Annotated in this window: 103 protein-coding genes and 3 pseudogenes (2 of these 106 only partly in view); 51 read left to right on the plus strand and 55 right to left on the minus strand. The window is 63.8% G+C overall.

Annotation, left to right across the window (positions count from 1 at the left end):
- Both U5A67_RS24455 and U5A67_RS24460 read left to right on the plus strand, forming a co-directional pair.
- On the plus strand, positions 1-641 hold the 3' portion of the coding sequence (locus tag U5A67_RS24455) for a gamma-aminobutyraldehyde dehydrogenase (protein ID WP_321816406.1). It extends 799 nt beyond the left edge of the window; the window shows 641 of its 1,440 coding nt (coding positions 800-1,440); the start codon falls outside the window, past its left edge; the stop codon is at positions 639-641.
- 115 nt (positions 642-756) lie between these two features.
- Positions 757-1,677, plus strand: a complete 921-nt coding sequence (locus U5A67_RS24460) for a 3-hydroxyacyl-CoA dehydrogenase family protein (protein WP_321816405.1) — start codon at positions 757-759, stop codon at positions 1,675-1,677.
- On the opposite strand, the gene U5A67_RS24465 is transcribed toward U5A67_RS24460, so the two are convergent.
- Together U5A67_RS24465 and U5A67_RS24470 are read right to left on the minus strand one after the other, a co-directional pair.
- On the minus strand, positions 1,674-2,300 hold the full coding sequence (locus U5A67_RS24465; protein WP_205980464.1) for a hypothetical protein: 627 nt from the start codon (positions 2,298-2,300) through the stop codon (positions 1,674-1,676). The two genes, U5A67_RS24460 and U5A67_RS24465, sit on opposite strands and share 4 nt — an antisense overlap.
- 183 nt (positions 2,301-2,483) lie before the next feature.
- On the minus strand, positions 2,484-4,775 hold the full coding sequence (locus U5A67_RS24470; protein ID WP_321816404.1) for a hypothetical protein: 2,292 nt from the start codon (positions 4,773-4,775) through the stop codon (positions 2,484-2,486).
- A 1,084-nt stretch (positions 4,776-5,859) separates the two neighbouring features.
- Between U5A67_RS24470 and U5A67_RS24475 the strand changes: the two genes are divergently transcribed.
- The 7 genes from U5A67_RS24475 to U5A67_RS24505 are packed head-to-tail and all read left to right on the plus strand — an operon-like array spanning position 5,860 to position 14,069.
- The gene (locus U5A67_RS24475) at positions 5,860-6,786 is read left to right on the plus strand and encodes an alpha/beta fold hydrolase (protein WP_205980462.1); all 927 of its coding nucleotides are present in this window, start codon (positions 5,860-5,862) and stop codon (positions 6,784-6,786) included.
- 35 nt (positions 6,787-6,821) lie between these two features.
- Positions 6,822-7,391, plus strand: coding sequence for an isoprenylcysteine carboxylmethyltransferase family protein (locus tag U5A67_RS24480; protein WP_321816403.1), 570 nt, complete (start codon positions 6,822-6,824; stop codon positions 7,389-7,391).
- 16 nt (positions 7,392-7,407) lie between these two features.
- Positions 7,408-8,742: a glycosyltransferase gene (locus tag U5A67_RS24485; protein ID WP_321816402.1), complete on the plus strand. Its 1,335-nt coding sequence runs from the start codon at positions 7,408-7,410 to the stop codon at positions 8,740-8,742.
- Complete coding sequence (locus U5A67_RS24490) at positions 8,739-10,292, plus strand: DHA2 family efflux MFS transporter permease subunit (protein ID WP_321816401.1); 1,554 nt, start codon at positions 8,739-8,741, stop codon at positions 10,290-10,292. The genes U5A67_RS24485 and U5A67_RS24490 overlap by 4 nt, the downstream gene beginning before the upstream one ends.
- Before the next feature lie 52 nt (positions 10,293-10,344).
- Complete coding sequence (locus tag U5A67_RS24495; RefSeq protein ID WP_321816400.1) at positions 10,345-11,298, plus strand: glycosyltransferase family 2 protein; 954 nt, start codon at positions 10,345-10,347, stop codon at positions 11,296-11,298.
- Complete coding sequence (locus U5A67_RS24500) at positions 11,295-12,872, plus strand: efflux transporter outer membrane subunit (RefSeq protein WP_321816399.1); 1,578 nt, start codon at positions 11,295-11,297, stop codon at positions 12,870-12,872. Before U5A67_RS24495 ends, U5A67_RS24500 begins: the two co-directional genes overlap by 4 nt.
- Positions 12,873-14,069: an efflux RND transporter periplasmic adaptor subunit gene (locus U5A67_RS24505; RefSeq protein ID WP_321816398.1), complete on the plus strand. Its 1,197-nt coding sequence runs from the start codon at positions 12,873-12,875 to the stop codon at positions 14,067-14,069. It abuts the gene before it with no gap.
- A 28-nt stretch (positions 14,070-14,097) separates the two neighbouring features.
- Here U5A67_RS24505 and U5A67_RS24510 read toward each other — a convergent pair whose 3' ends face one another.
- A complete protein-coding gene (locus tag U5A67_RS24510; protein ID WP_321816397.1) occupies positions 14,098-15,030 on the minus strand; it encodes a LysR family transcriptional regulator in 933 nt (310 codons plus the stop codon).
- Positions 15,031-15,180: 150 nt separating this feature from the next.
- Between U5A67_RS24510 and U5A67_RS24515 the strand changes: the two genes are divergently transcribed.
- The 3 genes from U5A67_RS24515 (at position 15,181) to U5A67_RS24525 (ending at position 19,077) form a co-directional block, all read left to right on the plus strand.
- On the plus strand, positions 15,181-16,044 hold the full coding sequence (locus tag U5A67_RS24515; RefSeq protein ID WP_321816396.1) for an NmrA family NAD(P)-binding protein: 864 nt from the start codon (positions 15,181-15,183) through the stop codon (positions 16,042-16,044).
- 241 nt (positions 16,045-16,285) lie between these two features.
- On the plus strand, positions 16,286-17,410 hold the full coding sequence (locus tag U5A67_RS24520; RefSeq protein WP_321816395.1) for an OpgC domain-containing protein: 1,125 nt from the start codon (positions 16,286-16,288) through the stop codon (positions 17,408-17,410).
- On the plus strand, positions 17,407-19,077 hold the full coding sequence (locus U5A67_RS24525; protein WP_321816394.1) for a tannase/feruloyl esterase family alpha/beta hydrolase: 1,671 nt from the start codon (positions 17,407-17,409) through the stop codon (positions 19,075-19,077). Before U5A67_RS24520 ends, U5A67_RS24525 begins: the two co-directional genes overlap by 4 nt.
- Before the next feature lies 1 nt (position 19,078).
- Here U5A67_RS24525 and U5A67_RS24530 read toward each other — a convergent pair whose 3' ends face one another.
- The 5 genes from U5A67_RS24530 to U5A67_RS24550 are packed head-to-tail and all read right to left on the minus strand — an operon-like array spanning position 19,079 to position 23,160.
- Entirely contained in the window at positions 19,079-19,891 is an 813-nt protein-coding gene (locus U5A67_RS24530; protein ID WP_321816393.1) for an alpha/beta hydrolase, read from the minus strand.
- A gap of 42 nt (positions 19,892-19,933) precedes the next feature.
- A complete protein-coding gene (locus U5A67_RS24535; protein WP_321816456.1) occupies positions 19,934-21,151 on the minus strand; it encodes a pyridoxal phosphate-dependent aminotransferase in 1,218 nt (405 codons plus the stop codon).
- On the minus strand, positions 21,151-21,792 hold the full coding sequence (locus U5A67_RS24540) for a dimethylmenaquinone methyltransferase (protein WP_321816392.1): 642 nt from the start codon (positions 21,790-21,792) through the stop codon (positions 21,151-21,153). Before U5A67_RS24540 ends, U5A67_RS24535 begins: the two co-directional genes overlap by 1 nt.
- Positions 21,792-22,472 (minus strand): RraA family protein, encoded by a 681-nt coding sequence (locus U5A67_RS24545; protein ID WP_321816391.1) that lies wholly within the window; start codon positions 22,470-22,472, stop codon positions 21,792-21,794. The genes U5A67_RS24540 and U5A67_RS24545 overlap by 1 nt, the downstream gene beginning before the upstream one ends.
- A gap of 28 nt (positions 22,473-22,500) precedes the next feature.
- Complete coding sequence (locus tag U5A67_RS24550; protein WP_321816390.1) at positions 22,501-23,160, minus strand: RraA family protein; 660 nt, start codon at positions 23,158-23,160, stop codon at positions 22,501-22,503.
- A gap of 138 nt (positions 23,161-23,298) precedes the next feature.
- Here U5A67_RS24550 and U5A67_RS24555 point away from each other — a divergent pair, with 138 nt between their 5' ends.
- Positions 23,299-24,237, plus strand: a complete 939-nt coding sequence (locus tag U5A67_RS24555) for a LysR substrate-binding domain-containing protein (RefSeq protein ID WP_321816389.1) — start codon at positions 23,299-23,301, stop codon at positions 24,235-24,237.
- Here the strand turns inward: U5A67_RS24555 and U5A67_RS24560 are convergent.
- On the minus strand, positions 24,203-25,120 hold the full coding sequence (locus U5A67_RS24560; protein ID WP_321816388.1) for a LysR family transcriptional regulator: 918 nt from the start codon (positions 25,118-25,120) through the stop codon (positions 24,203-24,205). The two genes, U5A67_RS24555 and U5A67_RS24560, sit on opposite strands and share 35 nt — an antisense overlap.
- A gap of 153 nt (positions 25,121-25,273) precedes the next feature.
- Between U5A67_RS24560 and U5A67_RS24565 the strand changes: the two genes are divergently transcribed.
- From U5A67_RS24565 to U5A67_RS24580, 4 genes are all read left to right on the plus strand, one after another.
- Entirely contained in the window at positions 25,274-26,857 is a 1,584-nt protein-coding gene (locus U5A67_RS24565; protein WP_321816387.1) for an MFS transporter, read from the plus strand.
- 340 nt (positions 26,858-27,197) lie between these two features.
- A complete protein-coding gene (locus U5A67_RS24570) occupies positions 27,198-28,337 on the plus strand; it encodes a porin (RefSeq protein WP_205980445.1) in 1,140 nt (379 codons plus the stop codon).
- A gap of 320 nt (positions 28,338-28,657) precedes the next feature.
- A complete protein-coding gene (locus U5A67_RS24575; RefSeq protein WP_321816386.1) occupies positions 28,658-30,211 on the plus strand; it encodes a methyl-accepting chemotaxis protein in 1,554 nt (517 codons plus the stop codon).
- Positions 30,212-30,461: 250 nt separating this feature from the next.
- Positions 30,462-30,926, plus strand: coding sequence for a PRC-barrel domain-containing protein (locus tag U5A67_RS24580; protein ID WP_321816385.1), 465 nt, complete (start codon positions 30,462-30,464; stop codon positions 30,924-30,926).
- Positions 30,927-30,960: 34 nt separating this feature from the next.
- Here the strand turns inward: U5A67_RS24580 and U5A67_RS24585 are convergent, their stop codons facing one another.
- Positions 30,961-31,215, minus strand: coding sequence for a DUF6723 family protein (locus U5A67_RS24585; RefSeq protein WP_205980442.1), 255 nt, complete (start codon positions 31,213-31,215; stop codon positions 30,961-30,963).
- A 249-nt stretch (positions 31,216-31,464) separates the two neighbouring features.
- Here U5A67_RS24585 and U5A67_RS24590 point away from each other — a divergent pair, with 249 nt between their 5' ends.
- The 3 genes from U5A67_RS24590 (at position 31,465) to U5A67_RS24600 (ending at position 34,254) form a co-directional block, all read left to right on the plus strand.
- Positions 31,465-31,725 carry a DUF1488 domain-containing protein gene (locus tag U5A67_RS24590; RefSeq protein ID WP_321816384.1) on the plus strand — a complete coding sequence of 87 codons (261 nt, stop codon included), beginning with the start codon at positions 31,465-31,467 and terminating at the stop codon, positions 31,723-31,725.
- Between the two features lie 191 nt (positions 31,726-31,916).
- The gene (locus U5A67_RS24595) at positions 31,917-32,723 is read left to right on the plus strand and encodes an alpha/beta hydrolase (protein WP_321816383.1); all 807 of its coding nucleotides are present in this window, start codon (positions 31,917-31,919) and stop codon (positions 32,721-32,723) included.
- 94 nt (positions 32,724-32,817) lie between these two features.
- Entirely contained in the window at positions 32,818-34,254 is a 1,437-nt protein-coding gene (locus tag U5A67_RS24600; RefSeq protein ID WP_321816382.1) for an MFS transporter, read from the plus strand.
- A 30-nt stretch (positions 34,255-34,284) separates the two neighbouring features.
- Here the strand turns inward: U5A67_RS24600 and U5A67_RS24605 are convergent, their stop codons facing one another.
- The 13 genes from U5A67_RS24605 to U5A67_RS24665 all read right to left on the minus strand — a co-directional run bounded on the left by U5A67_RS24605 (position 34,285) and on the right by U5A67_RS24665 (position 49,155).
- The gene (locus tag U5A67_RS24605; RefSeq protein ID WP_321816381.1) at positions 34,285-34,833 is read right to left on the minus strand and encodes a glutathione peroxidase; all 549 of its coding nucleotides are present in this window, start codon (positions 34,831-34,833) and stop codon (positions 34,285-34,287) included.
- A 56-nt stretch (positions 34,834-34,889) separates the two neighbouring features.
- Positions 34,890-35,720: a Crp/Fnr family transcriptional regulator gene (locus U5A67_RS24610; protein WP_321816380.1), complete on the minus strand. Its 831-nt coding sequence runs from the start codon at positions 35,718-35,720 to the stop codon at positions 34,890-34,892.
- A gap of 153 nt (positions 35,721-35,873) precedes the next feature.
- A complete protein-coding gene (locus U5A67_RS24615; protein WP_321816379.1) occupies positions 35,874-37,499 on the minus strand; it encodes an arylsulfatase in 1,626 nt (541 codons plus the stop codon).
- A 74-nt stretch (positions 37,500-37,573) separates the two neighbouring features.
- Complete coding sequence (locus U5A67_RS24620) at positions 37,574-39,259, minus strand: ABC transporter permease (RefSeq protein ID WP_321816378.1); 1,686 nt, start codon at positions 39,257-39,259, stop codon at positions 37,574-37,576.
- Positions 39,256-41,604, minus strand: coding sequence for a TonB-dependent receptor (locus U5A67_RS24625; protein ID WP_321816377.1), 2,349 nt, complete (start codon positions 41,602-41,604; stop codon positions 39,256-39,258). Before U5A67_RS24625 ends, U5A67_RS24620 begins: the two co-directional genes overlap by 4 nt.
- 17 nt (positions 41,605-41,621) lie before the next feature.
- A complete protein-coding gene (locus U5A67_RS24630) occupies positions 41,622-42,617 on the minus strand; it encodes an ABC transporter substrate-binding protein (protein ID WP_321816376.1) in 996 nt (331 codons plus the stop codon).
- A 181-nt stretch (positions 42,618-42,798) separates the two neighbouring features.
- Positions 42,799-43,743, minus strand: coding sequence for a TauD/TfdA family dioxygenase (locus U5A67_RS24635; RefSeq protein WP_321816375.1), 945 nt, complete (start codon positions 43,741-43,743; stop codon positions 42,799-42,801).
- Positions 43,744-43,926: 183 nt separating this feature from the next.
- Complete coding sequence (locus U5A67_RS24640; RefSeq protein WP_321816374.1) at positions 43,927-44,748, minus strand: ABC transporter ATP-binding protein; 822 nt, start codon at positions 44,746-44,748, stop codon at positions 43,927-43,929.
- A gap of 167 nt (positions 44,749-44,915) precedes the next feature.
- A complete protein-coding gene (locus U5A67_RS24645) occupies positions 44,916-45,509 on the minus strand; it encodes a hypothetical protein (protein WP_321959746.1) in 594 nt (197 codons plus the stop codon).
- Positions 45,510-45,872: 363 nt separating this feature from the next.
- On the minus strand, positions 45,873-46,802 hold the full coding sequence (locus tag U5A67_RS24650) for a homocysteine S-methyltransferase family protein (RefSeq protein WP_321816372.1): 930 nt from the start codon (positions 46,800-46,802) through the stop codon (positions 45,873-45,875).
- 55 nt (positions 46,803-46,857) lie between these two features.
- Positions 46,858-47,628 carry an ABC transporter permease gene (locus tag U5A67_RS24655; protein WP_321816455.1) on the minus strand — a complete coding sequence of 257 codons (771 nt, stop codon included), beginning with the start codon at positions 47,626-47,628 and terminating at the stop codon, positions 46,858-46,860.
- Positions 47,625-48,359 carry an ABC transporter permease gene (locus U5A67_RS24660; RefSeq protein ID WP_321816371.1) on the minus strand — a complete coding sequence of 245 codons (735 nt, stop codon included), beginning with the start codon at positions 48,357-48,359 and terminating at the stop codon, positions 47,625-47,627. The genes U5A67_RS24655 and U5A67_RS24660 overlap by 4 nt, the downstream gene beginning before the upstream one ends.
- A 4-nt stretch (positions 48,360-48,363) precedes the next feature.
- On the minus strand, positions 48,364-49,155 hold the full coding sequence (locus U5A67_RS24665; RefSeq protein ID WP_205980428.1) for a transporter substrate-binding domain-containing protein: 792 nt from the start codon (positions 49,153-49,155) through the stop codon (positions 48,364-48,366).
- 800 nt (positions 49,156-49,955) lie between these two features.
- Between U5A67_RS24665 and U5A67_RS24670 the strand changes: the two are divergent.
- Positions 49,956-50,928, plus strand: a pseudogene (locus U5A67_RS24670) (IS110 family transposase).
- A 129-nt stretch (positions 50,929-51,057) separates the two neighbouring features.
- Here the strand turns inward: U5A67_RS24670 and U5A67_RS24675 are convergent.
- Together U5A67_RS24675 and U5A67_RS24680 are read right to left on the minus strand one after the other, a co-directional pair.
- The gene (locus U5A67_RS24675) at positions 51,058-51,687 is read right to left on the minus strand and encodes a glutamine cyclotransferase (protein ID WP_321816370.1); all 630 of its coding nucleotides are present in this window, start codon (positions 51,685-51,687) and stop codon (positions 51,058-51,060) included.
- Positions 51,684-52,943, minus strand: coding sequence for a helix-turn-helix domain-containing protein (locus U5A67_RS24680; RefSeq protein ID WP_321816369.1), 1,260 nt, complete (start codon positions 52,941-52,943; stop codon positions 51,684-51,686). Before U5A67_RS24680 ends, U5A67_RS24675 begins: the two co-directional genes overlap by 4 nt.
- A gap of 148 nt (positions 52,944-53,091) precedes the next feature.
- On the opposite strand from U5A67_RS24680, the gene U5A67_RS24685 reads away from it, so the two are divergent.
- The 3 genes from U5A67_RS24685 to U5A67_RS24695 all read left to right on the plus strand — a co-directional run bounded on the left by U5A67_RS24685 (position 53,092) and on the right by U5A67_RS24695 (position 56,807).
- A complete protein-coding gene (locus tag U5A67_RS24685) occupies positions 53,092-53,892 on the plus strand; it encodes a DUF899 domain-containing protein (protein WP_321816368.1) in 801 nt (266 codons plus the stop codon).
- A gap of 8 nt (positions 53,893-53,900) precedes the next feature.
- A complete protein-coding gene (locus U5A67_RS24690) occupies positions 53,901-54,674 on the plus strand; it encodes a DUF2182 domain-containing protein (protein ID WP_321816367.1) in 774 nt (257 codons plus the stop codon).
- Positions 54,675-54,905: 231 nt separating this feature from the next.
- Positions 54,906-56,807 carry a phospholipase D-like domain-containing protein gene (locus U5A67_RS24695; RefSeq protein WP_321816366.1) on the plus strand — a complete coding sequence of 634 codons (1,902 nt, stop codon included), beginning with the start codon at positions 54,906-54,908 and terminating at the stop codon, positions 56,805-56,807.
- 67 nt (positions 56,808-56,874) lie between these two features.
- Here the strand turns inward: U5A67_RS24695 and U5A67_RS24700 are convergent, their stop codons facing one another.
- Complete coding sequence (locus U5A67_RS24700) at positions 56,875-57,102, minus strand: hypothetical protein (protein WP_321816365.1); 228 nt, start codon at positions 57,100-57,102, stop codon at positions 56,875-56,877.
- A 293-nt stretch (positions 57,103-57,395) separates the two neighbouring features.
- Between U5A67_RS24700 and U5A67_RS24705 the strand changes: the two genes are divergently transcribed.
- Positions 57,396-58,115, plus strand: coding sequence for a YceH family protein (locus U5A67_RS24705; protein ID WP_321816364.1), 720 nt, complete (start codon positions 57,396-57,398; stop codon positions 58,113-58,115).
- A gap of 104 nt (positions 58,116-58,219) precedes the next feature.
- Here U5A67_RS24705 and U5A67_RS24710 read toward each other — a convergent pair whose 3' ends face one another.
- The 3 genes from U5A67_RS24710 to U5A67_RS24720 form a co-directional block, all read right to left on the minus strand.
- Positions 58,220-58,555, minus strand: a complete 336-nt coding sequence (locus U5A67_RS24710; RefSeq protein WP_205985065.1) for a hypothetical protein — start codon at positions 58,553-58,555, stop codon at positions 58,220-58,222.
- A gap of 138 nt (positions 58,556-58,693) precedes the next feature.
- Entirely contained in the window at positions 58,694-59,494 is an 801-nt protein-coding gene (locus tag U5A67_RS24715) for an alpha/beta hydrolase (RefSeq protein WP_321816363.1), read from the minus strand.
- A gap of 92 nt (positions 59,495-59,586) precedes the next feature.
- Positions 59,587-59,940: a DUF4148 domain-containing protein gene (locus U5A67_RS24720; protein WP_321816362.1), complete on the minus strand. Its 354-nt coding sequence runs from the start codon at positions 59,938-59,940 to the stop codon at positions 59,587-59,589.
- 425 nt (positions 59,941-60,365) lie between these two features.
- Here U5A67_RS24720 and U5A67_RS24725 point away from each other — a divergent pair, with 425 nt between their 5' ends.
- The 7 genes from U5A67_RS24725 (at position 60,366) to U5A67_RS24755 (ending at position 67,282) form a co-directional block, all read left to right on the plus strand.
- A complete protein-coding gene (locus U5A67_RS24725; RefSeq protein WP_321816361.1) occupies positions 60,366-60,947 on the plus strand; it encodes a sigma-70 family RNA polymerase sigma factor in 582 nt (193 codons plus the stop codon).
- Positions 60,944-61,684: an anti-sigma factor domain-containing protein gene (locus U5A67_RS24730; RefSeq protein ID WP_321816360.1), complete on the plus strand. Its 741-nt coding sequence runs from the start codon at positions 60,944-60,946 to the stop codon at positions 61,682-61,684. Before U5A67_RS24725 ends, U5A67_RS24730 begins: the two co-directional genes overlap by 4 nt.
- A 134-nt stretch (positions 61,685-61,818) precedes the next feature.
- Positions 61,819-62,661 carry a DUF1295 domain-containing protein gene (locus tag U5A67_RS24735; protein WP_321816359.1) on the plus strand — a complete coding sequence of 281 codons (843 nt, stop codon included), beginning with the start codon at positions 61,819-61,821 and terminating at the stop codon, positions 62,659-62,661.
- Complete coding sequence (locus U5A67_RS24740) at positions 62,658-63,752, plus strand: cyclopropane-fatty-acyl-phospholipid synthase family protein (protein WP_321816358.1); 1,095 nt, start codon at positions 62,658-62,660, stop codon at positions 63,750-63,752. Before U5A67_RS24735 ends, U5A67_RS24740 begins: the two co-directional genes overlap by 4 nt.
- Before the next feature lie 136 nt (positions 63,753-63,888).
- Positions 63,889-65,220 carry an NAD(P)/FAD-dependent oxidoreductase gene (locus U5A67_RS24745; protein ID WP_415767926.1) on the plus strand — a complete coding sequence of 444 codons (1,332 nt, stop codon included), beginning with the start codon at positions 63,889-63,891 and terminating at the stop codon, positions 65,218-65,220.
- Complete coding sequence (locus U5A67_RS24750) at positions 65,217-66,008, plus strand: DUF1365 domain-containing protein (RefSeq protein WP_321816357.1); 792 nt, start codon at positions 65,217-65,219, stop codon at positions 66,006-66,008. The genes U5A67_RS24745 and U5A67_RS24750 overlap by 4 nt, the downstream gene beginning before the upstream one ends.
- The gene (locus U5A67_RS24755) at positions 66,005-67,282 is read left to right on the plus strand and encodes a cyclopropane-fatty-acyl-phospholipid synthase family protein (protein ID WP_321816356.1); all 1,278 of its coding nucleotides are present in this window, start codon (positions 66,005-66,007) and stop codon (positions 67,280-67,282) included. The genes U5A67_RS24750 and U5A67_RS24755 overlap by 4 nt, the downstream gene beginning before the upstream one ends.
- On the opposite strand, the gene U5A67_RS24760 is transcribed toward U5A67_RS24755, so the two are convergent.
- Positions 67,249-68,190, minus strand: a complete 942-nt coding sequence (locus tag U5A67_RS24760; protein WP_321816355.1) for a LysR family transcriptional regulator — start codon at positions 68,188-68,190, stop codon at positions 67,249-67,251. The two genes, U5A67_RS24755 and U5A67_RS24760, sit on opposite strands and share 34 nt — an antisense overlap.
- A gap of 243 nt (positions 68,191-68,433) precedes the next feature.
- Here U5A67_RS24760 and U5A67_RS24765 point away from each other — a divergent pair, with 243 nt between their 5' ends.
- Positions 68,434-69,945: a CoA-acylating methylmalonate-semialdehyde dehydrogenase gene (locus U5A67_RS24765; protein ID WP_321816354.1), complete on the plus strand. Its 1,512-nt coding sequence runs from the start codon at positions 68,434-68,436 to the stop codon at positions 69,943-69,945.
- Between the two features lie 27 nt (positions 69,946-69,972).
- Here U5A67_RS24765 and U5A67_RS24770 read toward each other — a convergent pair whose 3' ends face one another.
- From U5A67_RS24770 to U5A67_RS24795, 6 genes are all read right to left on the minus strand, one after another.
- On the minus strand, positions 69,973-70,677 hold the full coding sequence (locus U5A67_RS24770; RefSeq protein ID WP_321816353.1) for a GntR family transcriptional regulator: 705 nt from the start codon (positions 70,675-70,677) through the stop codon (positions 69,973-69,975).
- Positions 70,674-71,762, minus strand: coding sequence for an ABC transporter ATP-binding protein (locus U5A67_RS24775; protein ID WP_205985076.1), 1,089 nt, complete (start codon positions 71,760-71,762; stop codon positions 70,674-70,676). Before U5A67_RS24775 ends, U5A67_RS24770 begins: the two co-directional genes overlap by 4 nt.
- Before the next feature lie 21 nt (positions 71,763-71,783).
- Complete coding sequence (locus tag U5A67_RS24780) at positions 71,784-72,590, minus strand: ABC transporter permease (protein WP_321816352.1); 807 nt, start codon at positions 72,588-72,590, stop codon at positions 71,784-71,786.
- Between the two features lies 1 nt (position 72,591).
- Positions 72,592-73,476, minus strand: a complete 885-nt coding sequence (locus U5A67_RS24785) for an ABC transporter permease (RefSeq protein WP_321816351.1) — start codon at positions 73,474-73,476, stop codon at positions 72,592-72,594.
- Between the two features lie 97 nt (positions 73,477-73,573).
- Positions 73,574-74,605: an ABC transporter substrate-binding protein gene (locus tag U5A67_RS24790; protein ID WP_321816350.1), complete on the minus strand. Its 1,032-nt coding sequence runs from the start codon at positions 74,603-74,605 to the stop codon at positions 73,574-73,576.
- A gap of 129 nt (positions 74,606-74,734) precedes the next feature.
- Complete coding sequence (locus U5A67_RS24795) at positions 74,735-75,700, minus strand: flavin reductase family protein (RefSeq protein WP_321816349.1); 966 nt, start codon at positions 75,698-75,700, stop codon at positions 74,735-74,737.
- A gap of 356 nt (positions 75,701-76,056) precedes the next feature.
- Between U5A67_RS24795 and U5A67_RS24800 the strand changes: the two genes are divergently transcribed.
- Positions 76,057-76,323: a hypothetical protein gene (locus U5A67_RS24800; protein WP_205985081.1), complete on the plus strand. Its 267-nt coding sequence runs from the start codon at positions 76,057-76,059 to the stop codon at positions 76,321-76,323.
- Positions 76,324-76,353: 30 nt separating this feature from the next.
- Here the strand turns inward: U5A67_RS24800 and U5A67_RS24805 are convergent, their stop codons facing one another.
- Entirely contained in the window at positions 76,354-76,620 is a 267-nt protein-coding gene (locus tag U5A67_RS24805) for a DUF2798 domain-containing protein (protein WP_321816348.1), read from the minus strand.
- A gap of 120 nt (positions 76,621-76,740) precedes the next feature.
- On the opposite strand from U5A67_RS24805, the gene U5A67_RS24810 reads away from it, so the two are divergent.
- Positions 76,741-77,664 (plus strand): LysR family transcriptional regulator, encoded by a 924-nt coding sequence (locus U5A67_RS24810; RefSeq protein WP_321816347.1) that lies wholly within the window; start codon positions 76,741-76,743, stop codon positions 77,662-77,664.
- Positions 77,665-77,730: 66 nt separating this feature from the next.
- Here U5A67_RS24810 and U5A67_RS24815 read toward each other — a convergent pair whose 3' ends face one another.
- The 8 genes from U5A67_RS24815 to glnT form a co-directional block, all read right to left on the minus strand.
- Positions 77,731-78,327 carry a hypothetical protein gene (locus U5A67_RS24815; RefSeq protein WP_321816346.1) on the minus strand — a complete coding sequence of 199 codons (597 nt, stop codon included), beginning with the start codon at positions 78,325-78,327 and terminating at the stop codon, positions 77,731-77,733.
- Positions 78,328-78,358: 31 nt separating this feature from the next.
- A complete protein-coding gene (locus U5A67_RS24820) occupies positions 78,359-78,916 on the minus strand; it encodes a hypothetical protein (RefSeq protein WP_205985085.1) in 558 nt (185 codons plus the stop codon).
- 268 nt (positions 78,917-79,184) lie between these two features.
- A complete protein-coding gene (locus U5A67_RS24825; RefSeq protein ID WP_321816345.1) occupies positions 79,185-79,871 on the minus strand; it encodes a GntR family transcriptional regulator in 687 nt (228 codons plus the stop codon).
- Positions 79,872-80,028: 157 nt separating this feature from the next.
- A complete protein-coding gene (locus tag U5A67_RS24830; RefSeq protein WP_415767929.1) occupies positions 80,029-81,501 on the minus strand; it encodes an ammonium transporter in 1,473 nt (490 codons plus the stop codon).
- Between the two features lie 99 nt (positions 81,502-81,600).
- A complete protein-coding gene (locus U5A67_RS24835; RefSeq protein ID WP_321816343.1) occupies positions 81,601-82,962 on the minus strand; it encodes an FMN-binding glutamate synthase family protein in 1,362 nt (453 codons plus the stop codon).
- Positions 82,963-83,006: 44 nt separating this feature from the next.
- Entirely contained in the window at positions 83,007-83,696 is a 690-nt protein-coding gene (locus U5A67_RS24840) for a protein glxC (protein ID WP_321816342.1), read from the minus strand.
- Positions 83,684-84,592, minus strand: a complete 909-nt coding sequence (locus U5A67_RS24845) for a glutamine amidotransferase family protein (protein WP_321816341.1) — start codon at positions 84,590-84,592, stop codon at positions 83,684-83,686. Before U5A67_RS24845 ends, U5A67_RS24840 begins: the two co-directional genes overlap by 13 nt.
- Before the next feature lie 11 nt (positions 84,593-84,603).
- Entirely contained in the window at positions 84,604-85,992 is a 1,389-nt protein-coding gene (glnT, locus tag U5A67_RS24850; RefSeq protein ID WP_321816340.1) for a type III glutamate--ammonia ligase, read from the minus strand.
- A gap of 263 nt (positions 85,993-86,255) precedes the next feature.
- Between glnT and U5A67_RS24855 the strand changes: the two genes are divergently transcribed.
- Positions 86,256-86,858 carry a helix-turn-helix domain-containing protein gene (locus U5A67_RS24855; RefSeq protein WP_205985091.1) on the plus strand — a complete coding sequence of 201 codons (603 nt, stop codon included), beginning with the start codon at positions 86,256-86,258 and terminating at the stop codon, positions 86,856-86,858.
- Positions 86,859-87,091: 233 nt separating this feature from the next.
- On the opposite strand, the gene hutG is transcribed toward U5A67_RS24855, so the two are convergent.
- Positions 87,092-87,889: an N-formylglutamate deformylase gene (gene hutG, locus U5A67_RS24860; protein WP_321816339.1), complete on the minus strand. Its 798-nt coding sequence runs from the start codon at positions 87,887-87,889 to the stop codon at positions 87,092-87,094.
- Positions 87,890-88,483: 594 nt separating this feature from the next.
- On the minus strand, positions 88,484-89,449 hold the full coding sequence (locus U5A67_RS24865) for a LysR family transcriptional regulator (protein WP_205985093.1): 966 nt from the start codon (positions 89,447-89,449) through the stop codon (positions 88,484-88,486).
- A gap of 205 nt (positions 89,450-89,654) precedes the next feature.
- Between U5A67_RS24865 and U5A67_RS24870 the strand changes: the two genes are divergently transcribed.
- The 5 genes from U5A67_RS24870 to U5A67_RS24890 are packed head-to-tail and all read left to right on the plus strand — an operon-like array spanning position 89,655 to position 94,933.
- Positions 89,655-90,842 carry an FAD-binding oxidoreductase gene (locus U5A67_RS24870; RefSeq protein ID WP_321816338.1) on the plus strand — a complete coding sequence of 396 codons (1,188 nt, stop codon included), beginning with the start codon at positions 89,655-89,657 and terminating at the stop codon, positions 90,840-90,842.
- A 41-nt stretch (positions 90,843-90,883) separates the two neighbouring features.
- Positions 90,884-91,648, plus strand: a complete 765-nt coding sequence (locus U5A67_RS24875; RefSeq protein WP_321816337.1) for an electron transfer flavoprotein subunit beta/FixA family protein — start codon at positions 90,884-90,886, stop codon at positions 91,646-91,648.
- Positions 91,649-91,650: 2 nt separating this feature from the next.
- Positions 91,651-92,601 (plus strand): electron transfer flavoprotein subunit alpha/FixB family protein, encoded by a 951-nt coding sequence (locus U5A67_RS24880; RefSeq protein WP_321816336.1) that lies wholly within the window; start codon positions 91,651-91,653, stop codon positions 92,599-92,601.
- Positions 92,598-93,263: a HutD family protein gene (locus U5A67_RS24885; protein WP_321816335.1), complete on the plus strand. Its 666-nt coding sequence runs from the start codon at positions 92,598-92,600 to the stop codon at positions 93,261-93,263. The genes U5A67_RS24880 and U5A67_RS24885 overlap by 4 nt, the downstream gene beginning before the upstream one ends.
- Positions 93,254-94,933, plus strand: coding sequence for an electron transfer flavoprotein-ubiquinone oxidoreductase (locus U5A67_RS24890; protein ID WP_415767931.1), 1,680 nt, complete (start codon positions 93,254-93,256; stop codon positions 94,931-94,933). The genes U5A67_RS24885 and U5A67_RS24890 overlap by 10 nt, the downstream gene beginning before the upstream one ends.
- A gap of 10 nt (positions 94,934-94,943) precedes the next feature.
- Here U5A67_RS24890 and U5A67_RS24895 read toward each other — a convergent pair whose 3' ends face one another.
- From U5A67_RS24895 to U5A67_RS24915, 5 genes and pseudogenes are all read right to left on the minus strand, one after another.
- On the minus strand, positions 94,944-95,417 hold the full coding sequence (locus U5A67_RS24895) for a VOC family protein (RefSeq protein ID WP_321816334.1): 474 nt from the start codon (positions 95,415-95,417) through the stop codon (positions 94,944-94,946).
- Positions 95,418-95,454: 37 nt separating this feature from the next.
- The gene (locus U5A67_RS24900) at positions 95,455-96,606 is read right to left on the minus strand and encodes an efflux RND transporter periplasmic adaptor subunit (protein ID WP_321816452.1); all 1,152 of its coding nucleotides are present in this window, start codon (positions 96,604-96,606) and stop codon (positions 95,455-95,457) included.
- A 64-nt stretch (positions 96,607-96,670) separates the two neighbouring features.
- Positions 96,671-97,246: a lipid-binding SYLF domain-containing protein gene (locus U5A67_RS24905; RefSeq protein ID WP_321816333.1), complete on the minus strand. Its 576-nt coding sequence runs from the start codon at positions 97,244-97,246 to the stop codon at positions 96,671-96,673.
- 146 nt (positions 97,247-97,392) lie between these two features.
- Positions 97,393-98,520 carry a histidine kinase dimerization/phospho-acceptor domain-containing protein gene (locus tag U5A67_RS24910; RefSeq protein WP_321816332.1) on the minus strand — a complete coding sequence of 376 codons (1,128 nt, stop codon included), beginning with the start codon at positions 98,518-98,520 and terminating at the stop codon, positions 97,393-97,395.
- 30 nt (positions 98,521-98,550) lie between these two features.
- A pseudogene (locus U5A67_RS24915) lies at positions 98,551-98,766 on the minus strand (winged helix-turn-helix domain-containing protein); the annotation flags it as partial.
- Between U5A67_RS24915 and U5A67_RS24920 the strand changes: the two are divergent.
- The 5 genes and pseudogenes from U5A67_RS24920 to U5A67_RS24940 form a co-directional block, all read left to right on the plus strand.
- Positions 98,750-98,979 (plus strand): annotated as a pseudogene (locus tag U5A67_RS24920) (porin); the annotation flags it as partial. The pseudogenes U5A67_RS24915 and U5A67_RS24920 overlap by 17 nt on opposite strands.
- A gap of 207 nt (positions 98,980-99,186) precedes the next feature.
- Positions 99,187-99,663, plus strand: a complete 477-nt coding sequence (gene bfr, locus U5A67_RS24925; RefSeq protein ID WP_205985108.1) for a bacterioferritin — start codon at positions 99,187-99,189, stop codon at positions 99,661-99,663.
- A gap of 249 nt (positions 99,664-99,912) precedes the next feature.
- The gene (locus tag U5A67_RS24930) at positions 99,913-101,337 is read left to right on the plus strand and encodes an RAD55 family ATPase (RefSeq protein WP_321816331.1); all 1,425 of its coding nucleotides are present in this window, start codon (positions 99,913-99,915) and stop codon (positions 101,335-101,337) included.
- 67 nt (positions 101,338-101,404) lie between these two features.
- Positions 101,405-101,791 (plus strand): response regulator, encoded by a 387-nt coding sequence (locus U5A67_RS24935; protein ID WP_321816330.1) that lies wholly within the window; start codon positions 101,405-101,407, stop codon positions 101,789-101,791.
- Between the two features lie 163 nt (positions 101,792-101,954).
- Positions 101,955-104,183 (plus strand): GAF domain-containing protein, encoded by a 2,229-nt coding sequence (locus tag U5A67_RS24940; protein ID WP_321816329.1) that lies wholly within the window; start codon positions 101,955-101,957, stop codon positions 104,181-104,183.
- On the opposite strand, the gene U5A67_RS24945 is transcribed toward U5A67_RS24940, so the two are convergent.
- From U5A67_RS24945 to U5A67_RS24955, 3 genes are all read right to left on the minus strand, one after another.
- Positions 104,176-105,030, minus strand: a complete 855-nt coding sequence (locus tag U5A67_RS24945) for a CoA ester lyase (RefSeq protein WP_321816328.1) — start codon at positions 105,028-105,030, stop codon at positions 104,176-104,178. The two genes, U5A67_RS24940 and U5A67_RS24945, sit on opposite strands and share 8 nt — an antisense overlap.
- Positions 105,031-105,203: 173 nt before the next feature.
- Positions 105,204-106,886 (minus strand): class I adenylate-forming enzyme family protein, encoded by a 1,683-nt coding sequence (locus U5A67_RS24950; RefSeq protein WP_321816327.1) that lies wholly within the window; start codon positions 106,884-106,886, stop codon positions 105,204-105,206.
- 89 nt (positions 106,887-106,975) lie between these two features.
- Complete coding sequence (locus U5A67_RS24955; protein ID WP_205985116.1) at positions 106,976-107,938, minus strand: cyclase family protein; 963 nt, start codon at positions 107,936-107,938, stop codon at positions 106,976-106,978.
- A 292-nt stretch (positions 107,939-108,230) separates the two neighbouring features.
- Between U5A67_RS24955 and U5A67_RS24960 the strand changes: the two genes are divergently transcribed.
- From U5A67_RS24960 to U5A67_RS24980, 5 genes are all read left to right on the plus strand, one after another.
- On the plus strand, positions 108,231-109,934 hold the full coding sequence (locus U5A67_RS24960; protein ID WP_321816326.1) for an AMP-binding protein: 1,704 nt from the start codon (positions 108,231-108,233) through the stop codon (positions 109,932-109,934).
- Entirely contained in the window at positions 109,931-113,230 is a 3,300-nt protein-coding gene (locus U5A67_RS24965) for a carboxyl transferase domain-containing protein (protein ID WP_321959747.1), read from the plus strand. Before U5A67_RS24960 ends, U5A67_RS24965 begins: the two co-directional genes overlap by 4 nt.
- A gap of 37 nt (positions 113,231-113,267) precedes the next feature.
- The gene (locus U5A67_RS24970) at positions 113,268-114,092 is read left to right on the plus strand and encodes a crotonase/enoyl-CoA hydratase family protein (protein WP_321816324.1); all 825 of its coding nucleotides are present in this window, start codon (positions 113,268-113,270) and stop codon (positions 114,090-114,092) included.
- A gap of 14 nt (positions 114,093-114,106) precedes the next feature.
- Positions 114,107-114,985 (plus strand): crotonase/enoyl-CoA hydratase family protein, encoded by an 879-nt coding sequence (locus U5A67_RS24975; RefSeq protein ID WP_321816323.1) that lies wholly within the window; start codon positions 114,107-114,109, stop codon positions 114,983-114,985.
- Between the two features lie 173 nt (positions 114,986-115,158).
- On the plus strand, positions 115,159-115,343 hold the beginning of the coding sequence (locus tag U5A67_RS24980; RefSeq protein ID WP_321816322.1) for a mechanosensitive ion channel family protein. 1,066 nt of this gene lie beyond the right edge of the window; 185 of the gene's 1,251 nt are visible here — the first part of the coding sequence; the start codon lies at positions 115,159-115,161; its stop codon lies off the right edge, out of view.

Raw genomic sequence — 115,343 nt, forward strand, 5'->3', positions numbered from 1 at the left:
AAGTCGTCGCGGGCTTGCGCACGTTCGGCTTCTACAACGCGGGCCAGGATTGCACGGCCGCGTGCCGCGTCTACGCCGAAGGCAAGATCTACGACAAACTGGTGGCCGACCTGTCGAGCGCCGTCGGTTCGATCCGTTATGGCGAGCAGCATATGGAAGGCGTGGAAATGGGCCCGCTGATCTCCGAGCGCCAGCGCGGACGCGTCGCGAGTTTCGTCGAGCGCGCCGCCAGCCAGAAGCACATCGAAATCACCACGGGCGGCAAGATTGCCGATACGCGCGGTTTCTTCTACGAACCCACCGTCATTGCGGGCGCGCGTCAGGACGACGAAATCGTGCGCCGCGAAGTGTTCGGGCCGGTGGTTTCGGTGACGCGTTTCGAAGGCACGGAGCAGGCCATCGACTGGGCCAACGATTCGGATTTCGGCCTCGCCAGTTCGGTCTGGACCCGCGACGTCAACAAGGCGTTCAAGGTGGCAGCCGAACTGCAATACGGCTGCACGTGGATCAATACGCACTTCACGCTGGTCAGCGAAATGCCGCACGGCGGCATGAAACGTTCGGGCTACGGCAAGGATATGTCGATGTTCGCGCTGGAGGAGTACACCTGCGCGCGGCATATCATGGCGCGCTTTTCGTAATCGCAACGCGCCGGGCCGCTTGCCCGGCTTCGCCCTCCTGGATGTTGCGAAGCGTTATGCTTGCTGATCGCTCGAGTGAGCGTCGAGCCAGGATCAATCAAGGAGGGCAACCGGCATGGACAGCAAGGTGACCGTAGCAGGCGTAGTCGGCACGGGGTTGATGGGCGTGGGCATCGCGACGCAATGCGCGCTGCACGGGTTGCGTACGATCGTCCACGACGTCGATGCCGCGCGCCTCGCAAGCGTGAGCGCAAAAGCCGAAGCGGTCCTCGACGAACTGATCGACACAGGCCGGATCGATGCGGATGCACGCGCGGCAGCGTTATCGCGTATCGAAACGAGCGCGCAACTCGACGTAATGGCGCAGGCGCAATTCGTATTCGAAGCCGTGCCCGAAGTGCTCGATCTCAAGCACGCGCTCTACGCGCAACTCGACGCCGTGCTCGCCCCCGATGCGATTTTCGCCAGCAACACCAGCGGCTTCGAACCCGATCTGCTCGCTCGCGCCTTGAGCGCGCCCGAGCGCTTTGTGATTGCGCATTTCTGGAATCCGCCGCATATGATTCCGCTCGTCGAAGTCGTGCCGGGCAGCGCCACCGCGCCCGACGTCACGGCGCGCACCGAAGCCTTGATGAGCGCCATCGGCATGGAACCGGTGGTGCTCGCGAAAGCGATTCCGGGTTTTGTCGGCAACCGGCTGCAATTCGCGGTGCTGCGCGAGGCGCTCAATATCGTGCGTTCGGGCGCGGCGAGCCCGCAAGTGGTCGATCGCGTGATGAAGGCGTCGCTGGGGCGGCGTTGGGGTATCGTCGGGCCGTTCGAGGGCGCGGATATGGGCGGGCTCGATACGTTCGTCGATATTTCATCGCATCTGATGCCCGAACTCGCGAAGGACGAAGGCGTGATCGATCTGCTGCGCGAGCAGGTGAGCGCGGGACGCGTGGGCGTGCGCAGCGGCGCGGGCTTCTACGACTGGGACGACGCGCATCTCGCACGCGTGAAAGCCGCGCGGCGCAAGCTGATTGCAGGCGGCTAGGTGCGCTCGCGCAACTGGTTGTTATAGGCGCTGTCGAGCGCGATGCGTATGCGGAACATGCCGTCCGTCATGCGCGTGCGACCCGGCTGCGCGGGCAGCAGGGTCAGCAGCCCTTTGACGATATAGAGCAACATCAGCGCGCCGAGCAGATCGCCGCCGAACATCATGCTGTAGCTCTCCAGCAGATTCGGCGTCGAACCGGCCAGCGCGAACCAGACGTGATGCAAGGTGGAATTCGTGAAGGCAACCGCGAAAGCCAGCACGAGCAGGCGCCGCGCCGAGAGATTCGCCAGCGACGCCTTGAGGCCATAGCGCTCCAGCGCCAGCCGGTAAACCGCATACGGTCCCACCGAACTGATCACCGCGCCAGCAATCGCGCGCGCCGGGTCGTGCGGAAAATAATGGAAAAAATCGACCAGCAGCGCAGAAATCAGCAGGCCGATCGCGCCATCGACGCCTAATAGCAGCGTGCTCAACAGGCGAATCCCCGTTGGCAGATAGATCCATTCGACGAAGCGCGGGAATCCGCTGTGCAGGAACAGCAATTCGTCGATCCAGAGCGTGAGCAGATAAACCGCGATCGTGCCCAGAATCGAACAGAGATGTAGACGCAGGCTGCTCATCGTGCTGTGTGAAAGCCTTTCATGAAGCGATGACGGATCGTGCTGGCGCACCGCTGCGATCATAGCTCACCCGGGATAAAAGAGAAGAAGCCGGCGCGAGGCCGGCTTCTCCGTGCTGCAACGGGCCTTGATTGGTTGTGGTTGATCGGCCCTTGTTCCCCTCGACTAACTGATATTGCGTTGTTACTTGGGCAGGGCGCCCGTGACCGAACTCAGCAGGCTCGTGACCGGCGCGAGCGCACTGCCCGAACCCGCCGCGTGCGTCGCCGTCGAGCCGATCGAGGCCACCAGGCCCGTCACCGGCGCGAGCGCGCCCGTGGCGCTCGAGCTGGCCGTGCCGCTCGTCTGGCCGGCTGTCGCCGTGCTCGCATTCGCCGCGCTGTTCGTGACGCTCACGCCCGCGCCGACTACGCCCGTCACCGCCGCCGTCACCGTGGTCGCCGATGCCAGCGTCGAGCCGAGTGCCCCCGTCGTCGCGCTAACCAGCGGCACGACCGGGTTGGTCTTCGCGATGCTGCCGAGCGTGCCCGTCAGCGTGCCAGCCGTGCCGGTGACCGTGCCGAGCGCACCGGTAATCGGCGTGATCGGGTTGGCGCTGGCGAGCGTGCTCGTCACCGTGTTGACGGTGCTGGTGAGCGGCGCGGTGGCGCTGGTGAGCGCGGTGGTGACCGTGTTCACCGCCGATGTGACCGGGGTGAGCGGGTTGCTGCCTGCCGCGCTGCCGAGCGCGCTGGTGACAGTGTTGACGACGCTCGTGATCGGCGTGAGCGGCGTGCTGCCTGCTGCATTGGCGAGCGTGCTGGTTACCGTGTTCACCGCGCTCGTTACCGGCGTCAGCGGGTCGCTGCCTGCTGCGTTGGCAAGCGTGCTCGTTACCGTGTTCACTGCGCTGGTTACCGGCGTCAGCGGGTCGCTGCTTGCTGCATTTGCGAGCGTGCTGGTCACCGTGTTCACTGCGCTCGTTACCGGCGCGAGCGGATCGCTGCCTGCCGCGTTGGCAAGCGTGCTGGTCACCGTGTTCACTGTGCTTGTTACCGGCGTCAGCGGGTCGCTGCTTGCTGCATTTGCGAGCGTGCTCGTTACCGTGTTCACTGCACTCGTCACTCGCGCGAGCGGGTCGCTGCCTGCTGCGCTCGATGCCGCTGAAGTCAGCGAGTTGAGCGTGCTGGCCAGCGTGCTCGATCCCGAATTCAGTGCATTGGCGACAATGCCCGTCGTCGAATCGACGGTATTCGCGACATTCGCCGTCGTCGTACCGGACGCCGTGCTCAGCGCGCCCACTTCGGTGTTAACCGCGTTTGCGAGCGTGCTGGTCGTGGCGTTGACCGTGTTCGCGAGATTGCCCGTGGTGGCGTTCGCTGCGTTCGTGAGCGTGCTCGTCGCCGCATTGGCAACGTTCGTGACAGGCGCAAGCGGGTCGCCACTAGTCGCTCCAGACAGAGCGTTCGTTACGGTGTTCACTGCGTCGGTGACCGGAACGAGCGGATCGCTACCTGCTGCGTTAGCCAGCGTGCTTGTCACCGTGCTCACTGCGCTCGTCACCGGAGCAAGCGGATCACTACTGCCAGCACCCGACAATGCGCCAGTAATCGTACTCAACGCGCCAGTCACAGGCGCAAGCGGGTCGCTGCCCGACGCTCCCGACAACGCACCGGTAACCGCGCTCACAGCGCCAGTCACCGGGGCAAGCGGATCGCTGCCCGATGCACCCGACAACGCGCCAGTAATCGTGCTCACCGCACCGGTCACAGGCGCGAGCGGATCGCTACCGCCTACACCCGACAATGCGCCAGTAACCGCGCTCACCGCACCAGTCACCGGAGCAAGCGGATCACTACTGCCAGCACCCGACAATGCGCCAGTAATCGTACTCAACGCGCCAGTCACAGGCGCAAGCGGGTCGCTGCCCGACGCTCCCGACAACGCACCGGTAACCGCGCTCACAGCGCCAGTCACCGGGGCAAGCGGATCGCTGCCCGATGCACCCGACAACGCGCCAGTAATCGTGCTCACAGCGCCAGTCACAGGAGCGAGCGGATCGCTACCGCCTGCACCCGACAGCGCACCAGTAACCGTACTCACAGCGCCAGTCACAGGCGCAAGCGGGTCGCTGCCCGATGCACCCGACAACGCACCAGTAACCGTACTCACCGCGCCAGTCACAGGAGCAAGCGGATCACTCCCACCCGCGCCCTGCAACGCCCCCACCAACCCGCCGAGTTGCGCGAGCGGCTGCCCGCCGTAATTCACCGCGAGCCCAGCCGCGCCGCCCACCGCCACGGTGACGTCGTTGCCCGTCGCCACGCCGACGATACCGCCGCCAATCACAATCGTTCCCGGCGTGGCGCCTGCTCCGGCCGCCGCCCCCACTGCCACGCCCCCCTGCGCCGTCGAATCCGCCCGTGCTGCACCGCTGGCCGCCGCGGCGAAAACTGCCGCGGTGCACAACGCCATCGTGGTGATTCGCGTCTTCACGTTGTTCCCCATCGCTAGTCTCTCTTTAGGTTGGTTATCGCAGCGGTCGGCTGCGGGACCACACACTGCAGAGACCATGCCAACGCGAGCAAACTGGCCACAACACGTAACGACGGCACATTCACGACATCAAAATCGATGCAGTCAATGCGAATTGATTAGACGTAACAGGGAAATCCACCGACGTTACGAAATTGCGTAACGTGACATGAGCGCCAACACGAGAGGGATAGGAGCGCAAAGAAAGTTGCGAGTGCAGCGAGACGGTCGATATCGCGGAAGCGAATCGCGAAATGGGAGAAAAACTATTCGCCGATACGAAAACAAAAACGCACTACCGATTATTTAAATCGCAAAACACAGACACAGCTCCCGGCATATCCGGCGAGGATGACCGAGACGAAATGTTCGCGCAACCTACCCATATGAACAGGTCGAAAATGATCTGCAAACCATCCGCGCAACTTTCAAAAAACGCCGCGGCTCATCCGCAGAAATCACGATCCAATTATGCGAATTCCCTTTCGCATCGATTAACAAATTCGCGCTGAATATCGAATTCGCATGGCGTTTCATTACCCAGGTTTACCGGTGTTACGGCCAGCCCCGTAACACGGAACATGAGCCATTACGTTACGCCCAATGTCGCGCGCATCGTTACGTTCGTTGTGCGCACATCGGTCTCTCGCACGGCAGCAAAGCGCTCAAACGTAATCGCCTTGCAACGCCCGCCCCATAACGATCCGGCACCCGTCGCGACCTTCCCGCTGCGATTCCTCAGTCGAAATGGCACACCTGTTGCGTTAGAAGCAGTGCAGCAATCGGGCACAGCGTCGGTACAAGGCGCAAGCGGCCGCCTCTCACGGCCGCGCCCGACCTTCGGCCTGGAGGGGACAAGTTTTCAAGCCACGGGCCGGCACATTGCAGGCGGCGCGACGCATCGGTACGCGGCGCGGCCCTGGCGAAATCGAGTGCAGCCATCCTGGATGCGATGCGCCCAACAGGCGTCATTTCGCTATCCGGCCGGCTGCGGGTGCGTTCGTCGCGTTCGTCTTTCTGGCATTACATGCGGGGGGAAAATCTCATGTCCGTCGAGAAGCAGGTATTGCCACTACCGGGTGGCCTCAAAGTCTATGTCGAGCATCATTGCTTCGATCCGTCGTTCGATACCGTGCTGCTGGTCAATGGCGCACTGGCGACCACCGCGTCGTTCGGCCAGACCATCCGCTATCTGGGCGAACGCGTGAATGCGCTCTGCTTCGATCTGCCCTACGCGGGCCAGTCGCGCGAGCACAACGTCTGCGACTACGCGCTCACCAAGGACGACGAAGTCGACATCCTCATGCACATCGCCGATCGCTTCCGTCCGGCGTACCTGCTGTCGGTTTCGTGGGGCGGCGTGGCCTCGCTGTTCGCACTCGCGCGCGGTTGCGCCAGCGTGCGCCGCGCGGCCATCGCGTCGTTCTCGCCGTTCCTCAACGCCGCAATGACCGATTACGTCACCCGCGCGCGCGACCACATCGCCGCTGGCGAAAACCTGCAGGCGGCGCAGCTGCTCAACGACACCGTGGGCCGCCATCTACCGCGCATCATGAAGCTCTACAACTACCGCTACCTCACGCGTCTGCCGCGCGACGAACAGGATCAGGTGGCCTTCCACGTCGATCAGATTCTGGCGATGGAACCGGAGCGCTATCTGAATGAGTTTCGCCATATCGATTGCGACGTGAAATTCGTCAACGGCGATCTCGACGACTACACCACTGCCGCCGATGTGCGACGCCTCGGCGATTACGTGCGCCACGCCGAATTCTCGACGATTCGCGGCGCAGGCCATTTCCTCGATCTCGAAGGCCGCGCGCAGCAGGAACAGATGCGCACGGTGCTGTGCGACTTCTTCTGCGGCGAGCGCGAGACCTTCACGCCCATCGCACCGATCCCGCAGCTTTCGCCGGTCGCCAACTCCAGCGTGCCGCAGCGCCTGCCGTTCCAGGTGCCCGTACTTTCCTGAGCCGCAACGCTCGAACCCATCGTCAAGGCCCGCTCATGAATATCGTGCAAAGTATCGCCATCGTCGTACCGTGGCTTCTGTGGCTTGCGTACTGGATCGCGACGGCGCAAGCCGTCAAGACCACCGCGCGCAAGGAAGCGCGCAGCGCGCGCACCTGGCAGTCGATTCCGCTGATCGTGGGCGGCGCGCTCGTGATCCTGCCCGATCCATCGCTTGATGCGCTGCTGCCGGACTGGTCGCATCTGGGCGCAGTGCAGTTCGGCGGACTCGCGCTGCTCGTGGCTGGCTTGCTGTTTTCGGTGTGGGCGCGCCTGCATCTGGGCACGAACTGGAGTGTGTCCGTGACGCTCAAGGAAGGCCACGAACTGATCCGCAGCGGCCCGTATGCGCTCGTGCGCCACCCGATCTACACCGGTTGCCTGATCGCGCTCGCGGGTTCCGCGGTCATCGGCGAAACGTGGCGCGGCGCGCTGGGCGTCGTGCTGATTTTCGCCTCGCTGGCCTTCAAGGTGCGTGTCGAGGAAAGCTGGCTCACCGGTCATTTCGGCGATGCCTACGCGCGCTACCGCCGCGAAGTCGCCGCGCTGATTCCCGGCATCTACTGACGCGCGCGGCGGCCCGATGGCACAGATCATCATCACGGCGATCGGTTCGGCGGGCGACGTGCATCCGCTGCTCGGTGTCGGCCGTGCGCTGGCTGCGCGCGGTCATCGCGTCGTGTTCTGCACGCATCCGCCATTCGAGTCGGCGGTGCGTCGCGAGGGCTTCGATTTCGTCGCGATCGGCCTTGCCGAAGACTACGCGGCCGCGCTCGCGAATCCTGCACTCTGGCATCCGCGTACCTCGTTCAAGACGTTGTGGGCCTTGATTGCGCCCGTGCTGGAACCGCATTACGAGGCGCTGCACGCCAGGCTCGACGCGAATACGGTCCTGGTGGGCACACTCTGGGCCTTCTCCGCGCGCCTCTTGCAGGAGCAATACGGCACGCCGTACGTGTCCGTACAGGTTTCGCCATCGACACTGCTTTCGGCGCACGCGCCGCCCGCCCACAAGCGCCTGACGATTCCACGCGGCCTGCCTTTGCCGATCAAGACCGCGCTGATGACGCTGATCGAGCGCGCCGTACTCGACGCCGTGTGCGGCCCGCATCTGAACGCCTTGCGCGCGAAGCTCTCGCTGCCGCCCGCGAAGCGCATCCTCGGCCGCTGGCTGCATTCGACCGATGGCGTGCTCTGCCTCTTTCCCGACTGGTTCGCGCCGCCGCAGCCCGACTGGCCCGCGCAGCACACGCTCAGCGGCTTCCCGCTCTTCAACGATCTCGACGACGGCGCGCCCGACGCCGAACTCGAAGCCTTCCTGGCCGCCGGCGAGCCGCCCGTGATCTTCACCGCCGGATCGACGCTGGTGGACGGCGCGCACTACGCGCAAGCGGTCCTGCACGCCTTGCGCGCGACCGGCACGCGCGGCCTGCTGCTAGGCGGCGACAGCGCCCCCGACGATGCCCAGCGCGACCGCGATATGCCGCGCCAGCGTCTGCTGCATCGACGTTATGTGCCGTTGCGCGCGCTGCTGCCGCGTTGCCGCGCGCTCGTGCATCACGGCGGTATCGGCACCGCGTCGCTCGCGTTCGAAGCGGGCATTGCGCAAGTGGTCACACCGTTCGCGCACGATCAGTTCGACAATGCGCAGCGTGTCGCCGATGCGGGCTGCGGCGTGCGTCTGGATGCGCCGTTCACGAACGCCGCGTTGGCGCACGCGCTCGCCCGCGTGCTGCATGATTCGCGCATCGCCACGCGCTGCGCACAGACGCGCGGCAAGCTCGCGGCCTCGCCCGACGGTTGCGCCGAAGCGGCGCGCTTCATCGAACGTTTCGCGCCATCGGCTACGCAGGAACCGGCGCATCAGCCAGCGCACGAAGCCGTGCCTGCGCCCATGCTCGCGGTGGTTCGCGCATGAGCGCCGCACCGTCCTTCGCGCTGCCGGAACGCCACGCCACGCGCGGCTTGCGCCTTGCCTTGCTGACCTTCGCGCTCTCGCTGGCCACCTTTATCGAAGTGCTCGACTCGACGGTCACCAACGTGGCCGTGCCCGCTATTTCGGGCAGCCTGGGCGTCGCGAACAGCCAGGGCACGTGGGTGATCAGTTCGTACTCGGTGGCGGCCGCCATCGCCGTGCCGCTGACCGGCTGGCTCGCGCGCAGAATCGGCGAAACGCGGCTTTTTATCGGCGCGGTGCTGCTGTTCACGCTCACCTCGCTGATGTGTGCGCTCGCCGCCGATCTGCACGTGCTGGTGATCTGCCGCGCCTTGCAGGGACTCTGCTCCGGGCCGATGGTGCCGCTCTCGCAAACCATCCTGCTGCGCACCTTCCCGAGCGACAAACGCACGCTTGCGCTCGCGCTATGGGGCATGACCGTCTTGCTCGCGCCGATCTTCGGCCCCGTGGTGGGCGGCTATCTGATCGACGCGTTCTCGTGGGAATGGATCTTCCTCATCAATTTGCCGATCGGGCTTTTCTCTTTCGTTGTCTGCGCAACCATGCTGCGGAAGGACGCAAAGCGCGGCGAACGCGTGCCGGTCGATTACATCGGCATCGCGCTGCTTGTGATCGGCGTGGGCGCATTGCAGGCGATGCTCGATCTCGGCCACGACGCGGGCTGGTTCGACTCCACGCTGATCGTTACGCTGGCGATCGTCGCCGCGCTCGCGCTGGTGTCGCTACTGCTCTGGGAGGCCGGCGAAGCGCAGCCCGTGATCGACCTGAGCCTCTTTCGCGATCGCACGTTCTCTTTCTGCGTACTCATCATCTCGCTTGGCATGGCGAGTTTCTCGGTGGTGGGCGTGGTGTTCCCGCTCTGGCTGCAGGCCGTGATGGGCTACGACGCATTTCATGCGGGGCTCGCCACCGCGCCGCTCGGCATTCTTGCGCTGGTGTTCTCGATCCTCGTCGGCCTGTACGCGCATCGCTTCGACGCGCGCGTGCTCGCCACCTTCGGCTTTCTCGTGTTTGCCGCCGTACTCTGGTGGGACACGCATTTCACGCTGACGATGACGTTCACGCAGATCGTCACGCCGGGGCTGATTCAGGGCATTGGCCTGCCCTGCTTTTTTATTCCGCTCACGGCCGCCACGCTCTCGCGCGTGCCCGATCACAAACTGGCTTCCGCATCGAGCCTGTCGAATTTTCTGCGCACGCTGGCCGCCGCTTTCGGCACCGCGATGAGCGTCACGCTCTGGGATCATCGCGCGACGTTTCACTATGCAACGGTTTCGCAATCGGTCACGAAAGAATCGGGCGGCACGCAGCATTTCGTCGATACGCTGCATGCGATGGGCGTGACCGGTGCGCGCGAACTGGGCGCGCTGCATCAGATCACGATGCAGCAGGCCTTCATGATGGCAACGAGCGATATGTTCTTCATGGCCAGCGTCACCTGCGTGCTGCTGGCCGCGTTGATGTGGCTGACACGACCTAAACGGGGCGCGGCAATGACCATCGGCCACTGAATTAAAAACACACAACGATAACAACACATCAAACCACGAAAGGAACCACGCGATGCGGGCAGGTGCACTCGTCATTCTCTTTCACCCGAGCGGCGAACAGCTCGCGCGGCTACGCGCGTTGCGTGAAGCGTGCGCGGCGCTCGTGGTCATCGACAATACGCCTCAGGCCGACGCAAGCGCGCGCGAAGCCGCCAGGCGCGACGGCTATACGCTGATCCATCACGGCAATCGCAGCGGCATTGCGGGCGCTTATAACGTGGGGCTGACGCATCTGTTTGCGCGCGATCCGAAGATCGACGCCGTGGCGTTGTTCGACCAGGACTCCGTGGTCCCGCCCGCCTATTTCCCGACGATGGACGCACTCGCCGTGCGGCTCGCCGGACGCGCATTCATCGCCGGGCCGCGTATCTTCGATGAAAACGACGGCCGTTTTCTGCCCGAACTCGCGACCAACGGTATTGGCGTGCGTCGTTTGCAGGTAGACACGCAACAAGGCACGCCGGCGCCCATTCGTTGCGCGTTCCTGATTTCGTCGGGCAGCTTTGTGTCGCGCGAAGCGTGGAAAGCGCTCGGACGCTTCGACGAAGCGCTGTTCATCGATCACGTCGATACCGAATACTGCTTTCGCGCGCTCGCACGCAACGTGCCGCTCTATCTCGTGCCCGCGCTGGTGTTGCGCCATCGCATCGGTGCAAAGGCGCGGCGACGTGTTGGCCCGCTGGAAATCGCCACGATGAATCATGCGTGGACGCGCCGTTATTACAGCGCGCGCAACGCCATGCAGATTGCGATTCAATATGGCCCGCGCTTTCCTGTCGCACTCGTGCCGAACCTGCTGACGCTCTGGCAGATCGTTCAGATCGTGTTGGGCGAACAGGACAAGCGCGCCAAACTCAAAGGGATCTTTTACGGTTTGCTCGACGGCTTTTTAGGCCGGCTCGGCCCGCTCGATGCTTCGCAGCCGCGCTGGATTCGCCGCGTCACGCTTCAGGAGCGACGCGGATGAACACGCCGAAAAGTGCCTTTTTAATGGCCCTCTGCGCTGCAACGCTGCTGGTCTGCGGCTGCGCGCCGACCATCATGCCTGCCTTGCAACCGCACACGACCGACGTGAACGCGCTCTCGCGCACCATGGCCGACACGCCGCAATCCGCCAGCGCCACGGCCTGGCCCGCGCCCGACTGGGTGCGCCAGTTCGGCGATCCGCAACTCGATCAACTGGTCGCGGAAGCTTATGCACACAACCCCGACCTGCAGATCGCGAAAGCCCGCATTGGCGTGGCGCAGTCGCAATTGCAGCAGTTTTCATCGCTGACCGGACTGACGGCGACAGCAGGCGCAAGCGTCAACAAGGCGCGCATGCCGCAATCGAACGGCGTCGCCAATGTCTCCGCCAACGGCTACGACGTACCGGTGCAGTTATTTAGCGATCCTGTTCAATCGCCATCCTCCATTTTCGTGGGACTCAATTATCAGCTCGATCTCTGGGGACGCAATGCTGCGGCCACACGCGGCCTTCTCTCGTTGCGCGATGCCGCGCGAGTCGATGCGGAACAGGCCCGCCTGACGCTGGCGATTGCCATCGTCTCGCTCTATTGCGATCTCGACCAGGCCTACGCGCTGCACGATCTGTGGATCGAAAAACGCGACGCGAGCGACCAGATCACGGCGGTGTTACGCGAGCGCGCAGCGCGCGGCATCGACAACGGCTACGACGCCGACGATGCCGCCGTGCGCCGCAACAAGCTCATCACGCAGATCGAACTCGCCGACGAACGCATTCAACTCGCCCAGTTGCAACTGGGCGTGCTCTCCGGCGGCGGCCCCGAGCGCGGCCTTTCGCTGACGCGGCCGCGCCCCGCCAATCTCGTCGATACCCCGCTGCCCTCGCGTCTTTCCGCGGATCTGCTCGGGCGACGGCCCGATATCGTCGCGGCGCGTTTGCGCGTGGAAGCCTCGTATGCCGCCATCGACGGCACACGCGCCGAGTTCTATCCCGACGTCAATCTCGTGGGCTTCGCCGGTCTGCTCGCGCTCACGCCCGGCGCGATGTTCTCGCGCCAGGCGCTCGCGGGCTCGGTTGGGCCGGCCGTGTCGCTGCCGGTCTTCGATCGCGGCCGTCTCAAGGCGAAACTCTCGGGCGACGCCGCCAATGCCGATGTCGCCATCGGCCTCTATAACAAGACCATCGACTCGGCGCTGGGCGACGTCGCGCGCACGCTGGTCTCGCTCAAGACCGTGGACCGCCTCGTGAGCGGCGAGCGCGATGCCGCCGACGCCGCGCAGCGCTACGTCTCGATCGCCGAAGAGCGGCACCGGCGCGGCCTGCTGATGCAAAAGGACGTGAACACCGCGAAGCTCACGCTTTACGACGAACGCGCGCAACTGATCGATCTGCAGGCGCAACGGCGCACGCTGCGGGTGGCGTTGATCGGCGCACTGGGCGGCGGCTTCGACGAACGCACGCTGCCGGGACCGGCGATCTCGCACTTCGATGTGGCGTTTCCCTCGCATGACCGATTGACAGATCGGGCCGCAGATAAGCCCGGCGATCAAACCAACCTCACGCATTTCAATTAAATGCACCACGACCACACCAACCTGCACCCCGATCCCGCCACGTTCGGCACGGATGCGGCCGCACTCGCCCGCAAGCGCGCGACGCGCAAACGGCGCTTCGCGATCTTCGGCTCGGTGGCGGCCGTGACGGCCATCGCCGCCGCGCTCTACTGGTACACCGCGGCGCGCTTTCGCGAAGACACCGACGATGCCTATGTCGCCGGCAACGTCGTGCAGATCGCCGCGCAAACGGCGGGCACGGTCATCGACGTCCTCGCCGCCGATACGCAACGCGTGCGCGCCGGCCAGCCGCTCGTGCAACTCGACGACGCCGAAGCGTCCGTCGCCCTGGCACAGGCAAAGGCGCAACTCGCGCAAGCCGTGCGGCAGACCGCCAACGCGCGCTATTCGGCGACGATGTACGCCGAAGCGGTCAAGGCGCGTCAAGCCGATCTGGACCTTGCGCAGCGTGCGTTGGCAGCGCGCGATCATGCTTCGGTGGAAGTGGTTTCGCCCGAAGAACTGGCTCGCGCACGCGCGGCGGTGACCGGCGCGCAGGCCCAGCTTGGCGCCGCGCAGGCGCAACTGGATGCAGCGCGCGCGATGGGCAGCCGCCTCGCCGTCGAAGACAATCCGGGCGTCATTCAGGCCGTCGCGCAATTCAAGCTGGCATGGCGCAATCTGAAGCGCACCACCATCGTCGCGCCTATCGACGGCGTGGTGGGACAGCGCACCGTGCAGATCGGTCAGCAGGTCGGGCCCGGTCTCGCGCTGCTGTCGCTCGTGCAATTGCACGGCTTGTGGGTGGAGGCCAATTTCAAGGAAGGGCAGATTCGCAATATGCGCGTGGGTCAACCCGTCGTCATTAATTCGGATATCTATGGATCGAAGGTGAGCTATCGCGGGCGCGTGGAAGGGTTCTCCGCTGGCACGGGCAGCGCGTTTTCGATGCTGCCGCCGCAGAACGCCGCGGGCAACTGGATCAAGGTCGTGCAGCGCGTGCCCGTCGTGATTTCGATCGACCCGGACGATCTCGCTGCACATCCCTTGCGTATCGGGTTATCGATGAAAGTACGTGTGGATACGCACGAACGCGATGGACATCTGCTCGATTCGGATACGCCGTTAGCCGCGCTCGCCACGCGTGTGCACGACGGTGTGGCAAGCGAAGCGCAAGCGGCGGCGGAGAACGTAATCCGCGAAAATCGGGGCAATTGAAAGCGCGCGGATGTGCCGGGCTTATGCCTCAATACCAAGGCACATCCGTCACCTCCGCCCCCGTCACCTTGACGATGAACTCCAGAAACGCCCGCACTTTCGCCGATGGATGCCGCCGCGACGGATAAAGCGCGTAAAGCGGAAAACGCTCGTCGGGCCAGTCGGGAAACAGATCGACCAGCTTGCCGCTATCGAATAGCGGTTGCGTGCCCAGCGCCATGATCTGCGCGATTCCGTGTCCGGCCAGACACGCGCCATGCATCGTCGATACATCGTTGACGGTCAGCCGCCCGCGCGCGGCAATCACCACTTTCCTGCGCGGCCGGTGAAACTCCCACACGAACGGCCGCCCCGTTTCTGGATCGCGGAACTGGATGCATTCGTGCGGTTCGCGCTCGAGGTCAGCAGGCTTGAGCGGCCTGCCGCGCTTCTTCAGATAGCCCGGCGAAGCCGCAGTGACGATGCGCGTCTCCAGCAGCTTGCGCGCCACCAGCGTTGACGGGCGCGGCACGCCGAAACGCACCGCCAGATCGAAGCCATCCGCGATCATGTCGCCGAGTTCGTCGCGCGTGATGAGGTCCAGCTCAAGCTCCGGGTAGCGCTCGACAAATTGCCCGATGCGCGGGCTCAGCACGATCTTCGAGAAAAACGGGTCGACATTCACGCGCAGTTTGCCGCGCACGGCGTTCGCCCCGCCCGCTGCGCTAGCCGCCGCCTGCTCCAGACCTTCGAGCAGCGGCACGACCTGTTCGTAGAGACGACGGCCTTCGTCGGTGAGCGTGACGGTGCGCGTCGTGCGATCGAACAGGCGAATGCCGAGCCGCGCCTCCAGCCGCGCCACCGAACGGCTCACGCCCGATTGCGACATATCGAGCCGCTCCGCCGCGCCCGCGAAACTGCCGCTATCGACGATAGCGGTCAGCACGCCCATACCGTTGAGAATGCGTTCGTCGAAGGACATCGTGGTTTCCTCTTCCATGGCTACGCGTTGTAGCGTCATGCCATTGTGTCATGAATCAAATGCCATTCATGTCATGGATTCCCGGGCCCGCCGCGCACACAATCCAGTCCGTCGAATCCTTTTATTCCATTTCCGAACTGGAGCAAGCTGATGTTTGCAATTACAGGCATGACAGGTCAGGTTGGCGGCGCGCTCGCGCAGACGCTCATCGAACAGCAGCAAGCCGTGCGCGCCGTGGTGCGCAACGCGCAAAAGGCCGCAACATGGGCCGCGCGCGGCTGCGAAATCGCAGTCGCCGATATGAACGACAGCGCGGCATTGCGCCAGGCCTTCGAAGGCGCACAGGGCGTGTTCGTGCTGCTGCCGCCGGTCTTCGATCCGTCACCGGATTTCGCCGAATCGAAACGCACGATCGCCGCCTTGCACGAGGCGCTGCGCGCCGCGAGGCCGCAACGCGTGGTCGTGCTCTCGACCATCGGCGCGCAGGCAACGCAACCGAATCTGCTCAATCAGCTTGGCCTGATGGAAACGGCCTTGAGTCAATTGCCGATGCCGGTCGCCTTTTTACGCGCGGCCTGGTTCTTCGAAAACGCCGCATGGGACGTGGCATCCGCACGCGAATCGGGCGTGATCGAAAGCTGGCTGCAACCGCTCGATAAACCGGTGCCGATGGTCTCCACCGCCGACATCGGCCGCGTAGCCGCGCAGTTGTTGCAGCAAACCTGGACCGGCGTGCGCGTGGTGGAACTGGAAGGACCGCGCCGCGTCACGCCCAACGACATCGCCGCAGCCTTCGGTACGGCACTCGGCAAGCCGGTGAAAACAACCGCCGTTCCGCGCGATCAGTGGGAAGCGCGCTTTCTTGCTCAAGGCATGCATCATCCTGGCCCGCGCATGCAGATGATCGACGGCTTCAACGAAGGCTGGATCGAATTCGAGGCGCCAGCCGAATCGCTCAAGGGTCGCGTCACGCTGGAAGCTGCCATCAAGGAACTCGTTGCACGCAACGCGTGATGCCGCCCCTCGGCCGCGAAACTGGCCTTGCGCTGGCTTCAATATGGCGAACCGGTCATCTGCGCAGGTTTATGCATGCTGCGGGGAACGTTCGCTGCCCGATGCGCTCGTACGGGCATGGGCAGCGTGACATCGCGGGGGCTGAATTCAATGCGCGCGCACCTGTCACGTTGCCTTCCATACCTTTCATCGAACGATCGCGTTCACGGCTGCGCGCGATCTGCTTGCTGTCGAGGGACACATGGAAGCGCGTCAGGGGCGTTCTATCGAAGTCGATTTTTTCCGCGGTATCGTGCTGATCGTGATCGTGCTCGATCACATTCCGGGCAGCGCGCTCTCGCATGTGATGTTGCATGCGTATGCCTTATGCGATTCCGCCGAGGTGTTCGTTTTTCTCGGCGGCTATGCATCGGCGGCGGCTTATATGGCGGTGCACGCGCATCGCGGCGCGAGTGCCGCCAAGGGCCGCTTCTTGCGCCGTAGCTGGGAAATCTACCGCGCCTATCTGCTGACGGCGCTGCTCACGCTGCTCTCGGGCGCGCTGCTTGCGATGCTTCATATGAATCCGCTCGCCGCCGATCTGAGCGGCTGGGGACCGTTCGCGCTGCATCCGCTGCGCGAGTCGCTGAACATTCTCGTGCTCGCACGCCAGCCGTATCTATCCAGCGTGCTGCCGATGTATGTCATATTTGCGTTGTGCGTGCCCGCCGCCGTGCCGTTTGCCCGCCGCGCGCCGTTGTTCACGCTGGCCGCGAGCCTGCTGATCTGGGTGATCGCCCCGCAGCTTGCCGCGCTGTTCAGTGCCGGACACGTCGCCGACTGGTCGTTCAATCCGTTCGCCTGGCAACTGATGTTCGTGTTCGGCATGCTGTGCCGGCTGCATCCAGTGCCCGCCGATTTCAAGGCGTCGGAGGCCGCGCGCTGGCTCGTACGTATCGCCTTCGCAGCCGTGGCGGCGTTCGCGGCGGTAAAACTGCTCGTATTGACTCAACCGTTGCCTGGAGCCATGAAACAGCATCTGGCGTTCTCCCGCGTCGTCAACTTCATCGTGATCGCGATGGTGGCCGCGTATTTCGTGCATCGCGGCACCATTGCGCGGCTGGCCGCACGCCTGCCGTCGGTGGTGACGGTCGGGCGCACGGGCCTAGTGTGTTTCGTGGGCGGCACGCTGATTTCGCTCGCCGTCGATACGGCGACACCGCACGCGCTGCACGGCGCGGCGGCGTTCGGCTCGGCACTCGCGGGCGACGCCGTGGCGATCGGCGCGACGCTGATGCTTGCGCACGCCTGGCGCGGCATGGCCGGGCGGCAGAAGGCGCGCGTGGCGAGCCACGCCGAATCCAAACGCCGGGCCGGTTGCGGATGAAGCAAAGCGGCCAGCAGGCATTCAACCGTTTGAAGGCGATCCACCACGCCGCGCTTTTACTCGCGCTCGCGCTGAGCACGCAGGCTCACGCCCAGCGCACGCCCGCGCTGCCGCTGCATTGCACCGATCTCACGGGCACGCTGTTGCCGCCGGCCAGCATCGGCCTGCCCACCGGCGGCGCGCTCGTGCAAAGCGCCTTGATGATCGGCGCGACCGCTACCGGCAATCTCGACGGCGACTATTGCCGCCTGACCGGCTTGATCCGCCCGCAGACGGCCGGCACGCCCGATATCCGCTTCGAACTCAATTTGCCGAGCCGCTGGAATGGCCGCGCAGTGCAATTCGGCGGCGGAGGCTATAGCGGCATCGTCGTGACCGGCACCGGGCCGACGCCCTTCTCGCCCGACCGCGCCCCGCTCGCACGCGGCTACGCCACCTTCGGCGACGACTCGGGCCACAACGGCGATTCCTCGCAGGCGAATTTCGGCCTGCTCGACGAAGCCGTGACCAACTTCGGTTACGCGCACCTGAAAAAAGTGCATGACGTCGCGCTCGCGCTGATCGAGCGCGGTTATGGCCGCACGCCCGAGCATATGTATTTCGCGGGCGGCTCCACGGGCGGCCGCGAAGGCTACACCGTGATCCAGCGCTATCCCGACGACTACGACGGCGTGATCGCCAACGCCCCCGCGCTGAACTTTTCGGGCGTGCGCCTGCTGGGCGTAACGGTTGGCCAGCGCGAGTACCGCACACCGGGCGGCTATCTCTCGCCGCTATTGCTGGAACATGTGTACGAACGCGCGATGCAGGTGTGCGATACGCTCGACGGCGCCGCCGACGGCATCATCAGCGATGTCGAAGGCTGCCGCGCAAAGGAAGCCGGGATCATCGAATCGCTGCGCTGCCCCGCCTATGAAGCGGGCGCGCCCGTGGCCGCCGACGAATGTCTCACGCCGCCGCAACTCGCAACGCTCGAACATCTGCGCGACGGCTTGCGCCTGCCATATCCGCTCGCCTGGAATGTGGACCGCTATCGCGGCTACAACGTCTTTCAGGGCGTGCGCTTCACCAGCATGCTGGGCCTCGCGCACGAACCCGAACGCCTGCTGCGGCCCACCTTCGTGGCGAACGGCTACCTGTTCGCGCAAGGCGATGCGTACATCAAATACTTCGTCACGCACGACCCGACCTTCGACGCGATCAACTTCGACGTGACGCGCCCGGGCCGCTATCAGCAGCGTCTTTACACGCTTTCCGCGACCATCGGCGCGATGAATCCCGACATCACGCACTACCTCGCGCGCGGCGGCAAGCTCATCACGCTGCAAGGTCTCGCCGATGAAGTCATCAGCCCGAATCAGACCATCGCCTATTACGACAGCCTGATCGCACGTTACGGCGAAGACCGCGTGGACAGCTTCATGCGGCTCTACATGGTGCCGGGTTTCCAGCACGGCAACGGCGTGTTTATTCCTTCGGTCGATCTGCTGGGCGCACTGGACGGTTGGGTCTCGCACGGCGTCGCGCCGGAAACGCTGCTCGCCACCGATATCGCACAACCCAGCAACGGGCGCACGCGCCCGCTGTGCCGCTATCCGGCGTTTCCACGCTATACGGGCAAAGGCAATCTCAATCGCGCCAGCAGCTACGTGTGCGCGACCTCGTAATTCAGGCGGCTTGCGCCTGAAACGCGGCGATCTCGCGCCACATGGCAACCGGGTTCGAGTACATCGGGAAGTGCCCGCAGTCCGCGATTTCCGCCAGCGAAACACCTTGCGCGCGCAACGAATCCCGATACGACAGCGTGGCATTCTGCGCGCCGTACATGAACAGGCGCGCAAACGGTAACGCGAGAAACTTCTGCATCAGATCGCCGTTATCGGATAGCGCCACCATCGAGCGAAAGATCGGTCCCACGGCTTGCGCGCGGACCTTGTGGCGCAGGCTCGCGGCGTAGAGCGCGCTGGCGTAGGCCGGCGCATGACGCGTGCGCTCGATGAAATCGTCGAAGAATCGTTCATCGCTTTCACGCGCGTGATCGACAATCTGGCGGCTAAGAAAACAGTCTTCGGGCGCGATATTGCCTTCGATATCGACAAAGCTCAGCACGCGTGCCGGATGCTGGTGCGCAAGCATCAGCGCGGTCAGCCCGCCCATTGAATGGCCGACCAGATGAAAGCGGGTGAAACCCACGCGCTCGATCATCGCCAATGCCGTTCGCACGAGAAAGGGAATGTCGATGCGCGAAAGATCGGCGCACCAGGTTTCGCCGCAACCCGGCGCGTCGTACGCCAGAAACGGATGACCGGCGAACTGCGCGTGTCGCACGATATCGGCGTAATCCTCTTTGGTGGAGCCGAAGCCGTGCAGAAACACAATCGGCGCTTTATCTTTATCGCCGCCGCGAAATATTGCGCTGACTTCGAGCGGCGTGCCGTCGACGCTCAACGCCACGCGCTCGTGCTTGAATTCGTGTGACATCCTCTGTTCTCCTCGGTGCTACTCGGTGCTGCTCGGTGCCATTCAGCCCGCGAGCGAGAGGCAAAATTGCTGGATGGCTGCGCAGGCTTGCGTCAGCGACGCATCGTCCAGTGCGTAGGCAATGCGGATATACGGACCCAGGCCAAATGCGCTGCCATGCACCGTCGCCACCCCGGCTTCATCGAGCAAGGCGTGTACGACGGCTTCGTCGCTATCGAGCCGCGCGCCGCTGCGCGTGGTTTTGCCGAGCAAACCTTCGCACGACGCGAACGCATAGAATGCGCCCTGCGGAATATCGCAATGCAAACCGGGCGCATCGTTCAGTTGGGCCACGACCGAATCGCGGCGGCGCTGGAATACGGCGCGCGATTGCGCGATGAAATCCTGCGGCCCCGTGAGCGCGGCCAATGCCGCATGTTGCGAAATACTCGATGCGCCCGAGGTTTGCTGGCCCTGCAATTTCTCCATCGCGTCGATCAGCCAGCGCGGCCCGGTCGCGAAGCCAATTCGCCAGCCCGTCATCGCATAGGCTTTTGAAACGCCATTCATCGTCAGCACGCGGTCGCGCAAACGCGGTTCGACCTGCGCGAGCGTGAAGAACGCCCGGCCGTCGAAAATCAGATGCTCGTAGATATCGTCCGACAAAACGAGCACTTGCGGATGCTCGAGCAGCACTTCGGCCAGCGCCTGCAATTCTGAGCGATCATAGACCGCGCCCGTGGGATTCGACGGCGAATTGAGGATCAGCCAGCGCGTGCGCGGCGTAATCGCAGCCTGCAACGCAGCGGGCGTGAGTTTGAAACCGCTCGTGGCATCGCACGGCACCGTCACCGGTTGCGCGCCGCACAGCTGCACGATCTCTGGATAGCTGACCCAGTACGGCGCGGGCACGATCACTTCGTCGCCCACATTCAGCGTGGCGGCCAGCGCATTGAAAATCACCTGCTTGCCGCCGCTGCAAACGAGCGTATCGCGCCAGTCCACCTCGAGGCCGTTTTCGCGCTGGAACTTCGCGGCGATGGCTTCGCGCAGCGCGCGCAATCCGGCCACCTGCGTGTATCGCGTGTGGCCTGCGCGTATCGCGGCAATGCCCGCTTCGCAGATGTGAGCGGGCGTGTCGAAATCGGGCTCGCCCGCGCTGAGCGATATCACGGCCGCGCCACTCGCGCGGCGCGCGGCAACGCGATCGATCACGGCATAGGTGGCCGACGGTTTCGCGCCAGCAAGAAAGCGGTTCAAGGATTGCGCGTTCGACGCCATCACGCCGCCCTCCATTGCGAAAGCCCCAGTAAATCCAGTGTGGTTTTGCCTTCGCGCAGGCGCTCCATGATGCCGGCTTCCTTGTCTGCACGCGCCTGGCCGCGGCTGAGTGTGGCCTGTACGTGGGCGGCCGGAATCACGAGCACGCCATCGTCGTCGGCGACGACCAGATCGCCTGCGCTCACCGGCGTGCCCGTAAAACTCAGCGGCTGGCCAACCGATGGCGCGCTGGCCTTGATCGTGCCGCGCATCGACACGCCGCGCGTGAACACCGGAAAGCGCCGCTGCGTGAGCGCCGCGATATCGCGCACGCCGCCGTCGATCACGAGGCCTGCAACGCCGGCAGCCTCGGCGGCGACGGTCAGCACTTCGCCCCAATATCCGGCAACGAAACCGCCCGTCGAGACCACCAGCACGCTGCCGCGCGGCGCCTTCTCCATGGCGATATGAATCGCCAGATTATCGCCCGGCGAACACTCGAGCGGATACGCCGGACCGGCCACGCTCGCGCCCGGCCAGATCGTGCGGATGGCGGGATCGACGGAACTCGTCAGGAGTCCCGATGCTTCATGCAATGTCGATGTGCCTAGTTTGCACGCCTGCTCCAGCAGCGCGCGGTCATAGTGTCGAATCGCGGACATCAGGCTTTCCTCTGCAACTGGTGATAACCGAGCGCGGCGCGCGCTTCGCCCAGGGTCTTGCCCTGCGCGATCGCCTCGCGAATACGCGCTTCCGTGGCTTCGATCGCGCGCGCCGTTTCCGCCACTTCGCGCGCCCGTGCACGCGGCACGATGACCACGCCATTGGCATCGGCGACCACGATATCGCGCGCCATCACGCGTACGGTGCCGATCGCAACCGTGCCGTTGACCGCTTCGACCTGCACGCGGTCCTTGCCGGTGCGCATGAAGCGGCCCGCCGTGAAGAGCGGATATCGCTCGCCCAGCGCCTTCGTCACATCGCGGCAAACGCCGTCGATCACCGTGCCCGCGATGCCGCGCAAGCCCGCGTACTGGGTCATGATGTCGCCCCAGACCGTGCAGTCGGTCCGGCCGTCGTTATCGATCACGATCACGTCGCCCGGCGCGACCTCGTCGATAAAATCGCCGACCGTGCCCGGCGGCGCGCTGGCCGGCACGTATTTCACCGTGAACGCCGGGCCGACGACCACGCGCGTATCGTCCGCGAGCGGCATGATGCCCAGCGCCTGACCATGCAGGCCGAGTTTGTCGAGCGCATCGGAAACGCCAGGCGTGTCGAGGCCTTCGAAGAGCGCGACCAGTTGCTGGTCTTCGGCGCTCGCCTTGAGGGATTGCGTCATCGCGCACATTCCTTGTCGAAAGAGGGGGTTAGCGGGCCGCGATGGCCTCGAATTCCTTGTCGTGCATGACTTCGGCAACGGAGCGGCCCGCGCGTACCGCCGCGACCATGCCGTCCTGGCGCCGCGCGATGCGCTCGCCCAGATCGAGCACCGCTTCGATGCGGGCTGCGGGCACGAACACCGTGCCGCAACGATCGGCGATCACATAGTCGTCCTCGTTCACCGTCACGCCCGCGACTTGAACCGCGCAGCCCGAGTCGAGCTGGATCACGCGATTGCGTGCGCTGATCATCGTCACGCCGCGCCCATAGACCGGATAAGCGACCGCTTCGCTGCCCTCGATATCGCGGCTCACGCCGTCGATGACGGAGCCGCGAATGCGCTTAGCCGTCGCCGCGTTGGCGAGAATGTCGCCCCAGCACGACACGCCGTTCGCGCCGCCCGCGATCACCAGCACGCGATCGTCGCTGGTGACGGCGTCGATCACGGGCGAAATCAGGTGAACCGTGGGTTTCGCGTCGGTCTTGGGTCCAAGCTGGATCGTGCTCGCGCGGCCCACGATCTTCGGGCAGTCCCACAGCGGCCGCAGACCGAAGGTCGCGCCGGGCAGGCCGAGAAAGTCGAGCGCATCGGACACCGTGTTGGTGTCCAGCGCGGCAAGGCGGTCGAGAGTGGAGGTGGAGTTCATCGCGCTCGTTTCCGTTGAAAAGTGCGACAATCCTCGCGCTGTCCCGCTGATATGACAAATTCGCGTTTCGTATCTCCGTGATACGAATTCTGGAACACGCTCGTCCTTAAACCTGTACGCGTACCTAATGAGCCCGCCATGAGCCATACCATCGATTTCCGGCTGATACGCCAGCTCTGGATGTTTCTCGCCGTTGCCGAGGAACAGCACTTCGGGCGCGCCGCGCAGCGCCTGAACATGTCCCAGCCGCCGCTCACCGAGCAGATCAAGGTGCTCGAACAGTCGCTCAAGCTGCAACTCTTCCATCGCTCACGCCAGGGCACGCAATTGAGCCCCGCAGGCGCGGCGATCCTGCCTGCCGTGCGGCAATTCGCGGGCCACGTCGAGCAACTGGAGCGCGTCGTACGGGAAGTCGCCGCCGGTCAATCCGGTGTCTTGCAGGTAGGCGCGATTACCTCGGCAATGCTCGAAACCGTGCCGCCGCTGCTCAACGCGCTCAAACGCGCGCATCCGCATCTGAGCGTGTTCGTGAAGGAAATCGACAGCGTGGATGCCGTTCCGCAACTGGAAAGAGGCGAACTCGATCTGGCTTTCGTGCGTGTGGACGGCGAAGTGGGCGGCACGATCGCCACGCTGCCGCTCACCGAAGACCGCCTGGCCGTGGCGCTGCCACGCGACCACGCGCTCGCTCCGCTGCCGCGTGTGCGCTTGCAGTCATTGGCCGATGAACAACTGGTGATGTCCTCGCGGCAGGTCAGCCCGGTCTACTTCGACATGCTCACCGCCGTGTGCCGCACGCATGGCCTGACGCCGCGCATTACGCACGAAGTGCGTTCCGTGACTTCGCAGATCGCCTACGTAGGCTGCGGCCAGGGCGTGGCTCTGGTGCCCGCTTCGATGCGCCGCCTCGCGCCGGAAAACGTCGTCGTGCGTCCGCTCAAGGAAAAGATCATGGTGGTGACGGCCGCATTGCTATGGAATCCTGATCGTTATAACCCGATGGTGGATGAAGTGCTTGCGCTGCTCAACAAGCACAAACCCGCTACGCGCCGATCATCGCCGGAATCCGCTCTTTGAGCGCGTCGATCGCGACGCGCGTCTTCGCTCGCAAGTGGCGCACCTTGGGCCAGACCGCGTAGATTTCCTGCGAGCGCACGCGGTAGTTGTCGAGCACCGGCACCAGCACGCCGCTCTGCGTGAAACGCGTGAGCAGCCAGCACGGCAGCCACGCCAGCCCATAACCGTCGATTGCCGCCGCCGCGATCGCCTGAATATCGTCCATGCTGATCTGCGAACGGATACGTACCGGCTGCACGCCGCCGTCGCCGCCCGTCATCACGGCGCCGCCCCACCACGGCGCGACATTGCCGCCGATCGAATAGCCGATGCCGATGTGATCCGCGAGATCGTCGATACTGGCAGGCGTACCGTGCCGCGCCAGATAGTCGGGCGATGCGCCGATCACCACATGCTGCGTGCCGAGATGACGCGCCGCCAGCGTGGTGCTGTCACGCAACTCGCCGATACGCACGGCCAGATCGATGCCTTCTTCGACCAGATCCGTCATGCGGTCGGTGAACGACAGATCGATCTGCAGCTTCGGATGCTGACGTGCGAGATCGAGCATGACGGGCGCCACGCACAGATGACCGAACGCCTCCGGCACGCTTACGCGCAGGCGGCCGCTTGGCTCGATGCCGCTATGATCGAGCGCGGCCTCAGCGTTATCGAGTTCCGCGAGCGCACGCACACAGCCTTCGTAATACGACTGCCCTTCGGTCGTGAGCGACTGGCTGCGCGTGCTGCGATGAATCAGCCGCACGCCCAGACGCGCCTCTAACCGGCTGACGGCCTTGCCCACCGCCGAGCGCGTGAGATTCATGCGTTCGGCCGCCAGTGCGAAACTGCCCGCTTCTACCACCTGCACGAAAGTGGCTACGCCATCGAGGTTGTCCTTCATCTGCTGCCCTTTTAATTGGTTCCGTACGGGACCTTATAGAGGGAATGATATGCGTCAATAGGGGAATTATATTCCTCTAGACTGCTCATGAAAATCCGATGATGAACGGCCCCTTTGCATGCGGCCGCGTCAAAACCCTTTCTGGAGCGAGTCATGCAGGTTTGCGAAATCGAACAGGAAACAGGCGAGATCGAGCCACCGTCAACACCGTTGCACACGCAACGAAACACGGTCGCGCTGATCGCCGTATGTCTCGCAGCGATGATGTTTTCGCTGGAAATTTCCAGTGTCCCGGTTATTCTGCACACACTCGAAACCGTGCTTCACGGCGATTTCAAGCAGATTCAGTGGATCATGAACGCCTACACCATCGCCTGTACGACGGTACTCATGGCGACCGGCACGCTTGCCGACCGTTTCGGTCGCAAGCGCATTTTTATCGGCACGATTGCGTTGTTTGGCGTGGCCTCGCTGCTGTGCGGGCTGGCGCAGACATCGGCGATGCTGATTGCAAGCCGTGCCCTGCAAGGCGCAAGCGGCGGCGCAATGCTGATCTGCCTGGTTGCCGTGCTGTCGCATCAGTTTCAGCAAGGCGCCGCGCGAGCGCGGGCCTTCAGCGTATGGGGCATCGTGCTCGGCATCGGGCTGGGATTCGGGCCGCTGGTAGGCGGCGCGATTGTCGCGCTGGCCAGCTGGCAGTGGGTGTTCTGGATTCATGTCGGCCTCGCTGTCGTGACGCTCGGGCTCGCGTGGGCCGGCGTGCAGGAATCGCGCGACCCGCAGGCTCGCAAGCTCGACGTGTGGGGCATGGTGACGCTTTCGGCGGCGATCTTCGGCTTCGTCTGGACGATTACGCAAGGCGGCGACAAAGGCTTTACCAGCACTAACAGCCTGACGATTCTCGCCGCCAGCGCCCTCAGCCTGGCCTTGTTCTACGGCGTGGAAACGCGCATCGCCCATCCGATGTTCGACTTCTCGGTGTTCAAGGTGCGCAACTTTTCCGGCGCGTTACTGGGATCGGTGGGCATGAATTTCAGCTTCTGGGCCTTCATCATCTATTTGCCGATTTACTTTCAGCGCGCGCTGGGTGAAGGGCCGGTTGCCGCGGGGCTTTCGCTGCTTGCCTATACCTTGCCCACGCTGGTGTTTCCGCCCGTTGGCGAGCGGCTGGCGCTGCGTTACCGGCCTGGACTGGTGATTCCGGCCGGGCTGCTCACCATCGGCCTGGGTTTCTTCGTGATGTGGATCGGCAGCGGGTTTGGCCATGCGGGCGGATGGGCCGTGTTGCCCGGTTGCCTGCTGGCAGGCGCGGGACTTGGCATGACCAATACACCGGTCACGAACACCACGACGAGTTCGGTCGCCGCGTCGCGTGCGGGCATGGCATCGGGTATCGACATGAGCGCCCGCATGATCACGCTCGCGGTCAATATCGCGTTGATGGGCTTGCTGCTAGTGGAAGGCGTCTCGCATCGTTTGCAGGCGGCGCTGGATGTACCTGCGAATAGCGCGACATGGCATGCCTTGGCCAGCCGCGTGGCAGCGGGCGATCTCGTACCGAACGAGGCGGCGGCTTTCATCGGCGCATCTGCCCTGAGCACGGAGCATTTCGCGCAGATCAGCCGAAGCGCGCTGATTCACGGCTTCGGCGTGCTGATGCTGTATGGCGCGATTGCCGTGAGCCTGATGGCGGTCTCGAGCTACTTCATCTTTCGCGGAAAAGGCCTTAAATCATGAGTGTTTCGAAAGCCATATAACGCAGCGCGGTGGCCACGATATAGCGGGCGTCCACTTCGAGATCGCAAGCATCACTCGACTCTCATCGACGCCCGATTGTTTCACTTTCCGATGTTGCAGAAACGCGACTCCGCGACGCCGGGCGACGCAATCCCCCACGCCATCAGGCTTGCGCGAGCGTTATGAAACATGGCTTGCCGCCAATTATTTCAATTTTTTGAATCCATTCTTCCAGATTCCGGAAGGGACCCTGCGCCAACCGGCGCGCATTTTTTCGCAGGCCCTTTTCTATACTCGCTGGCGTCTCAACCCAGCGTACCTATAGAACTGGAGTCTCACAGTGAAAAAAATTTCGATCGCCGCCGCTTGCGTGACCGCATTCGCCGCCGCCTCCTCCGCACACGCTCAAAGCTCGGTGACCCTGTACGGCCTCGTCGACGCCGGCATCGCCTATACGAACAACGTGGGCGGCAGCGGCCGCGTTGCGCTGGCGAGCGGCAACATCAGCGGCAGCCGCTTCGGCCTGAAGGGCGCAGAAGATCTCGGTGGCGGCCTGAAAGCCATCTTCACCCTTGAAAACGGCTTTAACGTCAACAACGGTACGCTGGGCCAGAACAGCCGCATGTTCGGCCGCCAGGCGTTTGTCGGTTTGAGCAGCAACGCCTTCGGTACGCTGACGATGGGCCGCCAGTACGACGACATCGTCGACTTCGTTTCGCCGCTGTCGGCCACCGCCGGCACCTTCGGCGATTCGGGCTTCGCGCATCCGTACGACAACGACAACCTCCAGCACAGCGTCCGTTTCAACAACTCGGTCAAATACACGAGCCTGAACTACGGTGGCTTCAAGTTCGGCGGCATGTACGCGTTCAGTAACAGCACCGAATTCGCAGTCAGCCGCGCGTATAGCGCTGCCGCCAGCTACACCTACGGCCCGTTGACGGCCGCCGCCGGCTATCTGCAAAGCAACGGCTCGGGCTCGAAGACGGGCACCGCGTTTACCAACACCACGGGCGCCGTCGATCAGGCCGAAGTCAAGGGCAGCCTCACGTCCGACGTGCAACGCACCGTTGCTGCAGGCGTGAACTACGCGATCGGACCCGCCGTGCTGGGCTTCGTGTATTCGCATAGCCAGTACCAGGGCACGAGCGCATTCGGCCTGAGCAATGGATCGGTTCGCTTCGACAACTACGAAGTCAACGGCATGTACAACTTCACGCCCGCCTTCAAGGCCGGCCTGTCGTATGCGTACACCGACGCTCACCTGAGCGGCGCGACCTCGTATGGCGCCGATCCGAAGTGGAGCCAGGTGAATGCGATCGCGCGTTACTCGCTGTCCAAGCGCACGGAACTCTATGCCGAAGCGATGTACCAGCACGCAACGGGTAACAAGAATGTTGCGGTGATGTACAACGCGGGCGGTTCGTCGTCGACGGGCAATCAGGTGATGGGCGCGGTGGGCATGCTCACGCGCTTCTGATCGCGCAAACAGCGATGTAGATGGGGCAGCGCAGGTTTGATTCTTCGTGCGCGCCGCTTACATGGCTTTTTATGCTTCAACGTTCTCCGGATGAAATGTGCAACATAGTAAGGATCACTATTCGATCTTTGTTTTCTGAAAGCCGATCGTGATGCTCACGCTGGTCGCACATTCGTCCTTTTTTGCCCGTCCTTGTGGACGGGCTTTTTATTTTGTGCACCGCCCCAAGGGTAAACACCCACCCATCGCATTTAATTTCCACCTCTGCCCTGCCGTTATACTTTTCATATACGGTGCATCGTTTCGCATATGGAACAACAATGAAAAGCCTGACGATCAATCTGCGGCTCGCCTTGACGGTGATGACGCTCGGGGCGCTGGTCATCGCGATGGGTGTGGTGAGCCTGTTTGGCATGGACCTGACCAATCGCGCACAGCATGACGCCTATGCGGTCCATTTCGCTTCGGCGGTGGCGCTCGGCAAATCCGGCACGGCGATGTCGCGCGCGCGCTTCGGCCTCGACTGGGCGATGGCGAATCCCGATTCGCCGCAACTCGGCCCGCAACTCGACCGCGCGCAATCGCTGCTGGCCGATTCGGACCGCTGGTGGCAACAGTTTCGCGCGCTGCCCAAGACGCCCGAGCTGCAAACGCTCACCGACGATCTCGACGCGAAACGCACTGCTGTGCGCCGCGATGCAATCGACCGTCTGATCACCGCCATCCGCGGCCACGACGCCAGCTGGATGAACGAGCAGCGCGCCGCCGAACTGATCGGCCTTTATACGGCGATGAACACCAGCCAGACCGCGCTCGAACGTTATCTGGACGAAGCGGCGCGTCAGGCCGACGCCGCTTCGGGCGCGCGCTTTCGCATGCTGGGCGTGATGTGCGGCGCGAGCATCGCGCTGGCGATGTTGATCGCGTTCCTGAGCTGGCGCGGTCTGCGTCGCGCGGTGATGGACCCGCTGCGCGCGGCGATGGCGCAATTCGATGCCATCGCCGCCGGCAATCTGACCACGCACGTGACCATCCAGCGCGCCGATGAAATGGGCGTGCTGCTCGACGGCCTCGCCGCCATGCAGACGCGTCTGCGCGAAACCATGGAACAGGTGCATGCCGGTGCGAACGCGATGGCTACTGCCACGCAACAGATCGCGAGCGGCAATATCGATCTTTCGCAGCGTACCGAAGAACAAGCTTCGTCGCTCGCGCAAACCGCCGCCGCGATGCAGGAGTTGATCAGCACGGTTCAGACCAACGCGCTCAACGCGCAGCAGGCGCGCGATCTCGCGCTGGGCGCTGCCGACGTGGCCGGGCGCGGGCGCGACGCGGTCACGCGCATGGAGCAGACCATGCACGAGATTCACGCCAGTTCGTCGAAGATGACCGACATCATCGGCACGATTGAAAGCATCGCGTTCCAGACCAATATTCTCGCGCTCAATGCGGCGGTGGAAGCCGCGCGCGCCGGCGAAGAAGGACGCGGTTTTGCTGTGGTGGCGGGCGAAGTGCGCAGCCTCGCGCAACGCGCTTCGGCGGCGGCGAAGGAAATCGGCACGCTGATCGCAGGCTCGACCGGACGCGTGGCGAGCGGCGCCGTGCTCGTGACCGAAGCAAGCGGCGCGATGGCAGAGATTCAGACCTCCACAACGCGGGTGGCCACGCTGATTCACGAAATTGCCTCGGCCTCGCGCGCACAGAGCGACGGCATCGAGCAGGTCGGTCTCGCCGTCACGCAGATGGACGAAGTCACGCAGCAGAACGCGGCGCTGGTCGAACAGAGCGCAGCCGCCGCGTCATCGCTCGCGGATCACGCACATTCGCTCAATACGCTGGTGGCCGCGTTCAAGGTGGAAGGCGCGATGGTGTGATGGCGTGATGACGTGATGCGCCAGCGTCAAACCAACGTGATTGAGTTCGGGCGCGAGCGTCACGGGAACAGGTTTGCCGGTATGAGCGAATGAGTATCGACGATCGAGTCTGAATAGAAATGATCGAGCGCGCTTAGTCGCAACGCGCGTGCCACGCATCCGGGTCACTTTGCCGGGCGCGCACGTTGCTCAAGAAGCGGTACGACGAGCAGGCGAATCCACGTCGTTCATCCCTTTTCAGGAGCTCATCATGTCCATCCCCACCACTACTGCAACGGGCGGCGCGCGCATCGTCGGCGCGAGCGGCACATCGTCCGGCGGCCCCGGACCGTTTGTCATGGCCGCCAGCACACTGGAAGGCGACCGCGTCTATAGTTCGGATAACGAAGAAGTCGGCAAGATCAAGGAAATCATGATCGACGTTCAGCAGGGCCGTATCGTCTATGCGGTGATGTCGAGCGGCGGCTTTCTCGGTATCGGCGATAAATTGCTGGCCTTGCCGTGGGTCGCGCTCGCGCTAGACGTGGAGCGCAAATGCTTCGTGCTGAATGTGACCGGCGAGCGCGTCAAGCAGGCACCGGGTTTCGACAAGGACCACTGGCCGGCGATGGCCGATATCGGCTGGGCCACCACGCTGCATGACTATTACGGCGTGCGCCCGCATTGGCAGGATGATCCCGCCGATCCGCCCGAAGCCGGCGGCGTGAAGTTGTAATGCAGCAAATACAGGGCGCGCCTCCACGGCGCGCTCACGTTTCCGGGCTCGCGATATCGAGCCGGATCAATTCCTCCGCCATTTCGCAGGCCGCGCGCCGGGCTTCGTCGCCGGTGGCAAACGGTCCGGGCACCTGGCAGCCATCGAACGGATAGATGATCCGGCCATCCGGTATGCGGCGAATCCGCAGATAGCCGATATAGCGGCCGAGCGCGTTGACCTTCTGTCCGCACACGACGTCGTAATCCTCGCGCCGGAAGTCACCGGCTGATATCGCTGATTTTTGCATTGACTGTCACTGAAGGCGGCTGCGCTGTCGCGGTTTTTGGGGAGGCTTCATGGCGGCATGCGCAATCGTCATGCCGTCGGGCGCTTCCCGGCTTTAGCGCAAGCAGTGCGCCCGGAGTGCGCGCGCTGGCGCAAAGAGGGAGGGATTCACGCACGCCGCACAATTCGTCAGGCGCATGACTTGCGGCCCCTCAGCAGACCGGGCCGCTCCGCGCCCGGCAATCCGGCAATATGCACACGGAGGAATCAGATGAGGATCGAATTTACGAACCGCCGTCACGCCGTGGCGGCTTCGCGTATCGCGTTCGAAGCCCAGGTGGACGATCGGCCCGTATGGTGCAGCGTCTCGATAGACGCGCTCAACGATCGCTTCGACAACAACGGCACGTCCTCGCACGCCCTGCTGAGCGCCTTCGAGGCAAACCGTGCCAGCATCGAGAAGGCCGCGCGCAATGCGCTGTCGAAGAACGGCGGGCAATCGGTGGAGCTTGAAACGGGCGATTTCAAGTAGCGGCCCGTGTGCCAGCGGTCCTGCTTTCAAAGGGACGCGAGCATGATTTCAGGTGATGTCCCGCCCGCAGGACCGCATCTTCATGCCGTGACAGGGTCGCCAGCCGCCCTTGTGCGCCCTGTCACGGCTCATCGGTCGATTCTCCTTATACTTGCGCAGCCCTCCACGAAAACGAACGCGCGAGATCGACCATGCGGCTGCTTTCTTATGGCTTACGCATCGCACTGGCCGCCTGGCTGGTGGCGGCATTGGTGCTGTTTTTCATGCAGGACAAGTTGTTATTGCCTTCAACGCCCGAAGCGCCCGATCTGCGCGCGACCACGCATGCGGGCGACGCTATCGACGTCTGGCACGCGCAAGGCCAGTACGCGGGCTACGTCGTCACGCCCGCCGATCGCGCGCCGCGTGGCACCTTCATCGTCTATCACGGCAACGAGGAATCCGCCGAAACCAAGCTGCCGCTCGCCGATATTTTCGTGCGCGCCGGTTATCGCGCGGTGATCGTCGAATATCCGGGGCACGGCAACCGGCCGGGCGCACGCACGATGGAAGCGGCGCTCGCGGCTTCGCGCGAAGCCTTCGCGACGTCCATCGCACAATGGGGCGGCCCGGTCTATCTCGTGGGCGAATCGCTGGGCGCGGGCATGGCTTCGCAGGTCGTCACGGGCAACGAGTCGCAGATCGCGGGCGTCGTGCTCATTACGCCGTGGGATTCGCTCGCCGATGTCGCGGCCGAAAAGTATCCGATCTTTCCGGTGCGCTGGATGCTGCACGACGGCTTCGATTCGGTTTCCGCCGTGGCGCGCTACAAGGGTCCGCTCGTGATCGTCGGGGCGCGCGAAGATACGCTGATCCCGGTTGCGCACGCGCAGCGCTTTGCCAACGCACACGGCGATGCGCGTCTGCTGATGCTGCCCACCGCCGATCACGACGACTGGTTCGGCGCGATGACCGCGCAGGAATGGCAGCAGGTGCTGGGGTGGTTGCAGGCGGCATGAAGCTGCATGGGCGCGCGCTCGCGCGTCTATATCGACTAACATGCGCAGATTGCCTGCCGTTATTTCGCTCCAACCCCGTACCGGATCACCCAGCATGGACGCCACGTCCCCTCTCGCCGCCCGGCGGCGCTTTGCCATTGCCTTGCTCGTCGCGGGCGTGTTCTTCATGGAAAACCTCGACGCCACCGTGATCGGCACGTCGCTGCCCGCCATGGCGCGCGATTTCGGTACGGCGCCTGCGTATCTGTCGGTGGGGGTATCGGCGTACCTTGTCGCGCTCACGGTCTTCATTCCCGTGAGCGGTTGGGCCGCAGACCGCTTTGGCGCACGCCGCGTATTCAGCCTTGCGATCGCCGTGTTCACCTTTGCTTCGCTGCTGTGCGCGCTCAGCCAGGGGCTGCTGGGTTTCACGGCCGCGCGCGTGCTGCAGGGCATCGGCGGGTCGATGATGGTGCCGGTCGGGCGGCTCGTGGTGATGCGCGAAACGCCCAAGGAAGGCATCGTGCGCGCCATCGCCATCCTCACCTGGCCCGCGCTGGTCGCGCCGATTCTCGGCCCGCCCGTGGGCGGCTGGATCAGCACGCACTGGAGCTGGCACTGGATTTTCCTGCTGAATCTGCCGCTAGGCGCGATTGCCTTCGTGGCGGCGCGTATGCTGGTGCGCAACGGAACGTTGCAGACACAACGATTCGATACCACCGGCTTCGTGCTCAGCGCTCTGGGCTTCGGCCTCTTCATGGCGGGCATCGAGGCCGTCAGTCGCGACGATGTGCCGCTTGCCGTCTCCATCGGCGTGTTGATTGGCGGCGTCGCGCTGCTGGCGCTGAGCGTCGTGCATCTGCGGCGCGCGTCGCATCCGCTGTTCGGCCTCGGGCCGCTGTCGATCCGCACGTTCCGCGTGACGGCGCTAGGCGGATCGCTGTTTCGCACCGCCATCGGCACCGCGCCGTTTCTGCTGCCGCTGATGTTCCAGATTGGCTTCGGCTATAGCGCCGTGCAGGCGGGCGCGCTGCTGCTGTGGCTGTTCGCGGGCAATCTCGCCATGAAGCCGGGCACGACACGCATCATGCATCGCTTCGGTTTTCGCACGGTGCTGCTGGTGAACGGTCTGCTGGTCGCGGCGGGCTTCGCGGCCTGCACGCAACTGGTTGCGGATACACCCTACTGGCTCGTCTGCGCGCTGCTGTTTTTCACCGGCATGACGCGCTCGATGCAGTTCACCGCGCTCAATACGATCGGTTTCGCCGATGTGCCGCAAGCGCAGATGCGCGACGCCACCACGCTCTTTTCGGTGATGCAGCAGATGAATGCGGGGATGGGGATTGCGGTCGGCGCGCTGATGCTGTCGATTGCCGAGCAATGGCACGGCGCCGCTGCCGGGCGGGCGACGGCGGCCGATTTCCATCTGGCGTTCTGGATGATCGCCGCCGTGGCGCTGCTGGCGACGATCGATAGCGCGCTGCTGCCCGCGAACGCAGGCAGCCGTGTGCTGGTCACGCAGAAGCCGGAGAAGTCCGAACGGGCTGCGTGACTCGCTGCGCTTGATGCAAGCGATGCAAGATCAAGCCGCCTTCGCCAGCTCCGCCTCGATCGCGGCAACCAGCTTCGGATCGTCAGCGGGCGTATCCGGCGAGAAGCGCGCGACCACTTCGCCGCTACGGCTCACGAGGAATTTTTCGAAGTTCCACAGCACGTCCGGCGCGGCGTTCGGCTGGATGCCAAAGCCTTCGAGGCGCGCGCGGAACGCACCGTCGCCGGCCGCTTGCGGCTGCGCGCTCGTAAGCGACCGATAAAGCGGATGCTGGTCGTCGCCCACCACCGAAATCTTCGAGAACAGCGGAAACTTCACGCCGAACGTGCCCGTGCAGAACGCCTGGATTTCGGCGTCGGTGCCCGGTTCCTGGCCCTTGAAGTTGTTGGCGGGAAACGCCAGCACTTCCAGACCTTCGGCGCGCTTGCCTTCGTAAAGCGCTTCCAGCCCTTCGTATTGCGGCGTGAGCCCGCACTTCGAGGCCACGTTCACCACAAGCAGCACCTTGCCCGCGTACGGGCGCAGCGTGGTTTGCGCGCCGTCGATGGCGTTCACGGGAATGTCGTAAATCGTGCTCATGTCTGTGTCCTTTGTCGGTTTGTGTCGGTTTGTGTGTGAGGGCTCCGCCGCCGCGACTATTCGCAGGCCTCGCGCACCATCAGCAAGGCCGCGCTGTCGACGATCGTGATCTGCCCATAGCGGATCTCGATCCAGCCGCGATCGGCGAACGAACGCAATTCCTTGTTGATGCTCTGCCGCGACACGCCCAGCAGCGCCGCCAGATCGTCCTGCGATAGTTTCAGGCCGATCTCGACGCCCGCCTCCACGGCATTGCCGTAGCGATCCGCGAGACTAAGCAGACGCTCGGCCACCCGCCCGCTGAAATCGGCCAGCCGCGAAAAGCGGAAGCGGTTATTCAGTTCGCGATTGCGCGAGCAGATCAGCTCGAAAAAGCCGCGCATCAACGCGGGCTGGTGCTCGAATAGATCGAGCATCGACTCGCGCGGGATATGGTACAGCCGCACCGTCCCGCGCGCATAAAGGTCACACAGCGAGCCCTTGCGGTCCAGCGCCGGAATGATGTTGATGACCGAATCCGGCTGGATATATTCGCCGATCACGCGCGCGCCCGACGCGCTCACCCAGCTCGCCTCCAGCGCGCCCGCCAGCACGATGAGGATTTCCTTGCAATCGGCCTGATACGGCACCACCCGTTCGCCGTGCAGCCAGGTCTTTTCGTAACCCGCATCGACGAGCGTGGCCGCCGCGCCCGCCGACCAGTTCTGCAGGCTCGGGCTGGCGAGAAACGCGTTGATGACGCGCTGGCGCGTCACCGGGTCGAGCGCGCGCCGGAACAGCGCCTCGTGCGTCGCAAGCGACGCGGGCGGGACAGCCGTGGAATGCGCGAGTCCCGCGCGCCGTTCGGGCGCGGCGAAGCGCTCCGCTATGCGGGCTAAGGCGGCCATGATGGGTTCTCCGGGGATGAGATGGGCAAACCATTTGAGCATCCGATCCCCACCGGCCCAAACCATGATTTTTTGCTATCCATATCAAGGACGCAGCGCTAAGGCCGCGTCCGTTTTGCGCTTTGTCGCTTTGTCGCTTTGTCGCTTTGCTTGTTACGCCGGCGCGAACTCGAAAGCCTGCACGCCGTTTTCCTCGACGTAGGTTTCCCAATGCGCGAGCAGCGTGTGCAGGCGCTGCGGTTCGGCATCGGCCAGATCCTGGGTTTCGCCGGGGTCGCGCGCCAGATCGTAAAGCTGCCAGACGCCCGGCCCGGCCGGCGCCGGAATGAACACGGCCTTCCAGTCGCCCTGACGCACCGCGCGACGTCCGAACAGTTCCCAGCCGGTCACATGCGTGGCGTCGTGCACGGCATCGGCTTCGTTACGCAGATACGGCAGCAGCGAACGGCCCTTCACAGCGGCGATGTCGCGCCCGCGCCAGTGCGTGCCCGGATGCTCGACACCCGCGAGTTCGAGCACGGTCGGCACCACGTCCATGACGGTGGCGAACGCGTCGCCCACGCCGCGCCGCGCCAGCGCCGCGTGATGCGCAAACGCCACCACGCGGATGCCGCCTTCGGTTGTGAACGCCTTGTAGAGCCGCGAAGGCGCCGTGCCCGCCTGCGCCCAGCGCGGGCCGTACCAGACGTAGGAGTTGCCGCGCCCGACGTTCTCCAGACTGTTGTCGTAGTAATCGCGGATAAACCGTTGCAGGTCCGGGCCGAAGATCGGCAGGGCTTCGAGCAGCGCGCCTTCCGCGCCGTTGTCGGAGAGGAACAGCACGAAGGTGTTGTCGAATTCGCCGGTCTGCTTGAGATGCTCGATCACGCGGCCCACGTTCCAGTCGAGCCGTTCGACCATCGCCGCGTAGACCTCCATGGTGCGCGCGGAGAATGCGCGTGCTTCCGGCGTCAGCGCGTCCCAATCGGGCGTGGGCGCGACGACGGGGTGAGCGGCCACTTCGGCGTCGAGCAGGCCGAGCGCTTTTTGCCGCGCCAGACGTTCGGCGCGCAGCACATCGGGGCCCGCGTCATAGCGGCCGCGGTAGTGCTCGACGATTTCGGCGGGCGCCTGCAAGGGCCAATGCGGCGCGGAAAACGGCAGATAGGCGAAAAACGGCCGGTCGTCGGCCTGCTGTCGATGCTCGCCCAGGTACTGGATCAGCTTGTCGGCGAAGGTGTCGGAGGAGTAAAAATCGTCGGGCAGATGGTCCGCGTACAGGCCGTCTTCCACGTAAAGCCCGCGCGTGGAACGCAACAGGCGCGGCTGCTCGTCGTCTTCGCCCACCGGTTCGAAACCGTAGTGATTCGCCGCTCCCGGCAGCAGCGCGAACGAGCGCTCGAAGCCACGCGCGGACGGCGCACGGTCGAGCGTCAGGCCGAGGTGCCATTTGCCCGCCATCGCCGTGAAATAGCCCGCGTCGTGCAGCAGTTCGGGCAGCGCGGCCACGCGGTCGTTCAGATAGCCTTCGTAGCCCGGTTTATCGGCGAGATGCGGCGGGCGCGCCTCCGCCATCGTGCCGATGCCCGCGACGTGGTGATCGGTGCCGCTCAGCAGCATCGCGCGCGTGGGCGAGCAGGCCGAGGCGGTGTGGAAATCGGTGAAGCGCACGCCCGCGTGGGCGAGCGCGTCGAGGTTGGGCGTGGCGATCTCGCCGCCGAATGCGCCGAGGTCGGAAAAGCCCAGATCGTCGGCGACGATCACGAGAAAGTTGGGCCGCTTGCGGGAAGGCTGGGACATGGTGTGAGATTCCGATGAGGTGGTGTGCAATCGCTTGATCGTTCAGTCGCGTGATCGCCGATTCAGATGAGCGCTTAATGCCGGGTGCGCCAGCGCGTGGCCGACGCTTCGAGGCGGCTGCCGAGCCAGCCGAACAACGCGCCCAGCGCGCCGATCGTCACCGCTGCGGCGAGCAGACGGTCCGTGCGAAAGAGTTGCTGCGCGTCCATCATGAACGTGCCCAGACCCACGCCGGATGGCATCAGATACTCCGCGCCAATCGCGCCCAGCCACGCATAAACGAGCGCGAGACGCAGCCCCGCGAACACGCCCGGCAGGATCGCCGGCACGATCAGCCAGCGCAGACGCTGCCAGGCGTTCAGGCGCAGCGTGAGCGCGACTTCGACGAGCGCGGGCGGCAGACCTTCGACGGCACGGCTGGTCGCCAGCACCACGGGGAAGAACGCTGCGAGCGCAACGAAGATCACCTTGGCGAGATCGCCCAGACCGGCCCAGGCCGTGAGCAGCGGAATCCACGCGAAGATCGCGACCTGACGCAAGGCGGTGAGCGTCGGGCCGAAGGCGCGGCGCACCCATGGCACCGCGCCCAGGGCGATGCCGAGCGTCAGGCCCGCGACAGCGCCTGCGAGGAGACCTTCGCCTGCACGCGCGAGCGTTTGGGCGAGCGCGACGGGCAAGGCGCCGCTGCGCAGATCGTCGAGCGCGCCATGCAGGACCGCACGCGGCGCGGGCAGCAGGTTCGCGTCGACCCAATGCAGATGCGCGGCCACGGCCCAGAGCGCGAGAATCGCCGCCGGCAACACGGCGCCGCGCGCGTAACGTTGCCCGCCACGCGCGGACGTCGCGACGCGCGCGCCCGGCGCTTCATGCGGCCAGCGCACGAGCCAGCGGTCGATACACTGCACGCCCTGATCGATCGCGAAACCCGTCAGCCCGATCGTGACGATGCAGACGAACACCACATCGAGTTGAAACATCTGGCGGCCGTACACCATCAGATAGCCCATGCCTTCCGACGACGCCAGCAGTTCCACCGCGATCAGCGTGAGCCAACCCTGCGCGAGCGCCTGGCGCACGCCCGTGAGAAAAGCGGGCAAAGCGGCGGGCACCACCAGCAGACGCACGCGCTGCCACGCGCCCAGGCGCAGCACGCCCGCCACTTCGCGCAAGCGCCACGACATGCCGCGCACGCCGGTTTGCGTGTGGATCGCCACGGGAATCGCCACGGCCTTGAAAATGAGCACGATCTTCAGCGCCTCGCCGATGCCCAGCATCACCATCAGCAACGGCAGCAACGCGAGCGGCGGCACCTGCGCAATCGCATAGAACAGCGGTGCGATGGTTTCTTCCGCGATCACGCTCGCGCCCATCAACGCGCCGAGCAGCGCACCGCCAAGCGTGCCGAGCACGAAACCGATCGCGAGCCGCTCCAGGCTGATCAGCAGATTCGATACGAGACCGTCGTGCAGCAGGTCGCGCGCCGTTTCCCAGACCCGTTCGGGCGCGGGCAGAATCTGCGCCGACATCCAGCCTGCCTGCGCAGCCTTCCACCAGAGCAGATAGACGAACACCGGCAACGCCCACGGCAGCAGCGCGGACCAGGAGATCGCCCGGCCGCCCGCGCGCGCGGTGCGGGCGGTGCGGGCGGCTTCATCAACCGCATCGTCGAGAATCGTCGAATTCGCCGTGTTGAGCATATCGGCCTCGCAGCAAGGAAAAATCGGGTCGGTCGGGTCGGTCGGGTCGGTCGGGTCGGTCAATACGTGAAGCGCAGCGTCGCGCCGACCATGCGCGGGTCGCCCGCCATCGCCGTATAGGTGTTCTGCACGCTCGCGAACGACGCCAGGTAGTAATGCCGGTTGAACAGGTTGTGCGCCCAGATCGAGAAATCCCACTTGTGCGCGCCGCTATTGAGGCGCCAGCCCGTCGCGAGATTGAAGATGCCGTAGCCCGGCAGACGGCCGTAGCGCGAATCGTCGAGCGTGCCGTACTGGTTCGAACGCAGCGACCACACGCCGGTGATGTACTGGTCAATGTCGTGGCCGATCGGGAATTCGTATTGCGCGCTCAGATTGGCGATCCAGCGCGGCGCGCCCGAAACCGGCTTGCCCGTGAGATTGCAGGTGGTCGCGCCAGTGGCGATGGTGGTTTCCGCCGCGCACGGGCCGTTGGTGTAGGAGCTATAGGTGGCGTTCACGTAGGACGCGTTCAGGCCGAGCGTCAAACCGCGCAAGGGCCGCGCGCGCAGGTCGAGTTCCGCGCCGCGCGAGCGCACATTCGCGCCGTTGGCCAGCACCTGGGTCACGAGTCCGCTGGACGGCACCGTCACGTAAGTGGTGGCCTGATAGCCGTTGATCTGCGTCCAGAACAGATTCGCGTTGAGCACGAGCCGGTGATCGAGCCATTCGCTCTTGATGCCCAGTTCCGCATCGTTGGCGCGCTCCGGGCCGAACAGCAGCGAGTTCGCGCCCAGCGTGGGCGCGGAGCCCACCGCCATGTTGATGCCGCCGGACTTCTCGCCGTGCGACAGCGTCGCGTAGGCGAGCACGTCGGACGTCAGCTTGTAGCTGAAATTGAGCATCATCGACGGGCTGATGCCGTGCTGCCCCAGTTGCCCCGATTGATATGCGCCCACCGCCGCATTGCGCAGCGCCAGCAGGGAGCCGCTAAGTTCCGCGCCGCCCGTCGGGGCGAGACGGTTCACGTAACCGGTCTTGTCTTCGTAGGTGCCGCGCACGCCAGCCGTGAGGTCGGCGCGCGTGTTGATATGCCACGTCGCCTGGCCGAACAGCGCGGCGCTATTCGTTTCGACCGAAGCCGGCGAAACAGCGGTCACGCCGTTGAGGATGCCGCGATTCACGCCGTACTGGAACAGATCCGCATCGGGGCCGAACGCGGTGAAGGTATTCGTGTTGGTTTGCTCGTAGAAGTAATACGCGCCCACCACCCAGTCGATCGGGCCGCCCGTGGGGGAAGCCAGTCGCACTTCCTGCGAAATCTGGTGATCGTCCACGCGCACGCCCGCATTGCTGATGGCGGGCACGGGCAGGCCGTCGCTGTCGTTGGTCGGCGAGAAGTCCCAGAAGCGCGCCGCCGTGATCGACGTGAGCGAATAGCCGGACGGCAGCCTGTAATTCACTTCCGTCGATACGCCGCCCTGATGGACGTTCATGTGCGGCGTGGTATCGGTATTGACCTGAAACTGCGAGGGATTCGCCACGGGCGTCACGCCCAGCAGCGCCGCGCGCGACGAATACGTGCTGCCTGTAGGTACGCCGTAGAGCAGCAGCGCGCCGGTGTTCGAATTCTGCGTGTTGTAATCGGCGATAAAACGCACGCTCAAATCATTGTTAGGCTTCCAAAGTAACTGGCCGCGCACGCCGTAGTTGGACACGCCATTCAACTGACTGCCGTTGTACAGATTCGTCACGCTGCCGTCGCTGTGCGTATGCTCCAGATCGAGCGTGCCTGCCAGCGTTTCCGAAATCGGCCCGGACAGATGCGCCTTGGTCTGCGCGTAGCCGTCGTTGCCGACCGATTGCTCCAGATAGCCTTCGGTATGGAACTGCGGCGGACGCGTCGAGATATTGAGCACGCCCGCCGTGCTGTTCTTGCCGAACAACGTACCTTGCGGCCCGCGCAGTAGATCGACCTGCTGGATATCGAGCAGATCGAACACAGCCATGCCGGGGCGGCCCAGATACACGTTGTCGAGATACACGCCAACGCTCGGCTCCAGATTATCGCTGGCCGGATTATTGCCGATGCCGCGAATCGAAATGCTCGACTGGCGCGGATTGATAAACGCCACATTCAGGCTCGGCAAAGTCTGCTGCAAATCCTGAATGCGATAGAGACGTTGACGCTCCAGCTCCTGCCCGCTGACCGTCGAAATAGGCGCAGGCACTTTCTGCGCGCTCTCCGCACGACGGCGCGCCGTGACCGTGAACTCCTTCAGTTGCACGGGGTTTTCGCTTTTTGTCTGCGGGGCGTCGGTTTTCTGGGTCTGCGCGGCGCTGGCATCGTCCTGTGCCCACGCCGTCGTGGAGGCGAATATCGCTGCGGCAATGACCGTCAGCCGGAAAAACGTCGGGTGGTCCTTCATGTTGTTATAGGTGCCTTTTAATTCGCTTTTGCCGTTTTTTCGACTTCGCCGAAGGTGCGATAAGGTTGCCAGCGCGAGCCGAGCTTCGTTTGCGCAAGCGCCTGATCCAGATAACTCGCGTCGACCCACTGATCGACATCGAAGCTCTGGCGGATCATGCCAAGTTGCTTTGCAGTATCGACATCGCGCTTGAATGCGTTGACGAAGTACGGATCGAGCAGCGGCGAGAAAAACGTGGCCGGATCGCTATCGCCAATCTCGTTGCGCCAGACCGAAACCGGCGTGCCCGCGCGGGTCTGTTCGAGTTGCAGATACGCATCCAGATTCTTGCGATCCGACACCCAATCCGATGCCGCGAGCACATTGGTCACGACCTTCTGCGCCCACTCGGGATGCGCACGCAGAAAATCGTTCGACGCCACCAGCCCCGCCTTGAATGTACCGACGCCATCGCGGCCACGCGTGCTCACCGGTATCTCGACGAGCCCTTTATCCTTGAGAATGAATAGCGACGACGGCCCCCAGACTGCATCGATACGATGCGCAGCAATGGCCGCCGCCGCGCCGTTGAGATCGAGATTGACGATGCGGAAATCGCGCTCGGTCAGGCCTTCGCTACGCAATACGCTGTCGAACGAGAGTTGCAGCGCTGTGCCGCGAAAGAGTGCGATCTGCTTGCCTTTGAGGTCCTTGAGATCCTTGATGCCCTGCCCCGGCTGCACCGCCAGATAACCGTTGATATCGCGCGCGAGCGCTGCGATCAGCCGCGTATCGAGTCCATTCGCGCGGCCGATGATGCCCGCGAGATCGCCCAGAAACGCCAGATCGACCTGATGATTCGCGAAGGCTTCGTTGATGGCCGGTCCTGCGCCTTTGAAGAAAGTCCATTGAATCTTCACGCCGTCTTTCAGGAAGGCTTTTTCCAGCGCCTGGTTTGCGTAAAGCACGTCGACCACACCGCCGCCCGCAGGCTTCGAAGCGGCGCCGATATCGGGCACTGCAATGCGGATCACGTTCTGTGCATGAGCCGTGGGCGAAACCAGTGCCAGCAGCGCACACGCAACGACAGAGACGGCATTAACAAACTTGAAAAAACGGTGTGCGGAAAATCGACGTGCCACGGGAACCCCCTGCAAATAAGCGCTTTTTATGCACATGCCGCCGCGCCGAATCGCGACGACATGCCGTTCTTCATCAAGCCGCGGCGGCGAGCTTCGGATTCTTTTCGACGCTGCGCGTCACGCTCGAGCGGCCATCCACGCTCACCGGCACTTCGCCCGCCAGCGTCACGCGGCGCACCACGCGGCGTGCATCGCCGTAATCGTTGACGGCATAGTGCTGCGTCGCGCGGTTGTCCCAGATCGCCACGTCGCCCGCCTGCCAGCGCCAGCGCACGATGTTTTCGAGGCGCGTGATATAGCCCTGGAACACTTCGAACAGATGATTCGATGCCGACCCGGGCAGGCCGACGAAGTGCTTGAAGAAGTGGCCCAGCACGAGCGTTTTCTCGCCGCTTTCGGGATGCACGCGCACCAGCGGATGTTCGGTTTCGTAGCGCGTGGAAACGAACACTTCGCGATAACGCTCGTAAGCCGCCTTCGCCTGTTCGCTCAGCGTATTGCGCGAGTAACTGGCGGCCGCCGCGTAGTCGTAATCGTTGCTATGCACGGCCCAGAGTTGCTCGGCCAGCGTCTTGAGCGTGTCGGGCAGATCGTCGTATGCCGTGGCCGTGTTGGCCCAGACGGTATCGCCGCCCACCTCGGGATTGGTCACGCCGCGCAGGATCGATGCCTTCGGGTAGGCATCGACGAACGTGACGTCCGTGTGCCACGAATTGGCGCGGCCGCCGTGCAGCGAATCGAGTTCGAGCAGATATTCGGTGCCTTCGCGCACCGGCACCGTGGGATGCGCGACCGGATCGCCCAGTAGCTTGGCGAACGACTCCTGCTCCTGATCCGTCAAATGCGTCTGATCGCGAAAGAAAATCACCTTATGGCGCAACAGGGCCGCGTTGATGGCTTCCAGCGCCGCCGGTTGCAGATCGCCCGAGAGGCGCACACCGCGAATCTCCGCGCCGATACGGCCCGTGACCGGATGAATTGACAGTTCGCCGCTTTCCACTACGTTCAGTTTCGACATGATTTTTCCATCTGACAATAAAAGGAATCCTTATGAATCAATATGGAAAGCGCCGGCTTGAGATCGTGCGCGTTTCCGCGTCATTCAGATCGTGGCTTCTTCAATGCGCCGCAACCGTTACAACCATGCTACCGGGACATCGTTTGAATATCTGTCTATGCCTTGACAGTCCAAAGCACACATTCAGCTATGCGAATGAGCGCCGTGACCCAGCAGCGCATGCAAGCGCTCGCGCTGCTGCTGGAATGCGGTTTCGGCGCGATGGCGCGGATACGGCAAGCCAATCTCCACCGTCGCGCGCAACGGGCCGGGGCGCGGCGCCATGACGACCACGCGATCGGCCAGGTAGACCGCTTCTTCGACATCGTGCGTGACCAGCAGCATCGTCAGGTCGGCGGCTGCGCGAATGCGCAGCAGTTGATCGTGCATCTGCGAGCGTGTGAGCGCATCGAGTGCGCTGAATGGTTCGTCGAGCAGCAGGAACGCGGGCCGCGCAACGATCGCGCGCGCCAGCGCCACGCGCTGCGCCATGCCGCCCGAAAGCTGATGCGGCAGCGCCTGCTCGAAGCCCGCGAGCCCCACCAGCGCGATATGTTCGTTCACGCGCTGCTGCACCTCGGCGCGATCGAGCTGAAAACGCGCGAGCCCGAGCGCGATGTTCTGCGTGACGGTGAGCCAGGGAAAGAGACGCGGGTCCTGAAACACCACGCCCGCTTCGTCGTTGCCGATTTTCGGCGCCATGCCATCGACGAGAATCTGCCCGTCATAAGCCGCGTCGAGCCCGCACAGCAGACGCAGCAAAGTGGATTTACCGCAGCCGCTTTCGCCGAGAATCGCAATGAATTCCTGTCGCCGGATATCGAAGTCGAGATCGGCGAGAATCGCGCGCGGCTGACCGCCAACCTGGAAGCGCTTGCTGACGCCGTGCAGCCGCACGAAAGCCGTGGATTGAGCGTGTGAGGCAGGCGCGCCGCTGCGATGCGACGCCGTTGTGGGAGCGTTCATGCTGAGCCTGATTGTGGGAGCCTGAGGCTTCCATTATCAAAAAGGCCCGGCCGGGTTGTCTGTCAAAGAGTGGTCAGATTACCCGGCGATTTGGCGCTATCGATATTCCTGAATACGGCTTGATCGATAGAGTGAGTGAAAGGCTTTGGCAAGAAATAGCGCAGCGATCAGCCCGGCGATTGCGCCGAAGGCGCGCCGGGCGATTCCAGCAATGAACGCGCGAAGCGGCGGTAAAGCCACGCGCTGCCCGCTCCCGCTACGATCAGCATCGGCCCGAAGGCCACTGACTCGACGAGTCTGAACACGGGACTGTCCCCGCTTTCGCCCAGCACCCAGTTCGCCACCGCACCGACCAGAGCGGTCGGTAAGAGGATTGCGCATAACGAAAGCGCAAGCACACAATGAAAACCCACGATGCGCCGGACGTTGCCACGCGAGTCGCGCCATGCCGCGCGCAGATTCAGCGGCCGCCCAAGCGCAACGTGGCAACCCACCAGGCTACACCGTAAATTGATCCAGACCGCCAGCATGAGCGCCGCAAAAACCAGCGTCATGGAAAGCGCGCGCCCGTGGCCGTGAATGCCGATGAAACGCAGGATCAGTATGGCAATCAGCGGACCGAGCAGGATACTCAGAAAAAACGCGAGACAAAAGCCGAGCGAGACGCCGTAATAACGCCAGAGATTCCGGCCCAAGGGCAGTCCGGTATGAGATTCGCCCAGCACCACATAACGTATTGCCTGCACGGCCAATACGTTCATGACCAGTAGCTTGAGAAGATACAGGCCCAGGATGAGCAGCGGTATCAACAAGGAATGTCGTCTGGGCGCGTGATGCAATTTGCTTTGCATGAATTGCACAAAGTAAATCGCCACGGTTGTGGCGGCGATCAACAATGGCCGCTGCCGGACCATTCTGATTGAATCGCGCCACGTGCCCGTGATGCACTCTTCGAACGTTATCGTCGTCATGGCTGACGTCCCCCGTTTGACGCGCCACGTCTTTCTGCCTGGGTGGCGCTAACCGCAATGCATGTTTTAGATGTCTTATCGGCTGCCTGCCGATTCTGCCATGCAAATCCGGGACGTGTACGGGGGTTGAGCGCCAGCGTGCACCAACGTACGTTACGCCGTGGCGCCGTCGCGCACCACGCTTGCCAGCCGCTCGATATGCTCCGGGCCGATACCGCAGCAACCGCCGATCAGCGACGCCCCAGCCTGCGCCCACGAACGCGCGAATTCCGCATAGCCTTGCGGTTCGAGATCGGCGCGCAGCTTGCTCAAGCCGTCGTTCGCGGCCATCGATTCGCGCTCCGGTTCGAATGCATTCGCGTACACGCCCAGTTCCAGCGCAGCGCCGTTGCGCTCGCGAACGTCGCGCGCTTCCACCACTGCCGCGCGCATGATCTCCGCCTGGCTGCAGTTGAACAGGAACGCCTGCGCGCCCAGTTCCAGCGCCGCCTCGACGGCGGCTTCCACCGTTTCGCCCGAACGCAGCCGTGCACGCTCGCGGCCTTCGACGATTGCCTGCACATCGCCGCTGTCGTCGAGCGTGAACGACAGCCACAGCGGACGCACATCGTCGCCCAGCGCACGGCGAGCGGCGCGCGCTTCATCGATCGAACTCAGCGTTTCGCCGAGCCACAGATCGACGTGCGGCGTGAGACCCTGCACGAGCGCATCGAGCAAGGGCGCGGCTTTTTCGGCATCGAACAGATCCGGCCGATACGAACCGAACACCGGCGGCAGCGAACCCGCCACCTTCACGGCACGCGCCTCGCCTGCTGCAGCGGCCGCTTCACGCGCGAGACGGCCCGCGCGATCCGCAAGCGCGACGCCTTGCTGCGCGAAACGCTCCTCGCCGATATGAAACGGCACGACCGCATAGGAATTCGTCGTCACGACATCGGCACCGGCGCGCACGAAGGCGTCGTGGGCCGCGCGCACATACTCGGGCGCTTCGATCAGCGCAAGCGCCGACCATTCCGGCTGTTTGAACGGCGCGCCCATGCGCAGAAGTTCGCGGCCCATGCCGCCATCGAGAATTCGGATCATTGTTGTAGCCTGAAAGTTGTCGGGTTTGCGGCGCGCGAATGGCTCGGCGAATCGCTCAGCGCAATGCGCCAATCGTTTCGACGCGCGCGCCGCTTCGTGCAGCATTGCCCTTGCTATGCGGCGTTTCGCGCACGAGATAGCGATTGAGGCGCTTTTCCAGCAGCGCAGCAGGCCAGGTGAACGCCACGACTAGCGCGACATACACGATGGCCGCGCCCGCCAGCGGTTCATAAACGCGGAAGGTCTCGAAACGCAGCGTATTCGCGGTGCCGAGCACATCGAACACGGTAATAGTGGAGGCCAGCACGGTGGATTTCATCAGCAAGATGGTTTCGCCGATCAACGCAGGCAGCGCGAGCCGCAACGCACGCGGCCCGACGATGCTGCGCAGCACACGCCAGCGCGACATACCGAACGCGTAGCCCGCTTCCACTTCGCCCGCGGGCACGCCCGCAATCGCGCCGCGCAGAATCGTCGCCACATAGGCGCTCTCGTTGATTGCGAGCGCAACGATCGCGTACCAGTACGCATCGCGCAGAAACGGCGAAGCCCAGCTATCGCGCATCCACTCGCGCGGCAGAATCTGACCGAAGCCGTAGTAAAGCAGATAGATCTGCACGAGCAGCGGCGTGCCGCGAATCAGCGTGATCCAGCCGCGTGCGGGCCAACGCCATGCGAAGCCACGCGCGCCGGCGGCCAACGCGAGCGGCACGCCAATCACGAGACTCGCTGCGCCGGAAATAAAGGTCAGCGAGAGCGTGGTGGGCACGGCCTCGATGAGTTTCGGCAGCACGGTGCCGGTGAGGAACGCAAACGAGAACATCAGAGCGAAGCCAGCCGCACACCGCGATTCACGCGCTTTTGCAGCCTGCCGAACACGGCCATCGAGCCGATGCTCAGCGCAAGAAAGAGCGCAGCGGTGACGAGATGAAAGAACAGATAATGACGCGTCGCGCCAGCCGCGAGCTGGCTCGTCTTGAGCAGATCGGAGAACGAACCGAGCACGCTGATATAGGACGCGTCCTTGGTCGCGTTGAGCCAGACATTGCTCACGCCCGGCAACGCAAGCCGCAAGGCAAGCGGCAAACGCACGCGCCGGAATACCTGGGCGCGCGTCATGCCGAACGCAAGCGCGGCCTCGACCTGGCCCGCCGGCACGGCGATCAGCGCGCCGCGAAAGATATCGGTGAGATACGCGCCCTGAATGAAGCCGAGCGAACAGATCGCCACCGCGAGCGGATCGAACGCGAACGCCGGCGACACCAGACCCGCGGCGTGCAACGCACTTTCCAGCGCGGGCGCGAGCGCATAGAACGCGATCAGCAGGCAAAGCAGCTCGGGCAGCGCGCGCACGACGGTCGTGTAACTGCGGCCTAGCACGCGCAGCGGCGCATGGCGCGAGAGCTTGGCGCCGCTGCCCGCGAAGCCTGCCAACGTGCCGACAACAAATGAACCGGCCGCGACCGCGACCGTCTGCGCGAAGGCCGCGGCGAACTCGCGGCCATAACCGCCGTTACCGAACGATAGCAGCGCGAAGACGGAGGTATCGATCAGCACGGAATCAGTTGCTCTTTTCGATCGTGCCTTGCAGCTTGGGGTAACGCGCGGTGATCGCGTCCCACGTGCCGTCCTTTTGCACCTGGGCGATGGCATCGGACAGACGCGCGCGCAGCGCATCGCCGCGACGCACACCGCCGCCTACGCCCAGACCGAGCACCGGATCATCCTTGCAGGTGCCCTTGATCTCGAAGTCCTTGCCGTCCGGCGAATTCAGGAACGCCGTAAAGAGGCCCTTGCCTTCCTGCACGTAATCGACACGACCGGCGACCAGATCGGCGAGCGCGTTGTCGAACTTGTCGAAGGACTTGATCTGCGCGTCGTGCTTGAAGCGCGCGTCGAGGAAGGCCGAGAAGTTCGTACCGGCTTCCACGCCAATCACGCGGCCCTTGAACGTCGCGGGCACAGCGCAGTCGACCTTGCGCTTGTCGCTCTTTGCGCCGACGAAGACCGTGGGCGACTCGTAGTACGGACGCGTGAAGTCGATCACTTTCTGACGCTCGCCCGTGATCGTCATCGACGACCAGATCACGTCGATCTTGCCGTTTTGCAGCGAGGGGACGAGGCCGTCCCAGGCGATATCTGAGAGCTGGCAATGCACATTCATTTTCGTGCAGACAGCATTGAGCAGATCGATTTCCCAGCCTTTCCAGCTACCCGAAGCGTCTTTGGAGAAGAACGGCGGATAGGATTCCGCATCGACGCCGATGCGCAGCGTGGGTTGTGCTGCGGCGACGAGCGAAGATGCAGTGATGGCCAGCAGGGCGGCGGCTAGGCGGGTAATGCGAGCGCGCATGTCGGAGTCCGGTTTTTAGAGTACGGTCGCCTTGGGCGGCGAAAGGGGGGGACTTTAGCGGGTCAGGTCGCAGCTTTCAAATAACCTTTGGTTGTTTGTATATTTTTTTGGGCTGTTGGGGAGGAGTTGGGGGCGTTTTTTGGGGGGCGTTCGGTTGTTATTTCTATTTCTTTCTGTTTGTTTTTTTGTTGGCATTTCCTTGTTTTCGTGTCGGTCTATTAGCGTCGCCCCTGTGCGGGGCGGCACCTACTTTTCTTTGCAGCGGCAAAGAAAAGTAGGCAAAAGAAAGCCGCTACAAACGCCAGAATGACGCAGTCCACAAACAGCCTTTTAGGGGGAAAGGTATAGGAGCATCCGGTCCCTCGGGCCTTCAAAGCTAGTGACAAGGCGCCCGCACACCCAGGGGCGCTGCGCGCCCCGAGAGGCATAACGCAAACCGAAGGTTTGCTGGTTTCACTGGCAAACCCGACCGTTGCGCGCGCAGCGAGCAACGGGATGTATGACGGCTTTGTCACTGGCTTTGAAGGCGCGAGATGCCGGACGGCCCTATACCATTCCCCGTGTAAGGCTGGTTGTGGACTGCGTCACATTGGCGGTGTGAGCGGCTTTCTTTTGCCTACTTGTATATTCTTTCCTGTGGTGCCAGCCCGATCAGTTGGCACCACATTGGACAGATAGCTCGTCTGCCTACCGGGTCTTCAAGCCCGCAGAAAAGCGTGATGCATCTGTCCTTCATCCCCTTAACCCGGACAGTTGACCGAGCCTCGAGCTCGAATTCTCCTGCAAGTATGGGTACCGCGATGAACCAGCCTAATCAGATCTATATCGGCATCGATGTCAGTGGCGACTTTCTTGACCTCGCCATCTACAACTCCGCCGATGCCTGGCGCGTTCCGAATGACGCTCCCTCAATCGACCAGCTTGGAATGACGCTCCCTCAATCGACCGGCTTGTCCAGCAACTGGCCGTCCTTAGTCCCACACTCATCGTCATGGAGGCCACCGGCAAGCTCGAACTCGCTGTGCTCAAGGCCCTCTGTCGCGCACGGTTGCCCGCCATCGCTGTCAATGCGAGACAGATCCGTGATTTCGCCCGCGCCACTGGGCGACTGGCCAAGACAGACCGCATCGACGCCCTCGTCATTTCCCATTTCGCAGCAGTGATACAGCCCGCCGTGCGGCCGCTCAATGATGAGCAAACCGAACAGCTTCAGGCCCTGCTGCTGCGACGTGTCCAGCTCATCGAAATGCTCGTTGCAGAAAAAACCGCCTCACGCGCGCTCATCAAGCCGCACGTGCAAGCCTGCGCGAGCACATCAAATGGCTTGAGCAGCAACTTCATATCGCCGATCATGACATCGATTCGTTCCTGCGTGCCTCGCCCGCCTGGCGCCAGAAGGAGGATCTCTTACGCTCGGTGCCCGGCATCGGCCCAGGCGCTGCCGCTACCCTCATCGCCTTCATGCCGGAACTCGGTTCACTCTCGCGCCGCCAGATCGCTTCGCTTGCCGGTGTCGCGCCGTTCAACGTCGATAGCGGCAATCACAGCGGCAAGCGGCGCGTGCAGGGCGGGCGTGCCATCGTACGGCGCGCACTTTACATGGCATGTATACCGGCGCTGCGCTTTAATCCGGCCATCCGCGCCTTCTATGACCGCCTGTGTCACGCTGGCAAACCGTTCAAGGTCGCCATCACCGCCTGCATGCGCAAACTGCTCACCATGCTTAACGCCATGATTCGCAATTCAACACCGTGGAACCCCACCGATGCTTGACTTTCAATACGGTTGCTTTTCTTTGCCGCTGCAAAGAAAAGTAGGTGCCGCCCCGCACAGGGGCAACGCTAATAGACCGACACGACCACAAGGAAATGCCAACAAAAAACCCAATCAAAACCACAAACCTCACCCCCTCCTAACCACCCGTATCTTCGCACTCCCACCCCCACCACAAAAAAACCGCTCCCCACCATCCGACTCCAGCCCGGAAACCGCCGTCCCCTCAGGCATCTCAAGCCGCTCCAGAACCTTCCCAGTCTGCGCATCGATCCTTCGAAGATCGCTCTCATCGCCCTCCCAAGTGCCGTGCCACAACTCCCCATCCACCCACGTCACCCCGGTAACAAACCGGCTCGACTCCAGCGTCCGCAGCACCACCCCACTCTCAGGATCAATCTGATGAATCTTGCGCGCCCGATACTCCCCCACCCATAACGTCCCCTCCGCCCACGCAAGCCCGGAGTCGCCCCCGCCGCCAGGCGCCGGAATCGTCGCCAGCACCCGCCCGGTCTGCGGATCGATCTTATGAATCTGCGCCTCGGCGATCTGAAACAGATGCTGCCCATCAAACGCCGTCCCCGCATGCGCAGGCACATCGATGGAACCCTGCGTCTGACCACTCTCAGGATCGAGCGATGCCAGCCTGTCGCCCGCCGCGAACCACACGCGGCTCCCATCCCAGGTGACGCCGCCCACCTGCTCGACGCCCTCGAAAGGTCCATATTCGCGGACGATCTTTGCCGTGGAATGCTTCATCGTGTGCTCCTTGTGGGTCGGTTCATGCGCTCATCCTGCTCGCCTGGCAGCGGCGCGGGGAGTAACAAGGCCGTCGCGAATCCCGGCAACGGCGGCATGGTCCAATGCCGCGCGCGTCCCACGCCCACCGGCTGCACCTTGCGCGCGGCCGCCAGCGCATCGAGCGCGCGCTGCACCGTGCGCTGGCTCGCCCCCAACGCCAGCGCAAGCGCCGAACTCGACCACGCTTCGCCATCGGCGAGCAGCGCCAGCACGGCGGCGTGCGGCTCTTCAACCGGCCGCGCCAGCACCGCCACGTCAGTCGCGCCATGCGGATCGAGCGCGAATCCCCGCGCAGTCGCACGAATGCCGGCGATGCCGTCGAGCAACGCACGCAGCCGCCCGATCTCCACGCGTAAGCGCGCCCGATGCGTTTCATCCGCATGCTTCATGCGAAAGGCGCGCGCGATCAGCGCGTCGCGCGACACGTCGCCGGGCCACGCTTCGGCGAGGGCGCGCACCAGCACGAACAGAACCGGCCGGCGCGCGAGCGGCACCGCGTTCGCGGCTTCGCGCACGGCGTAGCGGCAGGCGTCGATCACCAGCGCGTTCGAGGCCAGCAGCGTTTCGACTTCGCCAAGCAGCAGCGGCCGCTCCTCGCCGCGCGCGATCAGCCGCGCGGCAGGCGCTTCGAGCAGTTGCGCCGCCCGCGCAACTTCGGCCGCCAGCGGCGCGATGCCCGCCACGCGCACGGCTCGCGCGGCCTGTGCCAATGCGGTGCGCGCCGCCTGCGCCCGGATGCGCCGCATCGCAATCCCCGCCGCGATCAATTCATGCGATGCACGCAGCGCAGGCGGCAGCGGTTCGGGGTCCATGTCGGCGAGTTGTGTTTCTGCTTCGTCCAGACGGCCGATCAACAGCAGACGGCGAATCGCCAGATGGCGCGCATGCGCCGCGTTGAGTGCGTCGCCGTGCGCTTCGAGCGTTTGTCGCGCTGCATCGAGCGTGGCTTCCGGCCAGCCCAGATCGCGCGATGCGAACGCCACCTCCGCTTCGGCGACGATGCAGCGCGCGCGGGCCACCGCTTCGCGCACGCCAAATGCGCGTGCGGCACTGCGCAAAAGCGCTTTCGCGCGCTCCAGGTCGCCCAATTGCGCCATGGCGATGCCGCGCAGCGCAAGCGCGGGCGCGTCGTCGCGCAAGGCCACGCGGTTCAGCGCGCCCAGCGCGTCACCGGCGGCGAGTGCGCGCGCCGCAGCGGTAATCAGCGAGTCCATGCATGGCCCTTATCAGCCTCGATTCCCGACACATTTGTCACTCCCGGTGCACGACGATCCAAGCCTAATCTAAAACCGCAATCCGCCCTCGACCACTTGCCCGCACGTCCCTGCAAACGGGCGCGGGCGCCATCTCAAGGAGCACATCATGACCAAGGACGCAACCAAGGACGTAACCAGGAACGCAACCCTCCACGCAACCGGCACCCGCGAGCAATGGCTCGCCGCCAGGCTTGATCTGCTCGAAGCCGAAAAAGACCTCACGCGCCGCAGCGACGCGCTGGCCCAGCAGCGCCAGGCGCTGCCCTGGGTGCGCGTCGATAAAGACTACGCCTTCGATACCGAGCAAGGCCGCGCCACGCTCGCCGATCTTTTCGCCGGGCGCTCGCAACTGCTCGTCTATCACTTCATGTTCGGCCCGGATTACGCGGCGGGTTGCCCGTCCTGCTCGGCACTCGCCGATGGCTTCGACGGCAATGTCGCGCATCTGGTCCAGCACGACGTCACGCTGATGGCGGTTTCGCGCGCACCGCTCGCCAAACTGCTGGCTTACCGCGAACGCATGGGCTGGCATTTCCCGTGGGCTTCGTCGCAAGGCAACGACTTCAATTTCGATTTCAACGTTTCATTTACCGCCGAGCAGCAGCGCACAGGCGATGTCGAATACAACTATGCGCGCGGCCAGCACGCGATGGACGCCGATCCGCCCCCCGCGCCCGTCGCCGAATTCGCCGCCAGCTGCGGCACCGACGCCACCACCTACGCACGCGACCGGCCAGGCCTGAGCGCCTTCGTGCGCGAAGACGGCGCTATCTGGCACACGTATTCGACCTACGCACGCGGGCTCGACGCGATCTGGGGCATGTATCAATGGCTCGATCGCGCGCCGCGCGGGCGCAACGAAACCGGCATCTGGTGGAAGCGTCACGACGAATATCGCCCGAAATGAGGTTCATCATGGTCCGCATCGCCAGAGCGCAGATGATTTTCGCCGCAGTCGTCGTGCTGCTGTTCGCGGCCAGCGCGGCGGCCACGGCGCTGCGCTACACGTCCATGTCCGCGATGAACGGCACGCCCATGCCAGGCGGCTGGACACTGTCCGCCGCGTGGCTGCCGCTGTGCGGACGCACGTGGCTGCAAACCGCCGCATCGTTCATATCGATGTGGGCCACGATGATGCCTGCGATGATGTTGCCCGCGCTCGCGCCGATGCTTTGGCGCGTGCGTGAATCGCCAGACATTCAATCTGGATTGCTAATCATATCGGGCGCGGCCGGCTACTTCTCGGTGTGGCTGCTCGCAGGCAGCGTACTTTTTCCGCTGGGCGCTGCATTGGCCTCGCTCGCTGTGCACCTGCCGGCACTCGCCCGCGCAGCGCCGCTCGCGGCAGGCGTCGTGGTATTGGTCGCGGGCGTACTTCAATGCACATCCTGGAAAACCAGGCGCCTCGCCTGCTGCCGCTCGCTGCGCGCCTGCCATCATGCGTCGCCAGCAAGCGTAGTCGACGCGATGCGCGAAGGCACGCGCCTCGCAATACGCTGCGGGCTGTGCTGCAGCAACTGGATGGCGGTACTGCTCGCCGCCGGCGTGATGGATCGCCACGCAACGTTGATCGTGAGCGCAGCGATTGCCATCGAGCGCATCGCATCGGCGCGCCAGCCGCTCGTGCGTCTGGCTGGCATCGCGAGTATCGCTGCGGGCGGCATGCTGATTGCGCGCGCGATCCGATAACTGCATTGCTTGCGCCAGCGCATGCCACACGCGTACGTGTCACCGAAAGATCATATTGAAGCGTTGAACGTCGCCTAGAATTCAACGCACTTCTCCGGCGTCCGCATCGATTCCCTGCGGGCCGCCCGTCTCGCTTGATCCCGTTCATTCCTTCGCGCCGCCAGCGCGCGCGGCGTGCATCGAATGTGTCTCGCTGCTTCGTCCCATGCCTTTCCACAGGAACCCGTCATCATGAGCGACATCGAATTGCAGGCGTATCGCGGCACCGACAGTGTTTTCCTCGCGTGGTGGCACGAGAGCGCGATTGCCGATTGTCTCGGCTACGCCGTCCTGCGCCGCGTCGATGGCAAGAACGCCACGCCGCTGAACGCCTACGTGGGATTTTCGACTCAGCATGCCGTGCAATCCAATGCCGACGCGAAACCCTCGACGCTCTGGCCATATCAGCGCTTCACGTGGACCGATTTCGAAGTACCCGCGACCGGCAAGGTCGAATACAGCGTGGTGGCGATGACGGGCAAAACGTCGAAGCCCACCGAAAGCGATATTCAATCGCCGTGGTTCGAACCGGCCACACCGCAACCGAAAACGTATCAGCCGTTTTTCAACGTCGGCATTGTCGGTGCGCGCTGGTTTGCGAAATGCGCCGAGGTCTATCCCGATCAATTCGCAGCGCTGCGCACCGCGCTCGCACCGAAGCACACCAACACCGAAAACAACGAAAACGACGAAAACAGCGCGAACAACGATCCCGATATCGCCACGCAGGCACTGGAAACCGTGCTGCAACTGCCGCTGCCCGCCGAGGCGATTCCCGCGCTCGCCCACGCCAGACCGAAGCCCACCATCGGCAGCGAACTGGGCGGCGAGCTCGTCAAGCAGATGCACGCGCTGCTCGACGAAGCGCATCGGACCGAGGACATGCATCTCTATCTGGTGCTGTTCGAGCTTTCCGATAGCGATCTGATCGCGCGTCTCGCGCGACTCGGCCAGCGCTGCCACCTCGTGCTCGCCAACAGCACGCACGAAAAAGGCACCGACGAAAACGCCAGCGCCGCCGCCGCGCTAACGGGCAAGGTCGATCTGTCGCGCCGTATTCTCAAACCGTCGGGTGTCTACGCGCACAACAAGTTCGCCGTGTTCGTCACGGGCGGCGCAGCCGATCAGCACGGCAAGGCGCAAAAGGTCTGGACCGGCAGCACGAACTGGACGCCGCACGGCCTTTATACGCAGGTGAATAACGGCCTGCTGGTGAACGACGCGAAAATCGCCGCGGCGTATCTGGCCGAATGGCAACGTCTGCGCGAAGCCGATTTCCGCACGCCGCCGCCCGCCTCCGATACGCAGGTCAACACGTTCAAACACGGCAAGCAGACGACATCGGTATTTTTCAGCCCGCATCTGCCGAAGTCGATCGGCGCGAATTCACCGGATCTCGCTTACGCGCGTTCGCTGATCCAGAACGCGAAATCCGGCATTCTCACGCTAATGCTCGATCCGGGCTGGCAAGGCAGTCTGCTGCAGGACATTCGCGAGCAGGCCGAAGCCGATGCCGGGCTCTATATTCGCGGCGTGGTCAATACCGATCCCACGATTCACGCGCATGCGGGCGACACGACGGCCGTGGGTTTTCTGCACGGCACCGAAGCCGTGCCCTCGAATTACGATATCGTCCTGCCCGCCACGCAACACCAGAAAGGCGCGCCGATCCTCGATTATCTCGGGCGTGTGGGCATCGTGGTCGTGCATAGCAAGATCATCGTGATCGATCCGCTCGGCGATCATCCGGTGGTCATGACCGGCTCGCACAACGCGGGCGTGAAAGCCGCCACCGTCAACGACGACAATCTCATCATCATCGAAAACGATCGCGATCTGGCGATTGCCTACGCGGTCAATGCAATCGCCGTGTTCGATCACTTCTGGTGGCGTCACAACATGGCGCCGCCTGCGAAGCGCAAGAACGCGAAGGCCAGCGACGCGACCATCGGCGGTCCGTCCCATCTGACGTCGCCGCACGAATGGACCGGCCTGCGCCCGAATGCGTCATGGCAAGACAAGTTCTATGCCAGCGATGCGAGCGCGGGTGAAGCGCGTTTCTGGGGGCTGGAAGTGAAGGAAAAAGTCGAATGAAGCGGCGATGAAGCACCGATAAGACGAAGGCCGCGCGCGCAGAGCGCCGCGCGGCCTCTGAACGATGTCAGCAGGCGAACGAAGCCTCGGCCGCGCCCGGCATATTGTCTAGCGCGCGACCGCCGTCCCGGCGGGCTTCGGTCTCGCCCGAAAACGTGGTTTCGCTATAGGCGATGACCTTGAAGCCGCCACCGACGGCGCGCGGAATGGTAATACCCCAGTGCCAGCCGCCTTCCTGTTCGAAGACGTGCAACTTTAGGGCCGAATGCAATATTGGCGATTGGGATGCGCTCACGACACGCCCTCCTTTTCGAAAAATGTTTCGAAGCGCGTTCGAAACTCCAGGCGACTCGTGCAGTGTAGGCGGTGATATTGTGCAGTGCAATAAGCGTTAATCTCTATGCAGAAGGTTTTATATCGTCAAAATCGCAAATTTCGGCTGCTTAAAACCGGTATGCAATTGGCTTTATTACTTATTGGGTAAAAACCACTAATATCGGCGGCCGCTGGCAATCAAGGCGTCGGCCCTGCGCAACGGCGCGATGAGCGGGTATGATCGAAACCCGTGAAAACTCCGCCTGAGCGCTTATGAACACCCCTGCCGAAGCCTCCTCGCCCCGCGCGCTGCGTGCGCTCACCCCGCTGGAGGCGCGCATCGTCGGCGTGCTGATCGAGAAGCAGCACACCGTACCGGATACGTACCCGCTGTCGCTCAATTCGCTCACGTCGGGCTGCAACCAGAAGACGGCACGCGCGCCTGTCATGAATGTCAGCGAGGCCGAAGTGCTGAGCGCCATCGAAGATCTGAAACATCTGAGCCTCGTCTTCGAAGGCAGCAGCAGCCGCGTGCCGCGTTTCGAACATAACCTCAATCGCGTGCTGGGTATTCCCACGCAAGCCGTGGCCTTGCTGACCGTGCTGCTGTTGCGCGGCGCGCAGACCGCTGCCGAATTGCGCCTGAATTCTGCGCGGTTGCATGGTTTCGCCGATGTCTCTTCGGTCGAGGCGTTTCTCGCCGAACTGGCCGAGCGCGAGCCGCCGCTCGTCATCAAGCTGCCGCGTGCGCCGGGCGCGCGCGAGAACCGCTGGATGCATCTGCTATGCGGCGAAGTGAGCGTGGCGAGCTACGAAAGCGATGACTCGGGCGCGGGCGTATCGAGCGCTGCGGGTATTTCGAATGCCGATTACGAGTCGCTGCGCGCCGAACAGCAACGTCTCGCCGATGAAGTCGCGCGCCTGCAGATGCTGGTGGAACGCATGGCGAGCGAACTGGGCATCTCCATCGAGAAACAGGCTGACGAAGAGTGACGGCAATCGCTGCGCAAAGGCACGCGACGCGTCATATTAAATGTTGAAAAGCGGCTGGGCGGATCACTCCACCCAGCCGCTTTTTTTCATGCAGCATCACAAGATCACTGGCCGATCTGACGGCTGACGTGATTCTCCTGCTGATTCAGTGCGCGGTCTTCGGCGTGCGTGATATGGCCGTTGTTCTGGCTGGCCATCATGCGTTCTTCACCGCGAATCTGGCGATCATCGCGATGCAGACGCGCGGCTTGCGCGTGGGACATTTCGCCTTCGCGGACTTCCTGGTGGATACGGCGGTCCTGATGCGCGAGACGATGATTCACTTCCACACGACGCGGATGCGTGGCATCCCAATGCGAATAGGAAGCGGCCGACGCATTGCCTGCAAAAGCGAGCGTAAGCGTGGCAAGAGCGGCGAAATAAACGGGCAAGCGGCGCATGGTGGTTCTCCCTGAAGTCTGCGGTGACGGCACGATGCCGTCTATCCGCTCAACGCGGCGCCTTATCGCGTTGTTGACCCCAGGATTGTGAGTTCTGCAACCGGGTGTATCCGCTCGCCTACACCTCCCGGCGAGTCGTCATTGCGCCTTGCGCGCCGCCTCGATAATCGCATCGGCCACGGCTTGCGGCTGGCTCACCAGCGCCACATGGCTCGCATTCACCTTCGTCACCTGTGCGCCGATATGCGCGGCCATCCGCGCCTGAAGCTGCGGATCGATCATGCGGTCCTGCTGCGGAATCACGAAGAGCGACGGCTTGTCGTGCCACGCGGCCTGCGTCACCTTTTCGTCGATACAACCCGCGAACCACGGCGCCTGCGTCGCGGCAATCAGCTTGCGCTGCGCGAGCGGCAGATCCTGCGCGAAATCGTCGATCACACCCTGGGTCGAGAGCGTCAAATAACCGGCCGAATCCTTTTTCAACTGATCGGCCCAGACGGGCGGCGGCAGTCCCTTCGTGATATCGCTGATCGATTGACCGTTATCCGGCGCGAAGGCGGCCACGTAGACCAGCGCCTTGACCTTGTCGTCGTTGCCCGCTTCGCTTACGACCACGCCAGCCCACGAATGGCCCACCAGCACCACGGGGCCTTGCTGCGCATCGATCACGCGCTTCGTCGCGGCCACGTCGCCCGCGAGCGAATCGAGCGGATTCTGCACCGCCACCACATGCAGGCCACGCGCCTGCAGCAGCGCGATCACCTTGTCCCAGCTCGAACCGTCGGCGAAAGCACCGTGCACCAGCACGACGTTCTTGCCCTGCAACCCGGCGGACGACGCGCTTTGGGCGGCATGCTGCGTCGCATAGGCAGCGGGCAAGGCGAACAGGGAACCGAGCATCAGCGCGCTCGCAAGGGTCCGGCGAAGAAAGCGGGTCATCGAATCACTCCTGGCAGAAAAAAAGTTGTTGTTGTTCGAGGTGTCGCGAGGCGGGGTTCAATCCAGCGCCTCGCGACGGCAGGTGCGCTGCATTATGAGTGGGCGTAGATCGGTTCGAGGCCGGGCACGTCCTGCGGATCGGCGGCTTGGTGGCCGACGTGCGAGACGCGTGCAAGCGGCGCTGCCGATTCCGAACTGCCGTTCGCGCTGCCGCCGTAAGCGGCGTTCGCGCCTTGCTGGTTCGCGGCGATGCGCGAAAGCGCGGCTTGCAGGTTCGCGGGGTACTGGTTGTTGTCGCTGGCAGGCTGATAGCCTGCCTGCTGAAGCTGGACGAGTTCGGCGCGCACTTCGGCGCGGGTGATCGTGTGATCCTGCGCGAACGAAACGGCGGGCACGGCAGCGGCAACGACGACGGCGGCGGCAACGAGGGAACGAACGAGGTTCATGATTTTCTCCAGTCGATGACAATGAGGGGCTTCGTTAAAGGTTCTGCGCTTCACTTGCACTTCCTGACGCCCGGCTGCGCGGTTTCTGTTTCGCTGCAACCTTGCGTTGGACGTATTTGGCGCCTCGCACGTATCTGGGTTGTTTCCGCACCCCCCGCTTATTGCAAGCGAGTTTTTCCAACCGCAGCGCAGATACATTGCGGTACAAAACTCGTCGATTTACCGGCTCGCGGATGCGTCCGGCAGCGCTTTGCGCCCGTATATCGCTCAAGTCCACCGTCCGCGCCACTTCGCCCGCCATGACTCCCAGCCCGCTGCCGCTGCACCCCTTGCTGCCTCGCCTGGCGCTGGCGATGCTATATTCCGTCAGACCCTTCCGTCCTTTCAGTACCTTCAGCGCGGGCGCTGGACGCCCCCACATGCGCATGACCGATACGTCTGGCAAGGCAGAGAACACCGACGAAGCCGCGCGCCGCGCGCACCTGAACCAGTTGCTCGCTTGCGTAGGCCAGGGCGATCAGGCGGCGTTCGCGGAGCTTTACCGGCTCGCGTCCGCGCGCGTCTTCGCGGCCATCGTGCGTATGGTCCACGACCGCGCCGAAGCCGAAGACCTGCTCCAGGACGTCTTCACCACCGCCTGGCGGCGCGCCGACCTGTTCGACCCCGCGCGCGGCGGCGCGATGACCTGGCTGGTCACGCTGGCGCGCAACCGCACGATCGACCGCTTGCGCCAGCATCGCGAAACGCCGATCGCCGAAGACAGCGAACTCGATCTCGCCGACGATCACCCCACGCCCGCCGCGCTCGCCGAAGCCAGCGAAGAACGGCGCCGCCTCGAACACTGCCTCGAACAACTCGCTCCGCAGCAGCATCGCGCGGTGCGCGAGGCCTTCTTCAGCGGCGCGACCTATAGCGAGCTGGCCGCCCAGTTGAGCGTGCCGCTGGGCACGCTGAAAAGCTGGATACGGCGCAGCCTGATGCAACTCAAGACCTGCCTCGAGCGATGAGCACGCCCGCCGACCACGATCCCGAACTGCTCTGCGCCGAATACGCGCTGGGCGTGCTTGACGCCGCCGGGCGCCAGGCGCTGGAACAGGCCGCCCGCACCGACGCCGTTCTCGCCGCCACGCTCGCCCGCTGGGAACAGCGTTTCGCGCCGCTGGCCGAGGATCTCGCGCCCATCGCCGCACCCGCGCGCGTCTGGACGCGCATCGAGCGCGATCTGGGCTTTTTGCCCACTCGCGCGGGCGGCACGGCATCCGGCTGGTGGAACGACCTGCGGCTGTGGCGTTTCGTGGGGATCGGCGCGAGCATGGCCGCGCTGGCGCTGGCCGCCGTCAATCTGGTCTGGCTGCGCGCGCCGGCCGGTACGCCCGGCACCACCACGGTGGCGAGCGCGACGCCCTACATGGTCGCGACGATCGCCCGCCCGGACGGCGTCGCCCACTGGACCGTGACCGTCGATCTGCGCCGCCGCGACATCGTCGTCGTGCCAGCGGCGAAGCCGACCATCGCCGCCGGACGCGCCACCGAACTCTGGCTGATCGCGCCAGGCGAAAAGCCGATGCCGCTGGGCGTCTTCCCCGCCGATACGCCCGCCAGCATGCCGATGCCCGCCGAAGTGGTCGCTCACGTCAGCGCGGGCGCGGTGCTGGCCGTGTCGATCGAGCCGCCGGGCGGATCGCCCACCGGCCAGCCGACCGGCCCGGTGGTGGCAACTGGCCCGATGAAGAGCGCGGCTTGATCGACCTCACAAGTTAGCGCTCACTCACTCATCTCTGACGAAAGTCGCGTGGTTTGACGCGATTTTCCGATTCGTCTGCATCCGTTCGCGCGCTTCGCCCGTATCTCCGTTATCGACCTGCTAACGGAGTCCGCATGCCCTTCGCCACCGCGTTCGCCCTCGCCTTTGCCGCGCTCGTGATCGCCTTTGGCGTTGCGTGGCTCGTGCAACTGCGCACGCGCAACGCGGGCATGATCGATCCGCTCTGGGCGGCGACGCTCGGCCTCGTCGCCCTGTTCGCGGCGGCCGTCGGCCCCGGCGCTGGGCTGAATCGCGTTGCTGTTGCGCTGGGCGGCGGCGCGTGGGGCGCGCGCCTCGCGCTCCACCTCTGGCGGCGCAATCACGGTCAGCCCGAAGACGCGCGCTACGCCGCACTGCGCGCGTCGTGGGGCGCGGCCGCCGCGCCGCGCATGCTGGGCTTCTACCTGCTGCAGGCGGTCGCCTCGATGTTCCTGTCGATCGCCTTCTTTGTGCCCGCATGGAGCGCCGCCACGCCCGCGATTCCGCTCGTGGTCGCCGCCCTGGCGCTGGGCCTCGCGGCCGTGATGGGCGAGTCCGCCGCCGACCGCCAGTTACGCCGTCATATCGCCGATCCCGCCAATCGCGGCCGCGTCTGCACCAGCGGCTGGTGGCGCTATTCGCGGCATCCGAACTACTTCTTCGAATCGCTGCACTGGTGCGCGTACACGCTCTGGTCGATCGGCCTGCCGTGGGGCTGGGCCACGCTGCTGCCGCCCTGCGCGATGGCCTGGCTGCTGCTCAAGGTATCAGGCGTGCCGATCCTCGAAGCGCGGCTGATGCAAAGCCGCGCGGGCTACGGCGAGTACATGCGCACGACCAGCGCGTTCATTCCATGGCCGCCGCGCGGCAACCATGCCGATCATGCGGACCACACCCACCATCATCGCGATCACAGCGAGAGGAGACCTCACCCATGACCGCCACCACGAGCCCGCAAGGCCGCGCCACTGCGCCGCCACCCACCGCGTCCGGGCAGGAAAGCTGGCCGATCCGCTGCTGCGAGCGCGGCTGGCTGCCCGACTGGCTGATCCGCGCGGGCATGCGCACGCTGATCCGCCAGCGCCTCGCCGACGAACACGCCAACGACGGCGAACGCCGCGCCGAAGCCTTCGAAACGCTGGTCGCCTCGCTGCGCGCCAGCCCGATCGCCGTGGAAACGCACGCCGCCAACGCCCAGCACTACGAAGTGCCCGCAAGCTTCTTCGAGGCGCATCTGGGCGCGCGGCTCAAGTACTCGTGCGGCTACTATCCGCGCGGCGACGAAACGCTCGCCCAAGCCCAGGACGGCATGCTCGCGCTCTACGCGCAGCGCGCCGGCATCGCGGACGGCCAGCGCATTCTCGACCTCGGTTGCGGCTGGGGCGCGCTCTCGCTGTGGCTGGCGCAGCGCTTTCCGCGTGCGCAGATCGTCGGGTTGTCGAATTCGCAGGGCCAGCGCGCCTTCATCGAACAGCGTGCGGCCGAACGCGGTCTGAGCAACCTGCGCATCGTCACCGGCGATGTGGCGAGTTTCGAATTCGCGCCCGGCGAAACGTTCGACCTCATCGTCTCGGTCGAAATGTTCGAGCACATGAAGCACTACGGTCTGCTGCTCGCGAAGATCGCCCGCTGGCTCGCCGACGATGGGCAACTGTTCGTGCATCACTTCGCGCATCGGCTGCTGGCGTACCACTTCGTTTCGCGCGACGGCAGCGACTGGATGACGCGCCACTTCTTCACCGGCGGCACGATGCCTTCGGCGGATTTGCTGCTGCGTTTTCAGGACGATCTCAGCGTCACGCGCCAATGGTGGATCGACGGCCGGCATTACGAGCGCACCGCGAACCACTGGCTCGCGTCGCTCGATGCGGCTCGCGAACAGGCGCTGCCGATGCTCGCAGCAAGCGGCGATGCACGCGTCGCGCTGCAACGCTGGCGCATGTTCTACATGGCGGTGGCCGAACTGTTCGGCTATGCGCGCGGCCAGGAATGGGGCGTCGCGCACGTGCTGATGCGCAAACGCGGCTAGCTTGCATCCGATACGGCGCGCGCTGCGTATATCGGTTCAACAAGGACCAAACCAGGCAGTGAAAGGGAAAGCCAACAACGCCGGTCCGCACATCGACAAGAAAAAACGACAAAGCACAATCAGGGAGGCCGCAACCATGCACGCCACGCAAACGATGTTCGATGAACCCGCCGCCTTGCCGCCCGGCCAGCGTGTGGCCGTGGTCGGCGCGGGGGTGGCCGGGCTGGCGAGCGCGTGGCTGCTGGCGCGGCGTCATCGCGTGACGCTGTTCGAAGCCGCCGGTTATCCCGGCGGCCACGCGCATACCGTGGATGTCGAACTCGATGGCGTGCAGCATCCCGTCGATACCGGCTTCCTTGTTTTCAACGACCGCACCTATCCGAACCTCGTCGCGCTGTTCGAGGAACTCGGCGTGGCCACGCATGACAGCGAGATGTCATTTTCGGTATCGGTGGACGAAGGCGCGCTCGAATGGGCCGGCACGAGCCTGAACACGGTCTTCGCGCAGCGCCGCAACCTGTTTTCGCCGAGCTTTATCGGCATGCTGCGCGACATCCTGCGCTTTAACGCCGCCGCCGAAAGCAACTACGAAGCCGCGCGCCGCGAGCGTCTTTCCGTGGGCGAACTGCTGCTGGCAGGCGGCTACGGCGCGCCGTTCCAGCGTCACTATCTATTGCCGATGGCCGCCGCCATCTGGTCCAGCGCCGCCGCCGACGTCCTGCGTTTTCCCGCCGCCACTTTCCTGCGCTTTTGCATCAACCATGCGTTGCTGCAGGTGAACCAGCGTCCGCAGTGGAAGACGGTCGCGGGCGGCTCGCGCGAGTATGTGGCGCGGATGGCCGGCGCGCTCGACGATGTGCGGCTTTCCACGCCGGTGCGCGCGATCCAGCGCCACGCCAACGCCGCCGAAGGCGTGACCGTCGTGACGGACGATGCGGGCCACGAACGCTTCGACGCCGTGGTGCTCGCCAGCCACGCGCCCACCAACCTCGCCTTGCTGGCCGATGCCGATGCGCAGGAACGCGCCACGCTGGGCGCCGTGCGCTATCAGCGCAACATCGCGCTGCTGCATACCGATACGGCTCTGCTGCCGCGCCGTCGCCGCGTGTGGTCGGCGTGGAACTATCTGAGCCGCAGTGCGCTGGCGCGCGCCGGCGATCAGCCCGTGTGCGTAAGCTACCTGATCAACCAGTTGCAGCCGCTGCCGTTTCGCACGCCGGTGATCGTCACGCTCAACGCGGTGGACGCGCCCGCGCCGCACACGCTGCTCGGCCGCTATGAGTACGAGCATCCGTTGCTGGATCTCGCCGCCATCGACGCGCAGCAACGTCTGCCCGCCTTGCAGGGCCGCCGCCGCACGTGGTTCGCGGGCGCGTGGACGGGTTATGGCTTTCACGAAGATGGCCTGAAATCCGCGCTGCGGGTTGCGCGCGACTTCGGCGTCACGCCGGCGTGGGCGAAGCTATGAACGCGCTGCGCACCGGCCACGCCGCGCTGCTGCTCACCGGCCGCGTGGTCCATGAACGACTGCGGCCCGTGCGCCATGCGTTCGCGTATCCGCTGTTTCAGATCTGCTGCGATCTCGACCGGCTCGATACGCTCGCGTCGTGGTGGTTCGGCGTCGATCGATGGCGCGTGTTCGCGCTCGCCACGCGCGATTACGGTCCGCGCGACGGCAGCGCGCTCGCGCCATGGATGCGCGCGCAACTTTCGGCAGCCGGCATTGCCGCCGATGGCCCGATCTGGCTGCAGACCATTCCGCGCCTGTTCGGGCATGCGTTCAATCCGGTGAGCTTCTGGTATTGCTACGACCGTACGGGCAGTCTGCGCGCGCTTTACGCCGATGTGCGCAACACCTTCGGCGCGCATCACGGCTATCTGCTGAGCGCGCCGGAACACGCCGCCATCGACGCGAAAACGGCGCTGGTCTGCCGCAAGGTCTTTCACGTTTCGCCGTTTTGCCGCGTCGAAGGCGAGTACGCGTTTCGCGTGATCCAGCGCGATCGCACGCTGGCGGTTCGCATCGACTATCACGATGCCGATGGCCTTTTACTACGCACCGCGCTGGCCATGCACGCCGCGCCGCTCACCGCGCCGCGCGCGTGGGCCGCGCTACTGCGCGCGCCCGCCAATGCGGCGAACGTCCTGCTGCGCATTCACTGGCAAGCGCTGCGCCTCTGGCTCAAGCGCGTGCCCTTCCACGGTAAGGCACCCGGCGCACGCGCGCCGCTTCCCCACCACGAGGCCCGCCCATGACCTTGCTGCATCTGCTGCGCCTGCCCGGCTTTGCCGATAAACCGGTTCCGCTTGCTTCGCGGCTTGCCGCGCCGGTGTCGTCGCGCCTCTTTATGGCGCTGCTGCGCCGCATCCGCCACGGCCACCTCACGCTGACGACGCCCGACGGCAACCGCCACGTGTTCGGCGATCTGCACGACGAGCCGGGCGCGACGCTGCATCTGCACGACTGGCGCGCCTGTGCCGTGATTTTGCGGGCAGGCGATATCGGCTTTGCGCAGGCGCTGCGGGAACAATGGGTCGATTCGCCCGATCTGGTCGCGCTGCTGCGTCTCGCGATCCGCAACGAAGCCGCCGTGGCCGCGACCGTGCATGGCGGCACGCTCGCGCGCCTGTGGTTTGCCTTGCGGCACCGGCTGCGCGCCAACACGCGCGAAGGCAGCCGCCAGAACATCCACGCGCATTACGATCTGGGCAACCCTTTCTACGCGCTCTGGCTCGACCGCACGTGGACGTATTCGAGCGCCTGTTTCGACGGCGATCTGCAACGCCCGCTCGCCGATGCCCAGGCCGCGAAGTATCAGCGCGTGATCGACACGCTCGGGCTGCGGCCTGGCATGGAGGTGCTGGAAATCGGCTGCGGCTGGGGCGGTTTCGCGATTCACGCGGCGCGCCAGGGCATCCGCGTGCGTGCGCTCACCATTTCGCAGGCGCAGTACGCCATCGCGGTCGAACGGGTGATGGCCTCGGCGCAAGGCGAGCGTGCGCGCGTCGAGCTTTGCGATTACCGCGACGCGCAAGGCCAATACGACGCGATCGTCTCGATCGAAATGTTCGAAGCCGTTGGCGAAGCCTTCTGGCCGGCCTATTTCGCCACGCTCGCGCGCTGTCTCAAGCCCGGCGCACACGCGCTGATCCAGTCGATCACCATCGGCGACGGGCAGTTCGAGCAGTATCGCGCGTCGAGCGACTTTATCCGCGAAACGATCTTTCCTGGCGGCATGTTGCCGAGTCCCGGCCAGTTCGCGGCGGCGGCGCAACGCGCGGGACTCGATGCGCGCGCAACTTTTGCATTTGGCCGCGATTACGCGCACACCTTGCGCCTGTGGCGCGCGGCCTTCGAAGCGCAGCTCGATAAAGTTCGCGAGCAAGGTTTCGATGAAGCGTTCATCCGCATCTGGCGGCTTTACTTTGCGTATTGCGAAGCGGCCTTCGACGAAGGCCGCACCGACGTGATGCATTTCGTGGTCGGGCGAGCGACTCACTCCAGCGGAAAGCCTGCCTTGAAGCTCTGACGCAGAAATTCCGCGAAGCTCGACACCGCGCGCGGCACGTGCGCCCCATACGGGCGCACGACATGCAACTGCGAAGCGAACGCGCCCACCGGCCGCCAGTTGGGCAGCAGCACGACCAGTTTGCCGGCCTGCAAGGCGGCCTGCGCGCTGAAGTCCGGCAGCAAGGCGATGCCCAGATGTTCGAGCGCGGCGTCGCGCAGCGCTTCGCTGTTATTGGCCGAAAACGGCCCGTTCACCGTGACATTCACGCGCGGGTTCTCGGCACGGCGGCCGGCTTTCTCGAACGACCACGCGCCAGAACCCATCGCACGTGGATAGAACAGGCAATCGTGCTGCGCGAGATCGGCGGGCGTTTGCGGCGTGCCGCGCTGCTTCAGATACGTGCGCGTGGCGACGATCACCGAGCGTGTATCGCAGAGCTTCCACGCCACGTGGGTTTCCGGCACCTGCGCGCTGTGCCGGATCGCCAGATCGAAGCCTTCGCTCGCAATCGACGTGAGGCGGTCGGACATTTCCAGTTGCACACGCACTTCGGGATGCGCGCGCGCAAACTGCGCGAGATGCGGCACCAATTGCTGGCGCGCAAAAGCGACCGGCGCCGTCACGCGCACCGTGCCGCGCGCGACATCGGCCATTTCGCGCACGCCGGCGAAACTCGCGGCGATGCGCTCGAATTCCCCGCGCGTTTCCTCCACGAGCCGCTGCCCGGCTTCGGTAAAGCGCACGCTGCGCGTGGTGCGCTGCACCAGCGCCACGCCCGCCACGCGCTCAAGCTCCGCAATGCGCTGGCTCATGGCCGCCTTGCTCACGCCCAGCCGCGTGGCCGCCGCCGTATAGCTGCCCAGATTCGCCAGCACATTGAGCCAGTGCAGATGGGTCCAGAGCGATTCGGCTTTCTGCGTATCCATAAGGGTTTCCGGGCGTCCACGATGGCGCCGATGATAGCACCCTGGATCGGCATCTTTCAGGGTTTCCACGGGTGATTGTTCACCATCGAAAACAATCAATTCAGCCGTAGCGCCTTTGCAGCGCCGCGCAGGCTTCGTACACTGGCCGTCATCGATCGCAATCACGCGACTCAATGCGACTCAATGCGACTCAACGCGATTCAAACCGCTTCACCCGAACTCAACCACTGGCGAGGAGATGACATGCAGACCTTTACCGATTCCGCAGACGTCGTGCACTTTATCGGCGGCAAGACCGAACGCGGCACGGGCGACCGTACCCAGGCGATCTTCAACCCGGCCACGGGCGCGGCCGCGCGCCGTCTGGTGCTGGGCGAAGTCGCGGACGTCGACGCCGCCGTGGCGAGCGCGAAAGCCGCGTTCCCGGCCTGGCGCGACACGCCGCCGATCCGCCGCGCGCGCGTCATGCTGCGCTTCCTCGAACTGATGAACCGCCACAAGGACGAACTGGCCGCCATCATCACCGCGGAGCACGGCAAGGTATTCGCCGATGCGCAAGGCGAAGTCGCGCGCGGTATCGACGTGATCGAATTTGCCTGCGGCATTCCGCAACTGCTCAAGGGCGACTACACGGAGCAGGTGTCGACCGGCATGGACAACTGGACCGTGCGCCAGCCGCTGGGCGTCGTGGCCGGCATCACGCCGTTCAACTTCCCCTGCATGGTGCCGTGCTGGATGTTCCCGGTTGCCCTGGCCGCCGGCTGCACGTTCATCCTCAAGCCGAGCGAGCGCGATCCGTCGGCGTCGCTGTTCATGGCGCGTCTGCTCAAGGAAGCCGGTCTGCCCGATGGCGTGTTCAACGTCGTGCAGGGCGACAAGACCGTGGTCGATGCGCTGCTCGTACACCGCGACGTGAAGGCCGTGAGCTTCGTCGGTTCCACGCCGATCGCCAACTACATCTACGAGACCGGCGCGAAGCACGGCAAGCGCGTGCAGGCGCTGGGCGGCGCGAAGAATCACATGGTCGTGATGCCCGATGCGGATATCGAGCAGACCATCGACGCGCTGGTCGGCGCCGGTTACGGTTCGGCGGGCGAGCGCTGCATGGCGATTTCGGTGGCCGTGCTGGTGGGCGATGTCGCCGACAAGATCGTGCCGCGTCTGGCCGAACGCGCCCGCACGCTGAAGATCAAGAACGGCATGGAAGCCGATGCCGAAATGGGCCCGATCGTCACGCGCCAGGCGCTGGAGCGCATCGAAGGCTATATCGCCACCGGCGTGGAAGAAGGCGCGACGCTGGTCGTCGACGGACGCGGCCTGAAGGTGCCGGGTCACGAAGAAGGCTTCTTCACGGGCGGCACGCTGTTCGACAACGTCACGCCGGAAATGCGCATCTACAAGGAAGAAATCTTCGGCCCGGTGCTGGCCTGCGTGCGCGTGGACGACTTCGCGCAAGCCGTGCAACTGATCAACGATCACGAATTCGGCAACGGCGTGGCCTGCTTCACGCGTGACGGCAACGTGGCGCGCGAGTTCGGCCGCCAGATCGAGGTGGGCATGGTGGGCATCAACGTGCCGATTCCGGTGCCGATGGCATGGCACGGCTTCGGCGGCTGGAAGCGCAGCCTGTTCGGCGATATGCACGCGTATGGCGAAGAAGGCGTGCGCTTCTACACGAAGCAGAAGTCGATCATGCAGCGCTGGCCGGAAAGCACCGAAAAGGGCGCGGAATTCACCATGCCGGTCGCGAAGTAAGCAGGACCGCTGCCCGCCTGAAAAAACTCAGGCGGGCAGCAAGGCAGCAGCAATCTCGGCGACGCGCATCACATGTGCCGTCGCCGCTGCTCTGGCGCGCTCGCCATCGCGCGCGCGGATCGCCGCGACGATGCCGTTCATTTCCGCCACGGCCTGACGGCCGCGATCGTCGGAAGCAATCGTCAGCGCACGCAGACGGTCGATGCGTGCGTTCAGACTCTGCACGATTTCCCACGCCACCGAACGCGCGCCGCTATCGAACATCTGCTCGTAGAAATGCGCCGTGAGTTCGCGCACGGCCGCGTGATCGTGCGCGGCGAAGGCGCGTTCGATGTGGGTCACGCAGGCGGCCAGTTTTTCGACCGTTGCGGCATCGCCGCGCAAGGCGCACGACCTGGCCGCATCGCCTTCCACCAGCGCGCGAATCTCGTAGATCTGCGCCGCCGTGCTGGCATCCAGACGCGCAACGATCGGCCCTTGGTTCGGCAGCGTATCGACGAGCCCTTCGGTCTCCAGGTGCCGCAGCACTTCGCGCACCACCGAGCGGCTCACGCCCAGTTCCTCGCAAAGCGTGCGCTCGACCAGCCGCTCGCCCGGCGCGAAATGGGCGTCGAGAATCGCCGCGCGCATCTTCTGCAAGGTGAGTTCGCGCAGCGTCGCCGTGGGCCGTTCGACCCGCAACGACGCTGCCGGGGAAGAAAGCGCTGTTTGTGCCGCGTCGCTCATCATCATGCGTGCGCAAAAAGGCGCGTGTCGTGCGCGTCCCATTCGACGACGGCCTGCGTGCCAATCGCGAGACCGCTATCGTGACGCTGCGCCGCCGGCAGGCGAATCGAAATTTCCTGCGACCACGGCGTAGCCACCGCATAGTGCATCGCGTCGCCCAGATAAGTGATGTCGCGTACCGTCACGGGCAGGCCTGCCGCCGTACCGTCGCGCTGCGCGCTCAAACGCATCTGCTCGGGGCGAATCATCAGCGTGCCGTCGTCACCGGCGCTCAGCGCCGGATTGAAGTTGCCGCACGCGAGTTCGAGACCGTTCGGGAACACGCCGTTGGCGAGACCATCGCGACTCGCCGTCACGCGCACCGGCAGGAAGTTCGAGTTGCCGATAAAGCCCGCGACGAAACGCGAAGCCGGGTTCGCATAGAGTTCTTCGCCGGTGCCCACCTGCTCGATCCGCCCTTTGTTGAACACCGCAATGCGATCCGACAAACGCAGCGCTTCTTCCTGATCGTGCGTGACATAGAGAATTGTCACGCCGGTTTCCTGGTGAATGCGGCGCAGTTCGAGTTGAATTTCCTCGCGCAGTTTCTTATCGAGCGCCGAAAGCGGCTCGTCCATCAGCAGCACAGGCGGATCGTAGGCGAGCGCGCGCGCAATCGCCACGCGCTGCTGCTGGCCGCCCGAAAGCTGCGCCGGCATGCGGTCGCGGCATTCGGACAGATGCACGAGCGCCAGCATCTTCTCGACCTTCGCTTTTACTTCGGACTCCGGACGGCGGCGCACGCGCAGCGGAAACGCCACGTTCTCGCCCACCGTCAGATGCGGAAACAGCGTATAGCGCTGGAACACCATGCCAATGTTGCGCTTGTTGGGCGCGACGGCAAGCAGCGGCTTGCCGTCGAGCAGCACGCGCCCTTCGGTCGGCTCCTGGAAGCCCGCGACGATATACAGCGTGGTGCTCTTGCCCGAACCGGACGGCCCGAGGAAGGTCATGAATTCGCCTTTGCGGATGTCGAGCGACACGCTGTCGATGGCGACCACGTCGTCGTAGGTCTTGCGCAGGCGCTGGATTTGCAGGAATGCGTCGGTCATGGCTTACGTCTCCGGGATCGGTTACTGGATCGTCTGGCGGGCGCGGCGCAGCAGCGCACTCGCCAGCATCAGCACGGTGGTGAGCGCCACCAGCAGCGAGGACGCCGCCGCCACCACGGGCGTGAGGTCCTGGCGCAGCGTCGCCCAGATACGCACGGGCAGCGTCTGCAAGGTGGGGCTCGCCATGAAGATCGACACCACCACTTCGTCCCACGAAGCGAGGAACGAGAAGATTGCGGCCGCAACGAGTCCGAGGCGGATCGCGGGCAACGTCACGCGCCATTTCACCGCCAGCGGCGAGGCGCCGCAAATCAGCGCGGCATCTTCCAGCGCGGTATCGAAGCCCGCGAGCGAATTGCTGATGGCGATGATCGCGAACGGCAGCGCGATAATCAGATGGCCGATCACGAAACCGGTCATCGTGCCGGCCAGACCAATGCGCAGGAAGAACGCGTAGAGCGCGACCGCCAGCACGACCACGGGCAACACCATCGGCGTGAGGAAGAAGGCCTGCACGGCGGCGCGGCCGCGAAACTTGCCGCGCACCAGCGCCAGCGAAGCGAGAAAGCCCAGCGAAACCGACAGCACCGTAACGATCACCGCCAGCTTCATGCTGGTCATGAGCGAGTCGAGCCAGCCGGCATCGGTGAACAATTGGCGATACCACTCCAGCGTCCAGCCTGGCGGCGGAAACGCCAGCCATTGCGAGTCGCCGAACGACAGCGCGACGATAAACACAATCGGCAGCAGCAGGAACAGCGCCACCAGCGCACCGATGGCGATGAGCAGCACGCGCACCGCACCGAGACGATCGAAGTCGAGCAACATGTCAACGTCCTCCTAGGCTTTGGCGCGCGTCGCCGGTAAAGCGCAGTTGCAGCGCGTAGAGCCCGAGCGTCACGGCGAGCAGCACGAATGCGGCCGCGCCCGCGAGCCCCCAGTTCAGCAGTTCCTGCACGAGTTGCGCGATCAGTTCGGCGAGCATCATGTACGACGGACCGCCGAGCAGCGCAGGCGTCACGAAGTAACCGAGCGCCATCACGAACACCATCAGCGCGCCCGAGGCAATGCCCGGCATCGCCAGCGGCACGAGAATGCGCCAGAACGCCTGCCAGCGGCTCGCACCGCACACGGCGGCGGCGCGCAAGGTGGCGGGATCGATGCCGCGCAGCGTGGCGTGCAGCGGCATCACGAGAAACGGCAGCATGATGTAGGTCATGCCCACCGTGACGCCGATCAGGTTATTCACCAGCGTGAGCGGCTGATCGATGATGCCCAGCGCGATCAGCAGACGGTTGATCGGGCCGGTCTGCTGAAGCAGCACCATCCACGCGAAAGTCCGCGCGAGCAGATTGGTCCACATCGACAGCAGCAGGATCGAGAACAGCGTCGTGCTCAACCAGCGTGGCGCGATGGCGAGCAGCCAGGCCGTCGGAAAGCCGATCGCCACGGTCACCACCGTGACCACGCCCGCCACCAGAAACGTATTGCCGAACACACGCAGATAAGTGCTCGACCCGAGCAGTTGCGCGTAGTTGTGCAGGCCGGGCGTGGGCTCCATCACGCTGCGCAGCAGCAGCGAAAGCACCGGCAGCACGAAGAAAATGGCGAGCAGCAGCAGCGCGGGCGCCAGCAGCCGCGCGTTGCGCCAGCTACGCCGCTTCGGCGGCGCGTCGACCGGCGCGTGCGCGACGGTGCTCATAACGTTAGGCATGATCTCTCCCGTGCGCACCGCAGGGCGCGGTGCGCATCGTTACGACATTGAGTCCGTGAATCGCCGCTGAAGTCAGCTGAAGTCCGCTGACTTCGGCTTATTTCGCCTGCCAGGCGTACCAGCGTTTGGCGATGGCGTCGCGATTGGCGGCCCAGTACTTCATGTCGAGATTGATCTGCGACTGCGTGAACTGGTCGGGCAGCGTCTTCGCCACGGCGGGTGTCATCAGCGCGGCCGATTTCACGTTGATCGGCGCGTAACCGGTATCGGCGGCGAACTTCGCCTGCGCCTGCGGACTCGTTGCGGTCGCAAGGAATTTGAGGGCAGCGTCGCGATGCTTCGCGCCCTTCGGGATCACCAGCATGTCGGCGGCGGTGAGGTTCTGGTTCCACGAGATGCCGACCGGCACGCCGGTGGCCTGGAGCGCGTGCAGGCGTCCATTCCAGAACATGCCCATCGACGCTTCGCCCGAAGCCAGCAACTGCTGCGACTGCGCGCCGCCGCTCCACCAGACGATGTCGCTCTTGATGGTGTCGAGCTTCTTGAAGGCGCGGTCGAGATCGAGCGGATAGAGCTTATTGGGCGGCACGCCGTCGGCGAGCAGCGCGATTTCCAGCACGCCCGGCGCGGACCATTTATAGAACGTGCGCTTGCCGGGGAATTTCTTCGTGTCGAACAGATCGGCCCAGGTGGACGGCTGCGCGCCCTTGAACGCCGACTTGTGATAGCCCAGCACGAACGAATAATAGAAGCTGCCCACTGCTTGAGGCGACGAGAAACGCGGGTCCAGTTCGTCCTTCTTGACGACCGAATAATCGATCGGCTCGATCAGGCCGTCTTTCGCGGCGGCGTAGGCAAAATCGCCCTCCACATCGACGACGTCCCAGTTGACGTTGCCGCTTTCCACCATCGCCTTGAACTTGCCGTAATCGGTCGGGCCGTCCATCAGCACGTTGATGCCCGTGGCCTGCGCGAACGGCTGCGCCCAGTTCTTCTGCTGCGATGACTGCGTGGTGCCGCCCCAACTGGCGAACACGATCGGGTCGGCGGCCAGCGCGGGCGCGGCCGCCAGCATCGTCACGCTTGCCGCGATCAGCGGCGCGGCGTACAGGGTCCATCTGCTGCTCATGACTTTCTCCACGGATCAAAAGACTGCGAGAGTTGACTTGCGTGACAACGGTGTTCGGGCGGCCGGAGTGGCGTGAAAAGCTTTATTCGTGTGTGGTTTCTTGTGTGCGGTTTTGCGTATGCGCTGGCATCAGGCCAGCGCGAGCGTCTGGACCGTGCCGGCTTCGCTATCGCCGACATACACGCCGAAGGCGTCTTCGTGGCGCTCCTTCACGTAGCGCTGCAGCATCGAGCGCTCGGCGGGATCGCACATCTCGTCCCAGGGCACTTGCGCGAGCGGCACGATGTACAACTCCGGCGCGCTCATGCCGCGCTGCGCGACCACACGGCCGCGATAGAAGATGCGCACGCCGTCGCTGCCTTGCGCGCGCGCCTGCGTCGATTCAAACACGGCAAAAATGAAGTCGAGGTGCGCAATCAGGCCAAGACGCGAGAGCATGCCGCGCAGGCTCCTGGGATCGTTGGCCGCTTCGAGACGCGTGCCGCACGGCAGACGCAAACCTTCGGGCGTTTCGAGCAGCACGACGCCATCCGAGTTTTCGAGGATCGCGCCCACATGGGCGTGCTCGCTCACGGCCGTGGCGGCGAGCGCTTCCTGCGAGAGGCTGAAGTTCACATACGCGCCGCGGCAATAACCGAGCGGCGACAAACCCGTGTTGGCGAAATCGAGCACGCGGCCGAGCAGGATGATGTGGTCGCCCGCGTCGATCACGTCATGTGTGGCGCAGTCGAAATGCGCCGCCGCGCCGTGCATGACCGGCGCACCCGTGGCGCGCGCTTGCCAGGCGACCTGGGCGAATTTGTCCGGGCTTTTCGATGCGAATACGCCGGAGACATCCTTCTGGTCTTCGGCGAGCACGCTCACGGCGAATTGCGGCGTCTGCGAAAACACATCGAAGCTTGCGGCGCTCTTCGCGATGCACACCAGCACGAGCGGCGGATCGAGCGAAACCGAGGTGAAAGAATTCGCCGTATAGCCGCGCGGCGTGCCGTCGGCCTGCACGGTCGTGACGACCGTCACGCCGGTGACGAAAGCGCCCAGGGCGCGGCGAAAACCTGCGGTATCGAAGGCATCGGTCTGGCGGATGGCGTTCATCGCGTACTCCTTGGGGACGGCAGGCGCGGGCCGGCGTCATGTCCTGCGTGTCGTGTTGCTTGTTGCTCGATGAGCTAACGCGGAGCGATTCGGGTCGGTTCGGATCGAGTCGCGTTGCATGAGATTATGGTATGCCATGTTATTGGAGACAAAAAGGCTGTCAATATTATGGAATACCATGATAGGTATGAGGTTGGCGCGATGCGCTTGAGCAGATAACGAGGGCAGGATCGTTGGCGTGGTTTCAATCGGCGCTGATTGAGAGGGTGGGCGGTCAGCGCACGAAGAAGCGCTTCAACACAAACCGCCCGCCTCGCGTAACATCGCGCCACACCGGTTTTATTTGCTCTGTCGCCATGTTTCCACTGATCGCCACCGCCTCCCTGCTCGTCATGATTTACGTCCATGTGAGCCTGCCGCGCTTCACGGCCACGCGCCGCCAGCGCTTTATCGCGCATGCCGTGCTGATACTGGTGGCATTGGCGTTCGGGACGATTTCGGGGATGCTGGCGGGGACCATCGCGCCGCCCTGGGTCGTGATTCTGGGCGGCATGGGCGTGGTTCATCTGCCCGCGATGTGCGTGCTTATTCTCAAGCGCATCCGCCACGAAGGGCAAAGCTGAACACGCTCGGGCGTCGGAATTGACGACGCCTCAATCGCCCGCGTGCACGGTCCACGCCACCAGACGCATGACGACCGGCCGCACGATCAGCACGCAGACAAACGCCGCCGGCATCGCCACGCGATAGGCATTCTTCACATTTTCCATGTAATGCGCGTCCACGCCGAATTCGGCGAAGGTGATGACGAGGCACATCAGGAACGCCATGATCGTCGCCATGTAGAGCGCGAAGACATAAGGCGTGAACCGGCGGGGAAAGCGGAATTTGAGCGTATTTTGTGCTGTTTCGATAGCCATCGGCGAAAACCTCGGGATTGAAGGAGCGGCCAGCGTAGCAAGGGGGTCGGTGCGCCGGTAGCGGCATCGCGCTTGATTCATTCTTAAGTAAAATCAACGAATTCAAGCGACGAGGCGCCGATGAACGTTCTGGGTCTGATCAACAGTTTTATCCGCGTGGTCGAGGGCGGCAGCATCGCGGCGGCGGCGCGTGCCCAGGGCATGAGTGCGGCGGCGGTCAGCCAGAATCTTTCGCGGCTCGAAACGCATCTAGGCGTGCGGCTGCTCTCGCGCACGACGCGCAGCATGGCGCTGACCGAGAACGGCACGCGCTACTACGAGAAAGTGCGCCATATTCCGCGCGATCTGGAGCTTGCTTCGCAGGCCGCCACGGGCACGAGCGAGCCGCACGGCGCCTTGTGCATCGCCACGACGGCGGCGTTCGGGCGTCACGTCCTCTCGCCGCTGATGCCGGCGTTCAAGGCCGCGTATCCGCGTATCGATATCGAATTGATCAGTACGGACCGGCGCGTCGATCACCGGCTGGAAGGCGTCGATGTGAGTCTGCGTATCGGCGCGCAACTCGACGAGCGTCTGATCGCGCGGCGCATCGCGTCGCGGCCCTTCGTGGTGTGCGCGTCGCCCGCGTATCTGGAGCGCGCGGGCGTGCCGGAAACGCCCGAGGCGCTCAAGCATCACGCGTGTCTCGTGTTCCGCTATCCGACCGATGGTCGTTTTTTGCCTTGGGGTTTCGTGCGCGATGGCCAGCGCTTCGACGCGCAGCTCAACGCGGAATTTATCGGCGACGATATCGATATGCTGGCGCAGATCGCCGTGAATGGCGGCGGCATCGCGCGGCTGGCGAGTTTCGTGGCGCAGCCGCTGATCGACAGCGGCCGGCTGGTGCGTTTATTCGATGGGAACCGGCGCACGCAGGCCTGCGCCGAACCCGAACCGATAGAGATTTACGCCTGTGTGGCCGAGCGATCCGCGCTCAATGCGAAGGTGCGGGCGCTGATAGAGTTTCTGGAGGCGCACCTGGGTGAAGGCGGCGAGGCGCACTGAATAAAGATTCCGCCAGCACCAGGCCCACAATCCAGTGGGCCTGAAGCCATCCGGCGCTCTACCCGTTTAATGCTGAAGCTCGACCGAGTCCTGCATGGCCGATTGCATCTTCTGCACGGCATCGACGGTCGCGCGTTGCGCAGCCAGGCCGAAATTACGCTTGAACTCGCTGAATTCGGCATGGCCCGAACCCGTCACCGACTTCTGCGTCACCACCTTGCCGCTCGGATCGGTCACCGTGCATTCGAGCGTGACCGTGAAATCGGTCGGCGGCCAGGTCAGCAGGCTGGGCGAATGCGAGGTCGTCGTGATCGTCGGCGTGACGACGTAGCTCAGGTTCTTCGCCTGCACGGTCGCCGCATCGGGCGCTGCGTTCAGTTTGACGACGTCCTTGAAGAGGTTGCTCAGTTCGAGATAGATCGGCAGTTCGAGATCGCGATAAGGCTTGTACGCCACCTTGTCGCCGCCGCCGCCCGGCGTGACGACTTCCTTGCTGCGCTCTTCGTCGGTAATGACGAGACCGACCGTCTTGTTGATCGGCGCTGCCGTCTTCGAAACGAGCGCCGAGTTATCGCCCGAGATTGCAATGTCGTGCGCGCAACCGGAGAGAACGGCAATCACGCCAGCCGCAAATACACCGCGAAATACGTTGAAGAATTGCATAGTGAATTTATTGTTTGAGTGATCGAAGAATTTAGCGAATCGCATTGATAAATGCGGGATCGGCATAGAGTTCGCCGAGCAGTTTCTGCACGACAAGCGGGTATTGCTGCGTGGCGCGCGGCACGGCGATCATTGCCGCAAACGAAGAATCCCATTCTCCGCGCGCCGACTTCACCTGCTCATAACGCACCGTGCCATCGCGCTTGACGATAAAGCGCGCTGAAATCGTGCCCACGCCGGTGCCAACACCGACATCCACATTGTTCTCAAGCAATACGCCATCGAGTTCGACCGACGCATTCGGCGAAAGCGCTCCGGCTATCGTCAGCTCCTGCGCGACGGCATTCGACAGGTACGCGGCAAAAGAATTGCCGACGGGCGAGCGCATACGGTCTGCGCGCAATTGAACGGGATAGTGATTGTTGCTACCGTCCTGGCTGCTGAAGTCGCCGATTCGCGCCTGAACCGGCGCCGCGGTTTTGAGCGACTGGATATTTTCGACAGAAGGGGAATAAGGCGTCGCGACCACCGAACATGCGGCGAGCATGGACAGCGGAACGCACAGGGTAAGTATTCTCAGTTTGGTCATGTTGTTTTGATGATTGTGCTAATGAACATGCGGGGTCTTTAAGCCCCGCTTTGTTATATCGACCAGAAGCCAGAATTGTTTAGGGCCGGCTTCGCGATAAACGCGGCCGGCCCTGGAGGCTTATGTCGATTCGGCGGATTGTAGGTGATGGCGAGCGCCATCAATGCCAATTGGTGTAGCGAATATATGATGCAGATCGCATTTACTTTTAATTGTTTTTGCGCCGCATTGTCGATTGATTCGCTTGTGGCAAAGCGAGGCGATTCGCTTAAGGTTGCGCCTCGCCCTCTTCCAGCCGCGCCAGCGCCGCCATCGCGAGTTCGGCCGTCCGGCGAATATGCGCTGTGGAAGCCGCTGCGGCCGCATCGCCGTCGTGCCGTTCGATCGCATCGAGCAGCGCGTTCATTTCGCGGTTCGATTCGTTGCTGCGGCCAGGCGTGGCGATCGTCAGCGCGCGCAGGCGGTTGATGCGCGCATTGAGCGTCTTCACGACGCCCAGCGACACGCTCTTGCCCGCGCCTTCGAACATCGCGTCGTAAAAGCGTTCGGTGTAATCGAGCACGCGCGCCAGTTCCTGCGCCACAAAAGCGGCTTCGATCACCGCACGCAGTTCGCGCAGACGCGCCACGAGTTCAGGCGTGGATTGTTCTGCGCAGGCGCGCGCCGCGTTCGCTTCAAGCAGGGCGCGTAGCTCATAAATTTCGCCCACCTGCTGCGGATCGAGGCGCGCGACCACCGGCCCCTGGCGCCCGACGCTCTCCACAAGCCCTTCGGTTTCCAGATGGCGCAGCACTTCGCGCACGACGGTGCGGCTCACGCCAAGTTCGTCGCAGAGCGTGCGTTCGACAAGGCGCGCGCCCGGACGGAAGTAACCCTGCACGATCGCGCCACGCAGCTTGTCGAGCGTGAGTTCGCGCAGCGTCTTGGCATTACGGTCGATTCTGAGGTCGGACATGGACGGCGGACGGCTGATAAAGGTTGGCGAAGGATCTGGCAACGTCCATCGGCGGCAGGCGCACGCAGCGCCCGCCGGCCAATGGCATGCCATATTATGCCTTCTCCCGCCCAGCCGCCCAACGGCGCGTAAGCGCCGTGGCCGCTTATGCGTCCGGTTACGCGTGATAAGCCGTCTCGCCATGCGTGCTGACGTCGAGCCCTTCGCGCTCGCCGTCCTGATCGACGCGCAGGCCGAACACCTTGTCCACCAGCTTGAACGCGACGAACGACACCACCGCCGACCACACCAGCGAGGTGCCCACGCCCCAGCACTGCGCGATCATCTGGCTCGCCATGTCGTAGTCGCCGACCTTGTTCGACACGTAATCGTAGACACCCGTGCCGCCCAGACGCGGTGAAGCGAACACGCCCGTCAGCAGCGCACCCGCAATCCCGCCGATGCAGTGCACGCCGAACACGTCGAGCGAATCGTCCACGCCCAGCATGCGCTTGAGGCCATTCACGCCCCAGTAGCACAGCGCGCCCGCGACCAGTCCCATGACGATCGCGCCCATCGGCCCGACAAAGCCGCAGGCCGGCGTGATGACCACAAGACCCGCAATCGCGCCCGACACCGCGCCAAGCATCGACGGCTTGCCCTTGAACGCCCATTCGACGAAAGTCCACGCCACCGTGGCGGCGCAGGTGGCCAGCAGCGTCGTGATGAAGGCGAGCGAAGCCGCGCCGTTCGCTTCCAGATTCGAGCCGACATTGAAGCCGAACCAGCCCACCCACAGCAGCGAGCCGCCCACCATCGTCATCGTGAGGTTATGCGGCGCCATGTGTTCGCGCCCATAACCCACGCGCTTGCCGATCATGATCGCACCCACCAGTGCCGCGATACCCGCGTTGATGTGCACCACCGTGCCGCCCGCGAAATCGAGCGCGCCCTTCTGGAACAGGAAGCCTGCCGTAGCGTTGGCTTTATCGGCGGCTGCGGCGCTCGTGTAGGCGTCCGGGCCAGGCCAGTACCAGACCATATGCGCGATCGGCAGATAGGAGAACGTGAACCACAGCACCATGAAGGCCAGCACCGCAGAGAACTTCGCGCGCTCCGCAATCCCGCCGATGATGAGCGCGGGCGTGATCGCCGCGAACGTCAGCTGGAACGACACGTAGATATATTCGGGAATCACGACGCCTTTGCTGAATGTCGATGCCGTGGTGTCGGGCGTCACGCCCGCGAGAAACAGCTTGGAAAAACCGCCGAAGAAAGCATTGCCTTCGGTGAAGGCCACGCTGTAGCCGTACACGGCCCACAGCACGCCAAGCAGACAGAAGATCACGAGCGTCTGCATCAGCACGGAGAGCATGTTTTTCGCGCGCACCATGCCGCCGTAAAAGAGGCCGAGTCCGGGTGCGGCCATCATCACGACCAGCAGCGTCGCGACGATCATCCAGGCGGTGTCGCCCTTGTTCGGTACCGGTGCGGCAGCGCCCTGCGCCCACGCGGGCAGCGCGAGCGCCAGCGCACTGATCAGTGCGAGTAGTTTGCCCAAGCTCTTCATTGCACGATCCTGTAGAAAGGCGTCCGGCAGCGCCGCGACGGCCTGGTGTGGTGGACTTCTTCGGATGGATGACGCGCGCATCGCTGAATTGGCGATGCGCGCGGCGGCCTTTAGCGCGGCCGCATCCTTTCTATCACGCCGATTTACTACGGACTACTTTGCAAAATAAATCGCCACGCATTAGCGCGTCAGGCCGGGAATCCATGACGTGCCCGCCAGCGGCACGCGCGCCATCGCCGCGGCTTCCACCGTGATCGCCACGAGGTCTTCCGGCTCCAGGTGATGCACGTTCTGCTTGCCGCAGGCGCGCGCGATGGTGGTGAGTTCCATCGTCAGCGTCTTGAGGTAGTTGCGCACGCGGCGCGCGCCCTCTTCCGGCTCCAGACGCTTTTCGAGCACAGCGTCCTGCGTCGTCACGCCAACCGGGCACTTGCCCGTGTGGCAGTGATGGCAGAAACCCGGCGCGGTGTTGAGCGCCGTGTAATCCGCCACGGCCGAATGCAGCGCGCCGTTCTGGAAATACGATTCGCTGTTGCAGCCCAGCGCCATCAGCACGCCCTGACCGATCGCCACGGCATCCGCGCCCAGCGCCAGCGCCTTCGCCACATCGGCGCCCGTGCGGATGCCGCCCGAGACGATCAGCTGCACCTTGCCCTTCATGTTGAGGTCTTCGAGCGCATCCACGGCCTGACGCACCGCCGCCAGCGTGGGAATGCCCACGTTGTCAATAAAGCAGCTTTGCGTGGCCGCCGTGCCGCCCTGCATACCGTCGATCACCACCACGTCCGCGCCCGCGTGCACGGCCAGCTTCACGTCGTTGAAGGTGCGCGTGGCGGCGACTTTCACGTAGATCGGCTTTTCCCAGTCGGTGATTTCGCGCAGTTCCTGAATCTTGATCGCGAGATCGTCGGGGCCGGTCCAGTCGGGGTGACGGCTCGCCGAGCGTTGATCGACACCGGCGGGCAGCGTGCGCATGGACGCCACGCGCGGGTTCACCTTCTGGCCGAGCAGCATGCCGCCGCCGCCCGGCTTCGCACCCTGACCGATTACGACTTCGATGGCGTCGGCGCGACGCACGTCGTCGGGATTGAAGCCGTAGCGCGAGGGCAGGCACTGATACACCAGCGTCTTCGACGACTGGCGCTCTTCCTGGGTCATGCCGCCGTCGCCGGTCGTCGTGGACGTGCCCGCCGCCGTGGCGGCGCGTCCCAGCGCTTCCTTCACGTTCGCCGACAATGCGCCGAAGCTCATGCCCGCAATCGTCACGGGCGTGTCGAGCACGATCGGCTTCTTAGCGTAGCGCGTGCCGAGAATGGTTTGCGAGCTGCATTTCTCGCGATAGCCTTCGAGCGGATAACGCGACAGCGAAGCGCCGAGAAACAGCAGATCGTCGAAATGCGGCACCGTCTTCTTCGAGCCGAGCCCGCGAATTTCATAGAGGCCGCGCTGCGCGGCGGTGTGGATGTAATCGATGGTCTTGCGGTCGAAGGTGCTGGACTCTTCCTGTTGCAGACGCGCGAAATGAACCGGTTTGGTTTCCATGGGGACCTTCTCGATCTATGTGGTTCAACGAGGCTCAACGAGGCTTAGTATTCCTGGTCCGCGTCCGCGTTCCAGTGGTAGAGCGTGCGAGCCGAAGCAATGCGGCGGAACTGCGTCGGATCGTGATCCATCCCGGCGGCGTCGAGCAGACCGCGCAAGGCAACGATATCGGCATCGGTCATCGGCTCGAATTGCGCGTCGGCGCCCAGCGATTTCACTTCGCCCTTCACGTAAAGCACGGCTTCGTAGAGCGAATCGCCGAGCGCATCGCCCGCATCGCCGCAGATCACCAGACGCCCGGCCTGCGCCATGAACGCCGAGAAACTGCCCACCGAGCCGCCCACCACGATATCGCCGCCTTTGAGCGAGATCCCGCAGCGCAGGCCCGCATCGCCGTCGATCACCAGCAGCCCGCCGTGCGCCGAAGCGCCCGCGCCATTCGATGCGAAGCCGCGCACGTGCACCTTGCCGCTCATCATGTTCTCGCCCACGCCGGTGCCGGCACTGCCTTCGATCACGATGGTCGCGCGCTTGTTCATGCCGCCCGCGTAGTAGCCCGCGTGGCCTTCGACACGCACGTGCACGTCCACGTCCACGCCCACCGCGATGTTGTGCGCGCCGTTGGGCGACGTCACGCTGATCTGCTGGCCTTTGAGCGCAGCCGCATCGCCGTGCAGGTACTGGTTCAGTTCCCGCACGCCCTGGCTTTCCAGGTCGAAAGTTACGCCTTCCATACGTACATCTCCTCGGGTGCGGGTTCGAATACCTTCGCGTTGCGAATGTCGGGCAGATGCGCGAGCGAGCGGAACTCGGACGCGATCGCCACGTAATCGTCGTTTTCGGCCACGACAGCGGGCTTGCAGGCGAACGGATCGCGGATCAGCGCGAGTTCGTTCGAGGTGCCCATCAGGAAGGTGTAGAAACCGTCCAGCTCCTCGAAGCCTTTTTGCAGCGCTTCGGGCAGCGCGTCGCCTTCACGCAGACGCCACTCGAGGAAACGGCAGGCGGCTTCCGTGTCGTTGTCGGTATCGAAACGAATACCCAGCGGCTCCAGCTTGCGGCGCACGCCATACGGGTTCGACAGCGAACCGTTGTGCACGAGGCAGAAGTCTTCGCCGGCCGTGAACGGATGCGCGCGATCGGGCGTGACGGCGGACTCCGTCGCCATGCGCGTGTGACCGACCAGATGCGAGCCCTTGAGCTTCGAAAAATCGTAGCGCGCGGCCACTTCGGCGGGCGAGCCGATGTCCTTGTACAGATCGATCGAGCGCCCCGTCGAAAGCAGATAGAGCTTCGGATAGTTTTCGTCGATCCACGCCTTCACTTTCTGCGCGCTGCCTTGCAGCGTGAGCACGGCATGATTCGATTTCGCGTCGATGCGCGCGGTCACGTCCATCGCGCTATTGAGTTGGTCCAGCAGCGTCTGCCACGGGAACTGCGCGCCTTCCTCGGTGAAACCCGAGTAAAGGCTCAGTTTTCGCTGGCTCGCGTCGACTTCCTTGCCGAACACGGCGAGGCCCGCCGAATCGGGACCGCGCTCGGTCATGCCGATCAGCATCGGCACCATCAGTTCGCCGAGCCGCTCGCGTAGCGCCGGCGTTTTCACCAGCAAGCCTACGATTCCGCACATAGGTGTTCTCCTTAGAAAAATTCGAGGTAGCTTTTCAGTTCCCAGTCGGAAACGTGGCGCATGTATTCGAGCCATTCCATGCGCTTGAGCTTGATGAATTCCTGCGCGACGGGGCCGAGCGCTTCGCAGATCAGCGTGTCGGCTTCGAGCGCGTCGAGCGCCTGTTCGAGGTTCTGCGGCAGCACGGCGATGCCGTGTTCCTTGAGCTTGTCGCTCGACCACTCGTAGAGGTTCTCGTTCGAAGGCGCGCCCGGATCGAGATCGTTGTCGATGCCGTCGAGACCGGCCGCGAGCACGGCGGCCGTCGCCAGATAGGGATTGCACGCGCCATCGGGCAGACGCAGTTCGATGCGCTCGCCGGGCATGCGCACCATCGTCGAGCGGTTGTTGTCGCCGTAACTCACATAGGCGGGCGCCCACGTTGCGCCCGTGAGCGAGCGGCCCACGACCAGACGCTTGTACGAGTTGACCGTGGGGTTGCACAGCGCCGTGAGCGCCGGTGCGTGCTTGAGCAGACCCGCCGTGAACTGATAGCCGAGCTTCGAAAGCCCCATGCCGAGCGGGTCGCTGGAATCGGCGAACAGATTGCGTTTGCCGTCGCCGATCGACATGTGCATATGCATGCCATTGCCGGGACGATTCGCGAACGGCTTGGGCATGAACGAGCAGATCATGCCGAGATCGTTGGCAATCTCCGAAGCGGCCATCTTGAAGAATACGTAGTGATCGCACGAAGTCAGGCAATCGGTATACGTGTAGTTGATTTCGAACTGGCCGTTGGCGTCTTCGTGATCGATCTGATAGACGTCGATGCCCACCGACCGCATGGCTTCGGTCAGACGTTCGAGGAACACGCGCGTGCGCGACAGGCCCTTGTAGTCGTAGCAGGGTTTGGCAAGCGTATCGCTGGGATCGCACGGCTCCAGCGTGCCGGAAGCGGAGCGGCGCAGCAGCGAGAATTCGGGTTCCAGGCCTGTAAACAAGGTCCAGCCGCGCGCATCGAGCCTCGTGGTCTGACGCTTGAGCGTGACGCGCGAATCGTAGGCCCAGGCCTCGCCATCGACATGACCGTCGCAGACGATGCGCGCAACGCCCGGCTGCCAGGGCACCGGCGTGAGCGTAGCGAGATCGCCGACGGCCATGTAATCGGGACCATTGGGCTCGATGCCCACGCCCCAGATCGCGAAGCCCGCGAAACCGGCGCCGGCCTTGAGCACGCTCTTCAGATGCGCGAGCGGCACCGACTTGGCCTTGGCGACACCATGAATATCGACGAACTGCGCCAATACATATTTCACGCCCTGCTGGCTGAGCCAGCTCTGCGCGTCCTCGGTCGAGTCAAAGCGCGGCACGCCGACTGGCTCGTTGAGCGGCAGCTTGCCCGCATCGTTCAGATTCATCGTTACTCCTTGCAACTACTGCATTGGCGGTTGAAAGAGGCCGTGCGCCACGCACCCGGCTTTACGCTTGCTTCAGACCTGACCGCCATTGCGGGGACGCCGGCTGAGATCAGGCATTACGATTTCTGGAACTGCCTTTCCTGTCATGCAACAATGCTTCCTGCAGTTAAACCTCCGGCGCGCACGAAGGACTTGCCGAGCCTTCGCGTGCCGGACTGCTATTCCTATTCCTGCCTATCTGCTCATCAGTACCGGGACCGACCATGCAAACCGCGGACGACAGCAAAACACCCCTCGAACGCTACCTGGGCGCGACGCTGCGCGAACTGCGCCTGCGTCACGGCCTGACCATCGCTCAGGTTGCCGACCAGGCCGGCATCAGCCGCGGCATGCTCTCGAAGATCGAGAACGCGCAGACTTCGACCGGACTCGACATCCTGAACCGCATCGCGCAAACGCTGGGCGTCTCGCTTTCCACGCTGTTTCGCAACTTCGACGTCCCGCAGGGCGGCGCGCAGCTCGTCAAGAAAGGCGCGGGGATGGAAGTGGTTCGCAAAGGCACCAAACGCGGTCACACCTACCATCTGCTCGCTTACGATCAGGGCCCGCGCAAAGCCTTCGAACCCTTTCTCATCACTATGGAAGACGAAGCGGAGCGATTCCCGACTTTCGAACATCCCGGTACTGAATTCATTCACATGCTCAAGGGCGTGCTGGAATACCGCCACGGCCAGCACACCTACGTTCTGCATCCCGGCGACACGCTCACCTTCCAGGCCGATATTCCTCATGGCCCCGAGCGGCTCATCAAGACGCCCATCCAATTCCTGTCGATCTTCATTTATCCGCCGGGTAGCGCGGAGTGAAGTCTTCGGGTCTTTCTTATGCAACCTCCGTGCCAAGTTTATCTATGTGAATCAAAAGTTCCTGTAGATAAACATCTGGCGCGTGGTTGCGGGCTTTCGTGTTGCGCTGTGTTGCTGTGCTTCTGTTCGGTGCTGCCTGCTTACGGTGCGTGTCGTTCCTGCCTGCGGAGCGTCCCTGCACTGAAATCGGACGCCCGCTTACGCTGCAGTATCAGTGATGCTTATGCTGTTGTTCAGGCGAGCTGCTTTACGGCTTCGAGTGCTGCGCTAACCATGTTGCGCAAGGTCGGCTGGACCGCTTCTGCGCGGTCGCTCATGTAGTTGAATGGGGCGTCTTCATTCATATACGTCGACTGGCACATTTCCAGTTGGATCGCGTGGATGCCGTGCGCCGGCGCGCCAAAGCTGCGGGTGATGTAGCCGCCTTTAAAGCGGCCATTCGCGATTGACGTGTAGGGGCTTTGGGTCATCGCTACGATGGCGGCTTGCTGCACTTCTTCTGCACACGTGCGGCCGTCCTGGGTGCCCAGGTTCAGGTCCGGCAGCTTCGCTTCGAACAGGCGCGGCAGCACGCTGGCTATCGAGTGCGCTTCCCATAGCAGGACGTTTTTGTGGGTCACTCTCAGGCGCTTTAATTCCGTTTTTAGTGCTTCGTGGTAGGGCTGCCAGTATTGTGCTACCCGCTTTGCGCGTTCTGCTTCTGTTGGGGCGCAATGGGGTTTGTAGAGCGGCTCGCCGCGGAAGGTTTCGCTCGGACATAAGCCTGTTGTTGTCTGGCCTGGGTAGAGGCTTTCGTCGTTTGGCGGGCGGTTCAGGTCGATCACGTAGCGGGAGATTTTTGCGCCGATTATCGTGGCGTTTAGTTCTCTTGCGAAAGCGTATAGGCGGTCGAGGTGCCAGTCTGTGTCGGCTAGTTTTTTTGCTTCTTCTGTGTAGTGGTGTTCGAGCGCTTGGGGGATTTTTGTGCCTAAATGAGGGATCGATATTAATAGAGGGGCTTCGCCGCGCTCTATGCTGAATAGTTCGGTCATCTTATTGATCCTCTTTTTTCGAATTTCTTAAGGCGTTGGCATTTCCTTGTTTTCGTGTCGGTCTATTAGCGTCGCCCCTGTGCGGGGCGGCACCTACTTTTCTTTGCAGCGGCAAAGAAAAGTAGGCAAAAGAAAGCCGCTACAAACGCCAGAATGACGCAGTCCACAAACCGCCTTTTAGGGGGAATGGTATAGGAGCATCCGGTCCCCCGCGCCATACCACTGAGTGACAAGGCGCCCGCCCACCCGGGGGCGCTGCGCGCCCCGAGGGGCATAACCGCAAACCGAAGGTTTGCTGGTTTCACCGGCAAACCCGACCGTTGCGCGCGCAGCGAGCAACGGGATGAATGACGGCTTTGTCACTACCTATGAAGGTGCGAGGTGACGGATGCCCCTACACCATTCTCCCTTAAAGGCTGGTTGTGGACCGCGTCACATTGGCGGTGTGAGCGGCTTTCTTTTGCCCACTTTTCTTTGCCGCTGCAAAGAAAAGTAGGTGCCGCCCCGCACAGGGGCAACGCTAATAGACCGACACGAAAACAAGGAAATGCCAACAAACAAAAAACACAAGCCAATACCAACACCAAAAAAAACCTAAACCAAAGCATCCTCAGCCAAAAACGGCAAAGCACGCGCAAGCGCAGGCTTAATAGTCCCATCAACCACGCGCCGAGTAAGCGTAACAATTTCCTGCCCAAAAGCTTCCCATTCCCCTTGCCGATGCAGCAAAAAGAAATCCCTACGCCCAAGCCGCCCAGCAGGCAAAGGAAGCACCGCAATATCAGGCAAATAATGCCGAGCCTGCCACAAACAAAGCGGCGTCGAGATAGCAAACCCAAGCCGCGCAGCAACGAGACTCAACAGCGGATCGGTAGCATCAAACTCAAAGCGCCGCGGGCTATTAATCCCAAGATGCCGCGCATACCGCTCGACCTGCTGCCCAATCACGGACCGCGCCGTATAGCGGATCATAGGCATCTCGAGCGCCAGCGTGCGCCAATCCACACCAGGCCGCTCCGCCAGCCATGCCCGCGACACCACCACAACAAAAGCCTCAGAAAACAGCGGCACCTCGACAATCCGCGCATCGTTAAGCGTCGTCTGCGTACACACCGCCAGATCCAGCTCACGATCGTGCAACTGCTTGCTCAACCCCGGCGTCAAGCCGGACCACAGCGCGATTTGCCGAGCCGTCCCCGACACCGCCCGGATCAACTCCGGCCCCACCGTCGCCGCAAACGAATCGACACAGCCCAGCCGCACCGGCAAGGTGCCCGCATGAGAGGCATCGCCAATCCGCGTACTCACCATCTGCGCATGCTCGAGCAACGCGCCCGCCAATTCCAGCAACGCCCGCCCCGCAACATTGGGCCGCGGCGGGCGGCTCTCGCGATCGAACAGCGTCACGCCCTGATCGCGCTCCAGCGCGGCAATCGCCTGGCTCACGGCGCTCTGGCTCACGCCCAACTGTTTCGCTGCGCCCGTCATCGAGCCGGTCTCGCACACCGCGAGAAATGCCTGCAAGGCGTTCAGATCGATAGGCGCCTGGGTGCGTCTCATGTCGACTCCAAGGGAAAGACCGGCGAAACGGCCAGCTAAAGAACCGGCAATCACGCACCGCGCTGGACATCATCATGCCGCGCCAGGCAACGCTTTCGCCGAGGATGAGCAATTGCACTCGTCGTCCATAAGTTTGCCTAATACAAAAAAATGGCGCAGCACCCGGTCCCAGAATGCGTTCCATCGTCCACCCACTGGGGGCCCCATGAGCCACTATGACTATGTCGTGATCGGCGCCGGCGTGATCGGCACGTCCGTTGCCCATCATCTCGCCGCGCTCGGCGCGAAAAGCGTGCTCGTCGTCGATCAGGGCACGATCGGCGCCGGCACTACCTCGCAATCGTCCGGGCTGCTGCGCACACACTATTCGGTGCGCCAGAACGTCGAACTCGCCCGCGCGTCCTGGTGGGCGTTCAATAATTTCGCCGATTATCTCGGCGACGATGAAGCGTCCTGCGGTCTCGTCAAATGCGGCTATATGATCGCCGCCCCCGAAGGCGACAAGCTCGATCCGCTCGCCGCTTCGCTGCGCGCGCAGCAGGACATGGGCATCGAAGTGCAGCTGCTCGACCGCGCACAAGCGCACGAACGCCTGCCGATCGCCACGTTCGACGACGCCGCGCTGATCGGTTTCGAGCCCGAAGCCGGTTTCGCCGATGCCTATCTCGTGGCAACGAGTTTCGCGCGCTCGGCCCGCCACCGCGGCGTGAAGATCATGGAGAACACCCGCGTGACCGGCGTGATCCGCGAAGGACGTCGCGTCGTGGGCGTCGATACCACCGCCGGGCGCTTTAGCTGCGGCACGCTGATCAGCACGCAGAACATCTGGACGCCGGAACTCGCCGGCTGGATCGGCGTGGATCTGCCGGTCAAGCCCGAGCGCCATACCGTGCTCGCGCTCGAATGCGACGCCGCGCCCTACACCTTCGCCATGCCCGCGTTCAAGGATCTGGGTTCGGCCGGCATGCTGTATTTCCGCAGCTACGGCGGCAGCCAGATGCTGGTTTCCGAAGGCGTCGTGGGCGACACGCTCAACGCACCCGAAACCGAGCAAGGCGATATCTCGCTCGACTATGTGGCCGAAGTCGGCGCGCAAGTGGCCGAACACTTCCCGGCTTATGAAACGGCGGGCCTCGCGTCCTCGTGGACCGGCGTGTACGACGTGACGCCCGACTGGAACCCGGTGCTCGGCAATGTCGCCGACGTGGAAGGTCTGACTGTGGGCTTCGGTTTCTCCGGGCATGGCTTCAAGCTTTCGCCGGGCATCGGCAAGTTGCTCGCGCAACATGCGCTGGGCCTGCCAACCGATGTTTCGCTCGAACCGTATGCGCTTTCGCGTTTCGCGAGCGGCCAGTTGCTGACCGGCAAATACGGTCTGGGCGCGGTGTCGTAAGCCCACGAAACACGCCAGCATTTCGCACACAGGAACCGACCATGACTCTCCGCATTCTCGTGCCCGTCAAGCGCGTGGTGGACCCGAACGTACGCGTGCGCCTGAGCGCCGCCGGTGCCATCGATACGGCCGGGCTGAAGATGTCGCTCAACCCCTTCGACGAATGCGCGCTCGAAAAAGCGCTGCAACTGAAGGAAGCCGGCGTGGCCACACATGTCACCGTGCTCACGTGCGGCCTGCCCACGCATCAGGACGTGCTGCGCACCGCGCTCGCCATGGGCGCCGACGATGCCGTGCTGATCGACACCGACGCCGCCACCGCCACGCTCGATTCGCTCGCCGTTGCGCGCCTGATCGCCGCGCATATGAGCGAAGCCGATTACGGCCTCGTGCTGTGCGGCAAGCAGGCGATCGACGGCGATATCGGCGGCGTGGCGGCCATGCTCGCGGCGCTGCTCGGCTGGCCGCAGGCGCTCAACGCCAGCGCGCTCGACGCCGCCGACGGCGGCTGGCGCGTGAGTTGTGGCGACGACGCAGGCACGTCCATCTGGCAACTCGACGGTCCCGCCGTGGTGAGCGCGGATCTGCGTCTCGCCGATCCGCGCCGCGTCACCTTGCCGAGCATCGTCAAGGCGAAGCAGAAGCCGCTCGCCACGCGCGACGCTGCGGCCGCGCTCGATGCACAAAGCCGCGTGGTCGCGCTCAATGATCCGCCCGTGCGCGAGCCTGGCGTGAGGGTCGAAGGTATCGCCGCGCTGCTCGATGCGCTGGCCGGTCAACGTGTATTCGAAACCACAGGAGCATGACGATGAGAACGCTGGTTCTGGCCGATGACGAAATCGGCAACGCAGGCGCAATTGCCGATGCCACCTTGCGCGTGATAGGCGCGGCTGGCGCGCTGGGGCGACCCGTCGATCTGCTGGTATTCGATGCGGCGAGCGCCACTGCGGCGGCGCAAATCAGCGGCGTGGCGCGCGTGCTGCAGGCCTCGGCCGGTGTCGCCGATACGCTCGCGCCCGAAACCGTCGCCGCGCAATTGCAGGCGCTCGCCCCGCAGTATTCGACGGTTCTCGCGCCGCATCGCGCACGCGGCCGCGCTGCGTTGCCGCGCGCGGCGGCGCTCACGGCAGGCGCTTTTCTCGCCGATGTCATTGCGCTGCGCGGAGATGGCCAGTTCGTGCGCGGTCTTTACGCGGGCAGCGTAATCGCTACTGTTGCGAGCGCAACGACCTGCACCTTTGCCACGGTGCGCCCGACATCGTTCGCGCCTGTGGCGGCGAATGGCGGCGCGGCGGAAATCGTCGCCCTCGCGCCGCTGGCGCCGTTCACGCGCACACGTCTGATCGAGCGCCGCGCCGCCGAACAAAGCGGCCAGGACCTGGGCAACGCGCGCGTGGTGATCGCAGGCGGACGCGGCGTCGCATCGGCCGACAACATGACGCGTCTGGGCAAGCTGGCCGATACGCTCGGCGCGGCGCTTGGCGCTTCGCGGGCCGCCGTCGATGCCGGCTACGCGCCCAACGCGGCGCAGGTCGGCCAGACCGGGCGCAGCGTCGCGCCGGATGTCTACGTCGCTTTCGGCATCTCAGGCGCGATCCAGCATCTGGCGGGCATGAAGGACGCGAAGTTCATCGTCGCGGTGAACAAGGACCAGGATGCGCCGATCTTCTCTGTCGCCGACGTGGGCCTCGTGGGCGATCTGTTCGATGTGGTCGGCGCGCTGGAAACGCGCATTGCGGGCTCGGAGTCGCGCACATGACTGCCCGCCTGCTCGCAACATCGCCCGCTGCTGTCAACAGCGCAGAAGCCACTCAAAGCGCCGACGATGCAACAACCGCCGTGCGCTTCATCGACTGCACGCGCCTGGTGCCGAAACCCTGGGCGAACGGCGGCGGCGTGACGCGCACACTTGCGCGCGGGCCGCAGCAGCATGGCGCGGCGGCGTGGCGCGTGAGCATCGCAACGCTCGACGGCGCCGCAAAGTTCTCGCAGTTTCCCGGCTACGATCGCACGCTGCTGCCCATCGACGACAGCATGATCGACCTGCGTTCGCAGGACGGCCAGTTGCTAGCACGTGCGGGCCAGCCTGTGCATTTTTCCGGCGATCTGCATGTGTGGGTCAATCTGCCCACGCGCCCCGTGAACGTCCTCAACGTGATGTGCAAGCGTGGCGTGACGCGCGCTCGTGTGAGCGTGGCTGCGCATTCGTTGCGCGTCACGCCGGCCTCGACGCATCTGCTGGTGAGCCTCGCTGGGCAATGGAGCGTCGAGAGCACGCTGCTGCGCGGCGTGACGCTGCCGCCGCTGCACGCGATGTGGATCAGCGGCCGCCCCGAGGAACTGGCGCTGCGGCCTTCCGGTCCGGGCGCGCAACTGGCCTCGATCGCCATCGATGCCGTGACGGAGGCCTCATGCCGATGACGACGCAGGCGCTCGTCGAGCAATACGGCCCACGCGAGTCGATGGAATATGATGTCGTGATCGTCGGTGGCGGCCCCGCCGGGCTGTCGGCGGCCATCCGCCTGAAGCAACTGGCTGCCGAAAAAGGCGCCGATATTGGCGTGTGCGTGCTGGAAAAAGGCTCTGAAATCGGGGCGCATATCCTCTCGGGCGCGGTCATGGACCCGCGCGCGCTCACCGAACTCTTCCCCGGCTGGAAGGAGCAAGGCGCGCCACTGGACGTCCCCGTGACGGAAGACAAGTTCCTGTTTCTCTCGGAAACGGGCGCGAAGGCCGTGCCGAACTGGGCGCTGCCCGACAATTTCAAGAACCACGGCAATTACGTGATCAGCCTCGCGAACGTGACGCGCTGGCTGGGTCAACAGGCCGAGGCGCTCGGCGTCGAGATTTTTCCCGGCTTTCCGGCCGCCGAAGTGCTGTTCAACGACGATGGCTCGGTCAAGGGCGTCGCGACGGGCAACATGGGCGTCGGCAAGGATGGCGAGCCGACCGAGAATTTCCAGCTCGGCATGGAGTTGCACGCCAAGTACACGCTGTTCTGCGAAGGCGCGCGTGGGCATCTTGGCCGTCAACTGAACGAAAAGCTGAAGCTGGGCAAGGACGCCGATCCTCAGGTTTATGGCATCGGCATCAAGGAACTCTGGGAAATCGATCCCGCGAAGCATCAGCCGGGTCTGGTGATCCATACCGCTGGCTGGCCGCTGGAGAGCGATACCTACGGCGGCTCGTTCCTGTACCACATCGACAATAACCAGGTGATGGTGGGTTTTGTCGTCGGCCTGGCTTATACGAATCCGTATCTGTCGCCGTTCGAGGAATTCCAGCGCTACAAGACGCATCCGGCGATCCGCCAGTATCTGGAAGGCGGCAAGCGCGTGTCGTACGGCGCGCGCGCGATGACTGCGGGCGGTCTGATGTCGCTGCCGAAGCTCGTGTTCACGGGCGGCGCGCTCGTTGGCGACGATGCGGGCTTCCTCAACGCCGCGCGTATCAAGGGCAGCCACGCGGCGATCAAGACCGGCATGCTGGCTGCGGAAGCCGCGTTCGAAGCCGTTCAGGCGGGCCGTCAGAGCGATGAACTCGCGGCTTACCCGGAAGCGTTCAAGAAGTCGTGGCTGCACGAAGAGTTGTACAAGGCGCGCAACTTCAAGCAATGGATGAGCAAGGGCCTGTATCTGGGCACGCTGATGGTCGGCATCGAGCAGAAGCTGCTGGGCGGCAATGTGCCGTGGACGCTGCATCACCAGCATCGCGACAACGAAATGCTGAAACCCGCGTCGCAGTGCAAGCCGATCGAGTATCCGAAACCTGACGGCAAGCTCACGTTCGACCGCCTCTCGTCGGTGTTTATCTCGAACACCAATCATGAAGAGAATCAGCCCGCGCATTTGACGCTGAAAAACACGACCGTACCGATCAGCATCAATCTGATTACCTACGCAGGCCCGGAGGCGCGCTTCTGCCCGGCCGGCGTCTATGAATTCGTGAAAGACGATTCAAACGCCGATCGTCTGCAGATCAACGCGCAGAACTGCGTACACTGCAAGACCTGCGATATCAAGGACCCGACGCAGAACATCGTCTGGGTCACGCCGGAAGGCGGCGGCGGACCGAACTATCCGAACATGTAAGCCGCCGATATCACGCAGCCGCCGCGCGCTCGATGCCAGCGATATCGATTTTCTTCATCTGCATCATCGCTTCCATCGCGCGGCGGCCCACTTCCTTGTCTGCGTGTCTGACCAGTTCGAGCAGGCGCTTCGGCGTGATCTGCCAGGCAAAGCCCCAACGGTCCTTGCACCAGCCGCAGGCCACTTCCGTGCCGCCATTGCCAACGATCGCATTCCAGTATCGATCGGTTTCTTCCTGATTGTCGGTCAGCACCATGAAACTCGTTGCCTCGCTGGGCTTGTAGTTCGGCCCGCCATTCAGTCCTACGAAACGTTTTCCGAGCACGGTGAATTCCACCGTCAACTCGGCGCCCTGACCAATGCCTTCGATAGGCGAAACGCTCTTTGCATCGACATGACTATCGGGAAAGGTTGCCGCGTAGAATTCGGCCGCCTCGCGCGCGCGGCCTTCGTCGAACCACAGGCACGTCATCATTTCTGCCATTGCGTTCTCCTTTGGAATTTGACCGGCGCTTGCGAGCCTAACCTATATTCGCAGGCGCGCCGTTTGCCAGATTCGCGGTGGCCGGCGGTATCGGCACAGAATTCGCTTTCACGCGGGCACCGTCGATCAGCGTAACGATGCTGCCGACAATAACACGATCGCCATCCTTCAGGCCGGAACGGATCAGCCATGCGCTGCCGGTCCACTCGCCGGGTTCGACCGGACGCTTACGCGCCCGGCTATTGCTATCGACGATCCACACATAGGCGCCGCGCGGGCCCTCGCGCAATGCATTCTGCGGCACGGCAATTGCGTTGGCGCGCGTCGCGCCCAGCAGCTTGACGCGGACAAACTGGCTGGGGCGCAGCGAACCGGCGGGATTGGGAATTTCCGCCCGGATCAGATAACTTCGAACCTTCGGATTGCGTTCGGTATCGGTGAACGTCACCTGGCCGCGTTGCGGATAAATGCTGCCGTCGGCAAGCACCACGACCGCGTCGAGTTTACCGGCTCCGGGCAGCAACAATGCACTGCCTTGCATCTGCGCACGCAGATTCATTAGATCGTCAGCCGATACCGAAAAGTTGATCCACAAGGGGTCGAGTTTGATGGCATAGGAAAGCAGCGCGCCGTCCGGATTGGAAGACGCGACTGGCGCTTTTCTCACACGACTTGCCAGCGCGCTAACCGGCGAAATAGCGGTGGTGAAGCCCAGATTGCGTCGAGCGGCTTCAACCTTCTCGCGCGCGATTTTCACGGCAGCAGCCGCTGCGCGTTCCTCCTCGATTGCCTCGTCGAATACCCGCAGGCTTAGTGTGTTTTTCATGGCGAGATTGCGCAGTCGATCCACCCTCGCATGGGCAAAATCAAGCCGCATACCTGCGTGCACATAGTGTTCATTTGCCGTTTCCAACGCGACTTCGTAGCGCGTTTGATCGACGAGAAGCATGGCACTGTCGGCGCGTTCCCCTTCTCCCGCACGGTAGATGCACTTCTTTGAAAGTCCGCTCACGCGCGCGCTGATTGCGACGCGTTGCGTCAATTCTGTCTGACCGATGTAATCGAGAATGACAGGAATATTGCGCGGACGAACGGTGATGACATCGGCCACCGAACTGTCCCGCACCAGAATTTCTAGTGCGCGCTGATCGTGACGGCCAGCAAAGAGCAGCACGCTCAAAGCAATCACGACGATCAAGCATTGCGCTATTCGAGCCATCGGCAATCTCAGACCGGAACCGGATCGCGCGCCGTCAATTCGACAGCCGCGTGATCTTTTGCGCCTGCAATCCCAGACCGGCCATCAATCCTTTTTGGCCGAATACGAATGCGTAGACGTCGGACCGAAGCGTGGTAGTCGACACATCCTTCGCCATGCCTACGTCGATAATCGCCACCGTTGGGCCAGTGCCAATCGATAACCCTCCGGTGCTCTGCAAATAGCTGAGCGCCGCAGGACTCATCAAGATCATCGCTTCCGAAAACTCCTGTGCGCCGGCCTGAAGCCCGTAAGTGAGCGATGTCGCGTTGTAGTAGCCCATCACCGTGCCATCGGGTCTAAGCAACACACCGTCGCCGCCAGCGGCGCCGACAATCAGGCCGCCTTTCAGCACATCGGGAAAGATAAGGATGGCGTTTGCATGGCGGGCTAGTTGCTTCGCTTTCGGCGAGGAGGCATAAAGCAATTTCAGCGGGTCCCGCGCGTCGGACGCCAGCTTTCCGTGCGGATTGAGTCCGATCGCGGATGGGTTATCCCCCATACTCGTGCAAGCCGACATCAATGAAAACAACAACACGAAAATCGCGTTTCTTATTACGTTTAGATTCACTGCCTATCTCCGGACTTTGGCGGGGATAAAACCGGTTCAAACAATCGGCAGGCTGACCTTCGCCCGCAAACCATGCGGTGTGTTCGGCATCAGCTTCAGCGTGCCGCCGCGCTGCTCGCTCTGCGGTCCACGTCGAAAAGGCTGTTTTAAAAGCGGCAGCAAAGCTTCGGGCACGCCGCAACTTGGTCCTCGACATCGACAATCACGAAGCCGTTCGCCACACGCGTTTTCACGGCAAGCCCAACGCGGCCGTATACCGCCGCGTTCGTCAGCAGGTTCGTCAAAAGACGCTGCATTCCGGTGGGCCGAAACGGGAATCGCGGCAACGAAACCAGCGACAGTTCAAAGCTGTAGCCCAGTCCCGCATAGTCTTGCGCCAGACGTTCGATCAAGCCGTTCAGATCGCCGGTTGTGGCGGCCTCGCTGCCCCAGCCGCGCGCGAAATCGACAAATTGCTGGACGATCAGGTCGATCTCATCGATAAAGCGTTCGGCGCTTTCCAATGGATAGTCCACCGACTCCGGCGCGGAAACCACCATGCGCAGTTTCGTTAGTGGCGTGCGAATATCGTGCGAAATGCCGGCGAGCATTTCGGCGCGTGTGGTTTCCAGTTCCTGCAGCGTAGAAGTCATCCGATTGAATGCGCCCGCAACCATCTCCAGTTCGCACGGTCCTTTGATGTACATCGTTTCGGGCCAGTTACCGCGTTCGATCAATCCTGCCAGATGAGCAAGCCGCAGCAGAAATCGTTCAACGGGACGATGAATCAAAAATGCGAACAAGGCGGGAAACGTCGCCACGCTCAGGATCAGGCAGATTAAGGTCCACGAAAGACTGGGAATCGTATTCGGCGCACCCGCCAGCAGCATCCAGTAGTGGCTATCGGCGACATTCAAGCGAACCCAGATACGCCGGCCCTCATCGCGGCCAATCAGAATCTGATCTTTCGAGCCCAGTTCGTACGACAACTGCGCAATGAATCTGCGCGCGACAGCGTTTGCCGGGAATGTGCTTTCATTGACCACCGTCGGCACCGCGTTTTGCTCTACGCCGTTAAACGCGAGAAGTTGCTGCTCGCGCTCGGTTTCGGATAGCGCAGCAAGCAGCTGGGTGACCGTGGCAATCTGCGATGCCGTCAACAATGCAGCCGCGTCGATTCTCGGGCGCTGCACGAAAAACAGGTAAGCGGTCAGCGCGAACGCCTGGCTGACCAGCACCAGCGCAACCAATGCGAGCGCATTACGGACCAGCAACGATCGATACCAGAATGACATGAGCCTTCTCCGGCAGGCGTGCGCTGGCGATCAGGACTCGAACTTCGCAACCAGCATGTAACCCACGCCCCAGACCGTGCGAATCAGGCGCGGGGATGAGATTTCCGCTTCGATAATCTTGCGCAGGCGTAGCACCTGGACATCGACGCTCCGTGAACTCGCCTCGTAATCGCGCCCGTGCGCGCGCTCGATCGGGTTTTCGCGGCTGACGGCGCGATTAGGCGTTTCCGCCAGCGGCAACAACAGCCCGAAGTGGCACACGTTCATGCTGGGCACCGATTACGCTTTCAGCAAGCGCACCGACGTCTATGCCGCCGCGGTTTATCAACACGCATCGGGATGCTCGGCTATAGCGCCGATGGCACGGCCATCGCGAACGTAGCCGCTATCAATACGCTCACGCCTTCGCCAACGAACAATCAGGTCGCGGCCACGATCGGCCTGCGTCATCGTTTCTAAACATACGGCACTGGACGCATAGAGGGACCGAGTCGAATTTGCGGTTTGCGCGCATGAAACCGGGTTCGGGAAAAAAGAATGCATCTCGTTGCCACTCCCATTCATGCGCTGTGGCCGCAGAGTGACTAAGCTCCTGCTATGCGTCCCGTCGAAGCCACACCAAAGGTCTGATAAATCAAGGTCTGAATAATCGATCTGGAGAGAGTCATGCAATCCGATCCCAAAGTCATCGCCTATCTGAACGCCGAACTGAAAAACGAACTCACGGCGATCAATCAATATTTCCTGCACGCACGGCTCTATAAACACTGGGGCTTAACGGCGCTGGGAAAACATGAGTATGACGAATCGATCGAGGAAATGAAGCACGCCGACAAACTGATCGAGCGTATTCTCATGCTCGACGGCTTGCCAAATCTGCAGGACCTCAGCAAGCTGCTGGTGGGCGAAGACGTGAAAGAGGCGCAGGAATGCGATCTCAAGCTCGAACGCATCGCGCAGGCGCAATGCAAGGAAGCCATTGTTTATTGCGAATCGGTGCGCGATTTCGTTTCGCGCGAAATCTTCGTCGAAATTCTCGACGATACCGAAGACCATATCGACTGGCTCGAAACACAGCTTGGCCTGATCGATAAGGTTGGCCTGCAAAACTATTTGCAGTCGAGCATGGGTTCGCCCGACTGATTCACATCCCGTCATTGCTCTCTCGCTGCGCCCGCGGCCCGAAGCCACTGCACGCTTCGGGCCAGTCGAATGCAAGCGCCACGCAAGCGCCAGTCGCCATGAGCTGGCCCTTTGCCGCATAATGCTGGTTCGGAACCGTCGGCAGGCGCAGCAGCCCGCACGACGTCCGTTTCCTTGGCTTCCCCGCTGCGAAGCGCGCCAGATCCTGCCGGCCAGCCGGCTATTCTCTTCGACGAATCAGCTCAAGCGATGCATCAGACTCTGACGCGGTTGCATAGTGATGTACCCGGGCTCGACCCCATTCTGAGCGGCGGCCTGATTGCCGGCTCGGCGTACATTCTTCAGGGGCGGCCAGGCGCCGGCAAAACCATTCTCGCCAATCAGATTGCCTTCGCCCAGGCGAAGCAAGGCGGCAAGGTTCTCTACATCACGCTGCTGGCCGAATCGCATGATCGCCTGTTCCAGTCGCTGTCGGCGCTCGAGTTTTACGATGCCGAACTCGTCGGCAAGGAAGTCACCTATCTGAGCCTTTTTCGCACGCTGCGCGTCGATGGCCTGAGCGCGCTCGTCGATCTGCTGCGCAAGGAAATGGCGCGCCAGGGCACGACGATGCTGATTCTCGACGGCCTGCTCAACGCGCGCGAAAGCACGCATAGCTCGCTCGACGTGAAGGCATTTGTGGCTGAACTGCAAGGCCATGCCTCGTTCAGCGGCTGCACCGTGCTGTTCCTCACCAGCGCCCGCATCGACGAATCGAGCCCCGAACACACCATGGTCGACGGCGTGTTGCAGCTCGAGGAAGAGCTGTTTGGTTCGCGTACCGTGCGGCGCATGCGCGTGTCGAAATCGCGTGGCAGCGCGTCGCTCGGCGGTTTGCATCACTACGAGATCAGCGATGCGGGGATCACCGTGTTTCCGCGGCTCGAATCGCTTTATAGCCGCCCCGTTGGGCAAGATCACGCACCGAGCGAGCGGGTTTCCTCGGGCGTCGACGAACTCGATATTCGCATCAAGGGCGGTTTGCCCGCATTTTCGGCTACGGCGATCGTCGGGCCTGGCGGTAGCGGCAAAACCAGTTTCGGCCTGAATTTCCTGCGCCTCGCGACGCCGGAAGAGCCCGCGCTGCATTTCGGCTTCTACGAAACACCGGCGCGTCTGACCAGCAAGGCGGCCGCGCTTGGCATCGATATGGATGCGCTGGTCGCCTCCCAGGCCCTGACCGTGCTCTGGAATCCGCTGACCGAAAACGTCATCGACAACCTCGCGTATCAATTGCTCGATGCGGTGCGGGCACGCAACGTGCGCCGACTCGTGATCGACGGTCTGGCGGGCTTCGCGCGGGCAAGTGTCGACCATCACCGCTTCACCGAGTTTCTTGCCGCGCTGACCAACCAGCTTCGCGTCATGGATGTGACGACGGTTTGCACGTGGGAAACCAAGGAATTGAGCGCCACGGCGATGAACATGACCTCGCCGGAGGCGCTGAGCCTGTTCGATAACGTCATCGGCATGCAGCTCGAAGAAGCCGACGACGCGCTGTATCAAAGCATGAAGGTCATCAAGATCAGGGACAGCGCGTTTGCGCCGGCGCTGACCAAGCTCATTATTCCGAATGCCGCTTCGGTGTTGGTCAGGGATACCAGCGTGGCAGTTTCCGACAAACCATCCCGCTGAAAGCAGTCGCCGCCGCATGGCTGGATGAGCCCGCAGGGCTCGCGGCAGGGAACGAGAGTGAGCCGGAATGACGACCATCGTTGTAGTCGACGACGAAACCCTGATAACTGATTTTCTCGCCTTCTTTCTGGAAGACGCGGGCTATATCGTGCATGTCGCCCGCAATGGCGTGGACGGTCTCGACCTGATCGGCCGCGTCGTACCCGACGCCGTCATCACGGATTACATGATGCCGGCCATGTCGGGCCTCGAACTGGCGCGCGCGCTCAAGGCCAATGTGGCGCTCGCCCATATTCCGGTGATTCTGTCGAGCGCGGCGCTGGGCGCGTCGGCGCGCGCGCATCCCGCGCTGTTCGCCGCGATTCTGGATAAGCCGTATCCGGCGCAGAAGTTGTTGCAGACGTTGAGTGGGTTGCTGGCCGCGAAAGACGGCGCCGATCACGACCGCCAATAACTCACCAGCAGCCACAAGCAGCCGCCAGCCTTGCCCTGACTCCCGTCGCGCGCCGCGCCCTCTGCTGCACAATCAAACTGGCAATCCGCCCCCGCTTCACGGACAATACGCGGAACATTACGGCAGGCCTTCCACCGGACACCAGCGCGGACACCCTCACCAAGTGGACAAGCCCGAGATCAACGAAATCGTCGCCAACTGCGACAGCGAGCCCATTCACCTGCTCGGCCGCATCCAGCCGCACGGCGCGTTGCTGTGTTTCGACACGCAAGGCCGCCTGATCGCGCGCAGCACCAACGCGCTCGCCTGGCTGGGCGCCGTGCCTGAAATCGGCGAGACGATTACCGACGCGCATCTGAGCCCGCTGTCACGTCAGACGATCCGCGCCGCGCTGGCCGATCGCGAGATGACGAGCGAAAGCGTCGAGTGCAAAGGCGTCACCGGCGAGCGTTTCGATCTGATCATGCACTGGTCCGGCGACACGCTCGTGGTCGAATTCGAGCAGATCAGCCTGAAGTCGCCCGCCGCCACGCAATTCGCCTTGTTCGCACAGCGCGCAATCCAGCGCCTGCAGGCCGCGCATCACGGCGATGTACCGCAATTGCTGCAGGCCGCCGCCGAAGCGATCCGTGCGATGACCGGCTTCGACCGCGTGATGGGCTATCGCTTCATGGCCGACGGCAGCGGCGAAGTCATCGCCGAAGCCAGGCGTGACGATCTCTCGCCCTACCTCCAGCAGCGCTATCCCGCCAGCGATATTCCGCAGCAGGCGCGCCGCCTTTACGTGCTCAATCCGATCCGCCAGATCGCCGATGTCAACGCGGAACCGGTGCCCATCGTGCCGTCCGCGCATCCGCACACGGGCGTGCCGTTCGACCTCAGCCATTCGGTGCTGCGCAGCGTCTCGCCGATTCACCTCGAATATCTGCGCAATATGGGCGTGGCCGCGTCCATGAGCGTGTCGATCGTGCGCGACGGCAAGCTCTGGGGCCTGTTCGCCTGCCATCACATGTCGCCGTATCGCGCGTCGCATGCCGTGCGCCTTTCGTCGACGGTGCTCACGCAGGTGGTGTCGATCCTGATCGCGCAGATCGAAGCGCAGCATCGCGCCGAAGCCGATCGCCGCATTCACGAACTGCGCACGCGCATCGCGGGCGAACTGGCGCAGGCCGAATCGCCGCTCGCCGGTCTCGTGGGCGCCGCGCCCGAAATCGCCGCGCTGGTCGATTGCGAGGCCGTGGCGCTGGTGGTGGACAACGAAGTCGTGATGCGCGGCAAAGCCACCACGGCAAGCCGCGAAACCCTGCTCGAACTCGCGCAGCACGTGGCGAACACGCGCGTCGATCAGTTCGCCAGCAACTGCGTGAGCGATTCGCTGCCCGAGCCGATTGCGCAAGGGCTGGCCGCCGGGCGCGTGGCGGGCTGTCTCGCGATCCAGATGCTCGGCGACAGCCGCATCACCATCGTCTGGCTGCGCGACGAACTGGTCGAAACGATTCACTGGGCCGGGCCGCCCGACAAGGTCGTGGCGCAAGGCCCGAATGGCCCGCGCCTGACGCCGCGCGGCTCCTTCGAAGTCTGGAAGCAGACCGTCACGGGCCGCAGCCGCGACTGGACCGAATTCGATCAGCTCGCCGCACGCGAACTGCGCTCGATCCTGCAGGAAATCGCGCTCGTGCAGATGCGCGAATCGGAGCGCGCGCGTACGACGCTGCTCGCCACGCTCGGCCACGATCTGCGCGATCCGATCCAGACCATCAACATGGCGATGCTGCTGATGGGCCGCGGCCTCGCGTCGGGCAACGATACGGTCAAGCGTGTGGAAGGCTCGACGCGGCGCATGCAGTCGCTGATCGGCTATATCCTCGACGTGAGCCGTATCCGCTCGGGCATGGGTCTGGGGCTCAAGCGCGTCGATGTCGGGCTACGCGAATTGCTCGAATCCGTCGCGGAGCAGACGCGCCTTGCGCATCCCGGCATGGCGCTCGACATGCAACTGGCCGACGATCTGGGCAACGCGCACATCGACCCCGACCGCCTTGCGCAAGCGCTCGCGAATCTGCTGGGCAATGCGCGCAAGCACGGCGACGCGCGCACGCCGGTCACGCTCACCGCCACGCTGGCGAACGGCGAGCCGTGCATCGAAGTGCGCAACGGGCTGCGCGAGCGGCCGGCCGTGCCGTTCGAACGTCTGCTCGATCCGTTCAAGAGCGGCTCGCTCGACAACCCCGCCAATCGCGGCGGTCTGGGACTCGGGCTGTATATCGCGCAGGCGATTGTGAAAGGCCACGACGGCGCGCTCACAGGCACCTTCAGCGACGATGAAGCGATCATCCGCATCGTGCTGCCGCGCGAAGCGGCCGGGCAACGCGCGAACGATACGGCTAGCTGAGCGCAGCCGCCAGCGCCAGAATCCGTTGCGCGCGCAACAACACGGGTCGATCCACCATCTTGCCATCGACGGTAATCGCACCGGCTTCGGCATGATGCGCGGCTTGCGCCACGCGTGATGCCCACGCCAGTTCCTGTTCGCTCGGCCGATAAACGCCGTGTACAGCCTCGATCTGCTTCGGATGAATGCAGAGCTTCGCGCCAAACCCCAGCCGCTTGCCGTTGAGCGCATCGCGCCCGATGCGCGCGTGATCGTCGATATCGGGCGTGACGCCGTCGATCGGCGTGTCGATATCCGCTACGCGCGAGATCAGCGCTAGCTGGCTGCGATAGTGATTCAGCGGTTCGCCATCGTCGGGCATGGCCATATCGGCGATGAAATCGAGCGTGCCGAACATCAGCCGCCGCACGCCTGGCGCTTTCGCGATCGCCATGGCGTTCCACATGCCCTGTGCAGTTTCGATCAGCGGATAGATGCTCACGCGGCGGCGCGTGATGGCGATCGTGGCTGTCACGTCCTCGGCGCTTTCGGCTTTCGGCAGCACGATGCCCGCCACGCCATCGAGCGCGCCCAGCTTCGCGTCTTCTTCGAACCACGGCGTCGTGCGCGCGTTGATACGCACCAGCACGCGATGCTCGCGCGAAACCCAGTGCGCGATATGCTCGCGCGCCGCCGCTTTGGCGGCAGGCTCGACCGCATCTTCGAGGTCGATGATGACCGCATCCGCACCGCTCGCCAACGCGCGCGCGAAGCGATCCGGGCGGCTGCCCGGCACGAAGAGATACGACTGCGGTGAAAACGCGCTTTCGCTTTTCGTCGCGTCGCTGAACGGCAAATCGGTATTCACGCCTGGCTACTCCCGCGCGCAAGGCGCACAACTCAATGACGCATTACAGCGCGGGATCACAACGATCGGCAACTATCGATTAACTCTGCCCGGCATAGCTCGCGCCTATTGCCTGCTTTGCCTTGCGAAGCCTCGCATGGCAGCGGGCAGAGTTGGCGCCCCCGTGACCGCCACTATCCTCGCAACTCCCGCCGCAGAATCTTCCCGGTCACGGTCTTGGGCAATTCGTCGATGATCGCAACGATGCGCGGATATTTATACGCCGCCATCCGCGCCTTGCAGTACTCGACCAGTTCTTCGGGCGTCGCGCTCGCCTGCGGCTTCAGGCTCACCACCGCCTTGACGGTTTCTCCGCGATAACTGTCTGGCACGCCCACCACAGCGGCCTCGCGCACGGCCGGATGCGTGTAAAGCACATCTTCCACTTCGCGCGGCCAGACCTTATAGCCGCCCGCGTTGATCATGTCCTTCTTGCGATCGACGAGATAAAACCAGCCGTGCTCATCCATGAAGCCCACATCGCCGGTGCGAAAGAAGCCGTCGACGATCGCTTTCGCACTCTCCTGCGGCTTGTTCCAGTAACCCGGCACGACCATCGGCCCGCGCGAAATGATTTCGCCCACTTCGCCCGCTGGCAGCGGCCGCCCCATATCGTCGCCGATATACGACTCCACGTTGAACGCCGGCACGCCAATCGAGAGCGTGCCCGAAGACGCATCGACCGGCGCATCGCGGCCAACCGGCACGACATGCGTGGGCGAATTCGTTTCGGTGAGGCCGTAACCGTTGTGAATGTAATGGCCAAAGCGCGCGCGAAACGCCTCGATCACGCTCGGGGGAATGGGCGCGCCGCCGGAATAGATGCGCCGCATCGAAGCGAAATGCTCGCGGGTCGCCCGCGGGTCGTTCATCAGCGCGATAAATACGGTGATGGCGCCGATGGTGAATTCGGGCTTGTGCTCGGCGATGGCGTCGAGGATCACGCCCGGTTCGAAGCGGTATGCCAGCACGAGCGGCGCTGCGCAGATGAACGCCGCGCCCACGTGGCCAACCAGCCCCGTGATGTGAAAGAGCGGCGCGACGCCGAGGATCGGCGCGCCTTCGCGCAGGCCCACCCAGTCGCGATACACCTGCGCGTTGAAGGCCACATTGCCGTGCGTGTTCATCGCGCCTTTAGGCACGCCCGTGGTGCCCGAGGTGTAGACAAACATCGCGATGTCGTTGCCTTGCAGTTCGATGGGCGGCGGCTTCTGGCCACTGTGCGCTGCAATCGCGGTGGCGAAATCTTCCGCACCTGCCTGTGAGATGCCTGCGGTGGCAGTGGCGGCATCGGCGCGCGTCATGCCCGCGAAGAGCCGCGCGTCGTTACGCGTCTGATATTCGAGCGCTGATGTCGTCATCACGTGCGGCTTGAGCGTGTCGTCTTCCGCCAGCAGCGGCAGCACGACATCGTCGTAAAGCGTGCCGTGGCAGACGAGCACGCGCGCAGCAGAATCGGCGAGCAGCACGCGCAGTTCGCGCGATCGGTTCATCGGATTCACCGGCACGGCAATCGCGCCGATCTTCCACGCCGCGACCAGCGCGATCACGAATTGCGGCACATTCTGCAAATAGATCGCGACGCGGTCGCCGCGTGCAAGGCCGCGTTCGAGCCACGCGCAGGCGAGTGCATCGGACTGCTGATCAAGTTCGGAATAGCTGATCGCACCGTCGAAATACAGCAGCGCGCGGGTGTGCGGCGCGCGCGCGACGGCTGCACGAAACAGGCTCAAGGCATCCGGGTAGTCCTGGTTTATCGTCGCCGTGTGGCCGCTCGCGTAATGGGCGAGCCACGGTTTGCTGGCATAGGGCGTCATGTGCGCTCCGGCGGGAAATCTACGCGAAGGGGACGGCGCGCGACGGGAACACCGCGCGCCGCATCGACATCACGAAGGCGATGCTACGCCTACTTCACCACCACCGGATTCACCGGCGCGCCGCTGCCGCCCACGACCTTGAGCGGCGCGGCGGTATAGAGGAAGGTCCATTGGCCGTCATCGGCGCAATCGGCGGCGAGCGGGTCGAGTTGCGCGATCTCCGTGAGCGTCACGCCCAGGTTGCGCATCAGCGCGTTATGCAGCGGCAATGCCACGCCCGAATCGGGGTCGATGGTGACTTCGTTCGCGATGGTGTCGGTCACGAGATTCGGAATCTCCATCTCGTGGAACCATTGCACGAGTTCGCGGCTATGCGTGAGCCCCGGCTCGATGAAATTCTCGTAGAACTTCGCCTGGTCGCGTTCGTAGAACGAGCCGATCCAACCCGTGCGAATCACGAGAATATCGCGCTTTTCGATGCTCACGCCCTGCGCTTTTGCGGCCGCCAGCAGGTCTTCGTGCGTGAAGGTTTCGCCCGGATCGAGCACGTCCTTGCCGCGATGACGCGCCATGTCGATCAGCACGCCGCGCCCCACCACGCCGCGCTCGGCGATGGGCAGCACGCTGGCCTTGTCGAGTCCGCCGATGGTCGATTTCGCGTCGTAGCCGTTCCAGAGCTGATCGTCGTACCAGACGTGGCCGAGCGCGTCGTACTGCGTCGAGCCTTGCAGATACATGATCATCATGTCGTCGGCATATTCGGCGAGGCCCGGGAAAAGCGGACCTTTTCCGCACATGTAGTGCCCCTTGTCCATCACGTTCATGCGGCGCGCCTGCGAACGTCCCGGCCAGACCGGATCGCCCTTGGGGTGGCCCATCTGGATCTGCAGCGTGAAAGTCTTGCCCGAGCGCACCGAGGCCACGCCGCGCAACACCTCGGCCTGCGTCAGATAGTTGAGCGAGCCGACTTCGTCGTCGGCGCCCCACTTGCCCCAGTTCTTCGGCGAATCCTGCAACAGCTCGGCCACTTCAGGAACGTTCTTCGACTCCATGCGTTGTCTCCTTTCTTCTCACGTTGAGGGTGATGCAAAGGGCACTGCAGAAAAAGCTGCACTAGCAAGGACACGAACGCCGACGGCGTCCGGAATTTGAAAACAAGGGGTATCGATACAAATCGCACGATCGTTCTTTAAAGTCAACCGGGACAAACCGCAGGCGCGCGAAGCGGCAATCGTGCACATCATGGATGGCCGGCCACGTCAGGCACTTTTCCGCATTTCCCGTAGGCAACTTCACGCCGCGATTCGCCGCGCATGGCGAACCGCCGAACCCGCGAGACGTCCGATGAACGAACGCGAGTATCTGGAGCATCTGCACGGTCTGTGGGCACGCGCATGGCCGGCAGGCACGCCGCGCGAGCCGCAGTATCCGCTCGGCCAGCGGCCTTTGACGGCATATCTGCGCGAATGGGCGCGGCGCGATCCGCAGCGGCCCGCCCTGCACTTCTATGGCCGCACGCTAAGTTACGGCGAACTCGACACTCTGAGCGAGCGTTGCGCCGCGCTGCTCGCCGGTCTGGGCGTGAAGCCCGGCGACCGTGTGGCCGTGTTCATGCCCAACTGCCCGCAGATGCATATTGCGTTCTACGGCATTCTCAAACTCGGCGCGGTGCATGCGCCGGTGAGCCCGCTGTCGAAGGCGCTGGAGCTCGGTTATCAACTCAAGGACAGCGGCGCACAGGTGCTGATCTGCGCCGATCAACTGTTGCCCATCGTCGAACAGGTGCGCGATGAATGCGCGCTGCGCTCGGTGATTGCAACCGGCGTGGGCGAAATGCGCGGCCCGCAAACGGGCGACGATGCACCCATCCCGTTGCCGGATGTTGTGCTCGCAACCAAATGCGTGAGCGATAACGCTATCGACTTGCTGCCCGCACTCGCCGGCGTGCAACATCCCGCGCCGTCTTACGAGCCGCAACTCGACGATATCGCCGCGTTCAACTACACCGGCGGCACCACCGGGCTGCCCAAAGGCTGCATCCACACGCACGGCGACATGCTCTACACCTGCGCGAGCTTCATGCCCGTCGCGCTGCGCGCCGATCGCGACGCCATCTTCCTCAACTTTCTGCCCGAGTTCTGGATCGCGGGCGAAAACGCCGGTCTGCTGTTTCCCGTGTTCGCAGGCGCGGCACTCGTGCTGCTCGCGCGCTGGGACCCGCTCGCGTGGATGCGCGCCGTGCAGCACTATCGCGTGAGCCATTGCGGCATGCTGGTCGATAGTGTCGCCGATGTGCTCGATCACCCGCGCGTGCGCGAATTCGATTGCGGCTCGCTGCGCCAGGTGGGCGCGATCTCCTTCATCAAGAAACTGACGCGCGACTATCGCCGCCGCTGGCGCGATCTCACGGGCTGCACGCTCTACGAGTTCAGCTACGGCATGACCGAGACGCATACCTGCGACACCTTCACGCTCGGCCTGCAAACCGACGATGCCGATCTGCGCGAACAACCCACGTTTGTCGGTCTGCCGGTTCCCGGCACCGAGTTCAAGATCTGCGATTTCGCCAGCGGCGAGTTACTGCCGCCCGGCAGCGAAGGCGAACTATGCGTGCGTTCGCCCTCGCTGTTCAAGGGCTACTGGCAACGCGAAAAGGCCAGCGCCGAAGCGCTGCGCGACGGCTGGCTGCATACCGGCGACCTCGCCACCTTCACCGAAGAAGGGTTTATCCGCTATCTGGGACGCCGCAAGGAAATGCTCAAGGTCAACGGCATGAGCGTGTTTCCGAGCGAACTGGAAGCGTTGCTCGGCCAGCATCCGGCGATTCTGGGCAGTGCCGTGATCGGGCGGCCCGACGCGGCGCGCGGCCAGCAAGCGGTGGCGTTCGTCGTGCTCAAGCCGGGCAGCGGCGCGAATGCGGATGAACTCGCTGCATGGTGCCGCGCCTCGATGGCCGTGTACAAGGTGCCGGAAATTCGGTTGATCGACGCCTTGCCGATGACCGCAACCGGCAAGGTCAGGAAACAGGAACTGGACGAACTGCTGTGACGACATCTTCTGTGAAGCAACACGATGGCATTGGCGCTGTGCTGATTGCCAATCGCGGCGAGATCGCGATTCGCATTGCGCGCGCGGTGGCCGAAGCGGGTATGCGCAGCGTCGCCGTCTATGCCGAAGACGACGCCCGCGCGCTGCATGTGCGCCGTGCCGATCTGGCCGTGCCGCTGGCCGGACGCGGCGCCGCGGCGTACCTGAATATCGACGCGATCATTGCCGCGGCGCGCGAGCAGGGTTGCGACGCCGTGCATCCTGGCTACGGTTTCCTCAGCGAGCGCGCCGATTTCGCACAGCGTTGCGCGGATGCGGGCCTGCGTTTTATCGGCCCGTCGCCGGAGGTGTTGCGCACATTCGGCGACAAGGCCCGCGCGCGCGAACTCGCGGCGCGTTGCGGCGTGCCGCTCGCGGCCGGAACGAATCGCGCGACCACGCTGAATGAGGCGCGCGATTTTCTCGCCCAGCACGGCGCGATCATGGTCAAGGCGCTCGCAGGCGGCGGCGGGCGCGGCATGCGCGCGGTGCACGACGCGTCCACGCTGGACGAAGCCTTCGCGCGCTGCGAATCGGAGGCCCGCGCGGCCTTCGGCGACGGCGCGCTTTATGTGGAACGGCTGATCGCGCATGCGCGTCATGTCGAAGTACAGATCGTCGGTGACGGCGTGCAGGTGGGGCATCTGTGGGAACGCGATTGCAGCCTGCAACGTCGGCATCAGAAAGTGATCGAGATCGCGCCCGCGCCAGGCCTGAATTCAACATTGCGCCGCGCGATTATCGATGCCGCACTGACGCTCGCGCGCGCCGTGAATTATCGCGGTATCGGCACGTTCGAGTTTCTGGTCGATACGGCGCGCGGCGATTTCGTCTTCATGGAAGCGAATCCGCGCGTACAGGTCGAGCATTGCGTGACCGAGGCAATCACGGGCATCGATCTGGTGCGCGCGCAACTATCGCTCGCGCAAGGCGCAACGCTTGCCGATCTCAAACTGATCGACCCGCCGCCCGTGCGCGGCTTCGCTGTGCAGGCGCGTGTGAATCTCGAAGCGATGCAGCCCGATGGCAGCGCGCGTTCAGCAGGCGGCGTACTCAGCGCCTATGAGCCGCCCAGCGGCGCGGGTTTGCGCGTGGACGGCTACGGTTATACCGGTTACGCCACGAGCCCGAACTACGATTCGCTGATCGCCAAGCTGATCGCCCACGCCGACGATTTTCCTGCCGCCCTGCGCCGGGCCGCGCGCGCTTTAAGCGAGTTCAGGCTTGAAGGCGTCGCGTGCAATATCGGCTTTTTGCAGGCGCTATTGCAGCGCGCGGAATTGCCGGGTTACGACGTGGACACACGCTTCATCGAGCGACATATCGGCGAACTGCTTGCCGCTTCCGGCGATGTGACGCCGCCGCGCTTCTTTGCTGCGGAGCGTGCCGCGCCCGAAACATCGGCTATACACACGCACGACGCGCCGCCTGGCTGCGTGCCGCTCGTCGCGCCGGGTCAAGGCATGCTCGTGAGCGTCGATGTGCAGCCTGGCGACACCGTCGCCGTCGGCCAGCAGGTTGCTGTGCTCGAAGCGATGAAAATGGAGTTCGTCGTCGAGGCGACGCAAAGCGGCATCGTTCGCGTGGTGGCCGCACAGGCGAACGACACCGTATTCGAAGGCGCGCCGCTCGTCTATATCGAGCCCGCGGAAGTGGCTGCCGCGCAGATGCAAACCGAAGAAAGCCGCGATCTCTCGCACATTCGCGCCGACCTCGCCGAAGTGCTGGAGCGTCATGCGCTCACACGCGACGAGCGCCGTCCACAAGCCGTTGCGAAGCGCCGCAAAACCGGCCAGCGCACGGCGCGCGAAAATCTCGACGATCTGCTCGACGCGGACAGTTTCATCGAATACGGCGCGCTCGCGCTGGCCGCGCAACGCGGCCGCCGCCCGCTCGACGATCTGATCACGCAAAGTCCCGCCGATGGCCTGATCGCGGGCATCGGCACGATCAATGCACAGAGCGTGGGCGCGAAAGCGGCGCGCTGCATGGCCATCGCCTACGACTACACGGTGTTCGCGGGCACGCAAGGCATGATGAGCCACAAGAAAACCGACCGCATGCTACAGCTGGCCGAGCAATGGCGTCTGCCGCTCGTGCTGTTTGCGGAGGGCGGCGGCGGGCGGCCGGGCGACACGGATCACGTGGGCGTGGCGGGCCTCGATTGCCGGACCTTTGCGAGCATGGCGCGGCTCTCGGGTCAGGAGCCGCTGGTGGGCGTGGTGTCCGGCCGCTGCTTCGCGGGCAATGCGGCGCTGCTCGGCTGCTGCGATGTGATCATCGCCACGCGCAACACCAGCATCGGCATGGCGGGACCGGCGATGATCGAAGGCGGCGGTCTCGGCAAATTCACGCCCGAGGAAGTGGGCCCGACGAGCGTGCAGGCACCCAATGGCGTAATCGACGTGCTGGTGGACGACGAAGCCGCCGCTGTGCAGGCAGCGAAGCAATATCTCTCGTATTTTCAGGGGTCGATCGAAGCGTGGACTTGCGCCGATCAACGGCTGCTGCGCGAAGCGATTCCCGAGAATCGCCTGCGCGTGTACGACATTCGCCGCGTGATCGAAATTCTCGCCGATCAGGATTCGGTGCTGGAATTGCGGCGCGCTTTCGCGCCAGGTTTGATCACCGCATTGATTCGCATCGAAGGGAAACCATTCGGATTGCTTGCTAATAATCCCATGCATCTGGGCGGCGCAATCGATGCACAGGCTGGCGACAAAGCCGCGCGTTTCATGCAGCTTTGCGATACCTTCGGCTTGCCGCTGCTCTCCCTGTGCGATACGCCCGGTTTCATGGTGGGCCCGGAAGCGGAGAAACAGGCCACGGTGCGCCACGTCTCGCGCATGTTCGTCGCGGGTGCGAGTTTGCGTGTGCCGTTTTTTACCGTCGTGCTGCGCAAAGGGTATGGACTGGGCGCGCAGGCCATGGCGGCAGGCAGCTTTCACGCGCCGCTCTTCACGATCGCGTGGCCAAGCGGCGAATTCGGCGCAATGGGACTGGAGGGCGCGGTGCGTCTGGGCTACGCGAAAGAACTCGCCGCCATCGACGATCCCGCGCAGCGTCAGGCGCAATTCGAGCGCATGGTCGCCGATGCTTACCGCAACGGCAAGGCCATCAATATGGCGAGTTTCCTCGAAATCGACGGCGTGATCGATCCCGCCGAAACGCGTCGCTGGCTCATGCGCGGGCTCGATGCGAGCGCAGGTTTCGCCGATCGCGCGCAGCCGCAGCGGCGTTTTGTCGATACATGGTGAGCGCGCAACCAACCAATATGACCACAAAGGAAACCGCATGACCCAGGAGACCCACTCGCTGATCGACATCGCCATTGCAGACGGCGTGGCCGATGTTCGCCTGAATCGTCCGCACAAGATGAACGCGCTGAGTCCCGCGATGTTCGATGCGATTCTCGCCGCCGGCGAGCGCCTTGCGCGCGAAGCCGATCTGCGCGCCGTCGTGCTTTCGGGCAATGGCAACGCTTTTTGTGCAGGCCTCGATCTGGAGAGCATGGCGGCGCTCGATCAGGTCGGACGCAACACGCCTATCGTCACGCGCACGCACGGGCTGTCGAATTACGCGCAGCAGATCTGCATGCTCTGGCGCGAGGTGCCCGTGCCCGTGATCGCCGCTGTGCATGGCGTGGCGTTCGGCGGCGGGTTGCAACTCGCGCTGGGCGCCGATCTGCGCTTCGTCGCGCCCGATTCGCGGCTTTCGGTGATGGAAATGAAATGGGGGCTCGTGCCGGATATGGGCGGCATGGTGCTCACGCGCGGCCTCGTGCGCGAAGACCGTTTGCGCGAATTGATCTACACGGCGCGCGTGGTGTCGGCGAGCGAAGCGGTCGAACTGGGGCTCGCCACCCGCGTGAGCGACAACCCGCATGCCGAGGCATTGGCGCTCGCGCGCGAAATCGCTCAACGCAGCCCCGATGCGATTCGCGCTGCAAAACGCCTGCTGCACGTCGCCGCGCACGGCGATGCCGCTGCCACGCTGCTGGCCGAATCGATCGAACAGGAAGCACTGATCGGCGGCACGAATCAACGCGAGGCAGTCGCCGCGAACCTGCAGAAGCGCGCGCCGCGCTTTGCGCCGGCATCCGAACCGCCCCAATATTGATTGCGAGGACAACCATGACCGATACCGCCAAACCGTCGTTCGAAACGCTGCGCTACCACGTCGAGGACGGCGTCGCCACCATCACGCTGCATCGCCCCGAAAAACTCAACGCCTTCACGGCGACGATGATGCAGGAATTGATCGCCGCCTTCGACACCACCGACGCCGACGACGCCGTGCGCTGCGTGATCGTCACCGGCTCGGGCCGCGCGTTCTGCGCGGGCGCGGATCTTTCCTCGGGCGGCGAAACCTTCGACTACGCGAAGCGCCTGGGCACGAGCGTCGAAACGGTGCATCGCGACGGCGGCGGCCGTGTCGCCCTGCGCATCTTCCGCAGCCTCAAACCGGTGATCGCAGCAGTCAATGGACCGGCGGTGGGCATCGGCATGACGATGCAATTGCCGATGGATATCCGCCTCGCGTCGAGCGACGCGAAATTCGGCTTCGTGTTCGGGCGGCGCGGCATCACGCCCGAAGCCGCGTCTTCGTGGTTTCTTTCGCGCGTGGTGGGCATCTCGTCGGCGCTCGAATGGTGTTACACGGGCCGTGTTTTCACCGCCGATGAAGCGCTCGCGCGCGGTCTCGTGCGCTCCGTGCATGCGCCCGCGGATCTCTTGCCCGCAGCGTGGGCGCTGGCACGCGAAATCGCCGATAACGTCGCGCCGGTCTCCGCGGCGATCTCGCGGCAAATGATCTGGCGCATGGCCGGCGCGAGCCATCCGATGGAAGCGCACCGCCTCGACAGCCGCGCCATTCAGTCGCGGGGCCGTTCCGCCGATGCAGCCGAAGGCGTGAGCGCATTCCTCGAAAAACGCCCTGCGGCCTTTCCGAACCGCGTTTCCACCGATATGCCGGATTTTTTCGACTGGCAAAGCGAGCCGCCGTTCGTCTGAACGCGCCCTTTTCAATCACGCGCGTGCGGAACCTCGGCTCGCTTGCGCGGTCCCTTTCAAGTACCCTACGATTTGCCGGCACGGCATCGATTGCGTGCCGGCGTTGTTTTTTTAGGTCGCGTTTTACGTTGCCCATGCTGTGAAGCGCTGAAAAAAGGAATCCGCAACACCCCATGAATGTGAATGAAATCTGGTTTGAGCCGCTGGTTGGCTCGCTCGTTCTGCTTGGCGCGGCAAGTGTCGTCGCCGCCGCTGTCCACTTCCTGTTGTTCCGCGTCATTGCGCGCCTCGCGCAGCGTTCAACCACCCGCATCGACGATGCCCTGTTCGAATTCGGCGCCTTCAAATGGCTGAGCCG

The organism is Paraburkholderia sp. J69-1 (genome assembly GCF_905220255.1).
Lineage (GTDB): Bacteria > Pseudomonadota > Gammaproteobacteria > Burkholderiales > Burkholderiaceae > Paraburkholderia.

Coding starts and splice junctions, on each gene's coding strand:
- U5A67_RS24465 (WP_205980464.1), bottom strand. CDS start 2,300: ATGAGCAGCCTGCGTCTACATCTCTGTTCGATTCTGGGCACGATCGCG.
- U5A67_RS24505 (WP_321816398.1), top strand. CDS start 12,873: ATGCACCACGACCACACCAACCTGCACCCCGATCCCGCCACGTTCGGC.
- U5A67_RS24560 (WP_321816388.1), bottom strand. CDS start 25,120: ATGAAGGACAACCTCGATGGCGTAGCCACTTTCGTGCAGGTGGTAGAA.
- U5A67_RS24690 (WP_321816367.1), top strand. CDS start 53,901: ATGGTCCGCATCGCCAGAGCGCAGATGATTTTCGCCGCAGTCGTCGTG.
- U5A67_RS24975 (WP_321816323.1), top strand. CDS start 114,107: ATGACCGATACCGCCAAACCGTCGTTCGAAACGCTGCGCTACCACGTC.
- U5A67_RS24790 (WP_321816350.1), bottom strand. CDS start 74,605: ATGAGCAGCAGATGGACCCTGTACGCCGCGCCGCTGATCGCGGCAAGC.
- U5A67_RS24510 (WP_321816397.1), bottom strand. CDS start 15,030: ATGTCCTTCGACGAACGCATTCTCAACGGTATGGGCGTGCTGACCGCT.
- U5A67_RS24755 (WP_321816356.1), top strand. CDS start 66,005: ATGACCTTGCTGCATCTGCTGCGCCTGCCCGGCTTTGCCGATAAACCG.
- U5A67_RS24835 (WP_321816343.1), bottom strand. CDS start 82,962: ATGGAAACCAAACCGGTTCATTTCGCGCGTCTGCAACAGGAAGAGTCC.
- U5A67_RS24845 (WP_321816341.1), bottom strand. CDS start 84,592: ATGTGCGGAATCGTAGGCTTGCTGGTGAAAACGCCGGCGCTACGCGAG.
- U5A67_RS24880 (WP_321816336.1), top strand. CDS start 91,651: ATGAGAACGCTGGTTCTGGCCGATGACGAAATCGGCAACGCAGGCGCA.
- U5A67_RS24520 (WP_321816395.1), top strand. CDS start 16,286: ATGGAAGCGCGTCAGGGGCGTTCTATCGAAGTCGATTTTTTCCGCGGT.
- U5A67_RS24615 (WP_321816379.1), bottom strand. CDS start 37,499: ATGTCCCAGCCTTCCCGCAAGCGGCCCAACTTTCTCGTGATCGTCGCC.
- U5A67_RS24715 (WP_321816363.1), bottom strand. CDS start 59,494: ATGACCCGCTTTCTTCGCCGGACCCTTGCGAGCGCGCTGATGCTCGGT.
- U5A67_RS24600 (WP_321816382.1), top strand. CDS start 32,818: ATGGACGCCACGTCCCCTCTCGCCGCCCGGCGGCGCTTTGCCATTGCC.
- U5A67_RS24610 (WP_321816380.1), bottom strand. CDS start 35,720: ATGGCCGCCTTAGCCCGCATAGCGGAGCGCTTCGCCGCGCCCGAACGG.
- U5A67_RS24750 (WP_321816357.1), top strand. CDS start 65,217: ATGAACGCGCTGCGCACCGGCCACGCCGCGCTGCTGCTCACCGGCCGC.
- U5A67_RS24550 (WP_321816390.1), bottom strand. CDS start 23,160: ATGAACTCCACCTCCACTCTCGACCGCCTTGCCGCGCTGGACACCAAC.
- U5A67_RS24875 (WP_321816337.1), top strand. CDS start 90,884: ATGACTCTCCGCATTCTCGTGCCCGTCAAGCGCGTGGTGGACCCGAAC.
- U5A67_RS24960 (WP_321816326.1), top strand. CDS start 108,231: ATGAACGAACGCGAGTATCTGGAGCATCTGCACGGTCTGTGGGCACGC.
- U5A67_RS24910 (WP_321816332.1), bottom strand. CDS start 98,520: ATGTCATTCTGGTATCGATCGTTGCTGGTCCGTAATGCGCTCGCATTG.
- U5A67_RS24535 (WP_321816456.1), bottom strand. CDS start 21,151: ATGGCGTCGAACGCGCAATCCTTGAACCGCTTTCTTGCTGGCGCGAAA.
- U5A67_RS24800 (WP_205985081.1), top strand. CDS start 76,057: ATGTTTCCACTGATCGCCACCGCCTCCCTGCTCGTCATGATTTACGTC.
- U5A67_RS24575 (WP_321816386.1), top strand. CDS start 28,658: ATGAAAAGCCTGACGATCAATCTGCGGCTCGCCTTGACGGTGATGACG.
- U5A67_RS24695 (WP_321816366.1), top strand. CDS start 54,906: ATGAGCGACATCGAATTGCAGGCGTATCGCGGCACCGACAGTGTTTTC.
- U5A67_RS24795 (WP_321816349.1), bottom strand. CDS start 75,700: ATGAACGCCATCCGCCAGACCGATGCCTTCGATACCGCAGGTTTTCGC.
- U5A67_RS24530 (WP_321816393.1), bottom strand. CDS start 19,891: ATGTCACACGAATTCAAGCACGAGCGCGTGGCGTTGAGCGTCGACGGC.
- U5A67_RS24595 (WP_321816383.1), top strand. CDS start 31,917: ATGCGGCTGCTTTCTTATGGCTTACGCATCGCACTGGCCGCCTGGCTG.
- glnT (WP_321816340.1), bottom strand. CDS start 85,992: ATGAATCTGAACGATGCGGGCAAGCTGCCGCTCAACGAGCCAGTCGGC.
- U5A67_RS24640 (WP_321816374.1), bottom strand. CDS start 44,748: ATGAACGCTCCCACAACGGCGTCGCATCGCAGCGGCGCGCCTGCCTCA.
- hutG (WP_321816339.1), bottom strand. CDS start 87,889: ATGACCGAACTATTCAGCATAGAGCGCGGCGAAGCCCCTCTATTAATA.
- U5A67_RS24930 (WP_321816331.1), top strand. CDS start 99,913: ATGCATCAGACTCTGACGCGGTTGCATAGTGATGTACCCGGGCTCGAC.
- U5A67_RS24585 (WP_205980442.1), bottom strand. CDS start 31,215: ATGCAAAAATCAGCGATATCAGCCGGTGACTTCCGGCGCGAGGATTAC.
- U5A67_RS24970 (WP_321816324.1), top strand. CDS start 113,268: ATGACCCAGGAGACCCACTCGCTGATCGACATCGCCATTGCAGACGGC.
- U5A67_RS24895 (WP_321816334.1), bottom strand. CDS start 95,417: ATGGCAGAAATGATGACGTGCCTGTGGTTCGACGAAGGCCGCGCGCGC.
- U5A67_RS24490 (WP_321816401.1), top strand. CDS start 8,739: ATGAGCGCCGCACCGTCCTTCGCGCTGCCGGAACGCCACGCCACGCGC.
- U5A67_RS24765 (WP_321816354.1), top strand. CDS start 68,434: ATGCAGACCTTTACCGATTCCGCAGACGTCGTGCACTTTATCGGCGGC.
- U5A67_RS24820 (WP_205985085.1), bottom strand. CDS start 78,916: ATGACCAAACTGAGAATACTTACCCTGTGCGTTCCGCTGTCCATGCTC.
- U5A67_RS24840 (WP_321816342.1), bottom strand. CDS start 83,696: ATGGAAGGCGTAACTTTCGACCTGGAAAGCCAGGGCGTGCGGGAACTG.
- U5A67_RS24805 (WP_321816348.1), bottom strand. CDS start 76,620: ATGGCTATCGAAACAGCACAAAATACGCTCAAATTCCGCTTTCCCCGC.
- U5A67_RS24540 (WP_321816392.1), bottom strand. CDS start 21,792: ATGTCCGCGATTCGACACTATGACCGCGCGCTGCTGGAGCAGGCGTGC.
- U5A67_RS24680 (WP_321816369.1), bottom strand. CDS start 52,943: ATGGACTCGCTGATTACCGCTGCGGCGCGCGCACTCGCCGCCGGTGAC.
- U5A67_RS24665 (WP_205980428.1), bottom strand. CDS start 49,155: ATGCGCGCTCGCATTACCCGCCTAGCCGCCGCCCTGCTGGCCATCACT.
- U5A67_RS24625 (WP_321816377.1), bottom strand. CDS start 41,604: ATGAAGGACCACCCGACGTTTTTCCGGCTGACGGTCATTGCCGCAGCG.
- U5A67_RS24635 (WP_321816375.1), bottom strand. CDS start 43,743: ATGTCGAAACTGAACGTAGTGGAAAGCGGCGAACTGTCAATTCATCCG.
- U5A67_RS24885 (WP_321816335.1), top strand. CDS start 92,598: ATGACTGCCCGCCTGCTCGCAACATCGCCCGCTGCTGTCAACAGCGCA.
- U5A67_RS24810 (WP_321816347.1), top strand. CDS start 76,741: ATGAACGTTCTGGGTCTGATCAACAGTTTTATCCGCGTGGTCGAGGGC.
- U5A67_RS24760 (WP_321816355.1), bottom strand. CDS start 68,190: ATGGATACGCAGAAAGCCGAATCGCTCTGGACCCATCTGCACTGGCTC.
- U5A67_RS24830 (WP_415767929.1), bottom strand. CDS start 81,501: ATGCGCGCGTCATCCATCCGAAGAAGTCCACCACACCAGGCCGTCGCG.
- U5A67_RS24745 (WP_415767926.1), top strand. CDS start 63,889: ATGCACGCCACGCAAACGATGTTCGATGAACCCGCCGCCTTGCCGCCC.
- U5A67_RS24475 (WP_205980462.1), top strand. CDS start 5,860: ATGTCCGTCGAGAAGCAGGTATTGCCACTACCGGGTGGCCTCAAAGTC.
- U5A67_RS24480 (WP_321816403.1), top strand. CDS start 6,822: ATGAATATCGTGCAAAGTATCGCCATCGTCGTACCGTGGCTTCTGTGG.
- U5A67_RS24675 (WP_321816370.1), bottom strand. CDS start 51,687: ATGAAGCATTCCACGGCAAAGATCGTCCGCGAATATGGACCTTTCGAG.
- U5A67_RS24460 (WP_321816405.1), top strand. CDS start 757: ATGGACAGCAAGGTGACCGTAGCAGGCGTAGTCGGCACGGGGTTGATG.
- U5A67_RS24705 (WP_321816364.1), top strand. CDS start 57,396: ATGAACACCCCTGCCGAAGCCTCCTCGCCCCGCGCGCTGCGTGCGCTC.
- U5A67_RS24870 (WP_321816338.1), top strand. CDS start 89,655: ATGAGCCACTATGACTATGTCGTGATCGGCGCCGGCGTGATCGGCACG.
- U5A67_RS24735 (WP_321816359.1), top strand. CDS start 61,819: ATGCCCTTCGCCACCGCGTTCGCCCTCGCCTTTGCCGCGCTCGTGATC.
- U5A67_RS24785 (WP_321816351.1), bottom strand. CDS start 73,476: ATGCCTAACGTTATGAGCACCGTCGCGCACGCGCCGGTCGACGCGCCG.
- U5A67_RS24685 (WP_321816368.1), top strand. CDS start 53,092: ATGACCAAGGACGCAACCAAGGACGTAACCAGGAACGCAACCCTCCAC.
- U5A67_RS24825 (WP_321816345.1), bottom strand. CDS start 79,871: ATGTCCGACCTCAGAATCGACCGTAATGCCAAGACGCTGCGCGAACTC.
- U5A67_RS24555 (WP_321816389.1), top strand. CDS start 23,299: ATGAGCCATACCATCGATTTCCGGCTGATACGCCAGCTCTGGATGTTT.
- U5A67_RS24565 (WP_321816387.1), top strand. CDS start 25,274: ATGCAGGTTTGCGAAATCGAACAGGAAACAGGCGAGATCGAGCCACCG.
- U5A67_RS24865 (WP_205985093.1), bottom strand. CDS start 89,449: ATGAGACGCACCCAGGCGCCTATCGATCTGAACGCCTTGCAGGCATTT.
- U5A67_RS24525 (WP_321816394.1), top strand. CDS start 17,407: ATGAAGCAAAGCGGCCAGCAGGCATTCAACCGTTTGAAGGCGATCCAC.
- U5A67_RS24815 (WP_321816346.1), bottom strand. CDS start 78,327: ATGCAATTCTTCAACGTATTTCGCGGTGTATTTGCGGCTGGCGTGATT.
- U5A67_RS24500 (WP_321816399.1), top strand. CDS start 11,295: ATGAACACGCCGAAAAGTGCCTTTTTAATGGCCCTCTGCGCTGCAACG.
- U5A67_RS24710 (WP_205985065.1), bottom strand. CDS start 58,555: ATGCGCCGCTTGCCCGTTTATTTCGCCGCTCTTGCCACGCTTACGCTC.
- bfr (WP_205985108.1), top strand. CDS start 99,187: ATGCAATCCGATCCCAAAGTCATCGCCTATCTGAACGCCGAACTGAAA.
- U5A67_RS24650 (WP_321816372.1), bottom strand. CDS start 46,802: ATGATCCGAATTCTCGATGGCGGCATGGGCCGCGAACTTCTGCGCATG.
- U5A67_RS24950 (WP_321816327.1), bottom strand. CDS start 106,886: ATGACGCCCTATGCCAGCAAACCGTGGCTCGCCCATTACGCGAGCGGC.
- U5A67_RS24580 (WP_321816385.1), top strand. CDS start 30,462: ATGTCCATCCCCACCACTACTGCAACGGGCGGCGCGCGCATCGTCGGC.
- U5A67_RS24955 (WP_205985116.1), bottom strand. CDS start 107,938: ATGGAGTCGAAGAACGTTCCTGAAGTGGCCGAGCTGTTGCAGGATTCG.
- U5A67_RS24770 (WP_321816353.1), bottom strand. CDS start 70,677: ATGATGATGAGCGACGCGGCACAAACAGCGCTTTCTTCCCCGGCAGCG.
- U5A67_RS24605 (WP_321816381.1), bottom strand. CDS start 34,833: ATGAGCACGATTTACGACATTCCCGTGAACGCCATCGACGGCGCGCAA.
- U5A67_RS24730 (WP_321816360.1), top strand. CDS start 60,944: ATGAGCACGCCCGCCGACCACGATCCCGAACTGCTCTGCGCCGAATAC.
- U5A67_RS24725 (WP_321816361.1), top strand. CDS start 60,366: ATGACCGATACGTCTGGCAAGGCAGAGAACACCGACGAAGCCGCGCGC.
- U5A67_RS24780 (WP_321816352.1), bottom strand. CDS start 72,590: ATGTTGCTCGACTTCGATCGTCTCGGTGCGGTGCGCGTGCTGCTCATC.
- U5A67_RS24495 (WP_321816400.1), top strand. CDS start 10,345: ATGCGGGCAGGTGCACTCGTCATTCTCTTTCACCCGAGCGGCGAACAG.
- U5A67_RS24545 (WP_321816391.1), bottom strand. CDS start 22,472: ATGACGCAATCCCTCAAGGCGAGCGCCGAAGACCAGCAACTGGTCGCG.
- U5A67_RS24775 (WP_205985076.1), bottom strand. CDS start 71,762: ATGACCGACGCATTCCTGCAAATCCAGCGCCTGCGCAAGACCTACGAC.
- U5A67_RS24855 (WP_205985091.1), top strand. CDS start 86,256: ATGCAAACCGCGGACGACAGCAAAACACCCCTCGAACGCTACCTGGGC.
- U5A67_RS24645 (WP_321959746.1), bottom strand. CDS start 45,509: ATGAACGTATTGGCCGTGCAGGCAATACGTTATGTGGTGCTGGGCGAA.
- U5A67_RS24515 (WP_321816396.1), top strand. CDS start 15,181: ATGTTTGCAATTACAGGCATGACAGGTCAGGTTGGCGGCGCGCTCGCG.
- U5A67_RS24720 (WP_321816362.1), bottom strand. CDS start 59,940: ATGAACCTCGTTCGTTCCCTCGTTGCCGCCGCCGTCGTCGTTGCCGCT.
- U5A67_RS24590 (WP_321816384.1), top strand. CDS start 31,465: ATGAGGATCGAATTTACGAACCGCCGTCACGCCGTGGCGGCTTCGCGT.
- U5A67_RS24935 (WP_321816330.1), top strand. CDS start 101,405: ATGACGACCATCGTTGTAGTCGACGACGAAACCCTGATAACTGATTTT.
- U5A67_RS24740 (WP_321816358.1), top strand. CDS start 62,658: ATGACCGCCACCACGAGCCCGCAAGGCCGCGCCACTGCGCCGCCACCC.
- U5A67_RS24485 (WP_321816402.1), top strand. CDS start 7,408: ATGGCACAGATCATCATCACGGCGATCGGTTCGGCGGGCGACGTGCAT.
- U5A67_RS24890 (WP_415767931.1), top strand. CDS start 93,254: ATGCCGATGACGACGCAGGCGCTCGTCGAGCAATACGGCCCACGCGAG.